Source organism: Luteimonas sp. TWI662 (assembly GCF_039673825.1).
GTDB lineage: Bacteria > Pseudomonadota > Gammaproteobacteria > Xanthomonadales > Xanthomonadaceae > Luteimonas.
On record NZ_JBDJMI010000002.1, the window covers coordinates 54,621 to 168,618 of the forward strand.

General features: G+C 69.5%; 98 protein-coding genes, 3 pseudogenes and 1 riboswitch (2 of these 102 only partly in view). Of the genes and pseudogenes, 58 read left to right on the top strand and 43 right to left on the bottom strand.

What is annotated here, in order from left to right; translation table 11 throughout:
* Positions 1-481 carry the 5' end (the start) of a M1 family metallopeptidase gene (locus ABE488_RS02720; RefSeq protein ID WP_346447042.1) on the bottom strand. The gene continues 1,514 nt to the left of window position 1, outside the view, so only the first 481 of its 1,995 coding nucleotides appear in the window; it begins with the start codon at positions 479-481; its stop codon lies off the left edge, out of view.
* A 113-nt stretch (positions 482-594) separates the two neighbouring features.
* Between ABE488_RS02720 and nfi the strand changes: the two genes are divergently transcribed.
* Positions 595-1,290: a deoxyribonuclease V gene (gene nfi, locus ABE488_RS02725; RefSeq protein WP_346442776.1), complete on the top strand. Its 696-nt coding sequence runs from the start codon at positions 595-597 to the stop codon at positions 1,288-1,290.
* A gap of 114 nt (positions 1,291-1,404) precedes the next feature.
* Here the strand turns inward: nfi and ubiE are convergent, their stop codons facing one another.
* Positions 1,405-2,166 carry a bifunctional demethylmenaquinone methyltransferase/2-methoxy-6-polyprenyl-1,4-benzoquinol methylase UbiE gene (gene ubiE, locus ABE488_RS02730; RefSeq protein ID WP_346442774.1) on the bottom strand — a complete coding sequence of 254 codons (762 nt, stop codon included), beginning with the start codon at positions 2,164-2,166 and terminating at the stop codon, positions 1,405-1,407.
* 7 nt (positions 2,167-2,173) lie between these two features.
* Positions 2,174-3,721 (bottom strand): TerC family protein, encoded by a 1,548-nt coding sequence (locus tag ABE488_RS02735; RefSeq protein ID WP_346447044.1) that lies wholly within the window; start codon positions 3,719-3,721, stop codon positions 2,174-2,176.
* Positions 3,722-3,860: 139 nt separating this feature from the next.
* Here ABE488_RS02735 and ABE488_RS02740 point away from each other — a divergent pair, with 139 nt between their 5' ends.
* The gene (locus ABE488_RS02740; RefSeq protein WP_346442770.1) at positions 3,861-4,316 is read left to right on the top strand and encodes a nucleoside deaminase; all 456 of its coding nucleotides are present in this window, start codon (positions 3,861-3,863) and stop codon (positions 4,314-4,316) included.
* Positions 4,317-4,340: 24 nt separating this feature from the next.
* On the opposite strand, the gene ABE488_RS02745 is transcribed toward ABE488_RS02740, so the two are convergent.
* Positions 4,341-5,519: a DUF1176 domain-containing protein gene (locus ABE488_RS02745; protein WP_346447046.1), complete on the bottom strand. Its 1,179-nt coding sequence runs from the start codon at positions 5,517-5,519 to the stop codon at positions 4,341-4,343.
* Positions 5,520-5,815: 296 nt separating this feature from the next.
* On the opposite strand from ABE488_RS02745, the gene ABE488_RS02750 reads away from it, so the two are divergent.
* Positions 5,816-8,392, top strand: coding sequence for an MFS transporter (locus ABE488_RS02750; protein ID WP_346447048.1), 2,577 nt, complete (start codon positions 5,816-5,818; stop codon positions 8,390-8,392).
* Positions 8,393-8,495: 103 nt separating this feature from the next.
* On the opposite strand, the gene ABE488_RS02755 is transcribed toward ABE488_RS02750, so the two are convergent.
* The 4 genes from ABE488_RS02755 to hslV form a co-directional block, all read right to left on the bottom strand.
* Positions 8,496-9,143, bottom strand: a complete 648-nt coding sequence (locus tag ABE488_RS02755; protein WP_346447050.1) for an AAA family ATPase — start codon at positions 9,141-9,143, stop codon at positions 8,496-8,498.
* A 134-nt stretch (positions 9,144-9,277) separates the two neighbouring features.
* Positions 9,278-9,634: a type II toxin-antitoxin system prevent-host-death family antitoxin gene (locus ABE488_RS02760; protein ID WP_346442761.1), complete on the bottom strand. Its 357-nt coding sequence runs from the start codon at positions 9,632-9,634 to the stop codon at positions 9,278-9,280.
* Between the two features lie 219 nt (positions 9,635-9,853).
* A complete protein-coding gene (hslU, locus tag ABE488_RS02765; protein ID WP_346442760.1) occupies positions 9,854-11,239 on the bottom strand; it encodes an ATP-dependent protease ATPase subunit HslU in 1,386 nt (461 codons plus the stop codon).
* A 102-nt stretch (positions 11,240-11,341) separates the two neighbouring features.
* A complete protein-coding gene (gene hslV / locus ABE488_RS02770; protein ID WP_047135539.1) occupies positions 11,342-11,893 on the bottom strand; it encodes an ATP-dependent protease subunit HslV in 552 nt (183 codons plus the stop codon).
* A 216-nt stretch (positions 11,894-12,109) separates the two neighbouring features.
* On the opposite strand from hslV, the gene ABE488_RS02775 reads away from it, so the two are divergent.
* A complete protein-coding gene (locus tag ABE488_RS02775; protein ID WP_346447051.1) occupies positions 12,110-12,310 on the top strand; it encodes a DUF3079 domain-containing protein in 201 nt (66 codons plus the stop codon).
* 76 nt (positions 12,311-12,386) lie between these two features.
* Here ABE488_RS02775 and xerC read toward each other — a convergent pair whose 3' ends face one another.
* Genes xerC through ABE488_RS02795 form a run of 4 tightly spaced genes read right to left on the bottom strand, consistent with a single transcriptional unit; the run spans position 12,387 to position 15,112 of the window.
* Positions 12,387-13,289 (bottom strand): tyrosine recombinase XerC, encoded by a 903-nt coding sequence (xerC, locus tag ABE488_RS02780; protein ID WP_346442757.1) that lies wholly within the window; start codon positions 13,287-13,289, stop codon positions 12,387-12,389.
* 8 nt (positions 13,290-13,297) lie between these two features.
* A complete protein-coding gene (locus tag ABE488_RS02785) occupies positions 13,298-13,969 on the bottom strand; it encodes a DUF484 family protein (RefSeq protein ID WP_346447053.1) in 672 nt (223 codons plus the stop codon).
* A complete protein-coding gene (gene dapF / locus ABE488_RS02790) occupies positions 13,966-14,811 on the bottom strand; it encodes a diaminopimelate epimerase (RefSeq protein WP_346447055.1) in 846 nt (281 codons plus the stop codon). Before dapF ends, ABE488_RS02785 begins: the two co-directional genes overlap by 4 nt.
* Positions 14,812-14,848: 37 nt before the next feature.
* The gene (locus ABE488_RS02795) at positions 14,849-15,112 is read right to left on the bottom strand and encodes a hypothetical protein (RefSeq protein WP_346442751.1); all 264 of its coding nucleotides are present in this window, start codon (positions 15,110-15,112) and stop codon (positions 14,849-14,851) included.
* A 160-nt stretch (positions 15,113-15,272) separates the two neighbouring features.
* On the opposite strand from ABE488_RS02795, the gene ABE488_RS02800 reads away from it, so the two are divergent.
* Both ABE488_RS02800 and ABE488_RS02805 read left to right on the top strand, forming a co-directional pair.
* Positions 15,273-16,382, top strand: a complete 1,110-nt coding sequence (locus ABE488_RS02800; RefSeq protein WP_346447056.1) for a DNA/RNA non-specific endonuclease — start codon at positions 15,273-15,275, stop codon at positions 16,380-16,382.
* Positions 16,383-16,406: 24 nt separating this feature from the next.
* Positions 16,407-16,841 carry a hypothetical protein gene (locus ABE488_RS02805; RefSeq protein ID WP_346447058.1) on the top strand — a complete coding sequence of 145 codons (435 nt, stop codon included), beginning with the start codon at positions 16,407-16,409 and terminating at the stop codon, positions 16,839-16,841.
* A gap of 28 nt (positions 16,842-16,869) precedes the next feature.
* Here the strand turns inward: ABE488_RS02805 and ABE488_RS02810 are convergent, their stop codons facing one another.
* The gene (locus ABE488_RS02810) at positions 16,870-17,265 is read right to left on the bottom strand and encodes a YbaN family protein (protein WP_346442746.1); all 396 of its coding nucleotides are present in this window, start codon (positions 17,263-17,265) and stop codon (positions 16,870-16,872) included.
* A 122-nt stretch (positions 17,266-17,387) separates the two neighbouring features.
* On the opposite strand from ABE488_RS02810, the gene queD reads away from it, so the two are divergent.
* Positions 17,388-17,744: a 6-carboxytetrahydropterin synthase QueD gene (queD, locus tag ABE488_RS02815; RefSeq protein WP_346442745.1), complete on the top strand. Its 357-nt coding sequence runs from the start codon at positions 17,388-17,390 to the stop codon at positions 17,742-17,744.
* Between the two features lie 220 nt (positions 17,745-17,964).
* A complete protein-coding gene (locus ABE488_RS02820; RefSeq protein ID WP_346442743.1) occupies positions 17,965-18,372 on the top strand; it encodes a phasin family protein in 408 nt (135 codons plus the stop codon).
* Positions 18,373-18,464: 92 nt separating this feature from the next.
* On the opposite strand, the gene ung is transcribed toward ABE488_RS02820, so the two are convergent.
* The 4 genes from ung to rhlB all read right to left on the bottom strand — a co-directional run bounded on the left by ung (position 18,465) and on the right by rhlB (position 22,900).
* Entirely contained in the window at positions 18,465-19,199 is a 735-nt protein-coding gene (gene ung / locus ABE488_RS02825; protein ID WP_346442742.1) for a uracil-DNA glycosylase, read from the bottom strand.
* Positions 19,192-20,142, bottom strand: a complete 951-nt coding sequence (gene ftsX / locus ABE488_RS02830; RefSeq protein WP_346447060.1) for a permease-like cell division protein FtsX — start codon at positions 20,140-20,142, stop codon at positions 19,192-19,194. The genes ung and ftsX overlap by 8 nt, the downstream gene beginning before the upstream one ends.
* The gene (ftsE, locus tag ABE488_RS02835; protein WP_346442739.1) at positions 20,135-20,824 is read right to left on the bottom strand and encodes a cell division ATP-binding protein FtsE; all 690 of its coding nucleotides are present in this window, start codon (positions 20,822-20,824) and stop codon (positions 20,135-20,137) included. The genes ftsX and ftsE overlap by 8 nt, the downstream gene beginning before the upstream one ends.
* Positions 20,825-21,157: 333 nt before the next feature.
* A complete protein-coding gene (gene rhlB, locus ABE488_RS02840; protein WP_346447062.1) occupies positions 21,158-22,900 on the bottom strand; it encodes an ATP-dependent RNA helicase RhlB in 1,743 nt (580 codons plus the stop codon).
* A gap of 201 nt (positions 22,901-23,101) precedes the next feature.
* Here rhlB and trxA point away from each other — a divergent pair, with 201 nt between their 5' ends.
* Positions 23,102-23,428 carry a thioredoxin gene (trxA, locus tag ABE488_RS02845; RefSeq protein ID WP_047135552.1) on the top strand — a complete coding sequence of 109 codons (327 nt, stop codon included), beginning with the start codon at positions 23,102-23,104 and terminating at the stop codon, positions 23,426-23,428.
* Positions 23,429-23,654: 226 nt separating this feature from the next.
* Positions 23,655-25,454: a transcription termination factor Rho gene (gene rho / locus ABE488_RS02850; RefSeq protein WP_346442736.1), complete on the top strand. Its 1,800-nt coding sequence runs from the start codon at positions 23,655-23,657 to the stop codon at positions 25,452-25,454.
* Positions 25,455-25,775: 321 nt separating this feature from the next.
* Here rho and ABE488_RS02855 read toward each other — a convergent pair whose 3' ends face one another.
* Positions 25,776-26,552 carry an AMP nucleosidase gene (locus ABE488_RS02855; protein ID WP_346442734.1) on the bottom strand — a complete coding sequence of 259 codons (777 nt, stop codon included), beginning with the start codon at positions 26,550-26,552 and terminating at the stop codon, positions 25,776-25,778.
* A 178-nt stretch (positions 26,553-26,730) separates the two neighbouring features.
* Between ABE488_RS02855 and ABE488_RS02860 the strand changes: the two genes are divergently transcribed.
* Complete coding sequence (locus ABE488_RS02860; protein WP_346442733.1) at positions 26,731-28,104, top strand: amidohydrolase; 1,374 nt, start codon at positions 26,731-26,733, stop codon at positions 28,102-28,104.
* Positions 28,101-29,417: an amidohydrolase family protein gene (locus ABE488_RS02865; RefSeq protein ID WP_346447064.1), complete on the top strand. Its 1,317-nt coding sequence runs from the start codon at positions 28,101-28,103 to the stop codon at positions 29,415-29,417. Before ABE488_RS02860 ends, ABE488_RS02865 begins: the two co-directional genes overlap by 4 nt.
* Positions 29,418-29,713: 296 nt before the next feature.
* Here the strand turns inward: ABE488_RS02865 and ABE488_RS02870 are convergent, their stop codons facing one another.
* Both ABE488_RS02870 and acs read right to left on the bottom strand, forming a co-directional pair.
* A complete protein-coding gene (locus ABE488_RS02870; protein WP_346442729.1) occupies positions 29,714-30,379 on the bottom strand; it encodes a response regulator transcription factor in 666 nt (221 codons plus the stop codon).
* 9 nt (positions 30,380-30,388) lie between these two features.
* Positions 30,389-32,347: an acetate--CoA ligase gene (gene acs / locus ABE488_RS02875; protein ID WP_346447066.1), complete on the bottom strand. Its 1,959-nt coding sequence runs from the start codon at positions 32,345-32,347 to the stop codon at positions 30,389-30,391.
* 251 nt (positions 32,348-32,598) lie between these two features.
* On the opposite strand from acs, the gene ABE488_RS02880 reads away from it, so the two are divergent.
* Positions 32,599-33,972, top strand: a complete 1,374-nt coding sequence (locus ABE488_RS02880) for a DcaP family trimeric outer membrane transporter (protein WP_346447068.1) — start codon at positions 32,599-32,601, stop codon at positions 33,970-33,972.
* A 129-nt stretch (positions 33,973-34,101) separates the two neighbouring features.
* Positions 34,102-35,763 (top strand): MFS transporter, encoded by a 1,662-nt coding sequence (locus ABE488_RS02885; protein ID WP_346447070.1) that lies wholly within the window; start codon positions 34,102-34,104, stop codon positions 35,761-35,763.
* Between the two features lie 329 nt (positions 35,764-36,092).
* Here the strand turns inward: ABE488_RS02885 and ABE488_RS02890 are convergent, their stop codons facing one another.
* Both ABE488_RS02890 and ABE488_RS02895 read right to left on the bottom strand, forming a co-directional pair.
* The gene (locus ABE488_RS02890) at positions 36,093-36,452 is read right to left on the bottom strand and encodes an EF-hand domain-containing protein (protein ID WP_346442723.1); all 360 of its coding nucleotides are present in this window, start codon (positions 36,450-36,452) and stop codon (positions 36,093-36,095) included.
* A gap of 13 nt (positions 36,453-36,465) precedes the next feature.
* Positions 36,466-37,674, bottom strand: coding sequence for a fatty acid desaturase (locus tag ABE488_RS02895; RefSeq protein WP_346447072.1), 1,209 nt, complete (start codon positions 37,672-37,674; stop codon positions 36,466-36,468).
* 118 nt (positions 37,675-37,792) lie between these two features.
* Between ABE488_RS02895 and ABE488_RS02900 the strand changes: the two genes are divergently transcribed.
* Together ABE488_RS02900 and ABE488_RS02905 are read left to right on the top strand one after the other, a co-directional pair.
* Entirely contained in the window at positions 37,793-38,620 is an 828-nt protein-coding gene (locus tag ABE488_RS02900) for an ATP-binding cassette domain-containing protein (protein ID WP_346447074.1), read from the top strand.
* A gap of 102 nt (positions 38,621-38,722) precedes the next feature.
* Positions 38,723-40,774 (top strand): sodium-translocating pyrophosphatase, encoded by a 2,052-nt coding sequence (locus tag ABE488_RS02905; RefSeq protein WP_346447076.1) that lies wholly within the window; start codon positions 38,723-38,725, stop codon positions 40,772-40,774.
* Between the two features lie 136 nt (positions 40,775-40,910).
* On the opposite strand, the gene ABE488_RS02910 is transcribed toward ABE488_RS02905, so the two are convergent.
* A complete protein-coding gene (locus ABE488_RS02910; RefSeq protein ID WP_346447078.1) occupies positions 40,911-41,453 on the bottom strand; it encodes a hypothetical protein in 543 nt (180 codons plus the stop codon).
* Positions 41,454-41,679: 226 nt separating this feature from the next.
* Positions 41,680-43,245, bottom strand: coding sequence for a M91 family zinc metallopeptidase (locus tag ABE488_RS02915; protein WP_346442714.1), 1,566 nt, complete (start codon positions 43,243-43,245; stop codon positions 41,680-41,682).
* Positions 43,246-43,433: 188 nt separating this feature from the next.
* Here ABE488_RS02915 and ppa point away from each other — a divergent pair, with 188 nt between their 5' ends.
* The gene (gene ppa / locus ABE488_RS02920) at positions 43,434-43,967 is read left to right on the top strand and encodes an inorganic diphosphatase (protein ID WP_241945145.1); all 534 of its coding nucleotides are present in this window, start codon (positions 43,434-43,436) and stop codon (positions 43,965-43,967) included.
* A 107-nt stretch (positions 43,968-44,074) separates the two neighbouring features.
* On the top strand, positions 44,075-45,190 hold the full coding sequence (locus ABE488_RS02925; RefSeq protein ID WP_346447080.1) for an HDOD domain-containing protein: 1,116 nt from the start codon (positions 44,075-44,077) through the stop codon (positions 45,188-45,190).
* Positions 45,191-45,355: 165 nt separating this feature from the next.
* Here ABE488_RS02925 and ABE488_RS02930 read toward each other — a convergent pair whose 3' ends face one another.
* From ABE488_RS02930 to ABE488_RS02940, 3 genes are all read right to left on the bottom strand, one after another.
* On the bottom strand, positions 45,356-48,214 hold the full coding sequence (locus tag ABE488_RS02930) for a TonB-dependent receptor (protein WP_346447082.1): 2,859 nt from the start codon (positions 48,212-48,214) through the stop codon (positions 45,356-45,358).
* Between the two features lie 168 nt (positions 48,215-48,382).
* Positions 48,383-49,198, bottom strand: coding sequence for a helix-turn-helix domain-containing protein (locus tag ABE488_RS02935; protein WP_346447201.1), 816 nt, complete (start codon positions 49,196-49,198; stop codon positions 48,383-48,385).
* 166 nt (positions 49,199-49,364) lie between these two features.
* A complete protein-coding gene (locus tag ABE488_RS02940) occupies positions 49,365-51,686 on the bottom strand; it encodes a winged helix-turn-helix domain-containing protein (RefSeq protein WP_346447084.1) in 2,322 nt (773 codons plus the stop codon).
* A 323-nt stretch (positions 51,687-52,009) separates the two neighbouring features.
* Between ABE488_RS02940 and ABE488_RS02945 the strand changes: the two genes are divergently transcribed.
* Entirely contained in the window at positions 52,010-53,020 is a 1,011-nt protein-coding gene (locus ABE488_RS02945) for an alpha/beta hydrolase (protein ID WP_346447086.1), read from the top strand.
* 77 nt (positions 53,021-53,097) lie between these two features.
* Here ABE488_RS02945 and ABE488_RS02950 read toward each other — a convergent pair whose 3' ends face one another.
* Together ABE488_RS02950 and thiC are read right to left on the bottom strand one after the other, a co-directional pair.
* Positions 53,098-53,694: a DUF4136 domain-containing protein gene (locus ABE488_RS02950; protein ID WP_346447088.1), complete on the bottom strand. Its 597-nt coding sequence runs from the start codon at positions 53,692-53,694 to the stop codon at positions 53,098-53,100.
* A gap of 125 nt (positions 53,695-53,819) precedes the next feature.
* A complete protein-coding gene (thiC, locus tag ABE488_RS02955) occupies positions 53,820-55,697 on the bottom strand; it encodes a phosphomethylpyrimidine synthase ThiC (protein ID WP_346442702.1) in 1,878 nt (625 codons plus the stop codon).
* A 129-nt stretch (positions 55,698-55,826) separates the two neighbouring features.
* Positions 55,827-55,922, bottom strand: a riboswitch (TPP riboswitch).
* A 167-nt stretch (positions 55,923-56,089) separates the two neighbouring features.
* Here thiC and ABE488_RS02960 point away from each other — a divergent pair.
* From ABE488_RS02960 to ABE488_RS02980, 5 genes and pseudogenes are all read left to right on the top strand, one after another.
* The gene (locus ABE488_RS02960) at positions 56,090-56,242 is read left to right on the top strand and encodes a hypothetical protein (protein WP_346447090.1); all 153 of its coding nucleotides are present in this window, start codon (positions 56,090-56,092) and stop codon (positions 56,240-56,242) included.
* A gap of 87 nt (positions 56,243-56,329) precedes the next feature.
* Positions 56,330-58,816: pseudogene (gene thrA / locus ABE488_RS02965) on the top strand (bifunctional aspartate kinase/homoserine dehydrogenase I); the annotation flags it as partial.
* Between the two features lie 185 nt (positions 58,817-59,001).
* Complete coding sequence (locus ABE488_RS02970) at positions 59,002-59,997, top strand: homoserine kinase (protein ID WP_346447092.1); 996 nt, start codon at positions 59,002-59,004, stop codon at positions 59,995-59,997.
* A gap of 10 nt (positions 59,998-60,007) precedes the next feature.
* Positions 60,008-61,318: a threonine synthase gene (gene thrC, locus ABE488_RS02975; RefSeq protein ID WP_346447094.1), complete on the top strand. Its 1,311-nt coding sequence runs from the start codon at positions 60,008-60,010 to the stop codon at positions 61,316-61,318.
* Between the two features lie 375 nt (positions 61,319-61,693).
* Entirely contained in the window at positions 61,694-62,032 is a 339-nt protein-coding gene (locus ABE488_RS02980) for a DUF6616 family protein (RefSeq protein WP_346442695.1), read from the top strand.
* Between the two features lie 112 nt (positions 62,033-62,144).
* On the opposite strand, the gene ABE488_RS02985 is transcribed toward ABE488_RS02980, so the two are convergent.
* The gene (locus ABE488_RS02985) at positions 62,145-62,513 is read right to left on the bottom strand and encodes a BON domain-containing protein (protein ID WP_346442693.1); all 369 of its coding nucleotides are present in this window, start codon (positions 62,511-62,513) and stop codon (positions 62,145-62,147) included.
* Between the two features lie 114 nt (positions 62,514-62,627).
* Here ABE488_RS02985 and ABE488_RS02990 point away from each other — a divergent pair, with 114 nt between their 5' ends.
* The 18 genes from ABE488_RS02990 to ABE488_RS03075 all read left to right on the top strand — a co-directional run bounded on the left by ABE488_RS02990 (position 62,628) and on the right by ABE488_RS03075 (position 83,671).
* Complete coding sequence (locus ABE488_RS02990) at positions 62,628-63,716, top strand: DNA topoisomerase IB (RefSeq protein WP_346447096.1); 1,089 nt, start codon at positions 62,628-62,630, stop codon at positions 63,714-63,716.
* A 71-nt stretch (positions 63,717-63,787) separates the two neighbouring features.
* Positions 63,788-63,934 carry a hypothetical protein gene (locus ABE488_RS02995; RefSeq protein WP_346442689.1) on the top strand — a complete coding sequence of 49 codons (147 nt, stop codon included), beginning with the start codon at positions 63,788-63,790 and terminating at the stop codon, positions 63,932-63,934.
* A gap of 319 nt (positions 63,935-64,253) precedes the next feature.
* The gene (gene ilvC / locus ABE488_RS03000; protein WP_346447098.1) at positions 64,254-65,246 is read left to right on the top strand and encodes a ketol-acid reductoisomerase; all 993 of its coding nucleotides are present in this window, start codon (positions 64,254-64,256) and stop codon (positions 65,244-65,246) included.
* Positions 65,246-67,021, top strand: coding sequence for an acetolactate synthase 2 catalytic subunit (ilvG, locus tag ABE488_RS03005; RefSeq protein WP_346447100.1), 1,776 nt, complete (start codon positions 65,246-65,248; stop codon positions 67,019-67,021). Before ilvC ends, ilvG begins: the two co-directional genes overlap by 1 nt.
* Positions 67,005-67,241, top strand: a complete 237-nt coding sequence (locus ABE488_RS03010; protein ID WP_346442683.1) for an ACT domain-containing protein — start codon at positions 67,005-67,007, stop codon at positions 67,239-67,241. The genes ilvG and ABE488_RS03010 overlap by 17 nt, the downstream gene beginning before the upstream one ends.
* Positions 67,232-68,158 carry an aminotransferase class IV gene (locus ABE488_RS03015; RefSeq protein WP_346447102.1) on the top strand — a complete coding sequence of 309 codons (927 nt, stop codon included), beginning with the start codon at positions 67,232-67,234 and terminating at the stop codon, positions 68,156-68,158. The genes ABE488_RS03010 and ABE488_RS03015 overlap by 10 nt, the downstream gene beginning before the upstream one ends.
* A 2-nt stretch (positions 68,159-68,160) precedes the next feature.
* The gene (locus ABE488_RS03020) at positions 68,161-69,318 is read left to right on the top strand and encodes a threonine dehydratase (protein ID WP_346447104.1); all 1,158 of its coding nucleotides are present in this window, start codon (positions 68,161-68,163) and stop codon (positions 69,316-69,318) included.
* The gene (locus ABE488_RS03025; RefSeq protein ID WP_346447106.1) at positions 69,315-70,874 is read left to right on the top strand and encodes a 2-isopropylmalate synthase; all 1,560 of its coding nucleotides are present in this window, start codon (positions 69,315-69,317) and stop codon (positions 70,872-70,874) included. The genes ABE488_RS03020 and ABE488_RS03025 overlap by 4 nt, the downstream gene beginning before the upstream one ends.
* A 22-nt stretch (positions 70,875-70,896) precedes the next feature.
* The gene (gene leuC / locus ABE488_RS03030; protein WP_346442675.1) at positions 70,897-72,324 is read left to right on the top strand and encodes a 3-isopropylmalate dehydratase large subunit; all 1,428 of its coding nucleotides are present in this window, start codon (positions 70,897-70,899) and stop codon (positions 72,322-72,324) included.
* A 47-nt stretch (positions 72,325-72,371) separates the two neighbouring features.
* Complete coding sequence (leuD, locus tag ABE488_RS03035; RefSeq protein WP_346447108.1) at positions 72,372-72,953, top strand: 3-isopropylmalate dehydratase small subunit; 582 nt, start codon at positions 72,372-72,374, stop codon at positions 72,951-72,953.
* The gene (gene leuB / locus ABE488_RS03040) at positions 72,943-74,022 is read left to right on the top strand and encodes a 3-isopropylmalate dehydrogenase (RefSeq protein ID WP_346447112.1); all 1,080 of its coding nucleotides are present in this window, start codon (positions 72,943-72,945) and stop codon (positions 74,020-74,022) included. Before leuD ends, leuB begins: the two co-directional genes overlap by 11 nt.
* Complete coding sequence (gdhA, locus tag ABE488_RS03045) at positions 74,019-75,377, top strand: NADP-specific glutamate dehydrogenase (RefSeq protein WP_346447114.1); 1,359 nt, start codon at positions 74,019-74,021, stop codon at positions 75,375-75,377. Before leuB ends, gdhA begins: the two co-directional genes overlap by 4 nt.
* 49 nt (positions 75,378-75,426) lie before the next feature.
* Positions 75,427-77,265, top strand: coding sequence for a dihydroxy-acid dehydratase (ilvD, locus tag ABE488_RS03050; protein ID WP_346447116.1), 1,839 nt, complete (start codon positions 75,427-75,429; stop codon positions 77,263-77,265).
* Positions 77,266-77,546: 281 nt separating this feature from the next.
* The gene (locus ABE488_RS03055; RefSeq protein WP_346447118.1) at positions 77,547-78,791 is read left to right on the top strand and encodes a hypothetical protein; all 1,245 of its coding nucleotides are present in this window, start codon (positions 77,547-77,549) and stop codon (positions 78,789-78,791) included.
* 160 nt (positions 78,792-78,951) lie between these two features.
* Entirely contained in the window at positions 78,952-79,608 is a 657-nt protein-coding gene (locus ABE488_RS03060) for an N-acetyltransferase (protein ID WP_346447120.1), read from the top strand.
* 17 nt (positions 79,609-79,625) lie between these two features.
* On the top strand, positions 79,626-79,940 hold the full coding sequence (locus tag ABE488_RS03065; RefSeq protein ID WP_346442662.1) for a carboxymuconolactone decarboxylase family protein: 315 nt from the start codon (positions 79,626-79,628) through the stop codon (positions 79,938-79,940).
* A 425-nt stretch (positions 79,941-80,365) separates the two neighbouring features.
* On the top strand, positions 80,366-82,432 hold the full coding sequence (locus tag ABE488_RS03070) for a TonB-dependent receptor (protein WP_346447122.1): 2,067 nt from the start codon (positions 80,366-80,368) through the stop codon (positions 82,430-82,432).
* Positions 82,433-82,528: 96 nt separating this feature from the next.
* Positions 82,529-83,671: an ATP-binding protein gene (locus ABE488_RS03075; protein ID WP_346447124.1), complete on the top strand. Its 1,143-nt coding sequence runs from the start codon at positions 82,529-82,531 to the stop codon at positions 83,669-83,671.
* A gap of 6 nt (positions 83,672-83,677) precedes the next feature.
* On the opposite strand, the gene ABE488_RS03080 is transcribed toward ABE488_RS03075, so the two are convergent.
* Entirely contained in the window at positions 83,678-85,990 is a 2,313-nt protein-coding gene (locus ABE488_RS03080; RefSeq protein WP_346447126.1) for a two-component regulator propeller domain-containing protein, read from the bottom strand.
* Between the two features lie 271 nt (positions 85,991-86,261).
* Between ABE488_RS03080 and ABE488_RS03085 the strand changes: the two are divergent.
* Positions 86,262-86,666, top strand: a pseudogene (locus ABE488_RS03085) (OmpA family protein); the annotation flags it as partial.
* A complete protein-coding gene (locus ABE488_RS03090; protein WP_346447128.1) occupies positions 86,663-87,052 on the top strand; it encodes a DUF6180 family protein in 390 nt (129 codons plus the stop codon). The pseudogene ABE488_RS03085 and the gene ABE488_RS03090, both read left to right, overlap by 4 nt.
* A gap of 96 nt (positions 87,053-87,148) precedes the next feature.
* Here the strand turns inward: ABE488_RS03090 and ABE488_RS03095 are convergent.
* The 3 genes and pseudogenes from ABE488_RS03095 to ABE488_RS03105 form a co-directional block, all read right to left on the bottom strand.
* Positions 87,149-87,334, bottom strand: a pseudogene (locus tag ABE488_RS03095) (tyrosine-type recombinase/integrase); the annotation flags it as partial.
* A 203-nt stretch (positions 87,335-87,537) separates the two neighbouring features.
* Complete coding sequence (locus ABE488_RS03100; RefSeq protein WP_346442653.1) at positions 87,538-90,705, bottom strand: efflux RND transporter permease subunit; 3,168 nt, start codon at positions 90,703-90,705, stop codon at positions 87,538-87,540.
* 181 nt (positions 90,706-90,886) lie between these two features.
* Entirely contained in the window at positions 90,887-92,026 is a 1,140-nt protein-coding gene (locus ABE488_RS03105) for an efflux RND transporter periplasmic adaptor subunit (protein ID WP_346447130.1), read from the bottom strand.
* Positions 92,027-92,105: 79 nt separating this feature from the next.
* On the opposite strand from ABE488_RS03105, the gene ABE488_RS03110 reads away from it, so the two are divergent.
* The 4 genes from ABE488_RS03110 (at position 92,106) to ABE488_RS03125 (ending at position 95,681) form a co-directional block, all read left to right on the top strand.
* Positions 92,106-92,789, top strand: a complete 684-nt coding sequence (locus tag ABE488_RS03110; RefSeq protein WP_346447132.1) for a TetR/AcrR family transcriptional regulator — start codon at positions 92,106-92,108, stop codon at positions 92,787-92,789.
* 133 nt (positions 92,790-92,922) lie between these two features.
* Positions 92,923-93,585, top strand: a complete 663-nt coding sequence (locus tag ABE488_RS03115) for a protein-L-isoaspartate O-methyltransferase (RefSeq protein ID WP_241945109.1) — start codon at positions 92,923-92,925, stop codon at positions 93,583-93,585.
* A gap of 20 nt (positions 93,586-93,605) precedes the next feature.
* Positions 93,606-94,964 (top strand): TolC family outer membrane protein, encoded by a 1,359-nt coding sequence (locus ABE488_RS03120; protein WP_346447134.1) that lies wholly within the window; start codon positions 93,606-93,608, stop codon positions 94,962-94,964.
* Positions 94,965-95,399: 435 nt separating this feature from the next.
* On the top strand, positions 95,400-95,681 hold the full coding sequence (locus tag ABE488_RS03125) for a hypothetical protein (protein WP_346447135.1): 282 nt from the start codon (positions 95,400-95,402) through the stop codon (positions 95,679-95,681).
* A gap of 59 nt (positions 95,682-95,740) precedes the next feature.
* Here the strand turns inward: ABE488_RS03125 and waaA are convergent, their stop codons facing one another.
* Complete coding sequence (gene waaA / locus ABE488_RS03130) at positions 95,741-97,036, bottom strand: lipid IV(A) 3-deoxy-D-manno-octulosonic acid transferase (protein WP_346447136.1); 1,296 nt, start codon at positions 97,034-97,036, stop codon at positions 95,741-95,743.
* Between the two features lie 90 nt (positions 97,037-97,126).
* Here waaA and lpxL point away from each other — a divergent pair, with 90 nt between their 5' ends.
* Positions 97,127-98,041, top strand: coding sequence for an LpxL/LpxP family Kdo(2)-lipid IV(A) lauroyl/palmitoleoyl acyltransferase (gene lpxL, locus ABE488_RS03135; RefSeq protein ID WP_346442641.1), 915 nt, complete (start codon positions 97,127-97,129; stop codon positions 98,039-98,041).
* Positions 98,042-98,088: 47 nt separating this feature from the next.
* Here the strand turns inward: lpxL and ABE488_RS03140 are convergent, their stop codons facing one another.
* The 6 genes from ABE488_RS03140 to ABE488_RS03165 all read right to left on the bottom strand — a co-directional run bounded on the left by ABE488_RS03140 (position 98,089) and on the right by ABE488_RS03165 (position 103,154).
* Complete coding sequence (locus ABE488_RS03140) at positions 98,089-99,414, bottom strand: O-antigen ligase family protein (protein ID WP_346447137.1); 1,326 nt, start codon at positions 99,412-99,414, stop codon at positions 98,089-98,091.
* A gap of 4 nt (positions 99,415-99,418) precedes the next feature.
* Complete coding sequence (locus tag ABE488_RS03145) at positions 99,419-100,540, bottom strand: glycosyltransferase (protein WP_346447138.1); 1,122 nt, start codon at positions 100,538-100,540, stop codon at positions 99,419-99,421.
* A gap of 31 nt (positions 100,541-100,571) precedes the next feature.
* Positions 100,572-100,772 carry a zinc-finger domain-containing protein gene (locus ABE488_RS03150; protein WP_346442636.1) on the bottom strand — a complete coding sequence of 67 codons (201 nt, stop codon included), beginning with the start codon at positions 100,770-100,772 and terminating at the stop codon, positions 100,572-100,574.
* An 85-nt stretch (positions 100,773-100,857) separates the two neighbouring features.
* Complete coding sequence (locus ABE488_RS03155; protein ID WP_346442634.1) at positions 100,858-101,568, bottom strand: pirin family protein; 711 nt, start codon at positions 101,566-101,568, stop codon at positions 100,858-100,860.
* A gap of 221 nt (positions 101,569-101,789) precedes the next feature.
* Positions 101,790-102,512, bottom strand: coding sequence for a YceI family protein (locus ABE488_RS03160; protein ID WP_346447139.1), 723 nt, complete (start codon positions 102,510-102,512; stop codon positions 101,790-101,792).
* 54 nt (positions 102,513-102,566) lie between these two features.
* Positions 102,567-103,154 carry a malonic semialdehyde reductase gene (locus ABE488_RS03165; RefSeq protein ID WP_346442631.1) on the bottom strand — a complete coding sequence of 196 codons (588 nt, stop codon included), beginning with the start codon at positions 103,152-103,154 and terminating at the stop codon, positions 102,567-102,569.
* 77 nt (positions 103,155-103,231) lie between these two features.
* On the opposite strand from ABE488_RS03165, the gene ABE488_RS03170 reads away from it, so the two are divergent.
* From ABE488_RS03170 to crtB, 7 genes are all read left to right on the top strand, one after another.
* A complete protein-coding gene (locus tag ABE488_RS03170) occupies positions 103,232-104,218 on the top strand; it encodes a mitochondrial fission ELM1 family protein (protein WP_346447140.1) in 987 nt (328 codons plus the stop codon).
* A 146-nt stretch (positions 104,219-104,364) separates the two neighbouring features.
* Positions 104,365-105,255 (top strand): polyprenyl synthetase family protein, encoded by an 891-nt coding sequence (locus ABE488_RS03175; protein WP_346447141.1) that lies wholly within the window; start codon positions 104,365-104,367, stop codon positions 105,253-105,255.
* Positions 105,252-106,328, top strand: a complete 1,077-nt coding sequence (fni, locus tag ABE488_RS03180; protein ID WP_346444297.1) for a type 2 isopentenyl-diphosphate Delta-isomerase — start codon at positions 105,252-105,254, stop codon at positions 106,326-106,328. Before ABE488_RS03175 ends, fni begins: the two co-directional genes overlap by 4 nt.
* Positions 106,325-107,605 (top strand): glycosyltransferase, encoded by a 1,281-nt coding sequence (locus ABE488_RS03185; RefSeq protein WP_346447142.1) that lies wholly within the window; start codon positions 106,325-106,327, stop codon positions 107,603-107,605. The genes fni and ABE488_RS03185 overlap by 4 nt, the downstream gene beginning before the upstream one ends.
* A complete protein-coding gene (gene crtY, locus ABE488_RS03190; RefSeq protein ID WP_346447143.1) occupies positions 107,605-108,774 on the top strand; it encodes a lycopene beta-cyclase CrtY in 1,170 nt (389 codons plus the stop codon). Before ABE488_RS03185 ends, crtY begins: the two co-directional genes overlap by 1 nt.
* Positions 108,771-110,261: a phytoene desaturase gene (locus tag ABE488_RS03195; RefSeq protein ID WP_346447144.1), complete on the top strand. Its 1,491-nt coding sequence runs from the start codon at positions 108,771-108,773 to the stop codon at positions 110,259-110,261. The genes crtY and ABE488_RS03195 overlap by 4 nt, the downstream gene beginning before the upstream one ends.
* Entirely contained in the window at positions 110,258-111,202 is a 945-nt protein-coding gene (crtB, locus tag ABE488_RS03200; RefSeq protein ID WP_346447145.1) for a 15-cis-phytoene synthase CrtB, read from the top strand. The genes ABE488_RS03195 and crtB overlap by 4 nt, the downstream gene beginning before the upstream one ends.
* Here the strand turns inward: crtB and ABE488_RS03205 are convergent.
* On the bottom strand, positions 111,185-111,697 hold the full coding sequence (locus tag ABE488_RS03205) for a sterol desaturase family protein (protein WP_346447146.1): 513 nt from the start codon (positions 111,695-111,697) through the stop codon (positions 111,185-111,187). The genes crtB and ABE488_RS03205 overlap by 18 nt on opposite strands.
* An 87-nt stretch (positions 111,698-111,784) precedes the next feature.
* Between ABE488_RS03205 and ABE488_RS03210 the strand changes: the two genes are divergently transcribed.
* A complete protein-coding gene (locus ABE488_RS03210) occupies positions 111,785-112,396 on the top strand; it encodes a DUF2585 family protein (RefSeq protein WP_346447147.1) in 612 nt (203 codons plus the stop codon).
* Positions 112,397-112,421: 25 nt separating this feature from the next.
* Here ABE488_RS03210 and ABE488_RS03215 read toward each other — a convergent pair whose 3' ends face one another.
* On the bottom strand, positions 112,422-113,648 hold the full coding sequence (locus tag ABE488_RS03215; protein WP_346444289.1) for an MFS transporter: 1,227 nt from the start codon (positions 113,646-113,648) through the stop codon (positions 112,422-112,424).
* Positions 113,649-113,884: 236 nt separating this feature from the next.
* Here ABE488_RS03215 and ABE488_RS03220 point away from each other — a divergent pair, with 236 nt between their 5' ends.
* Positions 113,885-113,998, top strand: the start of a protein-coding gene (locus ABE488_RS03220; protein WP_346447148.1) for an alpha/beta hydrolase. The gene runs 1,032 nt beyond the window's last position; only the first 114 of its 1,146 coding nucleotides appear in the window; the start codon lies at positions 113,885-113,887; the stop codon falls past the right edge of the window.

The following is a 113,998-nucleotide window of genomic DNA, read 5'->3' on the forward strand; positions in this document are numbered from 1 at the left end:
GCAGGCCCGAGGCGTCGGGCGAGGTGGTGTAGGTCACGCGGATCCGGGCATTGCGGTCCGGGGCCTGGATCGTCAGCTTGCTGCCCAGGGTGGCGTCGGCATCGGCCAGCGCGTAGTGCAGCGGCTGCCACTGCCCGCCGGCCTCGCCTTCGACCTTGTCGATCGTCAGCGCGCGCGTATCGAGCACCAGCTCGGTCGCCGCCGGATCCGTCCACTGCAGCGTGTAGGTCGCGGTCCCGGCAATGGTGCGGGCGTCGAAGTCGAGCGCCAGGTCCAGCGCCAAGTTCTCGGTGACGACCTTGTCGGGCTCGGCATAGGAATGCTCGTCACGGTCGGCGGCCTCGGCCGGCGGCTTTTCGCTGGCCGGCGGTGTCGGCGCGGTGCCGGCCTCGGGCTTGCAGCCGCCGATCACCAGGGCCGACAGGGACAACAGCAGCACCGAGGCCAGCTGCGGGAAACGGAACGGGGGAATTCGGATCACGGAACGTCTCGCGGCGGAAGAACCGACGCGCAGTCTACTCCGTCGCCCCGCGCCGCCTGCTGACACCCCGGCCGTGCACGTCCCGGCGACCGGGTACGTTGCAGCCTACGCGCATGAACGAGGCCACATTCGGCGATTGGGACGGCAGCCCCGCCCAGGCGCGCGCCCTGCAATCGCGCCTGGCTGCGCAGGTCGTGCTCCAGGACAGGCTGCCGGCGCGCGTTCGCTGGATCGGCGGCTTCGACGTGGGGTTCGAGGACGCCGGCGCCGTCACCCGCGCCGCGGCGGTGCTGCTGGATGCGCAATCGCTGCAGCCGGTCGAAACCCATGTCGCCCGCCTGCCGACCCGCATGCCCTACGTGCCCGGACTGCTGAGCTTCCGCGAGCTGCCGGCCTTGCTGGCTGCGCTCGCGCAGCTGTCGCAGACGCCCGACCTGGTGTTCGTGGACGGTCAGGGCATCGCACATCCGCGGCGCCTGGGCATCGCGGCGCACTTCGGTGTGGCCACCGGCCTGGCCAGTATCGGCGTGGCCAAGAAGCGCCTGGCCGGCCAGTTCGAACCACCGGGCGATGCGCCAGGCGACCGGTCGCCGCTGCGCGACCGCGGCGCGCACATCGGCTGGGCGCTGCGCAGCCGCGCACGCTGCAACCCACTGATCGTCTCGCCCGGGCACCGGATCTCGGTCGACGGCGCGCTGGGCTGGACGTTGCGCTGCCTGCGTGGTTACCGTCTGCCCGAACCGACCCGGCTGGCCGACCGGCTCGCCTCGCGCCGCGGCGCCATCGAGGTCGCGGCCACGCTGTTGTGAGGCGCGGCTTCAGGCGCACCGCGCAGGCACGTTGCTTCGTCGCACGCTGCGAGCAGGCGCGGCTCGCGCTCGTCCTGCGCTGTTTCGGGCCGGCGCCACGCCGGCCGTCGGGCGTCAGGCCTTGAAGCCGTCGTGGATCGCGACGATGCCGGCCGACAGGTTGCGGTAACGGCAGCGCACGAAGCCGGCCGCGTCCATCATCGACTTGAGCTCGTCCTGCGGCGGATGCTTGCGGATCGACTCGGCCAAGTAGCGGTAGCTGTCGGCGTCGCCGGCGAACAGCCGCCCCAGCCGCGGCAGCACCTGGAACGAGTGGAAGTCGTAAAGCGGGCGGAACCACTCGGGCTTGACCTGGGAGAACTCCAGCACGCGCGCCTGGCCGCCGACGCGCAGCACACGCTGCATCTCGCGCAGCGCCGCGTCCTTGTCGGTGACGTTGCGCAGGCCGAAGGCAATGGTCACCAGATCGAAGCTGTTGTCGGGAAACGGCAGCGTCTCGGCGTTGCACTGCACATACTCGAAGCCGCGCACCTGCCCGCGATCGGTCATGCGGTCGCGCCCGGTGCGCAGCATCGCCGCATTGATGTCGCCGAGCACCAGTTCGCCCGATTCGCCGACCCGGCTCTTGAGCAGGGCCGCGATATCGCCGGTGCCGCCGGCCAGGTCGAGCACGCGGTCGCCGCGGCGCACCTGCGCGGTCGCGACGAAATAGCGCTTCCACACCCGGTGGATGCCCAGGCTCATCAGGTCGTTCATCAGGTCGTAGTTGCCTGCGACCGAGGAGAACACCTGGCCGACCAGCTTCTGCTTTTCGCCGGTGGGGACGTCGCGGAAGCCGAAATGGGTGGTGCCGGGTCTGGAGGATTCGTCGCTCATGGGCCGATTATCCCTCATTCGGGGCCGGTGCGATCCGCAGGCGCCCGACCCGGCGCCGTTCCAGCGATTCGACCCGCAGCACGTGGCCGTCGATGGTCACCTCGTCGCCTTCTGCCGGCATCCGGTCCAGGGCGTGGACCACCAGCCCGGACAGGGTCACGTAGGTCGGGCTGGTCGGCAGGCTCAGGCCGGTCGCCAGCGCCACGTCCTGCATCGACATCGAGCCGTCGACCAGCCATGCACCGTCCTCGCCCCGCACCGCGCCATAGTCGGCGTCCTGGGTATCGGCCAGGTCGCCGGCGATCGTGGCCAGCAGGTCGTTCGCGGTGACCATGCCTTCGATGCTGCCGTACTCGTCGACGACGACCGCGATCGGGAGTGGATGGGCGCGGATCTGCTCGAGCACGCGCAAAGTCGACGTGCCCTCCGGCACGACCAGCGGCTCGCGGACGAACTCGGTCACGTTCAATGCCCGGCCCTGCAGCACGCTCGACAACAGGTCGCTGCTCTGCACGATGCCCAGCAGGCGGTCGAGCTCGCCGTCGCAGACCAGCAGGCGCGTGTGCGGCGACTGCACCAGCCGCTCGGTCGCATGCCCCAGCCCGCGCGTGGCGTCGATCCATTCGATGTCGCCGCGCACCGTCATCACGCTCGACACCGGTCGCTCGGCCAGGGTCAGCACACTGCGGATCATGTCGTGCTCGGCCGCCTCCAGGCGCTCGCCATCGGGCACCTGCTCGGCCGGCTCGATGGCGCCGCCCTCGCTCGCCGTGTCCGGACGCGCGCCGAGCAGACGCAGCACCGCGTCGGCCGTGCGCTGGCGGAACGGCAGCTGGCGCACGTGGCGCTCGCGGTTGTAGCGCGACCACTGATTGAACGCCTCGATCAGGATCGAGAACACGATCGCCGCGTACAGGTAGCCCTTCGGAATCTTGAAGCCCAGCCCCTCGGCAACGAGGCTGAAGCCGATCATCAGCAAGAAGCCCAGGCACAGCACGACGACCGTCGGGTGGCGGCTGACGAAGCGCGTCAACGGTTTGCTGGCCAGCATCATGACCGCCATTGCGATGATCACCGCGGCGTACATCACACCCAGGTGCTCGACCATGCCGACCGCGGTGATCACCGAGTCGAGCGAGAACACCGCATCGAGCACGACGATCTGCGCGACCACGACGCCGAACGCGGCATAGGCCTTCTTGCCGCCGCTGTCGTGCTCCCGGCCCTCGAGCCGCTCGTGCAGTTCCATCGTCGCCTTAAACAGCAGGAACAGGCCGCCCACGAGCAGGATCAGGTCGCGCCCGGAGAACGCGTGTTCCCAGACCGAGAACAGCGGCGCGGTCAGCTTCATGATCCACGCCAACAACGCCAGCAGCACCAGGCGCATCAGCAGCGCCAGGGTCAGTCCGATGATGCGTGCCTTGTCGCGCTGCTCGGGAGGCAGCTTGTCGGCAAGGATGGCGATGAACACCAGGTTGTCGATGCCCAGGATGATCTCCAGGATCACCAAGGTCGCCAGACCCATCCAGATCGTCGGGTCGGCCAGCCATTCCATAGGTGTTCTTGCATCGCGTGCGGAGAGGAGCGCGGATTCTGCCACGCGAATGTTAAGAATTTGCCGCGGCCGGCGCGCCCGCTCGACCGCATCGCACACGCACGTCAGACTGCAGGCCCCGCGCTGCCACGACCGCCCCATGATCGCCACGCCCGACTACCGCGCCCTGCTCGACACCGCCATCGCCGAAGCCCGCCAGGGCCTGGCCGAGGGCGGCATCCCGATCGGCGCAGCGCTCTATCACCGCGATGGCCGGCTGCTGGGCTGCGGCCACAACCGCCGCGTGCAGGAAGACGATCCGTCCGTGCACGGCGAGACCGATGCCTTCCGCAAGGCCGGTCGCCAGCGCAGTTACCGCGACACGATCATGGTGACGACGCTGGCGCCGTGCTGGTACTGCAGCGGCCTGGTCCGTCAGTTCGGCATCGGCACGGTCGTCGTCGGCGAGTCGCAGACTTTCCGCGGCGGCATCGACTGGCTGCGCGAGCACGGCGTCGAGGTGATCGACCTGCACAGCCAGGACTGCATCGACCTGCTCGGCGGCTTCATCGCCGCGCATCCCCAGGTCTGGAACGAGGACATCGGCGAGGACTGACGCGGTCCCGCGACAAAGGCGCGCTCAGCGCGCCGTCTCGGTACGCCACAGCGTCGGGAAATCGCCGGGCGCCGCGCCTCCGCAGCGGCGCAGTTCGGCGTACTGCGCCAATACGAACGCCTGTCCGTCGTAGCGCCACTGCGCCGCTGCGCCACAATCGGCGAGCCCGCGCCCTTTGGCGAAATGCGACAGCGTGGCGGTGTCGGGCGCGTAATCGGCATTGGTGAGCAGCGCGAAGTCCGAGCCGGCATCATCGAGTCCGGGCGGACCCGGCGGCACGATGCGGGTCGCGCCGCTGCCGTCGCGTGCCGTGCGGAACGCCAGGCTCGAGGTCTGGTAGGCCCCGCTCAGGCATGCGACGAACACCAGGGCGCGCTCGGCATCGAGCGGATACGCCGCGTCCTGGTCGCGGATGTCGAAGCCCTCGCGCGGCGGGTTGCAGTCGGCCTCGCGCAGCGCGTCGGCCGCCTGTGCGCGGACTGCGGCGGTCAGCCGTGTGGCGTCCTGTGGCGACAATGCCGGCGGCGGCACCGCTGCATGCAGCCTCGGCAGCGCAGGCCCGCCGGGCACGGCTGTCGAATCGCGCTCGCCACGCCGCGCCCAGGCGCTGGGCGTGTCCAGCCGCTGCTGGTGCTCGTCGATCAGCAGCAACGCCGCGCGCAAGCCCGACAGCGACACCACCGGCGCGTCCTCGCCGCTGCCAGCCGATAGCCGAGTGCCATCGCCGACCAGCGCGATGAACGTCGCGATGTCGGCGGCCGCATCGAGCGTCAGCGCATCGCGGTCGTCGTCGCGTCGCCACGGCAGCGCGGCCAGTTCGGGCACGGCCACGCCGTCGAGCCGCAGCGTGGCCGGCTTGGGCGCGCCGTCCGACGTGCCCAGTTGCAGCCGCTGCGCACCGTCGCCGCCCGGCGCGCGCGACAGCCGCAGCACCAGACCGAACGCACCGTCGTTCACGCCGATCGCCTCGCAGGCCAGGCCGTTGTCGCAGGCCACGGTGAAGTCGCGCAGTTGCCGATACAGCGGCGCGACCGCGCTGGACGTGGCGCCCGCCGTCGTGTCCGCATCGTGCGCGGCGGTTGCCGGCGCGGGGGAAGGGGCCGACGCCGTGGTGGCGGCATCCGGCATTGCTGGCGGCACCGGTTCCGTGCACGCGGCCAGCAGCGCGGCGCAGGCAAGCACGAAGGGGCGGACGATGGACATCGCGAACTGCTCTTGCGGACGGAGACGCCATTGTCTGTCGCCGCGACCGACGCGACGTCGACGCGGCCATCACATGGGATCCGGGCGAGGTCGGGCGCAACGCTCCGGTGCGCGCGGCGCCTTGCCGGCATGCCGGTTGCGCGTCCAGACTGCGCGCCATGTCGCGCGTTCCGCCGCCTGCTCCGCCCCCCGCGCCGCGATCGCCCCGCGCGGACCGCTACGCACCGCGTGCGTGGGCGCCGCATGAGCGGCCAATGATGCCGGGATCGCCATCGACCCCGCTGCATTCCACGCCAATGCGCGTGGCTTACGGCGTCGTGGGGTTCGTGATCGCGATCACCGGCGGCCTGGGCAACGCCCTGGTGACCGCCAACCTGCTCGACCTGCAGGGCGCGCTCGGCGCTTACGCGGCAGAGGTCGCCTGGCTGCCCGCCGCGTACGTGATGACCAACGTGTCGATGAACATCCTGCTGGTGAAGTTCAGGCAGCAGTTCGGCCTGCGGCTGTTCACCGAAGCCTTCCTGGTGCTGTACGCGTTGATCACGCTGGCGCATCTGTTCGTCAATGACCTGGGGTCGGCGATCGCGGTCCGCGCCGGACACGGCATCGCCGGCGCGGCGCTCAACACCCTCGGCCTGTACTACATGCTGCAGGCGTTCCCGCAGAAGCACCGCCTGCGGGGGCTGGTGCTGGGTTTGGGCATCGCGCAGTTGGCGCTGCCGCTGGCGCGGGTGTTCTCGACCGACCTGCTCGAGTTCGGCGAGTGGCGCGGCCTGTATCTGTTCGAACTGGGCCTGGCGTTGCTGGCGCTGGGTTGCGTGCTGCTGCTGAAGCTGCCGCCGGGGGATCGCCACAAGGCATTCGAGCCGCTGGATTTTCTGACCTTCGGCCTGTTCGCACCCGGGGTCGCCCTGCTGACCGCGGTCCTGGCGCAGGGCCGCATCGGCTGGTGGACCGAAACCGCCTGGCTCGGCTGGGCGCTCGCGGCGTCCGTCGCACTGGTGACCGCCGCGATCGCCATCGAGCATTTCCGCGCGCGTCCGCTGCTCAATACGCGCTGGCTGGCGACCGCCTCGATGTTGCGGCTGGCCCTGGCGATCGTGCTGATCCGCATCGTGCTGTCGGAACAGGCCACCGGCGCCGTCGGTTTCCTCCAGGCACTGGGCCTGGGCAATGCGCAGATGCACACGCTGTTCATGATCGTGCTGGCTGGCAGCGTCGCCGGCCTGGCGGCCAGCGCGGCGACGATCAATCCAGCCAAGACCTGGCAGCCGGTGCTGTTTTCGCTGCTGCTGATGATGGCCGGTGCGTTGATGGACGCGCAGGCCAGCAACGTCACCCGGCCCGAGCAGATGTACCTCAGCCAGTTCCTGCTGGCCTTCGGCAGCACGTTCTTCCTCGGGCCGATGATGATCGCCGGCATCGGCCCGGTGATCAGCCAGCCGCGCAACCTCATCAGCTTCGTCGTGCTGTTCGGCATGACCCAGAACCTGGGCGGCCTGCTCGGCTCGGCGTTGCTGGGCACATTCCAGACCATGCGCGAGAAGTTCCATTCCAGCGTGCTCAATGAGCACCTGACCCTGCTCGATCCCCAGGTCGCCGCGCGCGTGCATGCGACCGCCCAGGGCTACGCGTCCACCGTTGCCGATCCTGCGTTGCGCGAGGCACTCGCGCTGCGCGCACTCGGCGCGACGGCCAGCCGCGAGGCCACTGTGTTGGCATACAACGACGTGTTCCTGATGATCGCCTTCATCGCGTTCTGCACATTGGTGTGGATCATCGCCTCCCGGGCGTGGGCGCGCCGGCGACGGACGTTGCAGATCGCGGCGTTCGCCACCGTCGCGCTCGCCGGCATCCTGATCGTGCTCTACGCCTGGCGCCTGCCGCCGTTCGGCAGCAGCGTGCAGAGCACCGAGAACGCGATGGTGCGCGGCCGGGTGACGCTGATCGCGCCGCAGGTCACAGGCTATGTGACCCACGTCGCCGTCCAGGACTTCGAGGCGGTCACCCGTGGTCAATTGCTGGTCACGATCGACGACCGCATCTACCGCCAGCGCTACGAACAGGCGCAGGCCAATCTGCGGGTGCAGCAGGCCGCACTGGCCAACGCCACACAGTCCAGGCGCAGCGCCGAGGCCGGGATCGCGCGCAGCGCCGCCGACATCGCGGCCACGCGCGCGCAGGCCGAGGTCGCCACGATCGACCTGCGCCGGCTCGAACAACTGGCCGACCAGAAGCTGATCTCTGCGCACGATCGCGACCTTGCGCGCGCCAACAGCGCGCAGGCCCGCGCCTCCGCCGCGCAGGCGCGGGCGGCGCTGCAGATCTCCGAGCAGGACGCGCGCAGTGTCGAGGTCAACCGCGACAGCCTCGAAGCGGCCGTCGCCAGCGCCGAGGCGGCGGTGCGACTGGCGAAGATCGACCTCGACAACACCCGCATCGTCGCGCCCGAGGACGGGCTTCTCGGACAGGTCACCGTGCGTCAGGGTGCGCTGGTCAATGCCGGCACCCAACTGATGGCGCTGGTGCCGGCCGACATCTGGATCCTGGCGAATATGAAGGAGACGCAGATGACCGACATGCGCGTCGGACAACCGGCAACCTTCACCGTCGACGCCCTCGGCGGCGCCCGGCTCAGCGGGCGCGTCGAGCGCATTTCGCCGGCGACCGGCTCGGAATTCAGCGTGCTGCCGGCGGACAACGCGACCGGTAACTTCGTCAAGATCGCCCAGCGCATTCCCGTGCGCATCGCGATCGACCACGGTCAGCCGCTGGCCGAACGCCTGCGCCCGGGCATGTCGGTGGTGGTCTCGGTGGACACCGCGGGCGCGCGAGATACATCCGACGATGCGCCGCGCACACCGACGCACTGAGCGTGTTCTTCGTCGAACTGATTGTTTGCCCCCACCCAACCCTCCCCCGCGTGCGGGGGAGGGCTTCAGATCAAGCCTCGCTGCCGCGCTCGACGACGATCCGCTAGGCACGTCGATCTTGTGCGACCAGCGCGGCCTCGACCAGCGGCTGCGCCCAGCCTGGCGTCGCGCGCAAGACGCCGAAATCGTCGGGCGCCGGATGCACCAAGCGCCCGGCCACCATCTCCAGCACGCGCCGCGGATCGGGCACGGCACGGCCGCGGGCGACCTCGACGCTGTTGTCGTAGACCTGCAGGTGCGCCAGGTGTGGCATCAGCACGATCAGGTTCTCGCGCGAGCGGTGCCAGCGCGCACGGATGTCGGCTTCGGGAATATCGTGACCGCCGGCAGCGACGCGAGCACGTACGCGGGCGATGTGCTGGTCGACCGACGACAGGCCGCAGAACCACATCAGCACGTCGTGCGTACGCGCGGCCTGGGCGATCTTCGCCGGCACGGTGTTGCCGCCCAGCGTGGTTTCGAAGGCGTGGTCCCGGCCAGCGGCAACGGCCGCGTCGAGCCGCCGCATGCCTTCCTGCCACGCCTCGGCATTGGCTTCGCGCTGGCTGCAGCGGGTGGCGGCAGCGAGGGCGCGCGCGAACTCGTCGGGATTGAACCAGCTCAGGCCGGCGTCGATGAGCAGGTGGCCGCCGATCGAACTCTTGCCGGCGCCGTTGACGCCCGCGAGCACGAACAGCACCGGCCGCCGCATGACGGCGCCCTCGTCGACCGCTGCACTGCGCTTCGCGCCGCGCGTGTGTTCAGGCTCGCCGGGCCTGCCCGCGGCGGCGGCCCCACGCCTGGGCGTATCACCGCGCATCCGGCGCGTGCGCCGCCCGCGCAGGCTCAATGCGAGGCGCCGGCCTTGACCTTGCCGCGCAGCGTAGCCGGCCGCGCCATGATCGCGCGCAGCCGGTCACCGGCATCGGCGCTCTCCAGCGACGCCAGCCTGGCGTCGAACTTCGCCTGCAGGTCCTCGAGTGCCGAACGTTGCGGCGCCGCGGCCGCCTCCAGCGCGCGCAGGATCGCGTCGTAGGTCTCGGCCGACAGGATCACCGCTTCGGGCGTGTTGTGGTGGGTCACCACGACCTGGCCGTCGCGAGCGACCGACTTCATGACCCCGCGCCAGCCCAGCTTCTTGACATCGGACGCCGGCGTGCGCGGCAGCGCGTCGAGTGCATCGAACTTGGGGGCAACGGACATGGGAACGGCCTCACGATGGACGTGAGGCCAATATACCCATTTTTCCCTTTTGCGGCTGTGAACCCGGCGCGGCGGCAGAACCTGTTCAAGGTCCGTCGCGAGCGCCGCCAAATGGCGCGTGGCGGAGCGCAGGAAGCGCAGCGTACGTGCAGGTACGTGAGCATTCCGAGCACCGCACGCGCGCCATTTGGCAAGCGCAGCAGGACCTTGGACAGGTTCTCAGAGGATGTAACGGCTCAGGTCCTGATCCTGCACCAGCTCACCCAGGTGCGCATCGACGTAGGCGCGGTCGATCGTCACCGTGCCGCCCTTGTCGGGGGCCTCGAAGCTCAGCGTGTCGAGCAGGCGTTCGAGCACGGTGTGCAGGCGCCGCGCGCCGATGTTCTCCTGCCGCTCGTTCACGTGCGCGGCGATCTCGGCCAGCCGCTCGACCGCGTCGTCGGCAAACGCCAGGTCCACGCCTTCGGTCCGCAGCAGCGCCACGTACTGGCGCGTCAGCGCCGCCTTGGGCTCGGTGAGGATGCGCACAAAGTCGTCCTTGGTCAGCGCGGTGAGCTCCACCCGGATCGGGAAGCGGCCCTGCATCTCGGGAATCAGGTCGCTGGGCTTGGCGAGATGGAACGCGCCCGAGGCGATGAACAGGATGTGGTCGGTCTTCACCGAGCCGTACTTGGTGCTGACCGTGCTGCCCTCGACCAGCGGCAGCAGATCGCGCTGCACGCCTTCGCGGCTGACGTCGCCGCCGGTGGTGCCGGCCTCGCTGCGCTTGGCGACCTTGTCGATCTCGTCGATGAACACGATGCCGTGCTGCTCGCAGGCCTCGATCGCGGCCTCGCGCACGTCATCCTCGTTGACGAGCTTGCCGGCTTCCTCCTCGATCAGCTGCGGGCGCGCGGCGCGGATCGTCAGCTTGCGCTTCTGGGTCTTGCCGCCGCCCAGGTTGGCGAACATCTGCCGCAGTTGCTGGCCCATTTCTTCCATGCCCGGTGGGGTCATGATGTCCATGCCCTGACCGGCGCTGAGTTCGAGTTCGATCTCGCGCTCGTCGAGTTCGCCGGCACGCAACTGGCGACGCAGCTTCTGCCGGGTCTCGGATTCCTTCGACGACGGCTCGGCGCCGATGTCGACCGTGGTCTGCTGCGCGCCGAAGCCGAACGGCTGCGACGGCGTCTCGCGCCGCGGCAGCAGCGCGTCGAGGATCCGGTCCTCGGCGCGGTCCTCGGCCTGCGTGCGCACGCGCACCTTGGCCTGCTCGCGGTAGAGCTTGACTGCGGTGTCGGCGAGGTCGCGGATGATCTGCTCGACGTCCTTGCCGACGTAGCCGACCTCGGTGAAACGCGTGGCCTCGACCTTGACGAACGGCGCATTGGCCAGCGTCGCCAGCCGGCGCGCGATCTCGGTCTTGCCGACGCCGGTCGGACCGATCATCAGGATGTTCTTGGGCATGACCTCGTTGCGCAGTTCATCGGGCAACTGCGCCCGGCGCCAGCGGTTGCGCAGCGCGATCGCGACCGCGCGCTTGGCCGCATTCTGGCCGACGATGTGACGGTCGAGTTCCTGCACGATCTCGCGCGGGGTCATGGTGGACGAGCTGGAATTGGGCATGGGGAAATTCGGGCTTCGTAAGAGCGGAGGGGCGCGCGACTGGCGGATCGACGGGCGGGATCGGCTGGCCGAATCCCGAGCCCCGGATCCCCAATCCCGCCTTCAGAGTTCTTCGACGACGACGTTCCGATTCGTGTAGATGCAGATGTCGCCGGCGATGTGCAACGCCTCGGTGGCGATGGTGCGGGCGTCGAGGTCGGTATGGGCCAGCAGCGCACGCGCGGCCGACAGCGCATAGGAGCCGCCCGAGCCGATCGCGACGATGCCGTCCTCGGGCTCGATGATGTCGCCGTTGCCGCTGATGATCAGCGAGGTGTCCTTGTCGGCCACCGCCAGCAGCGCCTCGAGCTTTCCGTAACGCCGGTCGGTGCGCCAGTCCTTGACCAGCTCGACTGCGGCACGCACCAATTGCCCGCCATGCTGCTGCAGCTTGGCCTCGAACAGTTCGAACAACGTGAACGCATCGGCCGCCGCACCGGCGAAACCGGCGAGCACGCTGCCGTCGCCGAGCCGGCGCACCTTGCGGGCATTGCCCTTCATCACGGTGTGGCCGAGCGTGACCTGACCATCGCCGGCGACGACGACCTTGCCGCCCTTGCGGATCGAGACGATCGTCGTGGCGTGGAAGACATTGGGATTCTGGCTGGGGTCCATGCGGCCTCCGTGGATCGAACCCCATCAGTGGGGCGTCCACGCGCCCCATTCAACCCACGCACCCGCGGCTGGTCATCGCGAGACATCCCCGAGCACATTTCGGGGCCGCGCAGCCCCGTTGGCGCGCGACGCGCGATGCCGCGCCCTTTGTCCTGGATCAAGGCGCGCGGCCGATCGACACGCAATCCTGGCAACCGGTCCCGACAAGACACAGGCATGGCCAAACCGTTTCCGCTGCACCCCAAACACCCCGAACGCATCTGCTGGGGCTGCGACACGTACTGCGCGGCCGATGCCCTGGCCTGCGGCAACGGCGCCGGGCGCACCCAGCACCCGATCGAGAACGACGGCGAGGACTGGTACCTCGCCTGGGGTGTCGAGCCCGAACCCGATCGCCCGAAGCACGCGAAGTGCTGACGCGACGACCGTCTCGTCGATGAACCTCCGCGGCCTCGGGTCCCAGGGCCGGTCTTCCGCGCGCAACGCCTGCGCGTCAGCCGTCCTCGCCAGCGGCGCCGCGCTTGCGCCGCGCGCGCGGATGCGCGGCGTCGTAGACCTTGGCCAGGTGCTGGAAGTCGAGGTGGGTGTAGATCTGGGTGGTGGCGATGTCGGCGTGGCCGAGCAGTTCCTGCACGCCGCGCAGATCCCCCGAGGATTCGAGCACGTGGCTGGCGAACGAGTGCCGCAGCAGGTGGGGGTGCACGCGCTTGAACAGGCCCTGGCGCTGGGCGAGCAGCCGCAGCCGCATCTGCACCGCGCGCGCGGTGATCGGGCCGCCACCGCGGCCGGGAAAGACCGGCGCGTCGGCGCCGGCGCCGCTCTCGGCGCGCCACGCGCGCAGCGCCACGATCGCATGCGAGCCGACCGGCACGCTGCGCTGACGGCTGCCCTTGCCCAACACCGTGACCAGCCCGCCGTCGAGATCGAGGTCATGCCAGCGCAGCGCGACCAATTCGGCCAGGCGCAGGCCCGACGAATAGAACAGCTCGAGCAGCGCGCGGTCGCGCAGGCCCAGGGGCGCGTCGGTCGGCACCTCGACCAGTTGCGTCGCCTCGTCGACATCGAGCACCTGCGGCAGCTTGCGCGGCGCCTTGGGGCCGCGCACGCCGGCAGCGGGATTGGCGACGACGTGGCCGTGCCGCAGCAGCCAACGATAGAAACTGCGGCACGCCGATAGCCGTCGCTGCAGGCTCTTGGCCGACAGGCCGCCACGATGGCCGGCAGCGACGAAGGCGCGGATGTCGTCGGCCTGCAAGGCGCGCAGGTCAGCGTTTCCGCTGTCCTCGGCCCACGCGGCCAGCGCGGTGAGGTCGCGGCGGTAGGCGTCGAGCGTGTGCGCCGACATGCGCCGCTCGACCTGCAGATGCGCCAGGAACGCCTCGACGTCGGCCGACATCGCCACGCTCAGCCGGCGTAGCGCTTCATCGCCGCCGCGAACGCCTCGCCCATCATGTGCAGGAACAGCGTGCCCATGCCCGGATAGAACCGGTTGGGGTCGCGGCTGCCCACGGCGACCAGGCCGACGCCTTCGATCGGCAGCAGGGCGCTCGAATGCACTTCGTCCACCCGCGGCCCGTACAGCAGCGACTGCTTGTCGGGATGCAGGCGGCCGCACAGCGGCGCCTCGTCCTTGAGGCAGTCGACGAAGGGCTGCAGGCGGCGGTCGTCGCGCGCGACGATCTGCAGCCAGTCCTCGTCGAGCCTGGCGACCGGCGCGAACAGCACCAGGCGGACCAGGTCGCCGTTGAAATCCTCGGCCAGCGTGGCGGCCAGCGCGCGCACCGTCGAGGCCGCGTCGGGCTGGCGCATCAGCGCCAGCGTCAGCTGGTGTGTGCGCACCGCCAGGCGTTCGTTCTCCTGCGAGATCGCATACAGCTCGCGCAGGCGCTTGGACAGCTCGCGGTTCTTGTCGCGCAACACTTCGAGCTGGTAGCTGGCCAGCGACGCCGCCGGGCCGTCGTCGCGCGGCACGACCAGCGTCAGCGCCAGATCCGGAAACTGCTGCAGGAACTTGGGCTGCCGACGCAGCCAGGCGGCCACTTCGTGCGCGCCAAGTGTCTCGGTGGTCTCGCTCATGCGCTCCACTCCCCTTCAAATACAAATGCGGCCGGGCCGGCCATCGTCAGCGTGGCTGCATCCTCGGGCCAGGCAATGCGCAGCGTGCCGCCGGGCAACGATACGTCGGCGCAGCGCGCGATGCGACCGCGCCGCGCCAGGACGGCGACCGCCGCGCAGGCGCCGCTGCCGCAGGCGCGGGTTTCCCCAACGCCACGCTCGAACACGCGCAACGCGATCTTGTCCGCGGCCAACACCTGCGCAAACCCGACGTTGACCGATTCGGGAAACCAGGGCGAGGCCTGCAAGGCCGCACCGATGCGCGCCACCGGCGCGGCCTGAAGGTCGTCGACCTCGATCACCGCATGCGGATTGCCCATCGACACCGCCCCGAAGGCCACCGACGTGCCGTCGTCGAGCACGCCCGTGTACAACGGCGCGGCGTTGAAGCTGGCCAGCGGTACGTCGTCGGGCGCGAACGCCGGTACGCCCATCGCAATACGGAAGTGCGTGCCCTCGCGATCGACCGCATGCAGGCCAGCGGGGCTTTCGAGCACGAAACCGTTCGTGCCCGCCACACCGTCGCGCACCAGCCAGGCAGCGACGCAGCGCGCGCCGTTGCCGCACTGCTGCGACGACGAACCATCGGCATTCCAGATGCGATAGCGCGCCACCGCCCCGGCCGCATGCGGCGCCTCGATGGTCAGAATCTGGTCGCAACCGACGCCGAGGTGCCGGTCGGCGAGCGCGCGACACTGCTCGGCATCGGGCGGCGGCGTGCCGTCGCGCAGGTCGAGCACGACAAAATCGTTGCCGGCGCCGTGCATCTTCGAAAAGCGCAGCGGCGGGGAAGACGCGGCCATCAACACCGGGCCCTCGAAGCGACGGGCCTGCGCCCGGTCACGGCGTCCCGGTCGCGGGCGGCACGTCCAGGATCACCGGCACCGCGGGCGCGGGGCGGTCCTGCGCCGGGTTAGCGTCGTCCGCGTCCTCCTGCACTGCGTCGGTGTCGGCGTCGCGCTGCGCGCGCGTCGGCACCGAGGACTTGATCAGGAAGCGGCCGGCGTCCTCCGGCGGCACCTGGGAGGGCATCAGCAGGTCGGCCTTGTTGCCGCAGGCGGCCAGCAACAGGGCGGTCAGCACGATCGGAAGACGGTTGCTCATCGGCGAAGTGTACAGGCGCCGCGGCCGCCGGTCCGCCCGAATACGCGGCGGCGGGCGCCACGGATGCGCGTGTTCATGGACGCAGTAGGGTCGGCCCCAGATTGTCCGGCCCAGCACCCGCCGCCCACACTGCGAGGGTCACGCGCCACAGGACCGCACGATGGGCATTCTCGAAGGGCTGGGCAGCGCCGCCTCGCAGGTGGGCGGTGCGTTCAAGGGGGCCGGCGAGGTGCTCTGGGAGACCGGCGAGGGCGTGGCGACACTGGGCGCGAACGCGTTGAAGACCGGCTATGACCTCGGCCCGGCAGGCTGGCTGGCCGACGGCGCGTCGGCGCTCTACACGCAGGCGACCGGCGACACGCTCGATGTCCCCGACTGGCTGCCCTCGGCCGAACGCGGCGGCGAGCGCATGGAGGCCGCGGCCGACCTGGTCTCCACGATCGCGCGCAATCCGGGCCTGTTGGTCGATGCGGTCGTCGACCCGATCGTCGACGACTGGCAGGCCGGGCGCTACGGCGAGGCGATCGGCCGCGGCGCCGCCGAGCTGGTGCTCACGGTCGCCGGCACCAAGGGCGTCGACAAGGCCGCCAAGGGCGCCAAGGCGGCCGACGCCGCCGGCGATATCGCCGATGCCGCGCGCGCGGCCGAGCACGCGCAGGACCTGGGGGATGGCGGACGCGTCGCCGCGCGCGGCGACGACGCCGCCGATCTGGCCGAGATCCTCGCCCGCGCCGACACCGGCCGCACCGTCGGCGGGCGGCCGCTGCTGCAGTTCGACACGATGGACGACTTCAATGTCGCCGCGAACGCCGCACGTCCCGATACGGTCTACGCGTTCGGCGACTACCGCTGGAGCACCGACGAGGCCGGCCGTGTGGTCAAGGCCGAAGGCAGCGTGTCGCTCGAACCCGCCGGCCGCAACGATCCCGGCCTGCAGCGGCAGATCGGACACGAGGGCTATCCCACCGACGTCGGCTTCCACCTGATCGCCGACTCATTCGCCGGCCCGACCAACCGGCTCAACGTCGTGCCCGGCAACGGCAAGCCGTTGCCCGACGGCACCAAGAACCTCAACACCGGCGCCTACGGCCACCAGTTCGAGGGCCAGATCCGCGCACTCAAGCAGGAGAATCCGGAGCTCGACGTGCAGATCCGCGTCGAGCCCTACTACGACGCCGGCAACACGACATCGCGGCCCGACGGCTTCGTCGCCGCCTACCGGCAGGAAGGCGGGAAGTGGGTGGAGTTCGATTTCGATAACATCCACTGATCCCCGAGTCCCGCCCGGAATCCCATGCTCGACGCCATCACCATCCAGCAAGCCCAGGAACGGGTCGTGCGCGAAGTCGCCGCCTGCGTCACCGATATGATGGAAGGCGAATGGGGCGCACGCGAGTGGAAGCGCATCGGCCTGCATGCCGAAATCGACACCGAAGGCGGCCGCAGGATCAGCTCGCAGACCTCCGCGATCGCGGCCATCCCCGCGCAGCCACTCGAAGACGTGGACTTCCGCCTCTCGCGAGCAGCCAAGGAGGCGCTGGTGGCGTTGCGCGAGACCATGCGCGAGGAGCGCGGCGCGTGGTCGAGCGTGCTGCTGACGATCGAGCCGACCGGCCGGTTCTCGTTCGATTTTTCCTACGAGCCGCCGCGGCGACTGGCCGGCGACCTGCTCTACTCGCCGCTCGACGGGTTCCTGGACCGCTACAAGGCCGAGACCGGCGCGCGCTGAGTGCACTGTCGCAGCGCGCACCTGCGCATCATGCCGCCGGCGGTTCGGGCCGCAACCACAGCCAGGTGCCGACGACGGCCATGCAGCCGATCGGCAGCGCGCTCATCCACCAGCGGTGGGCCGGGATCGCCAGTACGAGCGCCACCAGAATCGCCGAGCAAGCCAGCATGGCCACCGTCGCCAACCACTTCGCGCGGCGGCTGACCGCGCCATGCGCCTGCCAGTCGCGGATCGACGGCCCGAAGCGCGGGTGCGCAAGCAGCCAGCGATGCAGGCGCTCGGACCCACGCGAGGCGGCCCAGGCGGCGATCAGGATGAACACCGTGGTCGGCAGGCCCGGCACGAAGATGCCCAGGATGCCGAGGCCCAGGCTGGCGTAGGCCAGCAGCCACCAGGCCCAGCGAAAGCGCGTGCGACGATGCATGCGCGCATTCTATGCACGGCCAGCGCCGCATCGCGTGTCCTCGGGCGCCGTGCGGCCGGCGTCCAGCGTCACTCTGCTACGCCGCGATTGCCGCGCTGCCGGCCACGCTCGACAATGCCGCCATGGATATCTTCAAGGTCTTCTCCGTCGAGGCGGCGCATCGCCTGCCCAACGTGCCGCCTGGGCACAAATGCGCGCGGCTGCACGGCCACTCGTTCCAGATCGAGATCCACGTCTCCGGCGAGCCGGGCGAGCACTCGGGGTGGATCATGGACTTCGGCGACCTCAAGGCCGCGTTCGCACCGCTCTACGCCCAGCTCGACCATCACTACCTCAACGAGATCCCGGGGCTCGAGAACCCGACCAGCGAGCGGCTGGCGATCTGGATCTGGGAACGGCTCAAGCCGACCCTGCCGGCGTTGAGCGCGATCGTGATCCGCGAGACCTGCACCTCGGGCTGTCGCTACACCGGTCCCTGAGGCGGGCACCCGCTGGCACCCGGCGATCACGGCGGACGCGCGCGAGCCGCCCCCGCAATCCGCCTGAGCAGCCTGCTTGAGGAGCGCGCGCAAACCGTTGATCCATCTACAAAACTGAACACACGGCGACCGTTCGTCGGCTCGATGTTGCAATGCAGCATAGGCGCGCTATGCTGCATTGCACAAACCCGGCAGCCGCCGGCCCACGCAGGTAACCGCCATGTCCTACCAGTTCAACGAGCAGTTCACCGCCGCGTCGCGCCAGTTCGCCGATGCCGCGGCCCAGATCAACCGCCTGACCCTCGAGAATGTCGAGAAGGCCTTCGGCGTCCACTTCACCACCCTTGGCGAGAACGCCAACGCTACGTTCGCGTTCGTCAACGAAGCGATCGAGGTCCGCGATCTCGACGGCATGAAGGCGCTGTGGCCCAAGGGCGCGCAGATCGCTCGTGAGAACGTCGAGCGCCTGGTCAGCGCAGGCCAGGACGTCATCGGCCGCACTGTGAAGACCCACGAAGCGATCGCGGAACTCGCCAAGGCGCAGCTCGAATCGGCCACCGCCGACGTCCGCGCGCAGGCCGAGACCGCCGCCAAGGCCGCCGCGGGCAAGCCCACCGCCAAGCGTTGACCGCATGCGGGCCCACGGCCCGCACGCCACCGAACACTCGGGCGATCCCTCCCTCGCCCGGGCCGACCCGGCAGCTCGCGCTGCCGGGTTTTTTATGCAAGCGAGGCCCGCGGTGGCAGCGACCAGTCGACCGGCCGCTCGCCGCGACGCTGCAGGTAGTCGTTGGTGGCCGAGAAATGACCGCAGCCGAGGAACCCTCGATGCGCCGACAGTGGCGAGGGATGGGTGCTGCGCAGCACCCGGTGGCGGCGCGTGTCGACCAGCTTGCCCTTGGCCTGCGCGTAGCTGCCCCACAGCAGGAACACCAGGCCCTCGCGCTCGCGGTTGAGGGTGTCGACGACGTGGTCGGTGAACCCCTCCCAGCCCTTGCCCTGGTGCGAGCCGGCCCGGCCTTCCTCGACCGTCAGCACCGCATTGAGCAGCAGCACGCCCTGGCGCGCCCAGGGCATCAACCAGCCGTGGTCGGGCCTGGGCAGGCCGAGGTCGCGGGTGATCTCCTTGAACATGTTGTCCAGCGACGGCGGGATGCGCACGTCCGGACGTACCGAAAACGACAGGCCATGGGCCTGGCCGGGTCCGTGATAGGGATCCTGCCCGAGGATGACCACCTTGACCGCGTCGAACGGGGTCGCGTCGAACGCGGCGAAGATGTCCGGGCCCGGTGGATGGATCCGCGCGCCCTCGGCGCGGCGGGCGCGCAGGAAGGCCGACAGCGCCTGCATATCGTCGCGGAGCAGCCAGTCGCCGACCCGTGCCTTCCACGAGGGCTCGAGCTTGATCCGGGAGGCGGTCTCGGCCGCAGGCGTCGTCGTTTGCGAATCAAGCATGGTCCGGACGCGTCTGGCGCAGGAAGTGGCCGGTGACGATGCCCCCGCCGAGCCAGCCCAGTGCGGTCGAGCCGCCCAGCACCGCCAGCACGCCGAGCGGCCCGAAGCCGCGCAGCGCGAACGTGGCGCCGTAGCTGGCCGCGACCTCGGCCAGCGGCGCGCGCAACGCGGCCGCCGCCGCGCCCAGCAGCGCCAGTGCAACCGCGCCCGAGGCCAGCCCATACCAGGCGCCCAGATAGAGGAATGGCCGCCGGATGAAGCCGTCGGTCGCGCCCAGCAGCTGCAGCACGCCCAGTTCCTCGCGCCGCGACTGGATGTCCAACCGCACGGTGTTGCCCACGACCAGCAACGCGCCCAGCCCGAGCAGCGCGGCCAGGACCCAGACCACGCGCCCGCCGAAGCGCAGCCAGCCGTCCAGACGCTGGCGCCACTGCGCGTCGTGCTGCACCAGTTCGGCCTCGGGCAGTTTCCGCAGCGCATCGGCCAGCAGCATCTCGTCGCCCGACGGCGTCAGGATCAGCACGTGCGGCAACGGGTTCTCATCGAGGACATCGATCGCCGGTCCGAATTCGCCGCGCTCGCGCAATTCGGCCAGGCCCTCATCGGGCGTACGGTGCACCACGCTGCGGACGTCGCCGCGGGCGCGCAGCTCGCCGGCGAGCGCGGCGGCGCGCTCGGCATCGACATCGCGCTGCAGGAACACACTGATCTCGCGCGAGGCGTCGATGCTGCCGCCGAGCCGGCCGACGTTGTCGAGCACCAGCCACAGGCCGAGCGGCAGGGCCAGCGCGATCGCCATCACGCCGATGGTCAGCGCGGTCGACCAGGGCTTGCGGAAGATGCGGCCCAGGCTGGCGACGACGCTGTAGACATGGTGGTCGACCCAGGTGCCGACCGGGGATGCGCCGGTGCGGGCCGGTTGGTTGCGGGGCGCCTCAGGCATCGGCGAGATCCTCGGGCGAGATGTCGTCGACCAGGGTGCCGTGATCGAGCACAAGCGTGCGCTTCTTCATGCGCTTGACCAGGCCCAGGTCGTGGCTGGCGATCAGTACGCTGGTGCCGCGCTCGGGCAGTTCGGCGAACAGCGCCATGATCTCGGCCGACAACGTCGGGTCGAGGTTGCCGGTGGGCTCGTCGGCGACCAGAAGCCGCGGCTCGCCGACGATCGCACGCGCGATGCCGACCCGCTGCTGCTCACCGGCCGACAGCTGCGTGGGCAGCGCGCGCTCGCGATTGCCCAGACCCAGCCGCTCGAGCGCGCTGCGCACCCGCTTGCCGATCTCGGCGCGGCGCTGGCCGCGCAGGATCAGCGGCAATGCGATGTTGTCGAACACACTGCGGTCCGACAGCAGCCGATGGTCCTGGAACACCACGCCCACATCGCGGCGATGCAGTGCCACGCCGCGCCCGCGCACCTTCAGCAGGTTGCGCTCGGCGAACACCACCGCGCCGCGGCTGGGCCGCTCGGCCAGATGGATCAGCTTGAGCAGCGTGCTCTTGCCCGCGCCCGAGTGGCCGGTGACGAACAGCAGTTCGCCCGCAGACACGGCGAAATTGACGTCCGACAGCGCCACATGGCCGCCGGCGTACTGCTTGCTCACGTTATCGAATCGCAGAACGCTCATGTGCGGGATTATTGCAGGGAACGCGTGCAGGGCGCTGTCACTGGATTGGCGCGATGCATGGCACCTTCCCCCGTCTCCGGGGGGAAGGATGGGATGGGGCGATTACACGGCGAGCCGCTCGGGCCGCGCTGTCGCCATCGGAATGTTCGCCCCCACCAACCCTCCCCCGCGCGCGAGGGAGGGCTTGTCGCGCTGTTCGGACCGGACGGTCCCCTTGCCCCCTCCCGCGCGGGGGAGGGCTCAAGCACAAGACACTGCGCCTCGTCCTGAATCCACAGAACGAAAAAGCCCCGCTGGAGCGGGGCTTCTTGATATCTGCGACCTCGCACTGGATCAGCGCGAATCGCCACCGGAGACCAGACGACGCAGCCCATGCCCGATGCGGCTGAGCAGCGACGGCGCCTTCTCGGCCGCGGTCGGTGCCGGGCGCAGGGTCGGACGCACTTCGCGCGGTCCCTTGCCGCCGTTGCCGCGCGGCTTGGACTCGGTCGACTTCGTCTCGCCGGTCTGCGGCGCCGTGGCTTCGGCCCCCTCGATTTTCTTGCCGCCACGACGGCGACGGCGCTTGCGCGGCGGACGCGACTCGTCCGGCATCGCCTGCGCGACGGCGCCGGCGGCATCGACGACCGGCTTGGACGGCGCGGCGGCCGCATCGACCGTCGTCGCGTCCGGCCGCGGGGCGCGCGGCTTGCGCGGACCGCGCTCGCCACGGCCTTCGCCACCGCCCGCACGCGGACCCCGCGGACCCGGCGCACCGCGCCCGCCCCCCGGACCACCACGTCCGCCGCCGCGCTTGGCGTCCTCGGCGGCGCGCGCCTCGCGCACCTCGCGGAAGATCTCGCCGACGCTCTCGCCCTCGGCGGCATCGACTTCGATGCCTTCGCGCGGCTTGCGCGGCAGCGGGGTCAGCAGTTCCTGGGTGACCGGCTCGGACGGGATCTTCTGCTCGATGTACGCCTCGATGTCCGGCAGCGAAGTCGCATAGCGCTCGCAGGCGAAGCTGATCGCATCGCCCTCGGCGCCCAGGCGCGCGGTGCGCCCGATGCGATGCACGTAGTCCTCGGCGTCGAACGGCAGGTCGTAGTTGAAGACGTGGCTGACGCCGTCGATGTGCAAGCCGCGGGCGGCGACGTCAGTCGCCACCAGCAGCTCGAGCTGGCCGGCCTGGAACTTCTTGAGCAGCGACTCGCGCTTCTTCTGCGGCACGTCGCCCGACAGCACGCCGACGCGGTAGCCGGCCTTCTCCAGCGCGCGCGCGACACGCTCGACGAACGCCTTGGTGTTGACGAACACCATCGTGCGCGCGCCTTCGCTGCGCGACAGCAGGCCGATCAGCAGCGGCAGCTTTTCGTCGTCGGCCGGGTAGTACATGCGCTGGCGCACGCGCGCGGCGGTGATCGACTCGGTTTCCACGACGAGCTTCTCGGGCTCGTTCATATGCTCGTAGGCGAGCTCGAGCACGCGGTGGCTCAGCGTCGCCGAGAACAGCAGGGTCTGGCGCTCGGTGCGCACCGGCATGCGGCGCAGCAGGAAGCGGATGTCCTTGATGAAGCCCAGGTCGAACATCCGGTCGGCCTCGTCGAGCACGCACATCTCGCAGGCGTGCAGGCTGACGACCTTGTGCTGCTTGACGTAGTCGATCAGCCGGCCGGGGGTCGCGATGATGACGTCGGCGCCCTCCTGCAGGATCTGGCGCTGCTTGTCGTAGTCGACGCCGCCGTAGACCAGCGCGAACTTCAGGCCCAGCTCGCTGCCGAACTTGACCGCGTCCTTGTGGATCTGGATCGCCAGTTCGCGGGTCGGCGCCAGGATCAGCGCGCGCGGGTCCTCGGGCTTGCGGTCGGCCAGCGCCGGGCGGGTCAGCAGGCGATTGATCACCGCGACCAGGAACGCCAGGGTCTTGCCGGTGCCGGTCTGGGCCTGGCCGGCAACGTCGCGGCCATTGAGCGCCAGCGGCAGCGTCAGCGCCTGGATCGGGGTGCAGCGGGTGAAGCCCGCGCCTTCCAGACCGGCCTGCAGGGCCGGATGCAGCTCGAAGGAGGCGAAGGTGAGGTCGGTAAGGGGTTTGTCGCTCATGCGTAGGTCTGTATCCGGGCGTCGCCGGCAGAGGGCGCCGCGTGCTTGCGTGGGCGGCATCCGCAACGCAGACTGCCTGGATGCAGGACGCGTGGGTCGTCCCGCGGATGCGCCGCCTTGATTCGGGCCGACGATCCCCCACTTTACCATCCATCCCGGCGCCGCTGCCGCAGCCGGCGCCTCCTTGATCCGGAGAAGCCCGTGAGCGAACGCGTCATCCATGCCACCGATTCCGACTTCGACGCCACCGTCCTGCAGGCCGACGTGCCGGTGCTGGTGGACTTCTGGGCGCCGTGGTGCGGCCCCTGCCGGATGATCGCCCCGGCGCTGGACGAGCTGGCCGGCGACTACGCCGGGCGCGCCAAGGTGGTCAAGGTCGACGTCGACCAGAACCAGGCCACCGCGCTGAAGTACCACGTGCGCTCGATCCCGATGCTGCTGGTGTTCAAGGACGGCCAGGTCCACGGCACCCAGATCGGCGCGGTCGGCAAGGCGCAGCTGGCCCAGTTGATCGACAAGGCGCTCTGAGCGCGCCGCCCGCGGCGGCCTCAGCGCCGCCGCAGGCGGCCTCGGCCTGAATCGCCGTCGCCGCGACCGCTTGCCGACGCCCCCGTGGCGATGCTAGGTTTGCGCGACTCCGGCAGGTATTCGCCTGCCGCACCCATCTGAACTGCACCTGCCGGGCGCATCTCCCGGCCCTGCCCGTTTCCACCTTCCGCCCTCCGGGCGCTCGCACCGAGCGAGGATTCTGCTCTTGTCCGACAACACCCCTGACGACGCCGGCACGCCGGCCGCCGACACTGCCGTCAAGCGCGTCCGCAAGCCCCGCGCGGCCAAAAAGCCCGCCGACGCTGCGTCCGACGCCCCCCAGCCGCAACTCCAGCTTCCTCCCCAGGATGCCCCTGCCGCCCCCGCGCCGTCGCGTCCGGCGGCCGAGGCCCCGGCTGCCCCCGCTCCAGAGGCACCGCGCCCGCAGCCGCCGAAGGCCCCACCCGCCGCAAGCGGCGATGGCACGCCGCAGGACGGCGGACAGCGCAACGAGCCGCGCCAAGGGGGCGAACCCCGCAACGGCGGTGAACGCCAGGGCGGCGACCCGCGCCCGCAGCAGCCTTACCAGAACAACCGCCAGGACCAGAACAACCGGCAGGATCGCCAGGACCAAGGCAACCGCCGTGACCGCTTCAAGAACCGTCGTGACCGCCAGCGCGGCGGCCGCGACGACGGCCTGCCGCAGGACGGCGGCAACGACCACGCACAGCGCCTGCCGCCGCCGAACGTGCCCGAGGGCTTTCCGCAGTACTCGCTGAGCGACCTGAAGCGGATGCCGGCGCACAAGCTGCTCGACATCGCCGACCAGCTCGCGATCGAAGGCGTGGCCCGCGCCCGCAAGCAGGATGTGATCTTCGCCCTGCTCAAGGTGCTGACCCGCCACGGCGAGGGCGTCGTCGCCGATGGCGTGCTCGAGATCCTGCCCGACGGCTACGGCTTCCTGCGCGCGGCCGAGGCCAGCTACCTGGCCGGTCCGGACGATGTCTACATCTCGCCCAGCCAGATCCGCCGCTTCAACCTGCGCACCGGCGACCACCTGCTCGGCCGGATCCGCTGGCCGAAGGACGGCGAGCGCTACTTCGCGCTGTCGGTCGTGGACACCATCAACGGCGAGCCGCCGGAAGCCAGCAAGGGCAAGGTGCTGTTCGAGAACCTGACCCCGCTGTTCCCGCGCAAGCGCTTCAAGCTCGAGCGCGGCGACGGCTCCAGCGAGGACATCGCCGGCCGCGTCCTCGACCTGATGGCCCCGCAGGGCAAGGGCCAGCGCGCCCTGATCGTCTCGCCGCCCAAGGCCGGCAAGACGATGATGATGCAGCAGGTCGCCAGCGCCATCACCTACAACCACCCCGACGTGCACCTGATCGTGCTGCTGATCGACGAGCGGCCCGAGGAAGTGACCGAGATGCAGCGCACCGTGCGCGGCGAGGTCATCAGCTCGACGTTCGACGAGCCGGCCGCGCGCCACGTGCAGGTCGCCGAGATGGTGATCGAGCGCGCCAAGCGTCTGGTCGAGCACAAGAAGGACGTGGTCATCCTGCTCGACTCGATCACCCGCCTGGCCCGTGCCTACAACAACGTCGTGCCGAGCTCGGGCAAGGTGCTCACCGGCGGTGTCGACGCCAACGCGATGCACCGGCCCAAGCGCTTCTTCGGTGCGGCCCGCAACGTCGAGGAAGGCGGCTCGCTGACGATCATCGCCACCGCGCTGGTCGACACCGGCAGCGCGATGGACAAGGTGATCTACGAAGAGTTCAAGGGCACCGGTAACTCGGAAGTCCACCTGGACCGCCGCATCACCGAAAAGCGCGTCTACCCGGCGATCAACGTCAACCAGTCGGGCACCCGCCGCGAGGACCTGCTGATCGAGCCGGAGCTGCTGCAGAAGATCTGGATCCTGCGCAAGCTGCTGCATCCGATGGACGAAATCGCCGCGATGGAGTTCCTGCTCGACAAGATGAAGAGCACGAAGTCCAACGACGAGTTCTTCTCGTCGATGAAGCGCTGAGGCCTCCGGCCACGAAAGAACGCCCCGCATCGCGGGGCGTTCTTTTCGTTCTTCGCCGGAGCCAACATGTGACCCTGCGCCTACCCGAAGTCGAGGTGCAGAAAGCCTACGGCAGCGGACTGACGCCCGGTGGCCGCGTCGAGCGCGCCATGGATGGCGCGCGCCCGAGTCAAGGCAGGATGCCTTGCCGAGGGGAGAGCGGCTTCCGGGTGGCAGGCTGCTGCCGATCCGAAGTGGAACGGCCATCCCGACACTTGGCAGAAGAAGCCTTTTATTCGACGTCCGCGTGCGGGATCCTCTAATGCGGCAACTGCGATGCCCTCACTCGTCGAAGCGCAGGTGCCGGACGGACTTGCCGTGGCGGCGGATCAGCTTCAACGCCTCGATGCCGATCTGGATATGACGCTCGACGAAGTCGGCACTGACCCGGGCATCGGAGGCTTCGGTCTTGACGCCTTCGGGAATCATCGGCTGGTCGCTGACCAGCAGCAGCGCCCCCGACGGGATGCGATTGGCGAAGCCGGCGGCGAAGACGGTCGCGGTTTCCATGTCGATCGCCATGCAGCGCATCGCCCGCAGCCGTTCCTTGAACGCGTCGTCGTGCTCCCAGACCCGGCGGTTGGTCGTATAGACAGTGCCGGTCCAGTAGTCGTGGCCGAGGTCGCGGATCATCGTCGAGACCGCGCGCTGCAATGCGAACGCCGGCAGCGCCGGCACTTCGGGCAGCAGGTAGTCGCTGCTGGTGCCCTCACCGCGGATCGCCGCGATCGGCAGCACCAGGTCGCCCAGCTGGTTCTTGCGCTTGAGGCCACCGCACTTGCCCAGAAACAGCACCGACTTGGGCATGACCGCAGAGAGCAGGTCCATCATCGTCGCCGCATTCGGGCTGCCCATGCCGAAGTTGATCATCGTGATGCCATCGGCGGTGGCGCTGGGCATGGGCCGGTCCAGGCCCACCACTTCGGCACCGGTCAGACGCGCGAAGTGATGCAGGTACCCGCCGAAATTGGTCAGCAGCACGTGTTCGCCAAACTGGTCCAGCGGCACGCCGGTGTAGCGCGGCAGCCAGTTGCCGACGATCTGGTCTTTCTCTTTCATCGTCTTCTCCTTTTTCTTTCGCGCGCATTCTCGCATCGCGCCGGCATCGGTCGCAGCACGCGTCGCAACTGAGCGCGCGGTCCCAGTGCACGCGGCGGCGACACGGGTACACTCGACGACGCTTTTCGGGGTCGCGCGCGCGCGACGGCTGTTCCATCATCGCTTCGGGGAGTTGTCGATGTCTCGTCTGTTGTCCGCCGCCTTGGCGGCCGTCCTGCTGGGCGGCTGTGCCACCACTGCCTCATCCGGCGCGCCGTCCCGCGCCGCCGCTGCGTCAACGCCCTACCCCAGCACCTACGCACCGATCGCCGCCGCGCCGGTGCTGATCAGCGGCGCCACGGTGCTGATCGGCGACGGCCAGCGCCTGGACGGCGCCGACGTGCTGCTGCGCGACGGCAGGATCGCCGCGATCGGCCGCGGGCTCGAAGTCCCGGTCGATGCGCAGCGCGTCGACGGCACTGGCAAGTGGGTTACGCCGGGCCTGATCGACGTGCACTCGCATCTGGGTGTGTACCCCAGCCCCGGCGCGCGTGCGCACAGCGACGGCAACGAGATGACCGCGCCGGTCACCGCGCAGGTCTGGGCCGAACACTCGGTGTGGCCCCAGGACCCGGGCTTCGGCGCCGCGCTGGCCGGCGGCATCACCACGCTGCAGATCCTGCCCGGCTCGGCGAACCTCGTCGGCGGGCGCGGCGTCACGCTCAAGAACGTCGCTGCGACCACGGTGCAGGGCATGAAATTTCCTGGCGCGCCTTATGGACTGAAGATGGCTTGCGGCGAGAACCCAAAGCGCGTCTACGGCGAGAAGGGCGGCCCGGCCACGCGCATGGGCAATGTCGCCGGCTACCGCGCCGCGCTGATCGATGCGGCCGAGTACCGCGACAAGCAGGCCAGCAATTCGCCAGGCAAGCGCGACCTCAAGCTCGAGACACTGGCCGGTGCGATGGATGGCGACATCCTGGTGCACATCCACTGCTACCGCGCTGACGAGATGGCGCAGATGCTGGATCTGGCGCATGAGTTCGACTTCCATATCACCGCCTTCCATCACGGCGTGGAGGCCTACAAGATCGCCGACCGGCTGGCCGCCGAGGGCGTGTGCGGTGCGCTGTGGGCCGATTGGTGGGGCTTCAAGATGGAGGCCTTCGACGGCATCCAGGAGAACATCGCGATCGTCGACCGCGCGCCGGGAGGCTGCGCGATCGTGCATTCGGATTCCGACGAAGGCATCCAGCGCCTCAACCAGGAGGCGGCGAAGGTGCTGGCCAGCGCCCAGCGCGCCGGGCTCGACATTGCGCCCGAACATGCGATCCGTTGGCTGACCGAGAACGCGGCGCGCTCGCTGGGCGTGCTCGAGCGTACCGGCACGCTGGCGCCGGGCAAGATGGGCGACGTGGTGCTGTGGAACGGCAACCCCTTCAGCGTCTATGCACTCGCCGAGCAGGTATGGATCGACGGCGCGCACGTGTACGACCGGTTCGACCCGACGCGCCAGCCGGTGACGGACTTCATGCTCGGCCAGGGCGCAGCCGCCACTGGAGGTGCCCGATGAGCCGCGCGGTCTCGACCCGGCGCGCCTCGCGCGCAATCGCGCGCCTGCTGTGCGTGGGCGCGCTGGTCGCCGCCACGCTGCCGGTCGCCGCGCAGGACGTGCTGATCCGCGGCGCGACGGTCCACACCGCCGGTGCCCAAGGCACGCTGCGCGAAGCCGACGTACTGGTGCGCGGCGGCCGCATCGCCGCGGTCGGCCCCGGGCTGTCTGCGGCCGGCGTGCCGGTCGTCGAGGCCGGCGGTCGTCCGCTGACGCCGACCCTGTTCGGCGGCGTGACCGGGATCGGCATCGAGGAGGTCTCGGGCGAGCGTGGCACGCGCGACGACCGCCTGTCGCTCGGCAGCGCCGAGGACATGGTCGTGCGGCCGGAGTTCGACGTCACGCTGGCGTTCAATCCCGACTCGATCGTGATCCCAGTCGCGCGCGTGGAAGGCATCGGCTTCACGCTGCTGTCGGCCGGCAATGCCAACGCGATCGTCGGCGGACAGGGCGCAGCGATGCGCCTGGACGGCAGCATCGATCCCGCCGGTCCGAAGGTGCTGTACCTGGCGCTGGGCAGCACCGGCGCCGAGCAGAGCGGGCAATCGCGCGCGGCGCAGTGGATGCTGCTCGACCAGTTGATCGACGAGGCCCGTGGCCGGTTGCCGGCCGATTCGCACGTCGCGTCGCTGACCCCGGCCGGCAAACGCGCACTGACGCGTTACCTCGATGGCCAGGGCACGATCGTCGTCGGCGTCAACCGCGCCTCCGACATCCGCCAACTGCTGCGCTGGAGCAAGCGCCACGGCCTGCGCATCGCGATCCGCGGCGGTGCCGAGGCCTGGAAGCTGGCGCCCGAGCTCGCCGCCGCCGGCGTGCCGGTGTTCGTCGATCCGCTGGTCAACCTGCCATCGGACTTCGACCAGATCGGGGCCACGCTCGAGAACGCCGCGCGGCTCCATGCAGCCGGCGTACGTGTCGGCTTCGCGCAGGCCAGCGATGCCTCGCACAACGCCCGCAAGCTGCGCCAGCTCGCCGGCAACGCGGTCGCCCACGGGTTGCCGTGGGAGGCAGGCCTGGCCGGGCTGACGCGCGTGCCGGCCGAGACCTTCGGCGTCGACGCGGCGATCGGTACGATCGCGGTCGGGCGCACCGCCGACCTGGTGCTGTGGTCGGGCGATCCGCTGGATATCGCCTACACCGCCGACCAGGTGTGGCTGGGCGGCCGCGCGCTCGAGATGCGCTCGCGTCAGACCGAACTGCGCGACCGCTACCTGCCGCAGGTGACGCCGGCCAGCGAAGGCGGCCTGCCGCGGGCGTACCGGCACCGCTGAGGCACTTGCGCCTCCCGCACATGCGGGAGGGGACGTGGGGGGTAGACCTTCCGCCTTGGCGGATTGCGGCCCAAGGACCACGGTCTGTTGGGAAACCGATCAACGCGCGATCGGATCGTTTGCCCCCATCCCGGCCTTCCCCCGCAAGCGGGGGAAGGAGGTTGCAAGCGCCGCGGCTTGTTGCGCAGATGCCGGCCTTCCCCCGCAAGCGGGGGAAGGAGATTGCAAGCCCCTCGGCTTGTTGCACGGATGCGGGCCTTCCCCGCAAGCGGAGAACGGGGTAGCAGGCGCGCGGCTTATCGGGCGTCGGGCGGGATGCCGTCGATGTCGGGGTCGACGGCGAGCTTGCCGGCGATCAGCACCGCCTGGGTGCGATTGGAGGCGCCGAGCTTGCGCAGCACCGCCGTCATATGCGCCTTGACCGTGGCCTCCGAGACGCCCAGCTCGTAGGCGATCTGCTTGTTGAGCATGCCGTCGCCGAGCATCTGCAGCACGCGGAACTGCTGCGGCGTGAGGTCGCGCAGCCGCGCGGCGACGTCGTGTTCGCCGGACGAGACCGCCGGCGCCGAGACTGCAGCCTCGGGGACGAAACGGTCGCCATCGAGCACCTGTGCGACCGCGCGCGCCAGCGTTTCGGCATCGGCCGACTTCGGAACGAAGCCGGCCGCGCCGTGGTCGAGTGCCCGGCGCATCACCGCCGGCTCCTCGCGCGCCGACACCATCAGCACCGGCAGTTGCGGGAACTGCGCGCGCAGGTGCACCAGCGCGCTGAACCCCTGGGCGCCGGGCATGTTGAGGTCGAGCATCAACAGGTCGGCGTCGGGCTCGGCCTCGACCATCGCATACAGCGCCTCGACGTTGTGCGCCTCGCGCAGGCGGGCATCGGGCACGGCGCGCGCGATCGCCCCACGCAGCGCCTCGCGGAACAGCGGGTGGTCGTCGGCGATCAGCAGGGTCGTCATCGGGCGGCGTCAGGCGTTGGGGACGTGCCGCTCCTTGACCAGCGCATCGACGACCGACGGGTCGGCCAGTGTGCTGGTGTCGCCGAGCTGGTCGGGGGCGTTCTCGGCGATCTTGCGCAGGATGCGCCGCATGATCTTGCCCGAGCGGGTCTTGGGCAATCCCGGCGCCCACTGGATGTGGTCCGGGGTCGCGGTCGGCCCGATCTCTCGGCGCACGTGGGCAACCAGTTCCTTGCGCAGCGCCTCGGTGTACTCTTCGCCGGCCTTGAGGGTGACGTAGGCGTAGATGCCCTGCCCCTTGATGTCGTGCGGGAAACCGACGACCGCGGCCTCGGCGACCTTGGGGTGGAGCACCAGCGCGCTTTCCAGCTCCGCGGTGCCGATGCGATGCCCGGAAACGTTGATGACGTCGTCGACGCGGCCGGTGATCCAGTAGTAGCCGTCCTCGTCGCGCCGGCAGCCGTCGCCGGTGAAGTACATGCCCGGGTAGGCCTTGAAATAGGTGTCGATGAAGCGCTGGTGGTCGCCGTAGACGCTGCGCATCTGCCCCGGCCACGAGTCGGTGATCACGAGGTTGCCCTCGGCTGCGCCTTCGAGGATCGTGCCGTTGGCATCGACCAGCGCCGGCTGCACGCCGAAGAACGGCTTGGTCGCAGAGCCGGGCTTGGCCTCGATCGCGCCGGGCAGCGGCGAGATCAGGATGCCGCCGGTCTCGGTCTGCCACCAGGTGTCGACGATCGGGCAACGGCCGTCGCCGACCACATCGGAGTACCAGCGCCAGGCCTCGGGATTGATCGGCTCGCCGACACTGCCGAGCAGGCGCAGGCTTGCGCGCGAGGTCTTCTTGACCGGCGCCTCGCCTTCGCGCATCAGCGCGCGGATCGCGGTCGGCGCGGTGTAGAAGATCGTGACCTGGTGCTTGTCGATCACTTCCCAGAAGCGCGACACGCTCGGGTAGTTCGGCACGCCCTCGAACACCAGCGAGGTCGCCGCGTTCGCCAGCGGGCCATAGACGATGTAGCTGTGGCCGGTCACCCAGCCCACGTCGGCGGTGCACCAGTAGATGTCGTCGTCGCGCAGGTCGAACACCGAGGCGTGCGTGTAGCTGGCGAACAGCAGGTAGCCGGCGGTGGTGTGCAGCACGCCCTTGGGCTTGCCGGTCGAGCCGGAGGTGTAGAGGATGAACAACGGATCCTCCGCGTTCATGCGCTCGGGCTCGCAGGTGTCGGGCTGCCCATCGACGACGGCGTCGTACCAGCGGTCGCGCGGCATCTGCATGTCGACCGCGCCGCCGGTGTGGCGCACCACGAGCACCGTTTCCACGCTCTGCGCGCCGGGCAGCTTGAGCGCGGCGTCGACATTCGCCTTCAGCGGCACGCGCTTGCCACCGCGCATGCCCTCGTCGGCGGTGATGATCAGTTTGCTGCCGCAGTCGCCGACGCGGTCGGCGATCGAATTGGGCGAGAAGCCGCCAAAGACCACCGAGTGCACCGCGCCGATGCGTGCGCAGGCGAGCATCGCCACTGCCGCCTCGACGATCATCGGCAGATAGATCGTGACCCGCTCGCCCTTGGCGACGCCCAGGTTGCGCAGCGCGTTGGCCAGCCGGCACACGCGGGCGTGCAGTTCGCGATAGCTGATGTGGCGCGCCTCGGTGTCGGGACCATCGGGCTCCCAGATCAAGGCGGTCTTGTCGCCGTTGCGCGCCAGATGACGGTCCAGGCAATTGACGCTGACGTTGAGCTCGCCGTCGTCGAACCAGCGGATGCGGAAGTCGGCCAGGTCATAGCTGACGTCGCGGATCCGGGTCGGCGGCCGGTACCAGTCCAGTCGCTGGGCGATCTCGCCCCAGAAGGCCTCGGGCTCCTGGACCGAGCGCGCGTAGTCGCGCGCGTAGTCGTCCTGGGTGATGGTATCGGGACCGGCGAAACCGGCCGGGACCGGATGACGTTCTGCGGAACTGGACATGCGGGACCTCTTCCCCTTGTTGCGCGTCTTCCCAGTGTGCCGCATCTGCCGGCCCGCGACGCTAGGACCTTGGTCTAGCCCCGCCGGCCCAGTGCGTCCGCTCACCTGCCCGGGGTGCGTGCCGGGCATCGGCGGGCGGCTCCACTTCGACCAATGGCCAATGGGCGCGGGGCGCGTCGCCGTGCAGTCTGCGCGAAGGACCGGGCGCCGGTTCGACCAGGTTCAGGCTCACGCATCCCTCGGGAGGGGACATGACACAGACCATCGCCGCGCAGGCCAGGCCGCGCCTGCTCACGGCCGCCGTGCTCGTCGCGCTCGCACTGCCGGGCGCCGCCTTCGCGCAGACCGCCAAGGAGCGCGAGCTCGAGGCGCGGATCGCGCAGCTTGAATCGCAGGTGCAGGCACTGCTCGGGCAACAGCAACAGACCGCCGCGCAGGTGCAGGAGGTGCGCACCGCGCAGGCGGCCGCGCCGGCCATCGCCGCGGCCCCGGCCGGCAGCCAGCCGATCCAGGCCACCACGATCACCCCGCAGGCCAATCCGGGCACCAAGTTCACCGTCGGCGGCATGATCCGCATCGATGGCATGGCCACCAAGACCACCGACGGCGATATCGCCAAGGGCACCGCCGGGCGCGACTTCTACGTGCCCGGCGCGATCCCGGTCGGCGGCGAAGGTCCGGACACCTACATGGACGCGCACGCGAAGTTCTCGCGGCTGTGGTTCGACGCCAGCACCGTGCTCGACTCGGGCGACAAGCTCGGCGCACGCGTGGAAATGGACTTCTTCGGCGGCACGCTCGGTAACTCGGCGGCGACCAACACCTACGGCGCCACGCTGCGCCACGCTTACCTGACCTACAACAACTGGCTGGTCGGCCAGACCTGGTCGAACTTCATGGACACCAACGCGTTGATCGACGCGGTGGACTTCGTCGGCCCGACCGATGCGGTGGTGTTCGTGCGCCAGCCGCAGGTCCGCTACACCAGCGGCCCGTGGACGGTGTCGGTCGAGAGCCCGGAGACGACGGTGCAGCCTTATGGCGGCGCGGCGCGGATCATCGCAGGCGACAACAGCGCGATCCCCGATGTGATCGCCCGCTACACCCACAAGGCCGATTGGGGCCATGTGAGCTTTGCCGGCATGGCGCGTCAGCTCAAGTACGAGCCCGCGCCGGGCCTGGACAGCACCGACACCGGGTTCGGTGCGACCGTCAGCGGCCTGGTCAAGCTGGGCGAGAACACCGACATCCGCTATCAGGTCAGCGGCGGTGAAGGCATCGGCCGCTACATCGGCCTGGCGACGATCCAGCAGGACGCGATGGTCGATGCGGCCGGCAACCTCGATGCGCTCGGCGGCTGGGCCGGTTACTTCGGCGTGCGCCAGGTGTTCAGCCCGGCGGTGCGCGGCAACCTGTTCTACGCACGCTCGCAATGGGACAACAACACCGCCTGGACCGGCCTGGGCGTGACCCGCAAGGTGCATTCGGTGCATGCCAACGTGATCTGGTCGCCGGTGCCCAAGCTCGACTTCGGCGTCGAGGCGATCTGGGGCGAACGCACCCTCGAATCGGGCGCGGATGGCGAACTGATGCGCCTGCACACGATGGCCCGCTACTCGTTCTGATCCACCCCGGCGCGGTCGCCCCATCGACCACGCCGAAACGCGCTCGCGCGCCTGCCGCACGCACGACCGGACCATCGGCATCCCGCCGGGCCGTCCATCCCACGCACGCTTCGAAAGGGGAAGCTTCCCATGTCCAGCACGACCGCCAACGCAGCGCCTACGGGCCCGCTGACGAAGGGCCACAAGAAGGTCATCTTCGCATCCAGCCTCGGCACCGTCTTCGAGTGGTACGACTTCTATCTGTATGGTTCGCTCGCGATCATCATCTCGCGGCAGTTCTTCAGCGGCGTCAACGAAACCACCGGCATGATCTTCACGCTGCTGGCGTTTGCCGCGGGCTTCTTCGTCCGGCCGTTCGGCGCGGCGTTCTTCGGCAGCCTCGGCGATCGCATCGGGCGCAAGTACACGTTCCTGGTCACGATTCTGATCATGGGCATCTCCACGTTCCTGGTCGGCGTGCTGCCCAGTTACGCCTCGATCGGCGTCGCCGCGCCGGTGATCCTGATCGTGCTGCGCCTGGCTCAGGGTCTGGCGATGGGCGGTGAGTACGGCGGCGCGGCGACCTACGTCGCCGAGCACGCGCCCGCCGGCAAGCGGGGGCTGTACACCAGCTTCATCCAGACTACCGCGACGCTGGGCCTGTTCCTGTCACTGGCGGTGATCCTGGGTTGTCGCTGGATTCTCGGCGTCGAAGCATTCGAGGACTGGGGCTGGCGCATCCCGTTCCTGGGCTCGATCGTACTGCTGGGCATCTCGGTGTGGATCCGGCTGCAGCTGTCGGAATCGCCGCTGTTCCAGGAGATGAAGGCGCAGGGCAAGGGCTCGAAGATGCCGTTCCGCGATTCGCTCAAGGGCGGCAACCTGAAGCTGATGCTGCTGGTGCTCTTCGGTGCGACCGCCGGCCAGGCCGTGGTCTGGTATGCCGGCCAGTTCTATGCGCTGTTCTACCTGCAGAGCATGCTCAAGGTGGACCTCACGGTGTCCTACCTGCTGATCGCGGCGGCATTGCTGCTGGGCACGCCGTTCTTCCTGTTCTTCGGCTGGCTGTCGGACCGGATCGGCCGCAAGAAGATCATCATGGCCGGCTGCCTGATCGCCGCGGTCACCTACATCCCGATCTTCAAGGGCATCACCCACTACGCCAACCCGGCGATCGAGGAAGCCAGCACCAACTCGCCGGCCGTCGTGGTCGCCAACCCCAAGACCTGCAGCTTCCAGTTCGATCCGGTGGGCATCCGCAAGTTCACCAGTTCGTGCGATGTCGCGACCGCGGCGCTCACCCGCGCCGGCGTGCCCTACAGCGTCGATCCGGCCCCAGTGGGCACGCTGGCGCAGGTGCATGTCGGCCAGACCGTCGTCCCCTCCTACGAGGCCGAGGGCCTGGCGGGCGACGCGCTCAAGGCGCAGCAGGGCGAATTCGGCGGCGCGTTGAAGGCCGCGCTCACCCAGGCCGGCTATCCGGAGAAGGCGGCCACCGACCGCATCAACGTACCGATGACGATCCTGCTGCTGTGGATCCTGGTGCTGTACGTGACGATGGTCTACGGCCCGATCGCCGCCTACCTGGTCGAGCTGTTCCCCACCCGGATCCGTTACACCTCGATGTCGCTGCCCTACCACATCGGCAACGGCTGGTTCGGCGGCTTCCTGCCCGCGATCTCGTTCGCGCTGGTGGCCGGCACGGGCAACATCTACTACGGCCTGTGGTACCCGATCGGTATCGCGATCATGACCCTGGTGATCGGGACGTTCTTCCTGCGCGAGACGCGCAACGTCGACATCACCAAGTAGCGCCCTCGGCGGGCATCAAGACCCGCACGCAAGACCCGGACGCCGGCCCTAGGGCCGGCGTTCGTCGTTCAGGATGTCAGCCGCCCGAGGTCCGGAGGGCGAATGCGTCGCCTGCCACGCATTCCTCCCGGTCGGCAAGCCCACCGCCCGTGCTCGACATCCGTCGCTGTACGGAGCGCGTTTGGGGCGCGCGCGCAGACCGACACCACAGGCGAGAATCCGCTGTCTGCTTCTCGAAGTCGCAGCGGCGGCGCGCGGTGAACCCCCGGCGCGGCCCTGCGACTGCGCCGCCGGGTTCCGCCAGGCGCGTGCCCGGATGACGCTCGCCGTCAGCGCTGCGGCGGCGCCGCCAGCTCCCGGGCGTCGAGATAACCGTCGCGATTGCGATCCTGGCGGTTGAACGTCGCGGCCAGGCGCGCCAGGTGCTCGGCCCGGGTGATCGGACGGCCTTGCCCGCCTGGCAACTCGTCGACCGACAGCACGCCATCGCCGTTGCGATCCAGGCGATCGAAGGCGTAGCCCATCCACGCCTGATACTCAGCGAGCGACACGCGGCCATCGCCGTCGGTGTCCATCCGCTCCAGGTAGTCGGTGGTGCGCGCCACCTGGGCGCCTGCGCCCGTCGCGAAGACGGCGCAGACCAGCGCGATCGCCCGCTGCGCGGTACGCGATCCAGCTGGACGCATCATGCGAGCGGCCGGCTCAGGCGCGCGCGCTCTGCAGCGAGTAGCCCTTGAGCCGGGCTGCGTAGTCCTGCAGCGCGCGGATGCCGCTGGCCTCCGCTTCGCGACACCAGGCCTGCAGGTGCTGCAGCGCCTCGCCGGCGTTGTGCGTACGCGCCTCCAGCAATGCCGCCAGGCGCGCACGGTGCTCGACCAGGGTCCGGATGCGCGGCCGTTGCGCGACCCAGGCCTGCAACTGCGCGCGCGCATCGGGCGCGAGCCAGCGGCCATCGTCGACCAGGCCCCGGCGCAGCTTGCGCGGCAGCAACGCGCGCAACTTGGCGCCGGCCGCCTGCGCCTCTTCGCGCAGCGCCGGACCCAGCACGTTGCGCTGGTAGTCGGTCATCGCCTGGAAGCGGTGAGCGAGCAGCGCCTTGAGCGTGTCGGTGTCAGGCGCGTGGATGTTCGGGCGCACGTCGAGCGATGGCGCGACGCGCAGCACACGCGCCAACCGCAGCGTCTCCAGTGTCTTGATCACCGCCCAGCCGATGTCGAACTCCCAGCGGCGCAGCGCGAACTTCGCCGAGCTCGGGAATGCATGGTGGTTGTTGTGCAGTTCTTCGCCGCCGATCCATACGCCCCAGGGCGTCAGGTTGGTCGCGGTGTCGGTGGTTTCGAAGTTGCGGTAGCCCCACCAGTGGCCCAGGCCGTTGACGACACCGGCGGCCCAGAACGGAATCCACGCCATCTGGATCGCCCAGACCGCGACGCCCTTGAAGCCGAACAGCACGAAGCTCGCCAGCAACAGGACCGTCGGGCCGAGATTCGCGTGCGGGGTGTAGAGGCGGCGCTCGATCCAGTCGTCGGGCGTGCCCTTGCCGTACTGCTCGATGTCGGCGCGTTGCGCGCGGGCCTCGCGATACAGTTCCACGCCGCGCCAGAACACGTTGCCGATGCCTTTGTGCATCGGGCTGTGGGGATCGTCCTCGGTCTCGCACTTGGCGTGGTGCTTGCGATGGATCGCGACCCATTCGCGCGTGATCATCGACGTCGTCAACCAGGTCCAGAACCGGAACACGTGCGCGATCGCAGGATGGAAATCCACGCCGCGATGCGCCTGGCTGCGGTGCAGGTACAGCGTCACGGCGAAGATCGTGAGCTGGGTGGCGGCCAGCAGGTACAGCAGCATCGCGCCCCACCCCCACTGCAGCAGGCCACCGGACAACAAGTCGAACAACGAGACGGACATGGCGACGGGCAACGGGTTCGGGTGTACGTCCCATGATGGGACGGGCCTGCGACGATTGCCATCCCTGCCCGGCCGTATGGTGAGCCTTGGCGTTCAGGCCTGTCACACTGCGCGCGACATGAACACGCCAGACGACCCGACACCGCCGCTGCTCGAGCTGCACGACGCGACCGTGGTCCGCGACGGCCGCACGGTGCTGCACGGACTGCGGCTGCAGATCCCGGCCGGGCGGCACACCGCGATCCTCGGTGCCAACGGCTGCGGCAAGTCCACGTTGGTGCAATTGCTCACGCGTGAACTGCACCCGCTGGCCCATGCCGACGGCACGCCGCCGGTGCGCGTGTTCGGCGCCCGGCTGGGCGATGTGACGCAACTGCGCGCGCGCCTGGGCATCGTGACCGGTCGCATCCACCAGGACCTGCTGTCCCTCCCGTCGCTGCGGGTGGAGGACGCCGTCGTCGCGGCGGCGCACGGCAGCATCGCGTCTGTTGCGCCCGCGCGCGTCGATGCCGCCTTGCGGAGCGCAGCGCGCGACGCGCTGACCGCGATGGCCGCCACGCACCTGGCCGGACGCCGCTACGCCACCCTGTCGGCCGGCGAGGCGCGCCGGGTCCTCATCGCCCGTGCGCTGGTCCATCGGCCCGAGGCGTTGCTGCTCGACGAGCCCTCGACCGGACTCGATGTCGTCGCCCGCGTGCAGTTGCTCGACCGCCTGCGCACGCTGGCGCGCAGCGGCACCACGCTGGTCCTGGTGACCCACCACGCCGAGGAACTGCTGCCCGAGATCGGGCATGTGGTGCTGCTGCGCGACGGGCGGATCCTGGCCGAGGGACCGCGTGAGGCGATGCTGACCGAGGCCTGGCTGTCGCAGACATTCGGCGCATCGCTTCGGCTGGGCTGCGATGCCACCGGCGCGCCGACGTTGCAGGTCGCCCCGAACCGTTGAGCCCCTCGCGGCGCCGCCGCATGCCGTGGCGCTCGCGCTGTGCGATAGTCGGCCCGCATCACCGCTGTTCTGTTTGGCATCACCACTTTCGGGAGGGGGTCCATGCTCGAGCAATACGGTCTGTGGCTGGCGCTGGTCTGCGCGGCCATTGCGATTCTTTACGGCGTGGTCTCGGCCGGCTGGATCAACCGGCAACCGGCCGGCAACGAACGCATGCAACAGATCGCCGGCGCGATCCAGGAAGGCGCGCGCGCCTACCTCAACCGTCAGTACCTGACCATCTCGATCGCCGGCGCGGTGCTGTTCGTGCTGATCGGCCTGTTCCTGGGCTGGTCGACCGGCCTGGGCTTCCTGCTGGGCGCCGTGCTTTCGGGGGCGGCGGGCTATATCGGCATGAATGTCTCGGTCCGTGCCAACGTGCGCACCGCCGAGGCCGCCCGGCGCGGCATCGGCCCGGCCATGGACGTCGCGTTCCGCGGTGGCGCGATCACCGGCATGCTGGTGGTCGGCCTGGGCCTGTTGGGCGTGGCCGGCTACTGGATGCTGCTGCCGCACTTCGGCATTGCCGGCGAGCCCGCACTGCACGCACTGGTCGGCCTGGCCTTCGGCAGTTCGTTGATCTCGATCTTCGCGCGCCTGGGCGGCGGCATCTTCACCAAGGGCGCCGACGTCGGTGCCGACCTGGTCGGCAAGGTCGAGGCCGGCATCCCGGAGGACGACCCGCGCAACCCGGCGGTGATCGCCGACAACGTCGGCGACAACGTCGGCGACTGCGCCGGCATGGCCGCCGACCTGTTCGAAACCTACGCGGTCACGGTGATCGCGACAATGCTGCTGGGTCATCTGATGGCCGGCCAGGTCGGCGCCAACGGCGTGCTCTATCCGCTGGTGCTGGGCGGCGCCTCGATCCTGGCCTCGATCGTCGGCACGTTCTTCGTGCGCGTGCGGCCGGGCGGCTCGATCATGGGCGCGCTGTACAAGGGCGTGATCGTCTCGGGTGTGATCGCCGCGGTGCTGTTCTGGCCGATCACCACGCAGTTGATGGCCGGCAACGCCCACGGCGCAGGCAATCTCTACTGGTGCGCGTTGATCGGGCTGCTGCTCACCGGCGCGATCGTCTGGATCACCGAGTACTACACCGGCACCCAGTATGGACCGGTCCAGCACATCGCGCAGGCGTCGACGACCGGGCACGGCACCAACATCATCGCCGGGCTCGGGGTGTCGATGAAGTCGACCGCGCTGCCGGTGGTCGCGGTGTGCTTCGCGATCTGGGCCTGCTTCTCGTTCGCCGGGCTCTACGGCATCGCGATCGCGGCGACCGCGATGCTGTCGATGGCCGGCATGATCGTCGCGCTCGACGCCTACGGGCCGATCACCGACAACGCCGGCGGCATCGCCGAGATGGCCGAACTGCCGCCGGAGGTACGCGAAATCACCGATCCTCTCGATGCGGTCGGCAACACCACCAAGGCCGTGACCAAGGGCTACGCGATCGGTTCGGCGGCGCTGGCGGCGCTGGTGCTGTTCGCCGATTTCACCCACAACCTGGAAGCAAGGTATCCGGGGGTCGAATTCCGCTTCGACCTCGCCGATCCGGCGGTGATCATCGGCCTGTTCATCGGTGGTCTGATCCCCTATCTGTTCGGCGCGATGGCGATGGAGGCGGTCGGCCGCGCGGCGGGCGCGGTCGTCGAGGAAGTGCGCCGCCAGTTCCGCGAGATCCCCGGCATCATGGCCGGCACCGGCAAGCCGCAGTACGACCGCGCGGTCGACATGCTCACCCGTTCGGCGATCAAGGAGATGATCATCCCGTCCCTGCTGCCGGTGCTGGTGCCCGTCGTCGTGGCACTGGGAATGAATGTGCTGATGGGCCCCGGTGCGGGGATCCGCGCGCTCGGTGGCCTGCTGATCGGCACGATCGTCACGGGGTTGTTCGTCGCGATCTCGATGACCACCGGCGGCGGCGCTTGGGACAACGCCAAGAAGTACATCGAAGATGGCCACTTCGGCGGCAAGGGCAGCGAGGCGCACAAGGCCGCGGTCACCGGCGACACCGTCGGCGATCCGTACAAGGACACGGCCGGCCCGGCGATCAATCCGCTCATCAAGATCATCAACATCGTCGCGCTGCTGCTCGTTCCGCTGCTTTAGGCCGGCGGCGGCATCGACGCGTCGTCACGGGCGCCGGATCTCGGGCACGGCGCCGATGGGACGGCGCTGTCGCTGCAGGGAATCGGGCGCAGCGCCTATCGCGGCGTTTCGCGCGTGCAACCGACCTCGGCCGCAGTCAGTCGCGCAGGAACACGCCCTGGGCGAGATCGAACCATGGGGTGCACAGTAGGCGCTGGACATCGGCGAACGCGAAATCGGCCCGCCAGACCTCACCGTCCTCGCCCGGCTCGGGCGCGAGCAACCGCGCGGCGTCGGCCGGGGCGACGCCGAGACACCAGCGCACCGCGGCCGGCGCATCGCCCAGCCACTGCGAGAACGCGAACTCGCCGACCCGTTCACCGCCCGGCTCGACACGACGTGCCAGCGGCGTGGGCGGCACCGTCGGTGCCGGCGTGGGCAGCGCCTGCGCGACGTGCGAGAGCGTAACCCGACCCTCGCCTTCGTCGCGCAGATAAGGCATGCCGGTTGCGCCCTGCGTCTGGCGCCCGGTCAGCACCGCATGGCGGTCGCCCCGGTCGAACACGGCGAGCGCGACGCTGCCGACATTGCGCAGCCGATAGCGGACCTCGAGCGCACCGCGCGTCGTCACGGCGAACACCGCTTCGAGCGCGACGCCGTCGGCGTCGACATGGGCGCGGGCAGTATCGGTCGGCGTCATGGAGAACCTCGTTTCTCGGGAAGCAACGGCGGGACACAGCGCGAACAACTGCACCAGCAGAATCGCGGTGACGGCGCTGCGGACGACGCGCCGGCGACGGCCAGAATGCGGCGAGCGCCGTGAGCGCCGCGCGCACGCCCCGCATCCGCGGCGCAGTCGACATCACGCGAAAGGCGGCGCAAGCGCCGCCTTCCGTGTCGCACTCACCGCGCCGCAGCGCAGTCGATCAAAGCGCGTAGCTCGGCCGATCCGGCAGGCCCAGTTCGCGGCGGATACCGTTCTCGGTCAAGTGGATCGGGTTGTGGGTGATCGGGCCGGTGCCATCGAAGTCGTAAGGCTGGGCGCTGGTCTCCAGGCCCACGGCCTGCCGTTCGGCATTGGGCACCTGACCGCTGTCGGGGCCTTCGCCGCGGTAGGTGCCCGGCAGGAAGGTGCCGTTGACGCCGTTATAGGCATGCGACATTTCGTGGTAGAGGACCACCGACGGCGCCGGGAAGGCATCCATGTGGAAGGACGGGTTGTAGCTGATCGTCACATCGCCGCCCGCGCCCGGGCGCCCATTGACGATGTCGGCATCGTTGCTGAAGGTCTGGGCGTAGCCGTTGTCCTCATTGGACAGTTCCTGGATGGTCACGCTGTTGCCCTTGGTCTCGGCCGCCTTGTCGAACTCGGCGAGCATCTGCTGACCGTTGGGCGAGGCGCGCAGGAAATCCAGTTCCGACTGCATGCGCTGCACGAAGGCATCCGAGCCCTTCACTGCGATGCCGCGGTCGCCGGCGCTGTTGTCGATCTCGACATTGACCACGGTCGGCTTGGCGCCGGTCGCCGCGTTGACCAGGTCCGAGACCTCCGCGTACACCGTCGTCTGCGCGTGGGCGCCCTCGATGGTGTCCTGGCCGTCGCCGGCATACACCGTGGTGCGGCCCTCACCGACGTGGATGGTGTCGTCGCCGCGTCCGGCCGAGATGATGTCGAACTCGCCGCCGCCATGGATGACATCGTCGCCGCGGCCACCTTCGATGTAGTTGGTGCCCGTACCGGCGTGGATGGTGTCGCTGCCGTCGCCGCCGTAGATCACGTTCACGCCGCTACCGCCGTGGATCTCGTTGCTGCCGCCGGTGGTGTGGATGTCGTTGCGGCCGCTGCCAGTCACGCGGATCAGGTCGTCGCCGTCGCCGCTGCTGATGCGATTGTCGCCGTTGCCCTCGACGAGCACGTCGTTGTCGCCCTGACCGGCATCGACAACGATGTTGACGTCGACATTCGGGGCGACCTTGATCGTGTCGTTGCCCTCGCCGGTGCGCAGCGTCAGCTCTTGGCCCTCGCCCAACCGTACCTCGTAGCTTTCGTCATTGACGGTGACATCGAGCGTGCCGTCGTCGCGCTGGCTGACGCCGACATCGTCGTCGCCGCTGCCGGTGGTGAACACGACTTGGTCGCGGCTCACATAGCCCTGGGCCACGGTGCGTTCGCGCGCGATCTCCACCTGCCCGTCCTTGTGCAGCGGATCGATCTGGATCGGCTTGCCGTCCGGGGTACTGCCGGTGGTGCGCTGGCTCGGATTGCTGGCCGTGCCGTCGATCTCGACCGTGCCCTCGGCCGCACGCTGCAGCCCCTGGCGCACGGTCACCTGCGGGCCGTCGTCCTCCAGGCCCTTGATCGGCTGGTTGAGATCGATGCCGTCGGCCGGGCCATCGTGGCGATGCGGGTTGGGATCGAGCGGGTTGTCCCAGTACCCCTGGGTGCTTGCGGACGAAACAGACGTGGGCGACAGCGAATCGAGCGTGGTCATGGCAGGCCTGCGCGAGAAAGGTGGCGTCCATATGTACGCCAGCGTATGGGGCGCCCGTACTGGGGCGTACCCCAGGCCAAACCCGCTTGAAACGGTTTCAGGCGAAACGGACCAATAGCCCTCGCTGCGCCGCAACATGCCTTGCGCGTAGAATGACGGCCCACTTTCCGCACTGGAACCGCAGCAGCATGGGCCTGGATTCCGTCTCCACCGGCAAGAACCCGCCGCACGAAATCAACGTCATCATCGAGATCCCCAAAGACGCCGAGCCGGTCAAGTACGAGGTCGACAAGGAGAGCGGCGCGATCTTCGTCGACCGCATCCTGTCCACGCCGATGCGCTATCCGTGCAACTACGGCTACGTGCCCTCGACGGTCTGCGGCGATGGCGACCCGGCCGATGTGCTCGTCGTGCTCCCGCTGCCACTGGTGCCCGGTTCGGTGATCCGTTGCCGTCCGGTCGGCGTGCTGAAGATGAGCGACGAAGCCGGCAGCGACGAGAAGATCCTCGCCGTGCCGGTCGAGAAGATCTTCGCCGGCTATGCCCACGTTGACGATCTCGACAAGGTGTCCACGCACTGGCTCGAGCGTATCGGCCACTTCTTCGAGCACTACAAGGATCTCGAGAAGGGCAAGTGGGTCAAGGTCGAAGGCTGGGGCGACGCCGCCGAGGCCAAGCAGATCCTGGTCGACGCGATCGAGGCCTACAAGCAGGCTGGTTGATCCGCATCCGGCGTGGTGAGCGCGCCGGAGCCCGCCCGGCGCGCTCGCAAGGCGCTGGGCGCATCGACGCTGCGCCCGCGTGGCGTCCCGCAGGGGGAGAGGCACAGGTGCGCATTCTGTTCGTGGGAGGCAGCGACGGCCTGCCCGCCGGTTTGCTCGAACTGGTCAGCGGCATGGACGCGCGCTGGGACATCACGCATGTCGAAGACGGCGGCGCTGCAATGGCCTTGGCCGCCGAGTCGCCGCAGGATGTCGTCGTCGTGGCGCCCACGCTGGCGGACATGTCCGCGGCCATGCTGCTCGGCCAGATCCGGACGCTGCGACCCGAGACCTCGCGCATCGCGCTGATCGGCGCCCAGCCGCCGGCACGTGTGCTCTCGCTCGCCCACCGCTTCCTGCCGCTTCCGGTCGACGACGCGCAGTTGCTCGAGGCCATCGGCAGCCTCCAGGAACTGCGCGACCTGCTCGACGACCCGGCCCTGCGCACGTGCATCGGCCGCATCGAACGGCTGCCGCCGCCGCCGCAGACCTATCTGGCACTGACCCATGCGCTGGAGGCGGAAGACGCCACCGGCGCGGCCGACATCGCCCGGCTGATCGGCCGCGATCCGGCGATCGCCGCCAAGGTGTTGCAGTTGTGCAACTCGGCCTACTACGCGGCCGGCCGGACGATCGCCGACCTGCGGACCGCGGTGACCCGCCTGGGGCTGTCGACAATGCGCGACCTGGTGCTCGCCAGCGAGGTCTTCGCCCAGCCCGGCCGGATCGACGTCGACCGCCACGCGCTGCAGCAGCGCGCCCTGCACGCCTCACAGCTCGCGCGCCGGCTACTGCCCGATTCCAGCGCCGAACTCGGCGCGACCGCCGCCCTGCTGGCCGACATCGGCCTGCTGCTGCCCGGCGTCCGCGATCCCCACTCGGAGGTGGTGGCGACAGGCGACGACCCCCGATCCGATGCCCCCGGCCACATCGAGGCCGGCGCCTACCTGCTGGGCCTGTGGGGCCTGCCGATGCCGATCATCGAGGCCGTCGCGTTCCAGCGCGATCCCGCCCGCGCCGGCACACGCGGTTTCTGGATCGCCGGGGCTGTGCACGTCGCCACATCACTCGCGGGCGACCTACCGCTGCGGGAGGACTATCTGGCACGCGTCGGCGTGCTGGAGCGGCTCGAGGATTGGCGCGCATGGGCGCTCAGCGCCGCCCAGGCATCCGCCGCGCACTGATGCATCGCCTTGGGGCGACCCGCGGTGCGTCAGGGCGCCTCGCTTTCATGCCACCCCTGCCCCGCCTACCGCGTGGATGGCGAGCCACACGACCAACGCCTCCGCTGCAAAGAACTACGGCCCCTTTCGGGGCCGTAGTCTTGTCACGTGCGTTGCTTCGATCGATCAGAAGCGCTGCTGGTACTTCATGTAGGTGAAACGACCGATGTCGAAAGCGGCCTGGTAGGAGAAGCCAGTGGTCGGCTGCGTGTAGACCAGCGGACCGACCTTGTCGAACACGTTGTTCACGCCAATCGAGACGGTGGCGTTCCACGGCGCATTCCAGCGAACCTGGACGTCGTTGAACGTCACCGAGCCGGTCTTGTTCTGCGGAATCGCGTTGTCGTCCTGATCGATGTAGTCGGGCAGGTTACACGTGTCCTCGAAGTAGCACTGCTCCTTAATGCTCGAGAAGTAGCGCGCCGTCCAACTGGCACCGAAATCACCCATATCCCAGTTCAGCGAAGCAACAGATCGGATGCGGAAGTTGCCTCCGAACCCGACCCGCGGCTGGGGCGTGGTGTTATCGGTGCTGTCTGCCTTGATCTCGAAGTTGCTGTAGTACGTCGTCGACCAGTTGACGCCGAAGGTACCGACGCTGGTCTCCGGCATCCGATAATTGACGTCGAAGTCGTAACCCTCGATTTCCCAGTAGCCGGCGTTGCGGCCGATACGGGTCAGATTGTCGACAACGCCGTTCTCGCCACGCGTGAAGTACTGACACTGCGACTGGATATCGTAGACATAGCAGTCCGACAGGATGCCTGACGCAGTGAACGAGGTCACGACGTTGTCGATGCGGGTCTTCCACCAGTCCAGCGACATGCCAAGGCCACTGACGTACTGCGGGCTGTACACCAAGCCAAGCGAGCGGCTCACTGACTCTTCCGGTGTCAGATTCGGGTTGGAGCCACTCAGGAACGGCGTTCCGGTCTGGCCGCCATAAGCGATGGAACCGCCTTGGCCGAGCTGACGGTAGCCCGCGTAGTTGGCGATGTCGGCCGCGCAACGCGCATAGACATCCGGGTTGTTGGCCGCGACGCCACGAACGGTGTCGCAAGGATCGACATAGTAGTCGAAGGTCTGGCCGACGCCGCCGTAGAGATCCGAGACCGACGGAGCACGGAAACCCTGTGCCCACGTACCGCGAACCAGCAGATCCTCGATGGGACGCCAACGGAAGCTGGCCTTGCTGTTGGTCGTGTTACCGAACACGTCGTAATCGGAGTAACGGCTGGCCAAGTTCAGCGCGAGCTCCTGCGCACCCGGCATGTCTGCCAGCAGCGGGATGTCGAGCTCAAGGTACGCCTCGTTGACGCTGTAGCCGCCGGAGGTTTCCTGAGCAGCAAGGTTGGTTGAGTTGCCCGTCTGCGCGAAGGCATCCGGCGAGTAGCGTCCCTTGACGCGACGGTTCTCCAGCCCAGCGGCGAAGCCAAGTTCACCCGCCGGCAGCGTCACGATGGAACCGCTGACATTGGCGAAGTAGTTATGAGTCGTCGTCTCCGACGTCGCATTTTCCATCAGGAAAAAGCGACGCTGGATGTCCGGGTTGGCCAGCGAGTTCGGCCCCTCACTGAGCACCGGGCTCCAGGGGGTGCAGTCGGCAAGCGCGATCGGTGCGTCGGGCGTGCCGCACTGGACGACGCCATTACCGTTCAGGAACGACGGGCCGACAGCCTGGCGAACGGCGAGCTTGTTGAAGTCGCCCCGCCCCCGGATGGTCGCGTCGCCGCGGGTGAACAGATAGCCGGCATCCCAGTCGAAGAACTTCTCGCCCACCTCGAACGAACCCTCGAGCGCGGCGCTGAAACGGTAGGTATCGAGACGGCGATCGGTGGTGCGCGGCACTTCCCAGCCACGGCGGCGGAAGTTCAACGTTTCGCCGGTGGGATTGAAGTAGCTATCCGGGCTCATCGGCGTCTGCACGTCAACGGCGCCGCTCTGCAGCGGGTAACCGGCGACCTGGACGCTGGTCTCGCGTCGATTGAAGCTCGCATCCGTCTTCAGACGCAGATTGTCCGTGAAATCGAAATCGGCACTGGTGAAGATCGACGTGCGCTCCATGCCGGTCTTGACCATCATCTGCTCGGCGGCATTGCTCGAGTCACCGATGACGCCCGGGCTCGGATTGACCTGCGGGCGATAATCGGCAAGGTTGGTCGGATCGCCGCCGTCGCGCAGGACAAGCCACGCATCAGCCGCCCTAGCGTTTGGCTGGTTCGGGTTGCGGATGTTGCCGATCGCACCGACCGGCGTGTAGTTGTTGTCTTCGCTCTGCCCCGGATACGAGAAGCGCGAGAACTCACGGTCCTTCGCAAAGACCGGCTCTTCCTTGTCGTACTGCGCGCCGAACACGATCGAGCTGCGCTCGCCCTGCGAGCCGATGGTGAAGTCGAACGACTGGATCGCACCGTCACCCTGACCGTACTGGCCGTAGTAGGCGTTGGCTTCGGCACCGTCGAAATTGCGACGGGTGATGACGTTGATCACGCCTGCGACTGCGTCGGAGCCGTACAGAGACGATGCGCCGTCCTTGAGCACCTCGATCCGCTCGACCATCGAAGACGGAATCGTGGCCAGATCCTGCAGCCCGTCGTTGTTCACACCGAGGCGGCGGCCATTGACCAGGACCAGGGTCCGCTGAGGTCCCAGGTTGCGCAGGTCGACAAACGTACCACCGGGGCTCTCGCCCGAGCTCAGCGGATCGGACCGACTCAGCGACGGGCTACCGGTGGATGCAATGTTCTGCAGGATGTCGCCAACCGACTGGAAGCCCTGATTCTCGATGTCCGTGCGCGAGATCGTCTGGATCGGCTGCGCATTCTCGACATCGACCTTGCGAATACGCGAACCGGTGACCTGGATGCGGTCGAGTTCGGTGGTGCCCTGCGTCTGGGTCTGCGCGCTGGCAGCGACGGGCGCGAGCGCGAACACGATCGCGGCGGGCAGCAGGCCCTTGCGTATCGCGGAGGTGCGAAGGTTCATCAAAATTCTCTCTCCAGAGTGGTTGTGTTACTGACGCGTTAAGACGCCCATCGCACGTTACGTCTGCACACTGGACTCACGCCTTGCATCCTCCACCGTCTGACTTTGCCGAATCTGTCCCTTTCGATGAATGCGAGACGAGGATGCGACTCTCGTCACAGCGGCATGTCATGCGCTCGCGTACATCTCGCGGGTCACCCGTTCGCCAGTTGTAGCCTGGCCCGCCGCGCGATACTGACTCGCTGACATACCGTGGTGCGCCTTGAACGCACGGGCGAAGCTGCAGCAGTTGTCGAAGCCGGTGGCGGCAGCGACTTCTCCCACCATCATCGACGTGGTGCGCAGCAGATGGCCCGCGCGCTCGAGCCGCAGTCGCACCGACAATGCCTGCGGGCTCTCGTCGTACAGCGCGTGGAACGCCTTGGAGAAGTACCAACTGGAGAAGCTCGTCAAATCGGCCAACTCGCTGATACGGACCACCCGGTCGCTATTGCCTTCCAAATAGAGCCTGGCCCGTTGCATGCGGCCGAACACCTGACGCTTTCGGTTTCGCGAGCGGCCCGGACATCGGCGCGCCCGAGCCGCCAGGTCGCGCTGCATGATCGCGAGCTGCAGTAGTAGCGGCCGAACGCTGAGTCGGTCGCAATGCCCCCGCTGAGCCTCCCGCCACAGCCGCAGTAACACGCGGACATCTTGCAGCGAAACGCGGCCGCGCCCGGCATACAAACCGCCGTCGTCCAGCGCCTGCAACTCCGAGAGCGCGCGCGCATCGAGTGCGAGTCCGATACAGATGCCGTGCGGCCCCGCCTGGATCAGCGGCGCGGACTCCTTCTCGAACGCCATCCAGTCCCCGCGACGCATGCGGAATCGACCCTCGCGAGACTCGATCCAACCATCGCCGCGCACCTGCACCCAGACACTGAATGCCGGTGCGGTGACCTGCACCACACCCAGGCGGGACGCGCCGACGCACTGCGCCGGCATCACGACTTGGTCGAATTGAAGCAGATGACCGCGCTGGGACCACGGGGCGATAGACATGCGAGCACACCGGTGACGGAGGAGCGTCCTTTTTGCCATCTGCGCTGCGCACTTGCCCGATGGCGCGACTACGCTTTGCCGAATTCGCTCCGATGTTTTTCCGAAATCCTCACGACGCCTTTCTTCTCAATGCCATCAACAACTTAGCGAACAGACTCTGGGACCCACTGCGAGTGATAGGCAGGGGCATCACGCCGATATCGGTTCCGTCTTCCGTCGCGATCGACACCAGCCAGTCCTGTTGGTAACCGCTGAATCCGTTGACCGCACTGCGGTTGGAAGCGTCGAGGCACTGCTGGTCCTCACGACGCAGTCTGTCCTGGCCGATCGCGAATCGAGTCATCCGGGTGAGGCACTGGTCGTCGCTGTCCAGATATGACAACCGCCCGTCGGACATCAGCGCCCAACTGCGGTAGCGCCATCGTGACGGCACGTCCGCGCTGAGACGGCGCGGATGGGTCAGGTCGGCAGCCGCGCTCCAGATCCCATTGCCGTCCAGCCGAGTGTAGAGCACCTGATTTCGCCGCGGATCGAACCGGACATGTGAAACGCCATCCAGACGTCCGATCACACGCCAACGGCGATCGTAAGCAATCAGCACTGTCCGCCCCTCGTGTTCCTCCTCGACCACAAGCAACCCACCGTCCGCGCCATACGCAACCTGCAACGGCTGCGCGGCCGGCACCGGAAGTGGTGTCGCGGTGCCTGCTTCCGGCTCGACTTCGACGATGCCGGGCCGGCCTGTCGCGTCCAATGTGGAGACCAGCAAACGCCGACTGTCGGCAGACCACGCCGGCGGCTGCCGCGTATCAGGGCGTACCCCCGGGATCGGACGTAGCGAATCGGGGCGCTCAAGATCGGCCCACCACAACTCGGAACTACCAGAGCGGTCGGACGTGAACATCAACTGCCGGCCATCCGGCGCCACGACTGGCTGGGTGTCGCGCCCCGACGATGCGAACAAGCGTTCGCGATGCCCGGAGGTCGCATCGATCCGGCTGATACCGAACTGCGGCTGCCGATGCACGAAGGCCACCAGATCCGCATCCCGCGCAGTCGCCGGCATCTGCGCATCCTCGACCCCGAGATCGGCGGTCGTCCTGGTCGCCAGGTCCAGGCGGTGTAGGCGTGTTTCGCTATCGATCCTCCTGCCATAGACCAGCGCCTGACTGTCGCGGGTCCAGCTCAGTCCGCGCAACTCCGCACCGATCTGGGTCAATTGCTCGGCGCTCCCCCCCTCGACCGGGATCCGCCACACATCACCGAGCTGCGGATTGCGAACGAAGGCGATCCAGCGACCGTCGGGGGATGCCTTGGGCAGGTAGTCGATGGCACCGGGGACGGTGGGATAGCGCACAGCGCGCCACTGGCCCGTCGCCAGGTCGAAGATCCGCACGCCGCCGCCGTCCGGGCTGCCGGTCATGGTGCCGAACAGCAGCCCGCTGCCGTCGGGCAACCAATCGAAGCTGAGGAGTTCGCTTCCATCGCAACGCACGATCTCTCGCTCCTGCCCCACAGCGTCGGCGGCGGCGAGCATGATCCGACAGCGGCCCGCATCGTCCCAACGGACGAACGCAATGCGCGCCCCGTCAGGCGACCATACAGGCAGATCGTCCCGTTCTCCGGCGGTCGGCACCGACAGCGCCCAAGGTGCGCTACCACTCGTCGCTTGCACCAGGATGGATGCGCTCGGCAATGGCGTCCCGTCATGCAGCGTACGGGCCGAATACGCGACTTGGCTGCCATCTGGCGACAGGCTGGGCGACAGTTCAAATCCTGCAGCGGAGGTCACGAGCCGATACGAGCGCCCCGGTGCAACCGCCGCGGCGGCGTCGGACAGCGGCGGCGGCGGGACCGACGTCGGCGGCGCCAGCAGGACCAGGCTCACGACACAAATCGCCAGCAGCGCGAACACTGCGCCTGCCCACCAACCCGCCTGTCCCTGCATCCGCACCGAATGGGGTCGGGACGGCCCTTCGCTCGCCGACGGAGCCGTCGTCATCGGCCCCCCGGATACCGGCGACGTCGCGTCCACAGGCGCCGGCGATGCCGTCGATTCGCTGTCGACTGTCGACACCGGAACCGTCAACCGATAGCCGCTCTTGGCAATAGTCTCGATGTAACGCCGTCCCTCGGCCGTGCCGAGGTCGCCCTGCCCGAATGCTCTGCGCAGTTGGGTGATCGCCTGGGTCAGCACGTCGTCGGTCGGCAGCGTATCCGGCCAGGCTTCTGCCAGCAGTTCATGCCGCGAGAGCACCGTGCCCGGACTGCGTGACAGGGCGCGCAGCACGGCGGCGGCCTTCGGCGTCACGCGCATGGGCCGGCGCGCACCGGGCATCTCGACCTCGCGCGTCGCGAAATCCACCATACCAACGCCGACACGAAGACGTGGCAGTGGAACGGCGTCCTCTCCATGGCGTGAAACGGTCATGCTGCAATCCCAACTGCTGGGTCGCCAAGCCTAGTCAACAACAGCTGAACGCAGCACGATGTTACGCCAGATCCGGCAAAGCGGACGGGCGAACACGACAGCGCCGTCGGGGTGCCTGGCGTGACTGCGCTGTCGCCTCCCCTCCTTTACGATCGAACTGACCTGGGTGGTGGATGTCGTCCGGGGCCGGATCGACGCGGGTGTTGCGTAGCCCCGATGTAGTCTGCGCCGGGACCGGCGCTCGACGAAGCGCTATTGCGGGGGATCCTTCTTCGTAGACCAGCCCCATTGCCTCTATTGCAACCATCGCGCTGGAATCGCTCATGACACAGGCCAAGTCCACCACCCCATGCAACGGCGTGTCGCTGCCTGAACGCATTGTCCCCTTTCCGACTTCGATCAGCGCGCAGGCCAGGGCCGCACTGCAGCGCTTGGTCACGGCGCAGGGTGTGCCGGTGAATGCGCTCATGCCCCTGCCCGCGGCGGAAGATACAGCGGCCTGGCAAGCCCTCAAGGACCAGGTGGACAGCCAGTACGCGGCTGCCATGAAAGGCCTGGCCGAGCACCTTCGCGCGAGGGTCGACACCTTGATCCTCGGCGAGGCTGAGATCCACGTCGCCACGCCTGGCGCGTCGGCGCACCCCCAGCGCGCCTGTATCGACCTGCACGGCGGCGCCCTGCTGTTCGGTGGTGGCGAGGCCTGCCGTGTCAGCGCGCAGCAACAGGCGGACCGCTACGGTGCCCGCTGCTATGGCGTGGATTATCGCTTGCCGCCCGAGCATCCCTACCCTGCTGCGCTGGACGATTGTCTGGCGGCCTATCGGCATGTCCTGACCCAGCACGCGCCCACCGATATCGTCCTCATCGGGCGTTCGGCGGGCGGCAACCTCGCCCTGGCGATGCTCTTGCGCGGACGCGATGAAGGCCTGCCGATGCCCGCCGGCCTGGTGCTGCTGTCGCCCGAAGTCGACCTGACCGAGTCCGGCGACAGCTTTCACACCAATCGCTACATGGACGTGATGCTCCCCCTCCCGCTGATGCAGATCAATCGGCTCTATGCCGGAGGCGCAGACCTCGGCCATCCCTATCTGTCCCCCTTGTTCGGCCAACTCGACGGCCTGCCGCCGACTTTCCTGCAAACGGGGACCCGCGACCTTTTCCTCTCCAACGCGGCGCGCCTGCATCGCGGGTTGGTCCGAGCCAAGGTTCCGGTCGAGCTCTATCTCGGGGAAGGCATGCCCCATGGCGGCTTCATGGGCGCAACGCCAGAGGATGACGACCTGGCGCAGGAGATCGGCGTCTTCATCGAGGCTCGCTGGCAAACGCAGCGCTGACCCCGGACCGTCCGCGGCCGGAACACAAACGAAAAAGCGGGCCATCGGCCCGCTTCTTCGTTTCCCGCGTTGAGCGATTACAGCGCTTGGCTGCGCACGCCGGCCTGGTGCGGATAGCTGGCGAAGATCTCGGCGATCGTCGACCGGATCCGCTGCTCGCGCTGTTCGGGCTTGAGATTGGCGACGCGTCCGACCGCGATGCCCTCCCACACCAACCGCTTCTGCCGCGCATCCACCAGATCCACGTTCATCGTGCCCTCGGTGTAGCGGTAGACGCTGGTGCGCTCGTTCCAGTACGGCACCGCGAAGTAGCCGCGGTGGCGATAGCTGTAGTAGTAGGCGTAGTCGACCGTCGGATAGCTGGTGACATCGGTCCGACGTTCTATGTAGGCGTTGATGTTCACCCACAGGTCCGGGTCGGCCTCGCTGTAGCGGTAGCCGCGGCGCTCCATCTCGGCGCGCACGGCGGCCTTGGTGACCTCGCTGGTCTGGGTTTCGTAGCCGTCCTTCTCGATCGCCAGCGGCGTGTAGAACGACCAGGTGCGATAGGCCGAAAAGTCCGCCCTGGGATCGGCTTCGGTGGTGATGCGGGGCCCGGTCGCGCAACCGGCGAGCAGCGCGAGGCCGCACAGGGCCACCAGCCAGGCGGCCACGCGGGACGTGGAAGTCTTCATCTTGGGGTCTCCCTGTTGACGGATGGATCTTGGCGCGCCGCCACGATACCGGCCCTGAACATACGCGGCGCGCCGTCGAGCGGACGCGACGGCCGGACGAATGGTCCATCCGGCCGCCACCGCGGTCACTCGGGCAGGTAGACCTCGGCGCCCTGTGCCCGGAACTGGGCAGACTTCTCCGCCATGCCCGCAGCCAGTGCCTGCTCGGCCTCCACGCCATGCTCGGCCGCGTACTCGCGCACGTCCTGGGTGATCTTCATCGAGCAGAAGTGCGGCCCGCACATCGAGCAGAAGTGCGCGGCCTTGTGGGCGTCCTTGGGCAGGGTCTCGTCGTGGAAGGCCTCCGCCTTCTCCGGGTCGAGCCCCAGGTGGAACTGGTCCTGCCAGCGGAACTCGAACCGGGCCTTGCTCAGCGCGTTGTCGCGCACCTGCGCGCCCGGATGCCCCTTGGCGAGATCGGCGGCATGCGCGGCGATCTTGTAGGCCATGATCCCGTCGCGCACGTCCTCGCGATTGGGCAGACCCAGGTGCTCCTTTGGCGTGACGTAGCACAGCATCGCGGTGCCGTACCAACCGATCATCGCCGCACCGATCGCGCTGGTGATGTGGTCATAGCCCGGTGCGATATCGGTGGTCAACGGGCCGAGTGTGTAGAACGGCGCCTCGCCGCACTCGCGCAGTTGCTTGTCCATGTTCTCCTTGATCAGCTGCATCGGCACATGGCCCGGCCCTTCGATCATGGTCTGCACGTCGTGCTTCCAGGCGATCTTGGTCAGCTCGCCCAGCGTCTCCAGCTCACCGAACTGCGCTGCGTCGTTGGCGTCGGCGATGCAGCCCGGGCGCAGGCCGTCGCCGAGCGAGAACGCCACGTCGTAGGCCTTCATGATCTCGCAGATGTCTTCGAAATGTTCGTACAGAAAGCTCTCGCGATGGTGCGCCAGGCACCACTTGGCCATGATCGAACCGCCGCGCGAGACGATGCCGGTCACGCGCTTGGCGGTCAGCGGCACGTAGCGCAGCAGTACGCCGGCGTGGATGGTGAAGTAGTCCACGCCCTGCTCGGCCTGCTCGATCAGCGTGTCGCGGAAGATCTCCCAGGTCAGCGCCTCGGCGCGGCCGTCCACCTTCTCCAACGCCTGGTAGATCGGCACCGTGCCGATCGGCACCGGCGAATTGCGCACGATCCATTCGCGGGTCTCGTGGATGTGCTTGCCGGTCGACAGGTCCATGACCGTGTCGCCGCCCCAACGGATCGCCCAGACCAGCTTCTCCACTTCCTCGGCGATGCCCGACGACACCGCGCTGTTGCCGATGTTGGCGTTGATCTTGGTCAGGAAATTGCGGCCGATGATCATCGGCTCGCTTTCGGGATGGTTGATGTTGCAAGGCAGGATCGCGCGACCACGCGCGATCTCGTCGCGCACGAACTCCGGAGTGATCGAAGGCGGAATGCTCGCACCGAAGGCCTGACCGGGATGCTGGCTGCGCAGCAGCGCATCGCGCACCAGCTCCAGACGCTGGTTCTCGCGGATCGCGACGTACTCCATCTCGGGGGTGACGATGCCGCGGCGCGCGTAGTGCATCTGGGTCACGTTGGCGCCGGCTTTGGCCGCACGCGGTTGCACGCGCGACGGGAAGCGCACGCCGGCCAGCCGCGGATCGTGTTCGCGCGCCCGCCCGAAGCTCGACGACAGGCCAGGCAGGACCTCGGTGTCGTCGCGCTCGGCGATCCAGGCCGCGCGCAGCGGTGCCAGGCCCGCAGCCAGGTCGATCTTCACGTCCGGGTCGGTGTAGGGGCCCGATGGGTCGTAGACAGTGACCGGCGGATTGTCCTGCCCGCCGAACAGCGTCGGCGTGCGGGTCAGCGCGATCTCGCGCATCGCCACGCGCAGGTCCGGGCGCGAGCCCTGGACATGGATCTTGCGCGACCCGGGGATGGGCCGGGTGACCGAATCGGAGAGTTGCTGGGCCTGCTGCAACAAGCTGACGGGCTGGGCGTTCATGGCATTCGTCCTGTTGGATGCCGCATCGTGGGATGCGGGCGTCGCCAGCGAGGGATTCGCAAGGCGGGACGAAGCGGCGGCGCGCCCGGACCGCGTGCCGCTGGCACGCATGCGCGCGCCATCGGTCCGGGGGCCGGCTGCGAAGCTTCCCTACGCCGGTATCAACCGGATCAGGTTCGAAGGGACTGTCTCAACCGACTGACGTCGGTACCCCCGCTTCGGGGCCGATTAGACCATGCGGGGCGCGAACACCCAAGCCGAGACCGACGCCACCGGCGTCCCGACGCCGTTGTGCGCGGATCAGTCGACGCAGGATCTCCCGGCACCCGGCGGCGCAGGCCTGTACGAAAAACCGGTTGACAACGCGCGCGGCGGCGTGGTGTGCTGCGGACATGATGCATCGCACCAACGCCTCCCGCCTGTCGACGACCGCCATCCGTGCGGTGGTGCGTGGGCGCGCGGCGGCGGCGATCATCACGACGATCGTCGGCATTACCGGCACCGGTATCACCGGGACCGGGATGTGGACGCGCGCCGCCAGTTGACCTGACCGCCCGCTCCGCATCCCTCCCGGGATGCGGACGCCACGTCCCGCCCGATCGTGATGCGGAGCCCCTTTCCAGGAGCTCCCCATGTCGTCCGCCGTCGCGCTTCGCGCCCAGTCCGTCCCCACCGCCGACGATGCGTCGCCGGCGCTCGCCTGCCATGTCCACAAGTTCGGCGGCACCAGCCTGGCCGATGCCCCGTGCATCGCGGCGCTGGCCCGCCTGGTGCCGGCCGACGCACGGGTGCGGCCGGTGATCGTGTCGGCGATGTCGGGCACCACCAATGCCCTGATCGCGCTCGCCGACGCCGCCCTCGCACTCGATGACTGGAAGCCGGCGTGGGACGCGCTGCGCCAGCGCCACGTCGCGGCCGCCGACGCGTTCGAACACGAGGCCGACGGCCCGCTGCACGCCGCGCTCGAGGACGAGTTCGCCGCTCTCGCCCACGACCTGCAGAGTCTGCACACCGACGCCGCCGATCGCGACGCGCGGCTGGCGCGTATCCACGGTTGCGGCGAGCAGTTGTCGTCACGACTGGCCCAGGCCGCGCTCGGCCCGGGCTGGCAGCGCCTGGACGCACGCGACGTGCTGGTGGTCCGGCACGGCGAGATGGGCGCGGTCGTCGACTGGGACGCAAGTCGCGCCCGTCTGGCGAGCTGGCGCCTGGCCCACGCCGCGCGCGATGTGGTGATCACCGGCTTCGTCGCCCGCGACGGCGACGGTCGCGACACCACGCTCGGGCGCAACGGCAGCGACTACTCGGCAGCGATCTTCGCCAACCTGTTCGACGCCCAGGCCCTGACCATCTGGACCGATGTCGACGGCGTGCTCTCGGCCGATCCGCGCCTGGTGCCCGATGCGGTCTGTTTGCCGGCGATGTCCTATGCCGAGGCCTGCGAACTCGCCTACTTCGGTGCAAGCGTGCTGCATCCCCAGACCCTGGCGCCGGTACAGGCCCGGGGCATTCCAGTGCGCATCCGCAACAGCCGCAATCCGTCTGCGCCGGGCACGACGATCGCACCGGCGGCCGCGGCAGCGGCCTCGCCCGTCAAGGGCCTGAGCCTGGTGCGTGATGTGGCCGTGCTCGAACTGGTCGGCAATGGTCTGGTCGGCGTGCCCGGCACCGCCGAGCGCATGTTCGCGGCCCTGCATGCGGCCGGCGTCTCGGTGACGATGATCTCGCAAGGCTCGTCGGAGCATTCGATCTGCTGCGTCGTGCAGGCCGGCCAGGTCGAGCGCGGCCGCGCCGCGATCGTCGCCGCGTTCGCCGACGCAATCGCCCAGGGCCAGGCCCAGGGGGTGACCGTGACCAGCGATCTGTGCGTACTGGCGGCGGTCGGCGACGGCATGGTCGGGACCCAGGGCGTCGCCGCGCGGCTGTTCGCCGGCCTCGCCCAGGCGCACGTCAACATCCGCGCCATTGCGCAGGGCGCGGGCGAGCGCAACATCTCGGTCGCGATCGCCCAGACCGACGCCACCCGCGCATTGCGCGCCGCGCATGCGGCCTTCTGGCTGTCGCCGCAGACGGTCTCGGTTGGCGTGATCGGGCCAGGCAACGTCGGCCGTGCACTGCTGGCGCAACTGGCCGACGTGGCACCGGCGCTGCGCGAGCGCGCAGGCGTGGACCTGCGGCTGCGCGCGATCGCCAGCAGCCGGCGGATGCATCTCGACGACGCGCCGCTCGATCCCGCCCATGCCGCCGCGACGCTCGATACCACCGCGCCGGCCTGCGACCTGGACGCGTTCGCCGCGCACGTGCGCGCCAGTCATCTGCCGCATGCCTTGATCGTCGACTGCAGCGCCAGCGATGCCGTCGCGGCGAAGTATCCCGAGTGGCTGGCCGCCGGCATCCACGTCGTCACCCCGAACAAGCACGCCGGCAGCGGCGCGTGGGCACGCTATGCGGCGATCCGCGGGGCCCAGCGCGCCGGGGGCGGCCGCTTCCTGTACGAGGCCACCGTGGGCGCCGGCCTGCCGGTGATCCAGACCCTGCGCGGCCTGCTCGATACCGGCGACACGCTGCACGGCATCGACGGCATGCTCTCGGGCACGCTGGCCTGGCTGTTCAATCGCTACGACGGCAGTCGCCCGTTCTCCGAATTGGTACGCGAGGCCCGGGCGCTGGGCTACACCGAGCCCGACCCGCGCGACGACCTGTCGGGCCTGGACGTCGCGCGCAAACTGGTGATTCTGGCGCGCGAAGCCGGCCGGACGCTGTCCCTCGAGGACGTCGCGGTCGAAAGCCTGGTGCCCGAGACCCTGCGCGACGTGCCATTGGCGGCGTTTCTCGACCGCCTGCACGAGCTCGACGCGCCGATGCAAAGCAGGCTCGATGCCGCCCGCGCCAACGGCCATGCGCTGCGTCACCTGGCACGCCTGCAAGGCGACGGCCGGGCCAGTGTCGGCGTGGTCGCGCTACCGGCCGAGCACTCGTGCTGCCACACCCGGCTGACCGACAACCTCGTGCAGTTCCGCACCGCCCGCTACGCGGACAACCCGCTGGTCGTCCAGGGGCCAGGGGCCGGCCCGGAAGTGACCGCCGCGGGCGTATTCGCCGATGTGCTGACGATCGCCCATGCGCTCGGCAAGCAGGCCGGCCTGCCGTTCCTGCGGCATGATGGATGCAACGCGCAGGCCATCGAATCGGCGGCCTGCGGATGACGGCGCAGGCACGAAAGCCGACCCGGCTGCCCCTGGTCGATACGATGTCGATGTCACGATCCAACGCCGCCGACCGGGCGGCAGCAGGAGGCTCCACCATGCCCGAACATCCCTGGGTCGCGGCGTTTGCGCCGGCGAGCGTCGGCAACATCGGCGTCGGCTTCGACCTGCTCGGCCACGCGATCGACGGGCCGCGGGACATCGCCCGGGTACGTCGCATCGCCGCGCCGACCGTCGTCATCGAGGCGATCGACGGCGACGTTGCGGGCATCGACGCGATCCCGCTCGATCCGACGCGCAATACCGCCGGCCTTGCGTTGCAGTCGTTGCGCGAGGCGCTGTCGCTGCCGTACGGCTTCGCACTGCGTTTGGAGAAAGGCATCCCGCTGGGATCGGGGCTCGGCGGCTCGGCCGCCTCGTGCGTCGCGGCACTGGTGGCCGCGAATGCGCTGCTCGACGCCCCCCTGCCGCGCGATGCGCTGTATCCGTTCGCGCTGGACGGCGAAGCGATCTCCAGCGGCAGCCGGCACGGCGACAACGTCGCGCCGATGCTGCTGGGCGGGGTGACCCTGGCCACCGCCGACCGTGCGATCGCACTCGAGGTCCCAGCGACGCTGCACGCGGTCGTCGTGCATCCCGACCAGGTGCTGGAAACGCGCCGGTCGCGTGCGGTGCTCGCCGCCCCCTATCCATTGCACGACATCGTTGCCCATAGCGTGCACCTGGCGCTGTTTCTGACCGGCCTGCAACGCGGTGACCTCGATCTGGTGCGTGCCGGACTGCGCGACGTGCTGGTCGAGCCGCGCCGCGCCGGATTGATTCCCGGGTTCGCGCAGGTCAAGTCGGCCGCACTCGACCACGCCGCGCTCGGCGCCAGCATCTCGGGCGGTGGACCGAGCGTCTTCGCCTGGTTCGCCTCGCGCACCGAGGCCGAGGCCGCTGCACCAGTCATGCGCCAGGCGTTCGCCGACGCCGGTTTCGACGCCCGCACCTATGTCGGTCCAGTGGCTGGCCCACGGGCCGCGCTGCTCGACCCGAGCCCGGTATCGCGGCCGCTTGGCACGCGCGCCGCGCATCTACCCTTCTCCCAGTGACGAGCGCACCATGCATTTCCTGAGCACCCGCGGTGGCGTGCCGCCGACACCGATCGACGATGCCCTCGTGGCGGGCCTCGCGCCCGACGGTGGCCTGTATGTGCCCGCGTCGATTCCTGTCCTCGACCTGGAGGTACCGCGCGCCGCGCTCGCCGAGACCGCGGCCGCGACCCTGGCCCCCTGGTTCTCGGGATCCCGGCTCGAGGCACAGCTACCGGCACTGTGCGACGAGGCGTTCGCCTTCGAGGCGCCGCTGCGCCCGCTGCGCGGCGCCGGTGACCATGTGCTCGAGCTGTTCCATGGCCCGACCGCCGCGTTCAAGGATTACGCCGCCCGTTTCCTGGCCGGTGCGCTGGGCGCGTTGCGCTCGCCCACCGCGTCCGACACCACGATCGTGGTCGCCACCTCGGGCGATACCGGGGCCGCGGTGGCCGCGGCCTTCCACAGGCGGCCGGGGTTCCGTGTCGCCATCCTCTATCCCGAAGGCCGGGTATCTCCGCGTCAGGCGCACGGCCTGGCATGCTGGGGGGACAACGTACGCGCGTTCCGCGTCGACGGCAGCTTCGACGACTGCCAGCGCCTCGCCAAGCACGCGCTGTCGGATGCCGCGCTGCGGGCGCGCGTGCCGCTGGGTTCGGCCAACAGCATCAGTCTGGGCCGTCTGCTACCGCAGTCGGCGTACTACGTGCATGCCGCGGCCGCACATCACGCCCGGCATGGAGAGCCGCTGAACCTCATCGTGCCCACCGGCAACCTCGGCAATGCCTGCGCTGCGGTGCTCGCGCGCGCGTTGGGCGCGCCCCTGGGCGAGATCCGCCTGGTCTGCAATGCCAACGACACGCTGCCACGCTTCTTCGCCGGTGCCGACTACGCCGCGCAGCCCACGCGGGCCACGCTCGCCAATGCGATGGACGTCGGTGCGCCGAGCAACTTCGAGCGGCTGCGCCACTGGCATGTCGACGACGCCACGCTGCGCGCCGGTTTCGCCGCAGACAGCGTGGACGATGCCACGATCCGCCGGATCATCGCAGCGGCACCGGCGCGACACGGCATCGTGTCCTGTCCGCATACCGCGACGGCGCTGGCCGTGCTCGAACGACTGCGCGAAGCCGGCGATACACGCGGCTGGGCGGTCGTTGCGACCGCACACCCGGCGAAGTTCGAAACCATCGTCGAGCCGTTGATCGGACACGACGTGCCGCTACCGCCCGCGCTCGCCGACTGCCTGGCACGCCCCGCGGGCGACACTCCGCTGCCGGCCGATGCGGACGCACTCGCCGAAACGCTCGAACGCTGGCACCGGACTGCCGACATGGGCTGACCGACGCTCGTTCGGGCGGCGTGCGCCCGAGCAAGCGTCCCAGGCCCGACACACCGGGCGCTGGCCCCCATGCCCAGGTGGGTCGTGCGAAGACGCGGGCGGCAGCGACGCCGCTGACGCATCGCCTTGTCCAGCCAGACCGGCTGGACGTTGTGCACAATGTCGATATAATTAGCCGCCATACCATACGGCGACTAACCCGATACCGATCCGACCCTTCGCCTCAAGCGTACGGATGAGCATGCGGCGAAGACGACGACGGAGCGACCGGATCGCCCCATGGCGCGTGCGCAGTTGCTGCGACCACACGCGATCCATACACGCCGGCATCTCCGCCACTCCTGCCATACAACCTGAAACGAAGACCCCAAGCCCATGGCTCACTACCTCGTCGAACTCTATAGCGCGAACGCCGCATGGCGCGCGTTGCCCACCGCCAACCGCGAACGCTTCCTGGCCGGCGTCCACGCTGGAATGGGCGGACTGTCCAGTCTCGGCATTGAGGTCCTGGCGCTGGGCGAAGCGGACGCCGACATCGATCATGCGAGCGGCCACCGTTACTTGGGGGTGTGGCGATTTCCCAACACGACGGCCCGGGATGTCCTACTGGCCGGTATTCGCGATAGCGGTTGGTACGACTACTTTGACCATGTGAACGCGGCCTGCGACGCGGGCGGACTTGCAGACCATCTGGCCGTGCTTGCGACCGCGTAAGCGCGAGGCGCCTGTGCCGATGACCGAGCACCGGTGCCGTGTGGTGTCCCGGCGCCCAATGAAAAAGGCCCCCGCCGGATGGCAGGGGCCTTCGATAATGCAATGCTGTCGATCAGGGCCGCGAGGTGCGGGTGCCCGTGGCAACCTTCAGCTGCTTGGCGTCCACACTCTTCACGCCTTCGATGCCACGTGCGATCGCAGTCGCGCGATCGATCTGCGCCTGCGACTCGACGTCGCCCGACAGACTGACAATGCCGTTGCTGGTCTCGACGCTGATATCCAGACCGGACACATCGCTCGACGCCAGCAGATCGGCCTTGACCTTGGTGGTGATCCAGGTATCGGACATCGGCTGATGCGAATCGGTCTGCGCGGCAGTGGTGTGATCCTTGCGGTCGTGATCCTGCGCGAGCGCCGAACCGGTGAATGCAACCGCACCTGCAAGCGCGCCAGCCATCAGGGTCTTGTGCAGAGTCTTCATTGGGCGTCCTCCGAATCTTATGGTGTGCCGCGAGTCTGCGCAGCCTCCCCGTGCCGGGGGGGTGAAGGCGACACGTTCACGGCGCGCAGAGCGCCCCGTTGTTATCAGCCGCTCATGAATCGTCATCTCCCCCCTGCCGCGCCTGTCACGCAGGCGAGTCTCGAAGCGGCCCGGGCCGCCGGCCTGCGCTGGGTCTGCGATCGCGATCCCGGCCTTTGCCGCCGCCGCGCCGGCAAAGGATTCAGCTATCGCGATCCCGGCGGCGCAGCGGTGCGGGACCGCGAGGTGCTCGCCCGGATCCGGCAACTGGCCATCCCGCCTGCCTACACCGACGTGTGGATCTGCCAATATGCCAACGGCCATCTGCAAGCCACCGGGCGCGATGCGCGCGGGCGCAAGCAGTATCGCTACCATCCCGACTGGTCGACCACGCGCGGCCTGGGCAAGTTCGACCGGATCGTCGCGTTCGGCAACGCACTCCCACGCCTGCGCCGTGCGCTACAACGCGACCTGGCGCGCCCGGGCATGCCACGCGAGAAGGTATTGGCGATCGTCGTGTCGCTGTTGTCGCAGACCTTGATCCGGGTCGGCAACGACACCTACGCCCGCAGCAATGGATCGTTCGGCCTGACCACGCTGCGCAACCGGCACTTCGAGCGGGCCAAGGCCGGCGGCGCGCGATTGCGCTTCCGCGGCAAGAGTGGTCAGGCGCACGACATCGCGATCGACGACGCCCGGCTGTGCCGGCTGGTACGCCGCTGCCAGCAATTGCCGGGGCAGGCGCTGTTCCAGTACATGGACGACGAGGGCGAATGCCGCGGTGTGGATTCGGGCATGGTCAACGACTACCTGCGCGAGGCCATGGGCGAGTCGTTCACCGCCAAGGATTTCCGCACCTGGGGCGGCACCGCACTGGCGTTCCGTCAGTTCGCCGCGCGGCCCCTGCCCACCGGACGCAATGGCGGCCCGCCGAGCGAGCGGGCGCTGGCGCTGCAGGAGAAGCAGGTCATCGCCGATGTCGCCGCGACGCTGGGCAACACGGTGTCGGTGTGCCGCAAGGCCTACATCGATCCGGTGCTCTATACCGCGTGGCGCGACGGCCGCCTGCAGCGCGCAGCCGCCAACGCGCGCGGTCCGCGGCAGTGGGAACAGGCAACGCTCGGCCTGCTGCGCCGCGCCCATCGCGCGGCGCGCAAGCGCTGATCTGCCGGGTCAATGAATTGGTTGTCGACGCAACTGTTGACAGCCCGTCCCGGGCATGGTTTTCTCGACCCATGACGCAGCGCAGCACCCGCATGCAGCTCCCCGCCCGCACCGCCACCGGTGACGGCCGGACCGTCATGTTCGCCGCGACCACCGCGCTTCTTATTGCCGTACTTCTTATTACCGTCCAGTCAGGCGCGGGAACGGGGTTCGTGTAAGAAAAAGCGAAACCCAAGGTCGAAAGAACCGAACCCCGCGCCGACAAGCGCGGGGTTTTTTGTTGCCCATTGCCTAGCACCAGAGCGAACCGATGCCCGACACCATGCCCGTCTTCACCCCCGCCCGCAGCGCCGCCCAAGGCGCTCGCGGCGCGGCGCGGGCGTGTCGGACACCTGCACGCACGGGCGCTGCGATGGCGACGACGCATGCGACGGCCGGATGGAACAGGGCGATGCCCTCGACCTCCGGCCGTCGTCGTATCCGGGCGTCGATCCCGACGCCCCCCTCCTCCTTTTCCTCCAGCGGACACGATCGCCCATGAGCAATGCACACCCCTCCATCGCCATCGTCGGCTACGGCAGCCAAGGTCGCGCGCACGCGCTGAACCTGCGCGACTCGGGCTTCGACGTCGTTGTCGGCCTGCGTCCCGGCGGGCCGACCGAACAGAAGGCCAAGGCCGACGGCTTCACCGTCAAGGCGCCCGCCGACGCCGTGCGCGAGGCCGACCTGGTCGCCGTGCTGACGCCGGACATGGTGCAAAAGCAGCTTTATGTCGAGGTGCTGGCGCCGCATATGAAGCAGGGCGCGACGCTGCTGTTCGCGCACGGCCTGAACGTGCATTACGGCATGATCGCCCCGCGCGAGGACCTGGACGTGGTCCTGGTCGCGCCCAAGGGGCCCGGCGCCCTGGTGCGCCGCGAATACGAGATCGGCCGCGGCGTGCCGTGCATCTACGCCGTGCACCAGGATCGCAGTGGTCATGCCCGCGATACCGCGCTGGCCTATGCCGCGGGCCTGGGCGGGGCGCGCGCCAACGTGATCGAGACCACGTTCAAGGAAGAGACCGAGACCGACCTGTTCGGCGAGCAGGCGGTGCTGTGCGGCGGTGCGTCGTCGCTGGTACAGGCCGGCTTCGAGACGCTGGTCGAAGCCGGCTACCAGCCCGAGATCGCCTATTACGAGGTGCTGCACGAGCTCAAGCTGATTGTCGATCTGTTCTACGAGGGCGGCATCACCCGCATGCTCGAGTTCATCTCCGAGACCGCGCAGTACGGCGACTACGTCAGCGGTCCGCGCGTGATCGACGCCGGCGTCAAGGCGCGCATGAAGGACGTGCTGGCCGACATCCAGGACGGCACATTCGCCAAGAACTGGGTTGCCGAGTACGAGGCCGGGCTGCCGAACTACAAGCGCTACAAGCAGGCCGATTTCGACCACCCGATCGAGCAGGTCGGCCGCCAGTTGCGCGCGAAGATGACCTGGCTGGGCGAGCAGGCCGACGCTCCTTCACAGCGTACGGAAGTCGCGTGATGAATGGCGCCCGCTGGCTGGTGCAGGCGCTGGAGGCCGAAGGAGTCGAGACGATCTTCGGCTATCCGGGCGGCGCGATCATGCCGTTCTACGACGCGCTGCATGGCGCGTCGCTGAAGCACGTCCTGGTCCGCCACGAACAGGGCGCGGCATTCGCCGCGAACGGCTTCGCGCGGGCCAGCGGGCGCGTCGGCGTCTGTGTAGCGACCTCCGGCCCGGGCGCCTCGAACCTGGTCACCGGCATCGCCGATGCGATGCTCGATTCAGTGCCGATGGTGATCATCACCGGCCAGGTCGCCACGCCGCTGATGGGCACCGACGCGTTCCAGGAGCTGGACGTGTTCGGCATGACGTTGCCGATCGTCAAGCACAGCTTCCTGGTGCGCAGCGTCGACGAGCTGCCGCATGCCGTCACCGAGGCGTTCCGGATCGCCCGCTCCGGGCGTCCCGGGCCGGTGCTGATCGACATGCCCAAGGATGTGCAGATCGGCGACGCCGCCCATCTGGGAGCGCACGTGCCCTCGCGCGCCGACACCATGCCGCCCTGCGCCGACCACGCGCTGCACGAGGCGGCGGCGCTGCTGGCGCAAGCGCAGCGTCCGGTCGTCTACGGCGGCGGCGGCATCGTGCTGGGTGATGCACTGGAGGCATTCCGCGAGTTCGCCGACCTGACCGCGATCCCGACCGTGCTGACGCTGCGTGGTCTCGGCGCACTGCCGCCATCGCACCCTGCGAACCTGGGCATGCTCGGCATGCACGGCACGCGCGCCGCGAACCTGGCGGTGCAGGAGGCCGACCTGCTGCTGGTCGTGGGCGCCCGCTTCGACGACCGGGCCACCGGCAAGCTGGCCGAGTTCGCCCCGCACGCGCGGATCGTGCACCTGGACGGCGACGGGTGTGAGATCGGCAAGCTGCGGCAGACCGATGTCGCGGTCTGCGGCGATGTCGCCGCCAGCCTGTCGCGGCTGGCCGCGCCATGCGCGGCGCACACACACGGGCGTTTTGCCGCGGCGCGTGCGCAATGGCGCACGCTGTGCGCGGAGCGACGCGAGCGCTTCGCTGCCCGCTACGACGCCCCGGGCGACAAGGTCTATGCCCCTGCGCTGCTCAAGCGCCTGAGCGAACTGGCGCCTGACGCCGTGGTGGCCTGCGACGTCGGCCAGCACCAGATGTGGGTCGCCCAGCACTGGCGCTTCGACCATCCGCGCAAGCACCTGACCAGTGGCGCGCTGGGCGCGATGGGCTTCGGCCTGCCGGCCGCGATCGGCGCCCAGCTCCAGGACCCGAGGCGCCGCGTGGTCTGCGTCAGCGGCGACGGTTCGTTTCTGATGAACGTGCAGGAGCTGGCGACGCTCAAGCGCTACCAGGTGCCGGTGAAGATCGTGCTGCTCGACAACCAGGCGCTGGGCATGGTGCGGCAATGGCAAGAGCTGTTCTTCGATCGTCGCTATTCGGAGATCGACCTGTCCGACAACCCCGACTTCGCCCAGGTCGCCCGCGCGTTCGGCATCCAGGCGCTGTCGGTCGACCGCAGCGACGACGTCGAAACGGCATTGCAGGCCCTGCTCGATGCGCCGGGCCCGGCACTGCTGCATGTCGCCATCGACACCGCCGCCAACGTCTGGCCGCTGGTGCCGCCCAACCACAACAACGCGCAGATGCTCGACCACGCCGATGCCGACATCGAGGCCGATGCCGCGACAGCCGACGCCTCCGCCTTGACCGACCCCACTGCCCCCGCGCCCGAGGAATGCCGCCATGCGTTACCAGTTTGAGATGACCCTGCGCCGCGCCGAAGGTGCGCTGGTGCGTGTGTTGGGTACCACCGAGCGCCGCGGCTTCCGACCGCTGACCTTCGAGGGCGCCGCCGGCGAGGACGACGACCGCTGGTGCCTGCGCATGACCGTCGAGGGCGACCGCGCCGCGAGCGCACTGCAAGGCCAGCTGGCCAAGCTCTACGACTGCCTGTCGGTGGAGGTGCAGCCGTGTCGTTGAATGTCGCCGCCGATGCCGCGGTCGCGGTCGCACCGATCGCCGAGGCCGCACGCGCGCCCAGCGACCGGGTCTGGTTCGACGGTGCGTTGCACGCTGTCGATGCGCTGCAGGCGGGCCTGACCACGCACGCGATGCATTACGGCAGCGGCGTGTTCGAGGGCATCCGCGCCTATGCCACCGACGACGGCGCCGCTGTGTTCCGGCTGCCCGAGCACTTGGCGCGCATGCGAGAGGGGGCGGCGCTGCTGGGCATGGCGTTCGATCCCGCGCTCGCGACCGAGGCGGTGCTGGCGACGCTGCGCGCCAACCGCCATCGCGACGCCTACGTCCGGCCGCTGGCCTGGTTCGGCGAGGGCGGCTTCGGGCTCGATGTCGAGGGCCATGCCGAGCATTTGATGGTCGCCACCACCGCCACGCGCGTGCACCTGGCCGGCACCCGCGCACGGCTGGGCATCAGCAGCTGGCGGCGCAATCCCGCCGATTCGCTGCCGCCGCTCAAGCTGTGCGGCGCCTACGTCAACTCGATCCTGGCCAAACGGCAGAGCAAGTCGCGCGGCTTCGACGAAGCGCTGTTCACCGATGCCGACGGCTTCGTGGTCGAGTGCACCGGCGCCAACGTGTTCCTGGTCAAGGACGGCCGCCTGACCGCGGTTGCCCACCGCGACGCATTGCCCGGGATCACCCGCGACACGCTGATCGCGCTGACCGGCGCGTCCTCGCGCGCGGTCACCGTCGCCGAACTGCTGGATGCCGACGAGGTGTTCGCCTGCGGTACCGCCGCCGAGGTGGCGCCGGTGCAGGCGATCGAGGACCGGAGCTATGGCGACAATCCGGTCACCCGCGAACTGGCCGATCTCTACGCCCGCGTGGTGCGCGGCCAGGCCGAGGCCGGCCGCGGCTGGCTGACGGCGGTTTGAGCATGCCCGACCCCGATGTACGCCGCGTGCCGCGCGCCACCGCCAGCGATGTGCTGGCGGCGCAGGCGCGGCTGCGCCGCCATCTCGACGTCACGCCGATCCACTATGCCGAGCGCTTCGGCTGCTGGCTGAAGCTGGAGAATCTGCAGCGCACCGGTTCGTACAAAGTGCGCGGCGCCCTCAACGCGCTGCTGGCCGCACGCGAGCGCGGCGACGACCGCACGGTCATCGCCGCCTCGGCCGGCAACCACGCCCAGGGCATGGCCTGGGCCGCTTACCGGCTCGGCGTTCCGGCGATCACGGTGATGCCGCGCAACGCGCCGCAGACCAAGATCGCCGGCGTCGCGCACTGGGGCGCCACAGTGCGCCTGCACGGCGACACCTACGACGAGGCCAAGGCGTTCGCAGGCGAACTGGCGGCGCAGAACGGCTTCCGGCTGCTGTCGGCCTTCGACGATATCGACGTGATCGCCGGCCAGGGCACTGTGGGCCTGGAGATCGCCGCGGCCCTGGTGCCGGACGTGGTCATCGTGCCGATCGGCGGCGGCGGGCTCGCGGCCGGCGTGGCCCTCGCGCTCAAGAGTCAGGGGGTGCGCATCGTCGGTGCCCAGGTCGAAGGCGTGGACGCGATGGCACGCGTGCTGCGCGGCGATGACGCCCCGTTCTCACCGGTCGCCACGCTGGCCGACGGCGTGCGCGTGGCCGACCCCGGCCAGCTGACCCGGGCGTTGCTGGCCGACCTGCTCGACGATGTGGTCATCGTCCGCGAGGCGGAACTGCGCGAGACGCTGGTGCGTCTGGCGCTGGAGGAACACGTGATCGCCGAGGGCGCGGGCGCACTGGCATTGGCGGCCGGCCGTCGCGTCGCCGGGCGCCGCAAGGTCGCGGTGGTCTCGGGCGGCAACCTCGACGCCGGGGTGCTGGCGCGCCTGCTGTCGGAGGTCCGCCCACGGCCACCGCGCAAGCCGAGGCGTCGCCAGCGCATCGTCGACGCGACCGCGACCACCGCGGCGCCGCCGGCACCGGCCGCCACGCCACGGCGGCGCAACGACCTGGGCACCACGGCGCCGGCCGGAGGCGGCGAACCGCGACTTCGACGCGCGATCAAAGCGCCGCCCGACCGCATGCCCCACCGTATTGCCGAGGAACTTCCCGCATGACCGCTTCCGACACCATCCGAATTTTCGACACCACCCTGCGCGACGGCGAGCAATCGCCGGGCTGCAGCATGTCGCCGCAACAGAAAGTCGTGATGGCCCGCGCACTCGCCGAGCTGGGCGTGGACATCATCGAGACCGGCTTTCCCGCCAGTTCGGAATCCGACCGCGAGGCCGCACGCCTGATCGCACGCGAAGTCCGCACGCCGACGCTGGCGGTGCTCTCGCGCTGCCTGCCCGCCGACATCGAAGCCTCGGCGCGTGCGCTCGAGGGCACCGCCCGTCCGCGTATCCACGTCTTCATCTCCACCAGCCCGCTGCACCGCGAGCACAAGCTGCGCATGAGCCGGCAACAGGTGCTGGACATGGCCGCCACCAGCGTCGCGCATGCCCGACGGCTGGTCGACGACGTCGAGTTCTCGACCGAGGACGGCACCCGTACCGAGGACGATTTCCTGGCCGAGGTCATCGCCGCGGCGATCGCCAGCGGCGCCGGCACGATCAACGTTCCCGACACCCTGGGCTATGCGACACCCGAGGAAAGCCGCGCGCTGTTCCAGCGGTTGATCGCCAACGTCCCCGGCGCACGTGACGTGATCTTCAGCGCGCACTGCCACAACGACCTGGGCCTGGCGGTCGCCAACTCGCTGGCCGCGATCGAGGGCGGCGCGCGCCAGGTCGAGTGCACGATCAACGGCATCGGCGAGCGCGCTGGCAATGCCGCGCTGGAAGAACTGGTCATGGCGCTGAAAGTCCGCAACGCGTTCTACGACATCGACACCGGCATCGACACCCGCCGTCTGGTCCCGACCTCGCAACTGCTGCGCCGCCTGACCGGGATGAGCGTCCAGCGCAACAAGGCGATCGTCGGCGAGAACGCGTTCGCGCACGAATCGGGCATCCACCAGCACGGCATGCTGCGCCACCGCGGCACCTACGAGATCATGAACCCCTCGGACGTCGGCTGGCCCGATTCCAAGCTGGTGCTGGGCCGGCACAGCGGCCGCGCCGCGGTCGGCCACCGGCTGCGCGCGCTTGGCTACACGGTCGAGGATGCGCAGCTCGATCAGGTGTTCGCTGCGTTCAAGGCGCTGTGCGAGCGCCAGCGCGTGGTCGAGGACGACGACCTGGAGGCGTTGATGCACGGCGACGTGCATGGCCAGGGCTGGCGCCTGGCGTCGATGACGATCAGCGATCGCGGCCAGCGCGCGAGCGCGGTGATCGAACTGTCCGACCCGGACGGCAACAAGGTCGGTGAAAGCGCACTGGGCGATGGGCCGGTGGACGCCCTGTTCGCCGCGCTGGCGACGGCGACCGGCGTGGACCTGTCGCTGGAAAGCTATCAGGTGCACAGTGTCGGCACCGGCCGCGACGCCCGGGGCGAGGCCAGCGTCAGCGTGCGCCACGGCGACGCCATCTTCGATGGCAGCGGCACCAGCCGCGACATCATCGAGGCCAGCGCGCTGGCCTGGCTGGACGTGGCCAACCGCATTCTTCGCGGCCGCGTCGCGACCGCCACAGCCGGGGCCGCTGCAAAGCCCCACGCCGCCCATGCCTGACCGCCACTGTCCAGAGCCAGCAATGACCGCCAGTTCGCCCAAAACCCTGTTCGACAAGCTGTGGGACGCGCACGTCGTGATCCCCGAGACCGACGCCGCGCCCGCGGTGCTGTACATCGACCTGCATCTGATCCACGAGGTTACCTCGCCGCAGGCCTTCACCGAGCTGCGCGCGCGCGGCCTGTCGCCGCGCCGGCCCGACCGCACCAAGGCGACCATGGACCACTCCACGCCGACGCTGCCGGCAGGACCCGACGGCCGCCTGCCCTACGCCAACGCGGCCGCCGAGAAACAGGTCGAGACGCTCGCCGCCAACTGCGCGCAGTTCGGCATCGAGCTGTTCGACATGGCTTCCGACCAGCGCGGCATCGTGCACGTGATCGCGCCCGAACAAGGCTTCACCCAGCCCGGCATGACCATCGTCTGCGGCGACAGTCACACCTCGACCCACGGCGCGTTCGGCGCGCTCGCCTTCGGTATCGGCACCAGTGAGGTCGGCAACGTGCTGGCGACGCAGTGCCTGCTGCAGCGGCGGCCAAAGACGATGGCGATCACCGTCGAGGGCCAACTCGCCCCCGGCGTCGGCGCCAAGGACGTGACCCTGCACGCGATCGGCGTAATCGGGGTCAACGGCGGCACCGGTCACGTCATCGAGTACCGCGGCTCGACCATCGCGGCCATGGACATGGAACAGCGGATGACGCTGTGCAATATGTCGATCGAGGCCGGCGCGCGCGCCGGCATGGTCGCGCCCGACGACACCACGTTCGACTGGATCGCCCGCACGCCGCGCGGCCCCAAGGGCGCGGACTTCGATGCCGCGGTCGCGCACTGGCGCACGTTGCGCAGCGATCCGGGCGCCGAGTTCGATGTCGAAGTGCGCATCGACGCGGCCGACATCCGCCCGACGCTGACCTGGGGGACCCACCCCGGCACCGCGATCGGCGTCGACGTGCCCGTGCCCGAGGCGAGCGATGCCGCCGAGCGCAAGGGGCAGGACTATATGCGCGTCGCCGCCGGCCGCTCACTGGCCGGCATGCCGGTCGACGTGGTGTTCGTGGGCTCGTGCACCAACGGGCGGCTGCGCGACATGCGCGAGGTCGCTCAGGTGCTGCAGGGTCGCCGCGTCGCGGCCGGCGTGCGCATGCTTGTGGTGCCCGGTTCGGAGATCGTCAAGCGCGAGGCCGAAGCCGAAGGCATCGATGCGGTCGTGCGCGCGGCCGGCGCCGAGTGGCGCGAGCCCGGCTGCTCGATGTGCATCGCGATGAACGGCGACCTGGTCGCGCCCGGACAACTGGCGGTGAGCACCAGCAACCGCAATTTCGAAGGCCGCCAGGGGCCCGGCGCGCGTACGTTGCTGGCCTCGCCGACCACCGCCGCCTGGGCCGCCGTGCGGGGTGTTGTCGCCGATCCGCGCGAGCTGTTCGACGACCGTCGGGCGGTGGCCTGATGCACGCGCCCCGGTCCCCTTCCGCCCCCTTGCCTGAAGAAACACCGATGCCCGCCAGTTCCCGGATCGTCTCGGCCAGCGTCGTGCTGGCCCAGACCAACATCGACACCGACCAGATCATTCCCGCGCGCTTCCTGTCGACGACAGAGCGCCAGGGGCTGGGACGGCACGCCTTCAACGACTGGCGCTGGCGCGAGGACGGCACGCCCAATCCCGATTTCGCGTTCAACCAGCCGCACAACGCCGGCCGCGAGATCCTGCTGGCCGGGCGCAACTTCGGCTGCGGCTCCTCGCGCGAACATGCGCCGTGGGCGCTGCGCGACCTGGGCTTGCGCGTGGTCGTGAGCAGCGAGATCGCCGACATCTTCCGCAACAACGCGCTCAAGAACGGCCTGCTGGCGGTCGTGCTGCCCGAGACGGTCGTCCAGGACCTGATGTCGCGACCCGACGACGTGCTGACCGTCGACATCGACGCCTGCGAGCTGCGGACACCGGCTGGCGCCGTCCATCGTTTCCCGCTCGACGCGTTCGCGCGCACCTGTCTGCTCGAGGGTGTCGACGAGATGGGCTACCTGCTGGCGCGCAGCGCCGAGATCCGATCCTACGAGGAGCGCCACCATGCACGCTGACATCGTCGTACTGCCGGGCGACGGCATCGGCCCGGAAGTGACCGCCGCCGCGGTCGAGGTGCTGGAGGCGGTCGCGCAGCGTTTCGGCCACCGCTTCACGCTGCACGAGCATCTGATCGGCGGCGCCGCGATCGACGCCACCGGCCAGCCGTTGCCCGAGGCCACGCTGGCCGCCGCGCGCGATGCCGATGCGGTGCTGCTGGGCGCGGTCGGCGGGCCCAAGTGGTCGGCGCCCAATGCGCCGGTGCGCCCGGAACAGGGCCTGCTGGCAATCCGAAAAGCGCTGGGCCTGTACGCGAACCTGCGCCCGGTGCGCCCGCATGCCGCGGCCGCCGGCGCCTCGCCGATCAAGTCGCATCTGCTGGCCGGCGTGGACCTGCTGGTGGTGCGCGAGCTCACCGGCGGCATCTACTTCGGCGACAAGACCCGCAGCGCGCAGGACGCCACCGACCTGTGCCGGTACTCGGTGGAAGAGGTCGAGCGCGTCGTGCGTCGCGCCTGCCTGCTCGCCCGCGGGCGCCGCGGACACGTAACCTCGGTCGACAAAGCCAACGTGCTCGAGACCTCGCGGCTGTGGCGCGAAGTCGCCACGCGCGTGGTGCGCGACGAGTTCCCCGACATCACCCTCGAGCACCAGTTGGTCGATTCGATGGCGATGCATCTACTGGCCAAGCCGCGCGCGTACGATGTGATCGTGACCGAGAACATGTTCGGCGACATCCTGACCGACGAGGCCTCGATGCTCGCCGGCTCGCTCGGCCTGCTGCCGTCGGCGTCGCTGGGCGAGGGGTGCGTGGGCATGTACGAGCCGATCCACGGCTCGGCGCCGGACATCGCCGGCCGCGGCATCGCCAACCCGGTCGGCACGATCCTCAGTGCCGCACTGCTGTTGCGCTACTCGCTGGGCCTGTCGCAGGAAGCGGCCTGCATCGAGCAAGCGGTGGACGCGGTGCTCGATGCCGGCGTGTTCACCGCCGACCTCGCCCCACACGACGCGGCCCGCTCGACCCGCGAGGCGACCGACGCGATCGTGCAGCAGCTGGCCTTGGCCAGCGAACAGGCTGCATGAGCGGCGGTGAGGCCGCACCCGCCGGGCTCGACGCGTTCCTGCGGACGGTCGCCGCGCGCGATCCGCACCAGCCCGAGTTTCTGCAGGCGGTGCGCGAGGTCATGGTCAGCCTGTGGCCGTTCCTGGACCGCCACCCGCACTACCGCGACCAGGCGCTGCTCGAGCGTCTGGTCGAACCCGAGCGTGTGGTGCAGTTCCGGGTGCCGTGGGTCGACGACCGCGGCCGCGTGCAGGTCAACCGCGCCTGGCGCGTGCAGCACAGCGCGGCGATCGGCCCGTTCAAGGGCGGCATGCGCTTCCATCCGTCGGTGAACCTGTCGATCCTGAAGTTCCTGGCGTTCGAGCAGACCTTCAAGAACGCGCTCACGACATTGCCGATGGGCGGTGGCAAGGGCGGCTCGGACTTCGATCCCAAGGGGCGCAGCGACGGTGAGGTGATGCGCTTCTGCCAGGCGCTGATCGCCGAGCTCCATCGCCACCTGGGCCCGGATACCGATGTGCCGGCCGGCGACATCGGCGTGGGCGCGCGCGAGATCGGCTTCATGGCCGGCTATCTCAAGAAACTCGCCAACCACGCCGGTTGCGTGTTCACCGGCAAGGGCCTGGCCTACGGCGGCAGCCTGATGCGCCCGGAGGCCACCGGCTACGGCACGGTGTACTTCGTCGAACAGATGCTGCACCACGCACGGCGCGACACCGACGGCGCGCGCGTGCTGGTCTCGGGCGCCGGCAATGTCGCCCAATACGCCGCGCTCAAGGCCATCGAACTGGGCGGCCGCGTGCTGACCTTCTCCGACTCGGGCGGCACGCTGTACGCGAAAGCCGGCTTCGATAGCGAGGCGGTCGAAGCGCTCATGGCACTGAAGAACCAGCGTCGCGGCCGATTGGCCGAACTGGCCGACGACCCGCGTTTCGACTACCTCGAAGGCCGGCGTCCCTGGCACATCCCGGCGCAGATCGCCTTGCCTTGCGCCACCCAGAACGAACTCGACGAGGCCGATGCGCGCAGGCTGATCGACAACGGCGTGATCTGCGTCGCCGAAGGCGCGAACATGCCGTGCACGCTCGAAGCGGTGGATGCCTTCCAGGCCACCGGCACGCTGTACGCACCGGGCAAGGCCAGCAACGCCGGCGGCGTCGCGACCTCGGGCCTGGAGATGAGCCAGAACGCACTGCGTCTGGCCTGGCACCACGCCGAGGTCGACGAGCGCCTGCACGCGATCATGAAGGACATCCACGCCCACTGCGTCCGCCACGGCAAGCGCGCCGACGGCCGCGTCGACTACGTCGCCGGGGCCAACATCGCCGGTTTCATCAAGGTCGCCGATGCGATGCTCGCCCAGGGCGTCACCTGACCGCCCTCTCCGCCGCCACCGCCGGTATCCCCCGACAGCAGCCACGCCCATGCCCGACTATCGCTCCCGCACCTCCACCTCCGGCCGCAACATGGCCGGCGCCCGCGCGCTGTGGCGCGCGACCGGCATGACCGACGGCGACTTCCACAAGCCGATCATCGCGATCGCCAACTCCTTCACCCAGTTCGTGCCCGGCCACGTGCATCTCAAGGACATGGGCCAGTTGGTCGCGCGCGAGATCGAACGCGTGGGCGGCGTCGCCAAAGAGTTCAACACCATCGCGGTCGACGACGGCATCGCGATGGGCCACGACGGCATGCTCTATTCGCTGCCGAGCCGCGAGCTGATCGCCGACGCGGTCGAGTACATGGTCAACGCGCACTGCGCCGATGCGCTGGTGTGCATCTCCAACTGCGACAAGATCACTCCGGGCATGTTGATGGCCGCATTGCGGCTGGACATCCCGGTGGTGTTCGTTTCGGGCGGGCCGATGGAAGCAGGCAAGACCAGGCTCGCCGACCACAAGCTCGACCTGGTCGATGCGATGGTGATGGCCGCCGACCCGGCCGCAAGCGACGAGCAGGTCGCCGCGGTCGAACGCAGCGCCTGCCCGACCTGCGGCTCGTGCTCGGGCATGTTCACCGCCAACTCCATGAACTGTCTGACTGAGGCACTGGGCCTGTCGCTGCCGGGCAACGGCACCCTGCTGGCCACCCACGCCGACCGCAAGCAACTGTTCCTGCAGGCCGCACGCACCGCGGTCGAGTTGTGCCACCGCTGGTACGGCGGCGAGGACCCGACCGCGCTGCCGCGCGGCATCGCCACGTTCGAGGCGTTCGAGAACGCGATGACGCTCGACATCGCGATGGGCGGCTCGACCAACACCATCCTGCACCTGTTGGCCGCCGCCCAGGAGGCCGAAGTCGACTTCACGATGGCTGACATCGATCGGCTCTCGCGTCGCGTGCCACAGCTGTGCAAGGTCGCGCCCAACGCGCCCGACTACCACGTCGAGGATGTCCATCGCGCCGGCGGCGTGCCGGCGATCCTGGCCGAACTCGCACGTGGCGGCCTGCTGCACACCGAGGTCGCCACCGTGCACGCCAGGACGCTCGGCGATGCGCTCGCGGCCTGGGATGTCGCCACCGTGCAGGACGAGAAGGTGCACACGTTCTTCCGCGCCGGCCCTGCCGGCATTCCCACGCAGACCGCTTTCAGCCAAGCGACGCGCTGGCCCACGCTCGACCTCGACCGGGCCCAGGGCTGCATCCGCGACCTCGCGCACGCGTACTCGCAGGAAGGCGGCCTGGCCGTGCTCGCCGGCAACCTCGCCGCCGACGGCTGCGTGGTCAAGACCGCCGGTGTCGACGCGGCGATCCACGTCTTCGAAGGCCCGGCGCGCGTGTACGAAAGCCAGGACGCCGCAGTCGCCGGCATCCTCGGCGACGAAGTGCAGCCCGGCGAGGTCGTGGTGATCCGCTACGAGGGCCCCAAGGGCGGCCCCGGCATGCAGGAGATGCTGTATCCGACCAGCTACCTGAAATCCAAGGGCCTGGGCAAGCGTTGCGCGCTGCTGACCGACGGCCGATTCTCAGGCGGCACCTCCGGCCTGTCGATCGGCCACGTCTCGCCCGAAGCCGCCGCCGGTGGCACGATCGCCCTGGTGCGCGACGGCGACCGCATCCGCATCGACATTCCATCGCGCTCGATCGCGTTGCTGGTCGACGACAGCGAGCTTGCGGCGCGCCGCGATGCGCAGGCCGCACGTGGCTGGCGGCCGGCGACGCCGCGTGCGCGCCGCGTGAGCACGGCGCTCAAGGCGTACGCGCTGCTGGCAACCAGCGCCGACAAGGGGGCGGTGCGCGATCGGGCCTTGCTGGGCGACTGAGCACACTGGCCGAGGCCGGATCCGCCCGGCGTTGCGCCCCGTCGGCATGGACAGAAGGCGGGTCGCCCGCAGGATGTGCGCCGCGCGCTGCAGGCCCGGACCGCCCCCGCGATCCCGGCACGCGAGGCCTACAAAGCGCCAAAAAAGTGCTCCATGAAAACATGCCGATTGTCCCGTGGACAAGTCAGGGCGTGCCCCGATAGGCAGCGCGCAGGACGCGACCTAGAGTCGGCCCCAAGACGCCGTCATGCGTCGACCCTCCCCGACTTTGAGGACCCGACATGTACGCACAGGCCTATCCTTCCGCAAACGCCCTTCCGGCCGGCCTGGCCAATCCGTATGCCCAGGCGGTGCAGTTCCCGCTTGGCACGCAGACTGCCGGCATGCCGCCCGAGTTGGCGCTCTACGCCCAGCCGCAGGCCTATGGCGGCATGCAGCCGGGACAGATCGACTACACCCAGTTGCGCAACCCGGTTACCTCCGACCGCACCATGACGATGTACACCATGGTGCCGCCGAACGAATCGACCGCGCGTCCGCCGGGCGACACGCGCAGCGCGGCGGAGATCCGCGAAGACAACCCCGTGCTGGCGAACCTGGGCAACCAGAGCAAGGTGCGCGACAACCTCAACGAGCTGGTCGGCGGCGACATGCACAACGATCCCGACCAGGCTTTCCGGGCCGCGGCGATCCTGACCCATATCAAGAGTCTCGGCCAGGCCGACGGCACCGCCCGCTCCGAGGAGGTGATGGGCAACGGCAAGATCGAAGGGTTCACCAAGGACGGCCATGCGCGCCACGGCACCGAGGCCGGCATGCTGCAGGACGTCAACAAGTACGGCCTCGGCCACCTGGAGCGCGCCAACGGCACGCTCGACAGCACCAACGACAAGCACGTGAAGGCCGACGGCACCAACCGCGACAACTGGGACGTGATCCGCGACGACTATCTGCGTCCCATGCTCAATCTCGGCGGCGCGGCCGCCAGCCTGATCCCGCACCCGGCTGCCCAGGCCTTCGCAGGCGGGGTCAACATCACCAACACCATGCTCGACCCGAACCTGTTCTCCAGTCCCGCCAATGCCATGAACGGCATCGCCAATGGCGTCTTGCCCAATCTGACGCCGTTGGCGGCGCCGTTCCGCACACCGGCTGCGGGCAACACGCCTGCGCCATCGCAGGGCGCGCCGAACGCCCAACCGGTGCCGACGCCCACCTCCACCACGCCGCCGGGCAGCCCGAGCACGACGCCACTCGCCTCGCCGCTGCCCTCGCCCTTCGTGTCGCCGGCGCCGACCCCGGTGCCCTCGCCGTTCGCAGCGCCGGCACCGACCCCGATGCCGACGCCGCCGAGCACACCGCTGGTCACGCCGTACACGACCGCACCGTCGACGCCGGTGCCGGGCACGCCGGCCCCATTGCTCTCCTCGCATGGCCCGTCGCTGCCGACATCCACATCGCCAGACATCGTGGCACCGGTGCCGGTGCACCCGCAGTCGGCGCCGGACTTCCTGCGCTACTACTAAGGCATCGTCGCATCGCGGCCGTCGCTGGGCGCGCGGGCAGCCGAATCCGGCATGCCTGCCCACGCTTGGCGGCGGCCGCGACGTCGTTCGGCAGTGCCGCCGCCAGCTGTGACGCGACCACGCGGCTGGGGATCGAGATAGACTGCCCGTGCCTCGCAGCATGCCGCGCGCAAGCATCAGCGCGCCCGACGCCGACGACGCATTGACCCGCCGTGAGGGCGCGCCGAGAATGCCAGCGGGGTCGCACATCCGGCCGACGCGCTTCGCGGCGACGCAGACCACGCTCTTGCGCTGCGACCGAAGCCCTTTGCACGACGCACGACGCACAACGCACGCGATGATCAGGACATTCGCACCCGCCGACATGGAGGCCGCTCTCGACATCTGGCTGCGAGCGTCCATCCGCGCCCACGACTTCGTGCCAGCGGACTTCTGGCAGGACCAACTCGAGGCCATGCGCACGCAGTATCTGCCCGCCGCCGAGGTCCACGTGTTCGAGCACGCGTCGACCGTCGTCGGCTTCTGCGCTTTGGTCGAGGATCGGCTGGCGGCGCTGTTCGTCGCACCGGAGCGACAGGGCAATGGCATCGGCACAGCGTTGTTGCGACATGCCCAGCAACGCAGATCGGGCCTCGAGTTGTCTGTGTATGCGTCGAATGCACCCAGCATCGCGTTTTACAAATCGCAAGGCTTCTCGATCATTGGACACACTGTCGATGCGGCAACAGGCCAGGACGAGTACGCGATGCGATGGACGCAGCCCGAAGCACCGCGCCAGGCCACGCCCGCAGCAGTAGCGCTCGATCCCACCCACTGAACCCCGAAGGACCGACGATGCACGTATCGCCCGCATTCGCCATGTTCATGCAGCAAGCCCCGGAGCACGCCAGGGCCTGGCGCCAGGCGGCCGATGGATTGGGCGCCGCCAGCGCGCTGGATGCCAAGACCGCGGACCTGGCCTATCTCGCAGTACTGGCTGCCACCGGCAACACCTCGGGCTTGGCGTTCCACGTCCAGTCGGCCAAGTCGCACGGCGCCTCGCGGCAGGAGGTGCTGAGCGCGGTGCTGATCGGCCTGCCGGCTGCGGGCGCGGTCGTCATCGGCGCCGTTCCCGCCGCGCTGGAGGCCTTTGATGGGCAAGACCAATAAGGCTTGGCATGCGCAGCACCGCATGCCCGAGCATGCGACGGCCGAGCAGCGTATCGCCTGGCATCGGGCCCATGCGGCGGCATGCGGCTGTCGCCCACCGCCGCCCAACATCCTGCGGCAGATCGAGGTACGGCCGGACGATCACGTCGACGCCGTAACGCAGACACCACAAGGCCATTCGTCCTAGCGCCGCTGCAACGGCCGAAGCCCATTCCGTGTACGGACGCGCAGTTGCCGACAGATCCGTCTAGGCACGCGGTGGCAGATGCAAGTCGATGTCGCACGCCCCTCATTGCTGCTTACGTTGACAGGTATCCACCTGCACGCAAGAATTCCGCGCTTCGGGCCAGCCAGACCGCCACGCCCTCGTCCCGATCGAGGAAGTCATGGTGCGCAGGCGTTGCCGGTTGTTCGTCGCTGTTTCGTTGTCCGTCTGCGCCGCTGCGCATGCCCAGGATCCCACCGCGCGCAACCTCGACAAGGTCGTCGTGACCGCGTCGCGCACCGGCCAGCTCGCCGAGACCGCGCCGCAGACGGTGGTGATCATTGATCGCGAACAGATCGACCAGCAGTTGCGGCTGAGCAGCAACTCATCGGACGTGCTGTCCAATCTGCTGCCCGCCTACACCCCCAGCCGCGGCAAGCTGACCGGCAGCGGCGAGACACTGCGCGGCCGCACGCCGCTGATCCTCGTCGATGGCATCCCGCAGTCCAATCCGCTGCGACCGACCGGACGCGAGGCGCACACCATCGACTACGCGATGGTCGAGCGCATCGAAGTGATCCAGGGCGCCAGCGCGATGAATGGCCTGGGCGCGACCGGCGGCACGATCAATCTGATCACCCGGCGACCCGAGCCGGGCAAGGCGCAACAGCACCTGGCGGTGCAGACCACCGCGGCGACGCATAGAGCCGACGACGAGACGATCGGCGTCCGTGCCGACTACCGGATCAGCGGGATGCAGGGCCAGTGGAGTTACCTGCTGGGCGCCGGTTACGAGGACCAGGGGCTGTGGTTGGACGGCAACGGGACCGCCATCGGCACCGATGTCACCCAGGGTGACTTGATGGCATCGAAGGCCTACGACGTCCATGCCAAGCTCGGTTACTGGATCGATGCGAACCAGGAACTGCAGTTCAGCCTCAACCGCTATCGCATCCGCGCCGACGGCGACTACCTCACGGTGCCAGGCGACCGCGCCAGCCGGCGACCCACGACCTCGGTTCGCGGCACGCCGCCCGGCACACCGGCCTGGAATGATGTCTGGACGACCGGGCTGAGCTACACCCATCACGATCTCGCCGGCATGACGCTGCAGGCGATGGTGTTCAACCAGGAGTTCGAGGGATTGTTCGGCGCCGACCGCTCGTCGAGCTTCCAGGATCCGGACATCGCGCCGATCGGCACGCTCTACGACCAATCCCGCTCTCTGGCCTCCAAGTGGGGCGCCAAGACCAGCCTGGGGCGCGACGACCTGCTCGATGGCCGCCTGAAGCTGACCAGCGGCATCGATGCACTGTGGGACACCGGCGAGCAGGACCTCTACGCGACCGGCCGCACCTATGTGCCGGAGTCAAAGTTCCGCAGCCTCGCTGCGTTCGTGCAGGCCGATTACCGGCTGCTGCCCAAGCTCACGCTGCAGGGCGGCTGGCGACACGAGGACGCCAAGCTGCGGATCGACAGCTACCGCACGCTGTACCGCTTCAACCGGGTCGAGGTGGAGGGCGGCGAGTTGTCGTTCCAGCAGTCGCTGCGCAATGCGGGGCTGGTGTATGCGCCATCGGACACCTTCAACGTCTACACCAGCTACTCCGAAGGCTTCGGCATGCCCGATGTCGGCCGCGTACTGCGCGCGATCGACACGCCCGACACCTCGGTCGCCGACCTGCGCTCGCTCGAACCCATCCTCACCCGCAATGCCGAAGTCGGCGCGCGGTTGCGGACCCGGGCCTGGGATGTGGACGTGAGCGCGTTCCAGTCGCGCTCGGATTTCGGCGCGCGCGTGATCGCGGTCGATGGCGCCTTCCAGCTGTCGCGCGAGAAGACCGCGATCGAAGGCCTGGACGCGAGCGTGCGTTACCGCATCAACGAGGCCCATCGCGTCGGTCTGTCCTACGCCTGGACTCGCGCCCGCTACGACAGCGACGCAGACGGACGGCTCAATGCGCGACTCGACGGCCTGAACGTCGCCCCCAACCGCTTGATCGGCACCTGGTCGGCGCAGTGGACGCCGACGCTGTCGTCGTTCGTGCAGGGCCAGGTCGCCTTCGACCGCAGCTTCGACGACCCCGCCAAGACCTTCGACGGCTACGCACTGCTCGACGCCGGGCTGGATATCGGACTGGCACGTGGCAACGTGAGCCTGGGCATCGCCAACCTGCTCGACCGGCAATACATCAGCTACTACTCGCAAAGTGCGCTGGTCGAGCCGTCGCGCTACTTCGCCGGTCGCGGCCGCACGGTGACGGTCGGCTACCGGCTGGATTTCTGAGGCGGGCGCCGCCCGCGCATCCACCTCCTCCGGACGGGGCGCGCCCGGCGTGCGGCGCACAAGCGTCGTCGCCGCGATGGCCCGCATAATGCCGGCATGCCGCTCCGCCGCCATCCTGTCCAACGTGCGGTCGCCGCCGTTCTCATCGCCGGCGGCCTGGTCCTACTCGGGCTGAGCCACGTGCGCTACGGGCTGGCGGCGCAGTCGGGCAGCGTGATGCTCAGCATCCTGCCGCTGCTGTTCGCCGGCCTGCTGCTCGGCCGGCGCGGGCTGTGGGCGACGGCGGCGGCGTACCTGGCGATCCTGCTGCTCGGCGCCTGGGCCGACCTGCAGCGTCAGGCGGCGAACGCCGACGAATGGCGCGAGATCGTCTCGCACCTGCTGCAGCCGGTGCTGGCCAATGCGATCGTCGCGCTGATTCTCGACCGGCTGATCCTCAAGTCCGACATCGCGGCCCGACGCAACCGAGAGCTGACGCTGATCTGTCGTCACCTTGAGCTTGAGATCCGCGACAAGGAAGATTCGCAGGCGCAGCTGTTGCAGTCCCAGCGCATCGACGCGCTCGGCAAGCTGGCGAGCAACGTCGCGCACGACTTCAACAACCTGCTGGGCGTGGTGCTGGGCTTCGCGCAGCGCGGGCTGGGCCATCGCGGGATCGACGACGAGACGCGGCATTGCCTGCAGCGCATCGAGGCGGCAACGCGACGCGGCCGTGGACTGACGTCGAAGCTGTTGACGCTCGCCCGCAACGATGCGGCGCTACGCGAAACCTTCGACGCCAACGAGGTGCTCGACGACCTGCAGCCGATGCTGCATTCGATCGCCGGCCCCGGCGCGGAAACGCGAGCGACGCTGTGCGGCGACGCGGCCTGGATCCGCATGGACCGGGCGGAGTTCGAGGCGGCGGTGCTCAACCTGGCCAAGAACGCGGTCGATGCGATGCCGGGCGGCGGACGGCTGACGCTGGCGACCGAGATCGAGGGCGAGGCGGTGCGCTTGCGGCTGGAAGACACCGGCCACGGCATGTCGGCGCAGACGCGAGCGCGGATCTTCGAGCCGTTCTTCACGACCAAGCCGCGCGAGCGCGGCTCGGGCATCGGCCTGGCGATGGTGCACAGGGTCGTCACTGAAGCCGGCGGCACGATCGACTGCGACAGCGCTCCGGGAGCCGGCGCCCGATTCGTGCTGCAGTTGCCGAGGCAACCCGCGTCGTCCGGCACCACCGTCGCCGCGGCGTAGCAGACGTCAGTCGATCGAGCGGCCCTCCCGGAGCCGTTCGCGGGCGCGCGTCACCAGCGCATCGTAATCGCCATCGTCCCTGCGTCGCTCGCGCGTGGCCCACAGCAGGCACAACAGGCCCGCCAGGCTCGCGGCCAGCCAGATCCAGTCGCGGCGGTACCACGGGATCGGACGCAGGAAGCGCAGCACCACCGACTCCGACCAGCCGCCATCGAGGTAGCGCGCCTGCGCCTCGAACCGCAGCTCGCCCCAGGGCACATCGGGCAACAGCAGGCTGCGCCCCGAGCCTGCCTCCACCCACTCTGCCCCATCGCCGACGCGGTAGCGCACACGAGTGCGCTCGGGATCGGCCAGGCCGATGACACCGACCACGATTTCCAGATTCGCGGCGTCCACACCCAGCGCCGGCAGGTCGAACGGATCAAGCGCGCGGCCGGCGAGCGTCACGCGGTCGATATAAGGCGTCGGCGGGTGGCGAGCGGCCGACTCGAAGCGCGACGGTTCGACCAGCGCGAATCCGCGGATCATCGCGAACAGATGCCTGCCGTCGGCACCGGTCCGGCAGGCCGAGACCGTACCGCCGTTGAACTCCACCGGATCGAGTCCGTCGGCGGTGCCGATGGTGGTCAGGCGGGGACCGGAAGCGTCGACAGGGTGCGCCCGCAGCACCGACAGGCCGCGGTTTCCTGCCAGCCACAACCGACCGTCGGGGTCGGACAGGATGCACGAGACGGTTTCGTCGAACAGGCCGTCGGCCGTGGTGTAGCGTCGTAGCTCGCCATCGCGGACATGGACCAGACCGCCGCCGTAGGTGCCAATCCACAGCCCGTCGTCGTCCTCGTGGAGCGCGCGCGCGAACGCCGGCACACCGTCCTCCACGGTCCACTGCTCCACCACGGTGTCGCCCACCAGGCGGAACGCACCGCGATCGCCGACGAACCAGACGCCACCGGCGCGAGCGTCGACCATCCTGACGATGCTCATGCCGGAGAACGCGGCGACCGGCTGAGCGCCGCGCACTACACCGTCGGCATCCACCTGCAGCCGGTAGACGTCGCGCAGCGTCGCCGCCCACCAGTCGCCGTCGTGCGAACGCCAGATGCCCAGCATCGCCTCGCCCGGCCAATGCCAAACGCGTTCCAGGCGTCCGTCGCGGAACCGCCCGAGACCCGCGTTCGAGGTGCCAATCCACAGGGCGTCGGTCGTGGGGTCGCGGAACAGGCTGGAGATGCAGGCATCGTCGAGCACGCCCTCGACCACCACCCGGCGCGCTCCACCATCCGCGCGTCGATGCCACAGCCCCGCGCAGCCGAAACCCAGCCACAGGCCGCCATGGCCGTCGTCCTCCACCACCCGGCCCGGGGCGCGCCCGCCGAGGCCGGGGGCGTGCAGCATCGCCACGCGCGCAGGCCGCATCCGCCACAGGCCCTGGCCGGTGGTGCCGATCCAGGTATTGCCCGCATCGTCGAGATGCAGGATCCGCGCATGCAGCAATTCGGCGCCTTGCACCGGCACCTCGCGCCCATCGGCCGCGAGCAGACGTAGCCCCGACGCCTCGTCGGAGACGTGCACGCGGCCGTCGTTCGACGGCACCAGTTGGGCCTCAGGCGGCAGGTCGCGCCGGATCAGGGTCCACGCGCCGGTCGAGGGTCGAAAGCGGTACAGCGCGCGGTCGCTGAGCAGGAGCCACAGCAGATCCGGCGTCGATGCCATTCGGTTAACGGCCGCGCGTCCGTCGGGCAACGGCACACGGACACTGTCGGTCGTCGTCAGCCGCCACAATCCATTCCTGCCACCGGCATAGAGCACGCCGTCACCCATCGGCGCGGCCCAGTCGAACGCGTTGTAGACATCCACCTGGACGCTGGCCTGCAGCGTCACGGCATCAATCCGGAATACGCCCTGGGTGCTCAGCGCCCACACCGCGCCGTCGCCATCGGGATACAGGGCATTGACCTGGCAGCGTGCCCCGCACACCGGCAACTGGCGGAAGCGGCCATGCTCGAGCAGGCTGATCCCCGCATCTTGCGTCCCGATCCAGAGCCGGCCGTAGGCATCCTCGTGCAGCGCGAGGACACGGTTGCTCGGCAGCCCGTCATCGCCTGGCGCATCACGATCGTGCGCATCGGCGCCGTAGAGACGGAACTCGCGGCCGTCGAAACGCACCAGCCCGCCGAAGGTGCCCAACCACAGGAACCCGTCGCGGGTCTGCAGCATCGCGTTCACGCTGGCCTGCGGCAGCCCCTCCTCGTCCCCGTAGTGGCGCAGGGTGTTGCGGTACTGGGGATCGAGCCGGCCATCGCCGGGTGCGGCGGCCATGGTGGGTCCGGCCAGTGCGCAGGCCGTGAGCAGCCATGCGCATCGGCGCAGCGCGCCGCGGAGACGGCACGCGAGACCGCGCCCGCCGGATCGGCGCGCGGCGGACAGCGGCGAACGCGTCGCGTGAACGGGCGCGGCAGGCAAGCGTGAGTTCCCCCGAAAGAAACCGCAGGCGCATCCTACCGCCCGTTCGGCGCGCAGAGGGTACCGCATGGCGCACCTGCGCATTCGAAACGCATGGCTCACAATCGATTGCCTAGCATCCGGACGGCCGCCTGGCGCGGTGGGAGAGACGCTCGACGAAGGCGTGCTGTTCGACTTCGAAAAGTCCGACATCCGGCCCGACGCGGCGCACACGCTCGATGTCTTTGCCCAGGCGCTGCGCGGCGTCGCCAGCGCCGAACTGGACATCCGCGGCCACACCGACAGCAAGAGCACGCCGACCTACAACCAGCCACTATCCGAACGCCGCGCCCGTGCCGTGCTCGAAGCGTTGCAGGCCCGTGGCGTTGCCCACCGGGCCAGCGCGCACGGCCTCGGCGAATCGCAGCCCGTTGCGCCCAACAGCATCGATGGTCGCGACAATCCCGCCAGCCGTCAGCGCAATCGCCGGGTCGAGTGTTCGTCCGCGCCTGACCTGCCCGCTTCTTCCGTCCACACAAGGAGTCGCGCATGAAGCAGATGTCCCTGGCCACGCTGCTCGCCCTCGCGGTATCGGCGCCGGTGGCATCGGCGGCAGCAGACGACTTCAGCCTCGGCTACGACGTCGACCGCTATCCGGCAACACAGTTGAGTATCAAGGCCTGCCTGGCGGCACTCGCCCGCGGCGGCGCCGCAGTCGGCTACACCACCCGCACACAGAGCGACCAAAGCACGCTCGCCACGCACGTGTCGGGCCCGGCAGACGGCGGCCGCGCACTGGTCTCGTACTGCATCAGCGCCGGCGACCACACCGCCTTTGTGGTGCAAGCGCTGGATTACAGCGGGCCGGACAGCCGCGGCCCCGACGCCATCAAAGCCCGCGTCGCCGCCGAAGTGCGCAAGGCCGCCGGCGCGCGCTGACTGCGCACTGCATCGGCACGTGGGCGCCCTGCCACCGCCGCACGACACCGGGGCGACGGCCACCTGAGTCCCTTACCAGGCACTGCGCGGCCGACATCAATCCAAGGCGCCGGACCATCGGTCGAGAGAACTCGTGCGACCGATGCTTCCGTCCGCGCACATGCGTGTGATCTGCGTCGTCGCGACACCCATGTGTCCGAGCAGTTTCTGCGCCGTGCGAGTGTCGTGGCCGGCCTCCAGCAGATGCGTGGCGAACGAACGGCGCAGCGTGTGGCAGGTGGCTGCTATCTCGGACAGACTTTGGGATGGATACGCTAAGGCCTCAGAATTTGTTCAAGTCGATGCCGCGCTTCGCGGAGCGGCTCGATGCATATGACGGGCGTCACGCGCAACGTTGCAACACGTCATGCCGTTTTTTCGAGTGCAGCGCTCGCAACCTTTGGGACGAAACAGGCCCGCCCGATACCGTCATATACGTCCTGCGCTCATCCCGCGCGTGGCCGCTCATCCTCGCGCACGCGGAACCACGCCGCATACAGCGCCGGCAGGAAGGTCAGCGTCAGCAGCGTGGCCACGGTGAGCCCGCCCATGATCGCGACCGCCATCGGGCCGAAGAACACGCTGCGCGAGAGCGGGATCATCGCGAGGATCGCGGCAAGCGCAGTCAGTACGATGGGCCGGAAGCGGCGCACGGTCGCGTCGATCACCGCGTCCCAGCGCGCGTGGCCGGCGGCGATGTCCTGTTCGATCTGATCGACCAGGATGATCGAGTTGCGCATGATCATGCCCGCCAGCGCGATGGTGCCAAGCATCGCCACGAAGCCGAACGGCACTCGAAAGACCAGCAGGAACAGGGTGACGCCGATCAGGCCCAGCGGCGCGGTCAGCAGCACCAGCGCACTGCGCGAGAAGCTGCGCAGCTGTAGCATCAGCAGCGTCACGACCACGAACAGGAACAGCGGCAGGCCGGCCTTGATCGAATCCTGGCCCTTGCCCGAGTCTTCGACCGTGCCGCCGGTCTCCAGGCGGTAACCCGGCGGCAAGTTGCTGCGGATCTCCTCGAGCGTGGGCAGGATCTGGGCAACGACGGTGGGCGGCGTGACGTCGCCGCGCACATCGGCGCGCACGGTGATCGTCGGCAATCGATCGCGGTGCCAGATGATGCCGTCCTCGAACGTGGACTCCAGCCGCGCGACCTGCGACAGCGGCACCGGGCCGTTGGCGCTGGGCATGGCCAGGCTGGCCAGCTGCTCGAGTGCGACGCGCTCGTCGGCGGGCCCGCGCATCACGATGCCGATCAGCTCGTTGTCTTCGCGGTAGGTGCTGATCTGCTGACCCGACAGCGAACTCGACAGGAATTGGGCGATCTGCTGCGAACTCACCCCCAGCACGCGTGCACGCTCCTGATCGACAACCAGGCGCACGATCCGGCTGGGCTCGTCCCAGTCGAGATTGACGTTCATCGTGTGCGGGTGCTCGCGCACCTTGGTCGCGATGGCGTCCGCGATCGCACGCACGCGCTCGACGTGTTCGCCGGACACGCGCAACTGCACTGGATAGCCGACCGGCGGCCCGGTCTCGAGCCGGGTGACGCGCAGCTGCAGCTCGGGGAGGGTCGGTGCGACTTCGTCGATCAGCCAGCTGCGCAGGCGCTCGCGCGCTTCGACATCGGTCGCGGTGACGACGAACTGCGCGAAGTTGACCTGCGGCAGCTGCTGATCCAACGGCAGATAGAACCGCGGCGAGCCGGTCCCGACATAGGCCACACGGCTATCGACACCCTCGCGCCCGTCGAGCAGCGCGTCGATTCGGGCGGCCGCGGCCTCGGTGGCGCGCAGCGAGCTGCCTTCGGCGAGCTCGACATCGACCATCAGTTCCAGCCGGGTCGAGTCGGGGAAGAACTGCTGCGGCACGAAGCGGAACAGCAGCAACGACGCCACGAACAGCGCCACCGTCGCACCGATGACCAGCCAGCGATGCGTCAGCGACCAGTGCAGCCAGCTGCGGAACCGCCGGTAGAACGGGCGCTGGTAGGGATCATGGTCATGCGCCTGCGGCTCGGCCGGCGCCAGTGCGAACGCGAATGCAGGCCAACGGTCAGCGGCGCGGCTGCGTGCGTCGCGCCACCGCGCCGGCAATGACCCGGGCCGCGGCGGCTGCGGGTTGGCGAGGTCGGGCAGCATCTTCTCGCCGAGCAGCGGGATGAACAGTACCGCCGCGATCCACGACACCACCAGCGCGATCGTCACCACCTCGAACAGCGAGCGGGTGTACTCGCCGGTACTGGAGGCCGCAGTCGCGATCGGCAGAAAGCCGGCCGCGGTCACCAGCGTGCCGGTCAACATCGGGAACGCGGTGTGCGTCCACGCGTAGCTGGCGGCCTTGAGCCGGCTGTCGCCCTGTTCCATGCGGATGGCCATCATCTCCACGGCGATGATCGCGTCGTCCACCATCAAGCCCAGCGCCAGCACCAGCGCGCCGAGCGAGATCTTGTGCAGGCCGATGCCGAACAGGTCCATCGCGGTGAACGTCATCGCCAGCACCAGCGGGATCGACACCGCGACCACCAGCCCGGTGCGCAGGCCCAGCGACAGGAAGCTCACCAGCAGCACGATGATCACCGCCTCGGCCAGCACCTTGACGAACTCGCCGACCGAATCGCGTACCGCGCGCGGTTGGTCGGACACCTTGCGCAGCACCATGCCGGCCGGCAGCGTCTCCTGCAGCCGGGCGAACTCGGCCTCCAGCGCCTTGCCGAGCCGGAGGATGTCGCCGCCGTCGTGCATCGCCACCGCGATGCCGATCGCGTCCTCGCCCATGAAGCGCATCCGCGGCGCGGCCGGATCGGCGAAGCCGCGCTCGACGGTCGCGATGTCGCCCAGGCGCACCGTGCGGTCGCCGGCGCGGATCGGGAAGGCGCGGATCGCATCGACCGACTCGAATGCGCCGTCCACGCGGAGTTGCACGCGCGCATCGGCGGTCTCGAAGAAGCCCGCCGGCACCATCGCGTTCTGCTCAGACAGCGCCTGTTGCACCGCCGCCATCGGAATGCCGAGCGTCGCCAGCCGGGTGTTGTCGACCTCGATCCAGATCTTCTCGTCCTGGAGCCCGACCAGCTCGACCTTGCCGACATCGCCGACCTGCTGCAGCGCACGCTGGATGCGGTCGGCGTAGTCCTTCTTGATGGCGTAGTCGAAGCCGTCGCCGGTCAACGCATAGATGTTGCCGAACGTGTCGCCAAACTCATCATTGAAGAACGGGCCCACGATGTCCTGCGGCAACTGTGGCCTGAGGTCGCCGACCTTCTTGCGCACCTGGTACCACAACGCCGGGATCTCGCTCGAGCGCATCGAGTCGCGCGCAAAGAAGATCACCTGCGACTCGCCGGGCCGCGAGTACGAGCGCAGGAACTCGTAGTCGCCGGTCTCCATGAGCTTGCGCTCGATGCGCTCGGTCACCTGCCGCGACACCTGCTCGGCGGTCGCGCCCGGCCACTGGGTCTGGATCACCATCGCCTTGAACGTGAACGGCGGGTCCTCCGATTGCCCCAGCCGACCGTAGGACCAGATGCCCGCGATCGCGACGACGAGCATCGCGTAGAGCACGAGGGTGCGATTGCCCAGCGCCCATTCCGACAGGTTGAAGCGGCTCATGGCTGCGTGCCCTGTTTGCCTATGCCCGACATTGACGCGCCTGCGCGCGATGGAGTGCGCCCGAAGTAACCCATGCGCACGTGCGTCATGACAGGACGGCCACCGCCCCCACCTCTCCTCCCCCGCACGCGGGGGAGGTGAGCGTGTGCCGCGCGGATCCGGCTTACGATGGCATTCCCACTCATCGGGCCGCCGCCGGCTTCGGCGCGTCGGGGAGCTGGGGCCGGTTGTCGCTGCCGACCGGCGTGACCGCCTGGCCTTCGCGCAGCAGGTGACCGCCGGCGGCGACCACCAGCGCATCGGGCGCCAGCCCCGAGAGAATCGGCACGGTCTGCGCACCGAAGGCCCCGGCTTCCACCTGCACCGAGCGCAGCGTGCGGGTCTGCGGATCGACCACCCAGACCGCCTTGCCGCCGTCGGCACCGGGCTGGATCGCGGTCAGCGGCACGCGCAGCGTGTCGCCGTCGTCGAGCTTGAAATGCACACGCGCGCTCTGGCCCAGCTCCAGGCCATCGCGGGCACTGTCATCGACCGCGACCCGGGCCGCGTAGGTCCGCGCCTGCGCATCGGCGGCCGGCGCGATCTCGCGCAGCGTGCCGGGCAGGCGCACGCCGGGCCGGTTCCACAGTTCGATCCAGGCGCGCTGCCCCACCGAGAACGCGGCGATGCGCGACTCGGGCAACGCGATCGCCACTTCCCGGCCCTCGTCGCCGGCGAAGGTGAAGATGGTCTGGCCAGCGGCCACGACCTGCCCGACCTCGGCCTGCCGGCTGGCGACGACGCCGTCGCGCGGTGCCAGCAGTTGGGTGTAGCCGGCCTGGTTGCCGGCGACCTCGGCCTGGGCGCGCGCCGAACGCAGCTGCGCCTGCGCCGCCCGGTAGGCCGCGTCCTGCGCATCCATCGTCGAGCGGCTGACCAGTTGCTGGTCCACGAGCTGGGCATAGCGCGCACGGTCGGTCCGCGCCCGGGCGTACTCGGCCTCGGCGGCGGCCAATTGCGCCTGCGCCGACTGCGCCTGCAGTTGCAGGTCGCCCGGGTCGATTTCGGCCAACACCTGCCCGCGTGTCACCTGCGCACCGGCATCCACCAGACGCCGCACCAGCCGGCCCCCGACCTGGAACGACAGCGGGCTCTCCTCCCGCGCGCGGATCTCGCCGGCAAAAGCGAGCGCATCGCCCTCCGTGGCGTCGGACGGGGTGACGACCAGCACCGGACGCGCAGCCTCGGGCGGCGCGGGCTCGCGTCCGCAGGCGCCCAGCAGCAAGGCGGCGAGGAGCACGGTCGCGCGACGAAGCACGGCGGTGGACTTGACGCAGGACATGGAGGCTCCGGCTGAACGCGGGCGAGAGAGCCGTATCGTATATTTTCAGAACTGATTGGTATAGTATTAGCGCATGAGCATGCGCGCCTCTTCCGTCCCCGCCTCCCAGCCCGACGCCCGGGGCCCGGCCGGCCCTGGCCGACCGAAGGACCTGGCCAAACGCGCCGCCATTCTCGAAGCGGCCGAGCGCATGTTCCTGCAGCAAGGCTATGAAGGCGTGAGCATGGATCAGATCGCCGCCGAGGCAGGCGTCTCCAAGCTCACCGTCTACAGCCATTTCGGCGACAAGGACACCCTGTTCACCGAGGCCGCGGCCGCGTACTGCGAGCAGCAGATGCCCGCCTCGGTCTTCGAGCCCGCGCCCGGCACGCCGCTGCGCCAGCGGCTGCTGGAGGTCGCCGAGGCCTTCTTCGCGATGATCAGCGCGCCCGAGGCGGTGGCCGGCCATCGGCTGCTGTGCACGCCGCAGATGGTCGAAAAGCGCCTGGCCCAACGGTTCTGGCAAAGCGGTCCCGACCGCGTGCAGTCGGCATTCGCCTCACTGCTGCGCCGGCGCATCGAAACCGGCGATCTGGAGATCGAGGAGGCCCTGGTGCCGACCGCGGCCGCGCAGTTCTTCGTGCTGGTCAAGGGCGACCTGCACCAGCGCATGGTGTTCGACTGCGAGGACGCCGACGATTGCGCGCGCCAGCGTCGGGCCCACCTCGAGGCCTCGGTCGACATGTTCCTGCGCGCCTATGGCCGCTCCCGCCGCGATCGCTGAACGAGTCCCCTGGGGTCGGCATGCCGTCAGGGCCGGTGACTTCCGGCACTGCGCCCCCGCCGAGCGCCCCCGCGATGATCACCCTGCCCGCGACCGCTAGAATTGCGCGCTGGCGAACAAGGAAACCGCAACGATGACGATCGACTACGCCAAGGCCCGCGCGGCGATGGTGGAACAACAGGTCCGGCCCTGGGACGTGCTCGATGCACGCGTGCTCGAGACGATCTCGCGCGTGCCGCGCGAGGCGTTCGTTGCCGATGCCCGCCGGGCCCTGGCCTATGCCGATCTGGAACTGCCGATCGGCCACGGCGAGACCATGCTCAAGCCCGTCGTCGAAGGCCGCGCGCTGCAGGCGCTCAAGCTCGAGCAGGGCGACGAGGTGCTGCAGATCGGCACCGGCAGCGGTTACCTGGCCGCGTGCCTAGGCCACCTGGCGCGCGATGTCGTCAGCCTCGAACGCCACGCCGATCTCGCCGACGCCGCGCGCGCCCGGCTGCAGGCGCAGGGCATCGCCAATGTCGAGGTCGTCCACGCCGACGTCTTCGCCTGGAACACCGAGCGCCGCTTCGATGCGATCTGCGTAGGCGGCGCCGTCGACACCGTGCCCGCCCGCTTCGTGCAGTGGCTGCGTCCCGGCGGCCGCATGTTCATCGTCCGCGGCCAGGCGCCCGCGATGGAAGCGGTGCTGGTCCGACGCGAGGGCGAGGACGTCAACGCGCCGCGCATCGAATCGTTGTTCGAGACCGGGCTCGCCTATCTCGCCGGGGCTGCTCCGGTACCGCACTTTTCCCTCTGATCGACCGAAGGACTCCCCTGATGTTCCGCCGCCCCTTGTTCCTGTCGCTCGCGCTCGCGCTGACATCCGGCCCGCTGTTCGCTGCCGATCTCGTCCAGACCTACGAACTGGCCCGCACCAACGACCCGACACTGTCGATCGCCGAATCACAGCGGCTGTCGACCCGCGAGGGTGCGGTACAGGCGCACGCGACTTTGCTGCCACAGATCCGCGGTAGCGCATCATTGAGTGACGCGCGCGCCGCCGGCGAGCCCGGCAAGGCGCGCACGCGCAGCTACGGCGTCAGCGCCAGCCAGGTGCTGTTCGACTGGAACCGAATCGCCTCGCTGCGCTCGCAGCGCGCGCTGAGCACCGCCGCGGACTTCCAGCTCGACGCCGACAACGATTCATTGATCACCCGCACCGCTTCGGCCTACTTCGACGTGCTGATCGCGACCGAGACGTTGGCCGCTGCCGAGGCCGCCGAGCAGGCGTTCAAGCGTCAGTTCGACTTTGCCGACAAGCGTCTGGAAGTCGGCCTAGCGCCGATCACCGACGTGCACGAGGCGCGCGCGCAGTACGACGGCGCCCGTGCGAACACCATCCTGCGCCGAAACGCGTTGCAGGACGCCTACCAGGCGCTGGCCGAGATCACCGGCCAGCCGGTCACTGACCTGCGCGGTCTGCCCGACGACTTCACCCCGCAGTTGCCCGAAGGCCGTGACGCCGAGGCCTGGGTCGCCACCGCGCTGGAGCAGAATCCGCAACTCAAGGCGCTGCAGTACCAGGTCACCGCCAACGAGCACAACGTCACCGCGGCGAAGGCCGGGCACCTGCCGACGCTCGATCTCAGCGCCAGCTATGGCAAGAGTGACACCTGGGGCCAAGATAACGCCGGCGCACTCGCGCAGCGCGGCGAAACCAACAGCATTGGCGTGACGCTTACCGTGCCGATCTTCAGCGGCGGCGCGACCCAGTCGCAGGTGCGCCAGTCGATCGCCCAGCGCGACATCGCGGCCGACCAGTACGAGGCCCAGCGCCGTGCGATCGAGCGCAACACCCGCAGCGCCTACCAGAACCTCGTCGCCGGCATCACCGAGGTTGAGGCGCGCCGGCTGGCGCTGGTCTCGGCCAACGCCGCCTACGAGGCCTCGCAGGTCGGCCTGGAAGTCGGCACACGCACCGTCATCGACGTGTTGATCAACCAGCAGAACCTGTTCTCGGCGCGCCAGGACTACGCGTTCGCCAAGTACAACTTCCTGCAGAGCCGGCTGCTGCTTGAGCAGGCCGCAGGCACGCTGGACATCGGTAACCTACAGGAGGTCAACCGCCAGCTGACGGTCGACGTCAACGGCGTGCAGGCCTCGACCGGCACTGGCGACGGCCAGCGCACGAACTGATCGGCGTATCGTCTCCGACCCGTGCCCGCATCATAGATGCGGGCCCACGTGACGGCTATTGGTTCGGCTCCTTCACTGATAGGCGCCATAACACGGATCCAATAGTCACCCACCCGACATGCAGAACCCTCATGCTCAATGGCTTACTCGAAAATTAATTCTAAGCCAAGCGACCCAAATTGATTCTCGACAAATACAAAACAGCAAGAACCCCTAAACACGTATCAAATTTACATAGTTAAAATCGCGTCTCAGAATTCCAGCCAGGTCAGCCATTTATTGTCAACGGCGCATCGCTGAAGCACCTGCAAATCTTCGTAAATTCTGAGACCTTCATCCCCGTTTAACACAAGCATCACCCCGGATAGACAAAGTTTTATCGTTGCTTTTTGGAAATTCTAATTGCCAAATTCGGCGAGCTAAAGGACTATTCGCATGAAGAAGAAAGGTTTTAAAATTTCTCTTGGCGCCTCGCTTCTTACAATTTTCCTGTTATTTTCCAACTCCGCCTTCGCTGAAGAAATTATCGTTGTCACTGGAGCAGGCTTTAGTACTATTTCGGTTGACCAGGCTAGATCTTTTGCAGACTTTCAAGCATTTTCTACATGCACAGGATATGGCGGAACAATCCTCAACACCCCGGCGCCGGTTTATCACGTGTTCACTTCTCCGGGAAGCTGGCGTGTGCAGGGAACCTACTCTTGCTTGGTTCCCTGAACAAGTTCAGTGAGAACTTTTCTTAGCGGCGCGGATCGAACGATCCGCGCCGTTGTCGTTTATGGCGCCGGCAGGTCGTCGGCAATCAACGCCAGCGTCCGCCCGAGCGCGCCGCGACCTTCGGCGAACAACGCGCGGCCGGCCTCGCCCATCGTGGTGCGCATCGGGGCATCGGCCAGCAGCGTGGCCAGATGGTCGTAGACCGCGTCGGCGTCCTCGCCGATGCGCAGCGCGCCAGCGCGGCCGAGCTGGCGGGCGATGTCGACGAAGTTCTGCAGGTGCGGGCCGGTGACCACGGGCACGCCGACCGCGGCCGGCTCGAGCAGGTTGTGGCCGCCGATGTCCTGCAGGCTGCCGCCGACGAACGCGACATCGGCGCACGCGAAGAACGCGCCGAGCTCGCCCAGCGTGTCGAGCACGAATACGTCGTCGCTCGCATCCGGCCAACGCGTGAACGCACGCGTGGCCACGCGCCATCCGGCTTCGACCGCCAGCTGCGCGACGCCGCGGAAACGCTCGGGATGGCGCGGTGCCCAGATCAGCAGCAGGTCCGGCCAGCGCGCGCGCAGGCGCTGGTGGATCGCAACCACCGCCGCCTCCTCGTCGGGATGCGTGCTCGCGGCGATCCACGCCTTCCGCCCGCCGATGCTCGCGCGGAATGTCGCTGCTAGCGCCGCGACCGCGCCCTCGTCGATCGTGATGTCGTACTTGAGGTTGCCCACGTCGACGACCTGCTCGCGCGCCGCGCCGAGCTTGACGAAGCGGCGGGCATCGTCGGCCGACTGCGTCGCGACCCGGCGCACCGTCCGCAGTGCGCGCCCCACCAGCGGCCGCAACACGCGATAGCCGCGCAACGAGCGCGCCGACAGCCGCGCGTTGACGATGACCGTCGGCACGCCGGCATCGCGGCAGCAGAACAGCAGGTTGGGCCAGATCTCGGTTTCCACGATCAGGCCGATACCGGGCTGGAACCGGGCGAGGAACCGCCGCACCGCGCCCGACAGGTCGTAGGGCAGGTACACGTGCTCGACCCGCTCACCCCACAGCGCGCGTACCCGCTCCGAGCCGGTCGGGGTGATCGTCGTCACCAGCAACCGGCACCCGGGATCGCGCTCGAGCAGGGCATTGATCAGCGGCGCTGCGGCATTGACCTCGCCAACCGAGACCGCGTGCACCCAGACCGGCGTCGGCGACGGTGCGCCACTGTAGACCCCATAGCGCTCATTCCAGCGCTGCAGGTAGGCCGGCTGGCGGAAGCCCCGCCAGATCAGGTGGTAGACCGTCACCGGCACGAGCACGACCAGCAGCGCCGAATAGAGGCCGCGCAACAGTCGTTCGGTAAGGTCGGCGCGCATCGCGACAGGATAGCGGATGGGCGTGGTGCGGGATTCGGTTGGCTGGATTCGAGAGACGGCGCAGCGACGCACAGCTTCTACAATGGCCGTATGTCTTCCGCGCCCCCCGTCTTCCCCCGTCCGCCGCTCGCCCCCCGCCACTGGCCGGCGTGGTGCGGCATCGGGCTGATGGCGCTGGCCGCACGCCTGCCCTGGCCACTGCAGCGCGCGCTGGGCCGTGCAATCGGTACGACATTGCGGCTTGCGCTTGCGAGCCGCCGCAGGATCGCCGACCGCAATCTCGCGCTGTGCTTCCCTGAGCGCGACGCCGCCGCGCGCAAGGCGCTGCTGCGCGCGCATTTCCACGCCCTGGGCATTGGCCTGTTCGAGTTCGCGCGCGCGTGGTGGGGCTCGATCGAACCGCTGCGCCGCGGGCTGGTCGTGGCGGGTGTCGAGCACATCGAGGCCGCGCGCGCGCAGGGGCGCGGGGTGATCGTGGTGTCGGGCCACTTCACCACGCTCGAGGTCTGCGGTCGGCTGATGTGCGACTACGTCCCGCTGGCCGGCATGTACCGTCCGCACACGTCGCCTGCGATGGAGTGGGCGGTGCGCCGTGGCCGCGCGCGTTATGCGGCGGCGATGTTCCCCAAACGCGACGTGCGCGGCACCGTGCGCCACCTCAAGCGCGGCGGCCTGCTCTGGTACGCGCCCGACCAGGACCCCAGCGGCGGCGACGCGGTCTACGTGCCGTTCTTCGGCCGGCCCGCGCACAGCCTGACCTCGACCCACCAACTGGCGCGCATGTCTGGTGCGGCGGTGGTGTTCTACCAGCACGTGCGCCGTCCCGATGGCGGTTACACGCTGACCCTGACGCCAGCACCGGCGCCCTATCCGACCGCCGACGCGACCGCGGACACCGCCACGGTGATGGCCGGCATCGAGGCCATGGCCCGCGCCGCACCCGACCAGTACCTGTGGATCCATCGCCGCTTCAAGCGACAACCGGATGGCGCGCAGCTGTACTGACGCCATTCGCGGGCACCGGGCGCCGAGCCGAGTGAAGGGGCTCGGCTTCAGCGCACCGCGTTGTCGCCCGGCGGCGCCGGCTCCTCGCGCGCCAGCAAGCTGCCGGCATAGAGCGCCGACAGCAGCAGCGTGAAGCCGCCCCAGAAGGTCGAATAGAACGCCAGGTGGGTGTTGAGCGGGAACACCGTCACCGCCAACGCCAGCATCGCCGGCCGCGCGCGGGGGCGCGCGGCCGGCGTCGCGTACCGCCACGCGCGCCAGGCCAGCGCCAGGCCGGCCAGCCACAGCAGCACGCCGATCAGGCCGGTCTCGCTGGCGACTTCGAGCACGATCTGATGGGCGTGGTAGGCCGGGCCATCGCCCCACTCGGCCACTTGCCCGGGCCGCGGGTCGCAATCGGGAAACGCCTCGCGAAAGCCGCGCGCGCCCACGCCGTTGACCGGGTGTTCGCGCACCATGCACCAGGCTGCGCCCCAGATGCGGGTCCGGCCCGACAGCGCAGTGTCGACGCCCGACTGGTCGGCCGACAGCCCCATCGCGGTACGTTCGACGCGCTCGCGCACCTGCGGCGAGACCAGTGCCACGACCACCGATACTGCGGCGCCCGCCACGAACACCGCCAGCAGCCGCTTCCAGCCCAGCAACCGCCAACCCGAGAACAGCAGCACCAGCGCGTAGGTCAGCCACGACGCGCGCGATCCGGCGAACAGCAGCACCACGCCGATCGCGGCACTGGCCACGACCCAGCCCGCTGCGCCGAAGCGCCGCCCGGCGGCATACAGTGCGAACGGCGCCAGGCTCGCCAGCACGATGCCGAGCTTGAGGTTGCAGGGCCCGAGCACGCCGCCCAGGCGGTCGGCCATCGCCACCTGCTCGGGCGTGCACATCGGCCGGTGACTGATCAGGTGCTTGAGCTGGTCGATGCCGAAGAACAGCGGGCTGGTGCCGAAGAACACCTCGACCAGGCCGTCGATCGTCCACACCGCGAGAATGATCGCCAGCCCGCCCAGGGTGATGCGGCGCCCCCGCCGGTCGGCGACCGCCGAGGCGACCAACCACAGGAACGGCAGGTAGCGCAGGTCGACCAGGGCTTCGCGCAACGCGCGCCCGACATCGACCGAGTCGATCGCCGAGATCAGCTGCGGCAGCCAGTACGCGCAGAACAGCACGCTGGTCAGCGCCCAGGCCGGGGCGCTGAGCAGCGCGCTGCCGCCACGGAAGCGCGCGCGCAGCAACAGTACGATCGCCACCAGGGCACCGAGCACCATCACGCCTTCGGCGTAGCCGGGCGCAGGCCACAGGATCACGAACGCCAGCACCCAGTGCGGCGCCCAGCGCCAGCCCACCGCCTGCGGTGCAGGCGTGGTGCCCACAGGCTCAATCGTCGTCGTCGAGTTCGTCATAGACCGTCAGTGTCGCTGCCTGCATGGCCTGCAGGGTGTAGGGCATCGTAGCCGGTGGCGCCGGCGGCCGGACCAGCAGGCCCATCGCCGCGTCGGCGAGCGCGGCGGCGTCGAACGGCGGCACCGCGCCTTCGGGCTGCAGTTCGGCCAGCAGCTCGCCCACGCCGCCATGGGCCCAGCCCAGCACCGGCCGCGCGCACGACAGCGCTTCGATCACGGTGCGGCCGAAGGCCTCGGGCTTGCGGGAGAGCTGCAGCACCAGGTCGCTGGCCGCATAGGCCTGCACGATCGCCGAGGTCGGCGGCGTCATCGCCAGCGCAGCGCCGCAGCCGGCTGCCTCGGCCTCGCGCATCAAGGCATCGAGGTAGGCCTCGCGGCCTGCCTCGCGCGCGCCTGGCATCCACAGCCGCGCATCGAGGCCCTGCGCGCGCACGGCCGCCAGCAGCGCGATCGCATCGCCGTGTCCCTTCAGGCGGGTGCCGCGGCCCGGCAGCAACAACAGCGGGCCGTCGCCGCCGAGCGCCGGATGGGCGGCGGCGACGGCCGCGCGCACTTGCGGATCGGGACGCGGCGCGGCTGGGAAGCGCACCGGATCGATGCCACGGGGAATCACCCGCAGGCGAGTCGGGTCGGTCTGCGGATAGTGGCGCAGCAGATGCGCGCGCACGGTCTCGGACACGCAGATCACACGCTCGCCGCGCGCCATGATCGCGCTGTAGCGCGACGGCGAGTTCAGCCCGTGCATCGTGGTGACGAAGCGCGGGCGCCGCGCGTCCGGCATGCCGCGCACCGCCAGCCAGCCCAGCCAAGCCGGCAGCCGCGAGCGCGCGTGCACGATGTCGGCACCGGTCTCGGCGAACAGCCGCCGCAGCGTGCGTACATGGCGCAGCGCCCAGGGCCGCTTGACGCCGATGTCGAGCGCGATGTGGCGCGCGCCGGTGGCCTCGAGCTCGGGCACCAGCCGCCCGCCGGCCGACACGACGATGGCCGTGTGCCCCGCCGCGACCAGCGCCGATGCGATCTCGATCGTCGAACGCTCGACGCCGCCCGACGACAACGCCGGCAACAGCTGGACGACGGTCAGCGGACGACGCATGCGGCGCGGTGGACGGCGACGCCGCCGACGGTCAATCGACCAGGACGAAGTGCGCGCCGCAGTACGGGCAATCGGCCGCGCCGTCTTCGGCCTCGATCGGCAGGTAGACGCGCGGATGCGAATTCCACAGCGCCATCGACGGCAGCGGGCAGCTCAGCGGCAGGTCGGCGCGGCGCACCTCGTACTGCTTGGCGGCATTGGCTTGCGTCGGCTGGACGTTGGCTGCGGTCATGGCGGCGGCTTCGATCGAACGTGGAAGGCCGCCATTCTAGCCTGCGCGCCGGCTGCCCGTCGGGCCCCCGCCGCGGTGGCCGCGCTCAGCGTGGCAGGTCGAACAGCAAGACGTCGGCAAGGGCCTCGCCCGCGCCTTCGACGACCAGCGTTGCGGCCTCATCGACCCAGCCCAGCGCATCGCCGGCCGCCAGCCGCTCGCCGTCGACGCGCACCGCGCCGCGCGCGACCTGCAGCCAGTAGCGCCGGTCCGGCGACAGTGTCGTCTCGACACGCTCGCCCTCGTCCAGCAGCACGCCCTGCAGCGTCGCCTGCTGGCGGATCGCCAGACTGCCGTCGCGGCCGTCGGGCGAGGCGAGGACCGCCCAGGTGCCGCGCCGCGCGGCTGGGTCGAACGCGCGCTGCGCGTGGCCGGGCGGCAGGTTGACGCGGTCGGGCTGGATCCAGATTTGCAGGAAGTGCACCGGCGCCTGCGCCGAGCCGTTGAACTCGCTGTGCTCGATGCCGTGCCCGGCGCCCATCCACTGCAGTTCGCCGGCCGACAGCGCGCCGCGGCCGCCCTGGTTGTCCGCGTGCGCCAGTGTGCCCTCGAGCACGTAGCTGAGGATCTCCATGTTGGCGTGGCCGTGAGTCGGAAAACCGCCGCCTGGGGCGACGCGGTCCTCGTTGATCACGCGCAGCGGGCCGAAGCCCATCCACGCCGGATCGTGGTAGTGGCCGAACGAGAAGGTATGGCGGCTGTCGAGCCAGTCGGTCCGGACCTGGCCGCGAGCGTCGGCGGGGCGATGCAGTTTCATGACGGCACTCCTGGCGGTGCGACGATGGAGCAGAGGGGAGACGCGCATCGAACGCGTGTCACCTCCCCCGCGCGGGGCGGGTCGACGCGCACAGCGCGTCGGGTGGGGGCATGGGCCGTGGGCACACGGCGCCCACGACGAAAATACGCAGGGCCCGGGATTGACCACGGGCCCCGCTGGGACTCGCGACCCTGCCGCCGGCGCACCGGCGGCAGCGGACTTTACTGCGCGGCGGCAGCGGCCGGTGCGGCGGCGTCCTCGGCGACGACAGCCTCGGTCGTGATCCGCAGCTCGACCTCGTCGCTGACGTTCGGGGCATAGGCGCCCACGCCGAAATCGCTGCGCTTGATCTGCGCGACGGCGTCGAAGCCGGCGGCGGCGCGCTTGACCATCGGCTGCTCGCCGAACTTGTTGATCGTCACGTCGAGCACCACCGGCTTGGTGATGTCCTTGATCGTCAGATCGCCGGTGACCTTGAGCTTGTTGGTGCCCGCGCTCTCGACCGACGTGCTCTTGAACGTGGCGTTGGGGTACTTGGCCGCGTCGAAGAAATCGGCGCTGCGCAGGTGGTCGTCGAACTCGGAGACATGCGAGCTCAGGCCGGCCAGCGGCAGCGTGACCTCGACCGAGGAGGCGGACACGTTGTCGGCGTCGTACACGATGCGGCCTTCGACCTGGCCGAAATGCGCCACCGGATGCGAGAAGCCGAAGTGGCTCCACTGCGCGACCACGTCGGTGTGGTGGGGATCGAGCACGTAGGTGCCCGACACGCCGGCGATCGCCTGGGCGGTGTCCTGGGTTTCGGCCATCGCCTCGCCCGAGGGCTGGGCGGGCGCGGACGCGGCGGGGACATCGGCGGTGGTGGCGGGCGCGCCGTCCTGCTGGCCGCAGGCGGCAAGAGCGATGGCGGCGGCAAGCGGGAGCAGCAGACGGGTAGTGCGCATGGCAGTGTCCTCAGGTACGTGGATGGGAGTTGCGGGGCGGGGGTGCGGGTGCCTTCAGACGATGCGCGCGGCTTCGTCGAACGGCAGGCGCGGCGAGCGCGGGAATATCGTCGAGGGATCGCCCTTGCCCAGATTGACCAGGAAGTTCGACTTGACCGAGGTGCCGGCGAAGAACTCGGCGTCGACCTTGGCATTGTCGAAGCCCGACATCGGGCCGGTATCGAGGCCGAGCGCACGCGCGGCCAGGATCAGGTACGCGCCTTGCAGGCTGCCGTTGCGGAACGCGGCCTCGCGCCGGTTCTCGCGCGGGCCGTCGAACCATGACTTGGCATCGGTATGCGGGAACAGGAACGGCAACTTCTCGTGGAAGTCCTCGTCGTGGCCAATGATGACCGTGACCGGCGCCGACAGCGTCTTGTCGCGATTGCCCTCGCTCAGCGCCGGCGCCAGCCGCGCCTTGCCTTCGGCGGACCTGACGAACACGAAGCGGGCCGGCGACATGTTGGCCGAGGTCGGCGCGAACTTCAGCAGGTCGTAGAGCCGGTGCAGCGTGGCATCGTCGATCTGTCCGCCGAACCCGTTGTAGGTCCGCGCGGTGCGGAACAACTGGTCGAGCGCGGCATCGGGCAGGGCATCGGTCATCGAACGTCTCGCAAAGACTGGATTGGGCCGCAGTGTAGAGTCACGCGGCGGTGGCGCGCGTGCACCGCCCGGAACGGATGGTCACACTCGTGGAACGAAACCCGCACGACGGCGCCGATTGCCGACATATCTGGGCAGTCAGCGACGGCCGCGCCGGCAACGCCCGACAGGCCGAAGCCCTGGCGGCGGCGGTGGCATCGGCTGCCGGCGTGACGCAGTTGCATCTCACGCCCCGGGCGCCCTGGCGCTGGGCCGCCCCCCGACGCCTGCCCGGCGCCGACACCGCGTTCGGCGACCGATATCGAGCGCAGCTGCATACGCCCCCTGCGCTCGCGATCGGCTGCGGCCGACAGGCGGCACTCGCCACCCGCCTCGCCGGCGCCCATGGCGCCCGCACGGTGCAGATCCTGGACCCGCGCATCGATCCGCACCACTGGGATCTCGTCGTCGTACCCGCGCACGACGCCCTGCGCGGCGACAACGTGCTGGTCGCGCGCGGCAGCCTGCATCCGGTCGATGATGACTGGCTGGCCGCCGCCCGCGCCGCGCATCCGGCACTGGGAATGCTGCCAGGGCCGCGGATCGCAGTGCTGCTGGGCGGCGATTCCAAGCACGGGCGCTTCGATGTCACCGCATTCGAGACCCTCGCCGCGCAGCTCGACGCGCTGATCGCCCGCGACGGCGGCAGCCTGCTGCTCGCAGGCTCGCGGCGGACCCCCGCGCCTGTTCGCGCCGCGCTGCGCGCCCGCTACGCCCAACACGCCGCCCTGGTCTGGGCAGATGACGCTGACGGCGCGAACCCCTACCCCGGCCTGCTCGGCTGGGCGGACCGCATCGTCTGCTCGGCCGACTCAGTCAACATGCTCTCCGAGGCCGCCGCGACCCGCGCCCCGGTGTTCGTGTTCGCACCCGAGCGCATCGATGGCGGCCCGCGCCGCTTCGTCGACAGCCTGATCGCCGACGGCCGCCTCCATGTGCTGGGCGACGCCCTGCCCGACACCCCCGTCGTTCCCCTGCGCGAAACCGCCCGGATCGCCACCGAAATCCGCTCCCGCCTCCTCTGACCCCGGTTTCTTGGGATGTGAACGCGGGCTCGACAGGGATTCGGCGAGGATTGGGGCGCACGTCCCTGCATCGCACGCCGTCGTCTGCGACCGGTCTTCGGTCGGGCGGGCTAACACGTCGTTTCCCTGCATCCCGAGGAATCTCCATGCGAGCTCTGGCCGTTCCGCTGCAGGATGCGCCGTCGGCCGAACGACTGCGAGACAGCGTCGACGCGCGCCTGTCCGACCTGTTGCCCCGTCCCGCGGATCACCGCGATCTGGTCTGCATGGCCATGCGCGAGGCCGCACTCACGTCGGGCAAGCGGACGCGACCGCTGATGGTCGTCATCGCAGGTCGGGAACTGGGCGGCGACCCGTCGGCATTGCTCGACCTGGGCTGCGCAGTGGAGATGGTGCACGCCGCATCGCTGGTGCTCGACGACATGCCGTGCATGGACAACGCCACGCTGCGACGCGGTCGGCCAACGATCCATCGTCGCTTCGGTGAGGACGTCGCCGCGCTGGCCTCGGTCGGCCTGCTCAGCCAGGCGTTTGCGACGGTCGCAGCCTTGCCGGGCGCGACCCCGGCCGCCCGCGCGCGCATGGTCGGCGTGCTCGCCACCGCGATCGGGCCGCAGGGTCTGGTCCGCGGCCAGTGCCTGGATCTGCGCGACAGCGGCGTCCGCGCCGCCGACGACATCGCCGACACCAACCACCTCAAGACCGGTGCGCTGTTCGCGGCGGCGCTGGAGATGACCGCGCTGCTCAGCGATGTCGACGAGGCCACGCGGCGTGCGCTCGTCCGGGTCGCGCTCGACCTGGGCCAGGCCTTCCAGCTGCAAGACGATCTGCGCGACCGGCACGACAGTGCGTCCACCGGCAAGGACAGCCACCAGGACGCCGGCAAATCGACGCTGTTGACGTTGCTCGGCGCCGACGAAGTCGAGCGCCGGCTGCGCGCACATCTGCGGCGCGCCCGCGACACGCTGGCCGAGATCTACGGCGAGGACGGCGCCCTGGCAGCGTACTGCAGCCGCCTGTTCGGGGCGCCGCGATGAAGCTGGCATCTGGCGCCGATGATGCCGCGCAGTTGGTGGCGCGCAAGAACGACCATCTGGACATCGTGCTCGACGACGCTCGCGCCTGCACGCGCGTCGCAACCGGTCTGGCCGACTATGCGTTCGAACACTGCGCGCTGCCCGAGCTCGACCTCGATGCCATCGACCTGGGGACGACGCTGTTCGGGCGCCCGTTGCGCGCACCGCTGTTGATCAGTTCGATGACCGGCGGCGCGCTGCGCGCGACCGCGATCAACCGCCACCTCGCCGAGGCCGCGCAGTCGCTGGGCATCGCGTTGGCCGTCGGCTCGCAGCGGGTGGCGCTGGAAACCCCGGCCGACCACGGCCTGACCCGGGACCTGCGGCGCCGCGCGCCCGATGTGCCGATCCTCGCCAATCTTGGCGCCGCGCAGTTACGCGACGGCGGCCCGGACCTCGCGCGGCGTGCGATCGAGATGATCGACGCCGATGCGTTGATCGTGCATCTCAATCCGTTGCAGGAAGCGGTGCAGCTGGGCGGGGACCGCGACTGGCGCGGCATCCTCGCCGCGATCGAGCATCTGGCCGCGCGCACGTCGGTCCCGCTGGTGGCCAAGGAGGTTGGGGCGGGCCTGTCGCCCGACGTCGCCCGTCGCCTGTGGGCGGCCGGCGTGTCAGTGATCGACGTCGCCGGCGCCGGCGGCACGAGTTGGGCCGCGGTCGAGGCCGAACGCGCACGTGATCCTGCGGACCGGGCCGTGGCGATGGCCTTCGCCGGCTGGGGCATCCCGACCGCGCAGGCGATCGCTGCCGTCCGCCGGGCGCTGCCCGAGGCCACGCTGATCGCCTCGGGTGGGATCCGCGACGGCGTCGACGCCGCCAAGGCGATCGCCCTGGGCGCCGATCTCGTCGGCCAGGCCGCGTCGTTGCTGGCCAGCGCGGTGGCCTCGACCGAGGCGGTCATCGCCCATTTCGAGATCGTGGTGCGCCAGTTACGGATCGCCTGCTTCTGCACCGGCAGCCGCGATCTCGACGCCCTGGGCCGGGCTCCCCTGCGCGACCGGCACGGCGATCGCGTCCCGCCGCCCGCATGACCCACTTCGCATTCGTCGCCCCGCCCTTCCCCAGTCACATGCGCGCGCTGCAGACGGTCGCGCAGGCGCTGATCGACCGCGGCCACCAGGCCACCTTCTTCCACCTGCCCGAGGCCGCGGCCTGGCTCAGCGACTCGCGCATCGGGTTTCGCGGGGTCGGGGCGGCCGACCAGCCTGCCGGCACGCTGGCCGCGATGCTGCGGCGTGCCGCGCGGCCCGGGGGCCCCTTGGGCCTGCGCCGCGTCATCCAGGACATCGCCGAGGCCACCGACCTGCTGTGCCGCACGCTGCCCGATGCCTTCGCGCGCGCGGGGGTCGACGCGGTGGTCTGCGACCAGATGGAGGCGGCCGGCGGCCTGGTGGCCGAGGCACTCGGCCTGCCCTATGTCTCGGTCGCCTGCGCGCTGCCGGTCAACCGCGAGCCCGGCGTGCCGTTGCCGGTGATGCCGTGGGCTTACGCCGATGACGCCCGGACACGGCAGCTGTGCGAGGCGAGCAGCCGCATCTATGACCGCCTGATGGCGCCGCACGGGCGGGTGATCGCGCGCCACGCGGCGGCATTCGGCCTGTCGCCCCGCCAAGCGCTGCACGACTGCCTGTCGCCGTACGCGCAGCTCAGCCAGACCGTCGTCGGGCTGGAATTCCCGCGCCATGCGCTGCCCGCGCACTTCCATCATGTCGGCCCGTTGCGCGACGCCACGCCCGATCCGCCGCTGCCGTTGGATCTGGCCGTGGACCGGCCGGTGGTGTTCGCGTCGCTGGGCACCCTGCAGGGCCAGCGGCTGGGGATCTTCCGTCGCATCGTGCGTGCCTGCCGCCGGCTGGATGCGCATCTGGTGCTGGCCCACTGCGGCGGTCTGTCGCCGCCCCAGGCGCGCAGCCTGCAGGTCCCCGGTGCGGTTGAGGTCGTCGACTTCGTGCCGCAGCGCGCGATGCTCGCGCGCGCCAATGCGGTGATCTCGCACGCCGGGCTCAATACCGTCCTCGATGCCTGCATCGCCGGCACACCGATCCTCGCGTTGCCGATCGCCTTCGACCAGCCGGGCGTCGCGGCGCGCGTGGTCCACGCCGGCGCCGGCCTGAAAGCCTCCGCGCACCTGGGCGGCGCCAGCACGCTGCGGCGCCTGCTCACCCGGCTGCTCACCGAACCGGACTTCCGGCAGCGTGCGCAAGCCCTGGGCGCATCGGCACAGGCCGCGGGCGGCAGCGCACGCGCCGCCCGGATCGCGGAAGCGGTGGCGGCCACCGCCCGCCCCGTGTTGGCCGAGGCGGCCTGATGGACGCGCACTACGACCTGATCCTGGTCGGCGGCGGGCTGGCCAACGCACTGATTGCGCTGCGCCTGCGCGATACCCGCCCGAACCTGCGCGTGCTGATGCTCGAGCGCGGTCCCCAGCCCGGCGGCAACCACACCTGGTCGTTCCACGACAGCGACCTGAGCGACGCGCAGCGGCGCTGGCTCGCGCCGCTGGTGCATCGCCACTGGCCGGCGTACACGGTGCGGTTTCCCGAGCGCCAGCGGCGCCTGGACGGGGGCTATGCCAGCGTGCTGTCGGACACCCTCGCAGCGCGCCTGCGCGACGCGCTCGGCGATGCGCTGCGCTGCGGCACATCGGTCGTCGATCTGACGCCGACCCAGGTCGTGCTCGGCGATGGTCGCACGCACACCGCCGGAGCCGTCATCGACGGCCGCGGCGCGCGCTCCAGCCGATTCATGGCGCTCGGCCACCAAGCGTTTCTCGGCCGCGTGCTGCGCACCGCGCAACCGCATGGGCTTGAACTGCCGGTGATCATGGACGCCGACGTGGCCCAGGGGCAGGGCTACCGGTTCGTCTACCTGCTGCCGTTCTCCGCCGACACCGTATTGGTGGAGGACACCCACTACGTCGACGACGCCCGGCCCGACGTCGATGCGCTCGGCGCGAACATCGACCGCTACGCGCGCGACCGCGGCTGGCAGGTCGCGACCTGCCTGCGCGAGGAACGCGGCGTACTGCCGATCGTGCTCGACGGCGACTTCGATGCGTTCTGGGACGAGGGCGGCCGCCAGCCGCGCGCCGGCCTTGCTGCCGGGTTGTTTCACCCGACCACCGGCTACTCGCTGCCGCACGCCGTCCGGCTCGCCGACCGCATCGCCGCAAGCCCCCTGCTCGATGCTGCCTCCCTGTACGCGCTCACCCGCAATGAGGCGCACACGCACTGGCAACGCCAGGCATTTTTTCGCGCGCTCAACCGCATGCTGTTCCGTGCCGGACGCCCGCAAGACCGCTGGCGCGTGATGCAGCGCTTCTATGGTCTGCCGGCCGGCCTGATCGCGCGGTTCTATGCCGACCGACTGCAATTCCTGGACAAGCTGCGCATCGTCGCCGGCAAGCCACCGGTCCCGGTCGCAGCCGCCTGGCGCGCGGTGCGCGACACCCCCATCGCCTCGAGGAAGACACCATGACGGCACCCAGACGCGCCGTGGTCATCGGCGCGGGTTTCGGCGGGCTCGCGCTCGCCATCCGGCTGCAGGCCGGCGGCTGGCAGACCACGTTGCTCGAAAAGCGCGACAAACCCGGCGGCCGCGCCTACGTCTACGAAGACCAGGGCTTCGTCTTCGATGCCGGTCCGACCGTCATCACCGACCCCTCGGCGCTGGAGGAACTGTTCGCACTGACCGGCCGGCGCATGGCCGACTACGTCGAGCTGCTGCCGGTCGAGCCGTTCTACCGATTGTGCTGGGAGGACGGCTCGCATTTCGATTACGCCAACGACCAGGAGGCGCTCGACCGTCAGATCCACGCGCGCAATCCGGCCGATGTCGCCGGCTACCGGCGCTTCCTCGCGTATTCCAGGCAGGTGTTCGAAGCCGGTTACATCGAACTGGGCGCAGTGCCGTTCCTGTCGTTCCGCGACATGCTCGCCGCCGGCCCGCGTCTGGCCCGGCTGCAGGCGTGGAAGAGCGTGTATGGCATGGTGGCGCGCTTCATCCAGGACGAGCACCTGCGCCAAGCGTTCTCGTTCCATTCGCTGCTGGTCGGCGGCAATCCGTTCAAGACCTCGTCCATCTACACCCTGATCCACGCGCTGGAACGGCAGTGGGGTGTGTGGTTCCCGCGTGGCGGCACCGGCGCGCTGGTGCGTGGGCTGGTGCGCCTGTTCGAGGACATGGGCGGGCGCATCGAACTCAATGCCGACGTCGCCCGGATCGAGGTCGAACAATCGCGCGCGACCGGCGTGCAGCTCGCCGACGGCCGGCATTTCGCGCTCGACGCGCTGGCCTCCAATGCCGATGTCGTGCACACCTACGACCGCCTGCTGGGCCACCACCCGCGCGGCGCACGGCAGGCGGCGGCACTCAAGCGCAAACGCTTCAGCATGTCGCTGTTCGTGCTGTACTTCGGCCTGGATCGCCGCCACGAGCAGGTGCGGCATCACACCGTCTGCTTCGGCCAGCGCTACCGTGGGCTGATCGACGAGATCTTCGACGGCAAGACCCTGGCCGACGACTTCTCGCTCTATCTGCACGCGCCCTGCGCGACCGATCCGTCGCTCGCGCCGCCCGGCTGCGGCAGCCACTACGTGCTCGCACCGGTGCCGCACCTGGGCAACGCCGATATCGACTGGGACACCGAAGGCCCCCGCTACCGGGACCGCATCTTCGACTACCTCGAGCGCTTTTACATGCCCGGCCTGCGCCAGCAACTGGTCACCAGCCGCTTCATCACCCCGTTCGATTTCCGCGACACGCTCAATGCGCATCACGGCTCGGCGTTCTCGCTCGAGCCGGTGCTGACCCAAAGCGCATGGTTCCGTCCGCATAACCGCGACGCCGACATTCCCAATCTCTATCTCGTCGGCGCCGGGACCCATCCCGGCGCCGGCGTCCCCGGCGTGGTCGGCTCGGCCAAGGCCACAGCGCGGTTGATGCTCGACAGCGCCGCATCATGAGCACCGCGCTGCTCGCGCATGCGCATCGCGCGATCGCGGTCGGCTCCAAGAGCTTCGCCACCGCGTCGCGGCTGTTCGATGCCCGGACCCGCCGCAGTGCCGTGCTGCTGTACGCCTGGTGCCGCCACTGCGACGACGTCGTCGATGGCCAGCAGCTGGGCACGGGCGGTGCGGCGGATCGGGAGAGCGGTGGCGCCGAGCGCCTGCAAGTGCTTTATGACCAGACCCACCGCGCCTACGCGGGCGAGACGATGACAGCGCCCGCCTTCGCCGCGCTGCAGGCCGTCGCACGGGCACACCGCATCCCGATCGCACTGCCGCTGGCGCATCTGGGCGGCTTCGCGATGGACGTCGAGGGGCACCGCTACGACACATTCGACGACACGCTGCGCTACTGCTACCACGTCGCCGGCGTGGTCGGCCTGATGATGGCGCGCATCATGGGCGCGCACGACGAGGCCACCCTCGACCGCGCCTGCGACCTCGGCCTGGCGTTCCAGCTGACCAACATCGCCCGCGACATCGTCGACGACGCGCGGGTCGGCCGCTGCTACCTGCCCCAGGCCTGGCTGGCCGCGCACCAAGTGCCGAGGACCGAACTGGCCGATCCTCGCCACCGGCACGCATTGGCCGAGATGGCCGCAGCGCTCGTGCGCGCCGCCGAGCCCTACTACGCCTCGGCCCGGCACGGTCTGTCGGCGCTGCCGCTGCGCTCGGCGTGGGCGGTCGCCGCGGCCCACGGGGTCTATCGCGAGATCGGCCTGCGGGTCGAACGCGAAGGCGCGCGGGCCTGGGATCGGCGGGTCAGCACCTCGCGTGCGACCAAGCTGCGGCTGCTCCTGCGCGCCGCCGGCACCGCGCTGCATTCGCGGCGGCAGGTCTCGCCCGCGCGCCCGGCAACGCTGTGGCAGCGGCCGTCGGCCTCAGACGCGGGGCGGTGACCTGCGCGCCTCGTGCCGCCGCAGCGGGCCGCCGTGGAGGCGCCGCAGATCGGTCTTGAGCCGGTCCACCGAGGGCGCCCACAGGAAGCCGAACGACACGCAGCCGTCCTTGCCGTCCACCGCGTGGTGCATGCGATGGGCCTGGTACAGGCGCTTGAGATAACCGCGCCGCGGCACGTAGCGGAACGGCCAGCGCTGGTGCACCAGGCCGTCGTGGGCGATGAAGTAGAGCGCGCCGTAGGCGGTCATGCCCGCGCCGATCCATTGCAGCGGCGACCGGCCGTTCGTCCCCAGGTAGATCAGCGCGATCGCGATGCCGGCAAACACCACCGCGAACAGGTCGTTCTTCTCGAAGCGCCCGCGACGCGGCACATGGTGCGAACGATGCCAGCCCCACCCCCAGCCGTGCATGATGTACTTGTGCGCGGCCCAGGCCACCCACTCCATCGCAGCCAGGGTGCAGAGGAAGACCGCAGTGTTGGTGAGCAGGGACATGGCCGGCGTCGCAGGCGGATGCGACAGCGTACCCAGATCTCGTGGAAGGCCGCGTCAGTGCCGCGTGGCCCGAAGGCCCGGGCGCCCGTGACCCGGCCCCGATCCTGGCGCTCGGGCTGGCGTCTGGAGGACAGGCTGGCTTTCCCGCGCTTGCGCTGGTTGCGTCACGACCGCCTGCTCGTCGTAGCCACCCTGGCCCTGCACGTGCTGTGGCTCGCGCTGCTGGACCGCAGCCTGGTGTGTCCCTGCGGCGTGGTCTCGCTGTGGCAGTTCAGCGACGATCCTGCGCAGAACTCCCAGCAGGTCGCCGACGCCTACTCGCTGCTCCACGTCGTCTTCGGAATGGGGCTCTACCTCGTCTTCACCTGGCTGCGCCCGCGCTGGCCGCGCATCGACCGCGCCATGCTGGCACTGATCAGCAGCACCGCCTGGGAGATCGTCGAGAACACGCCGGGCGTCATCGCCCTACTGAACAATGCGACCAACGCCGCGCCGGATTACCATGGCGACAGCATCCTCAACTCGCTGGCCGACACCGGCTTTGCGATGCTCGGCTTCGCGATCGCCGCCCGTCTGCCTTTGCGGTGGATCCTCGCACTGGCACTGGCGCTCGAACTGGTCGTGAGCCTGCGCATCCACGATGGGTTCCTGCTTGCCGGTGGGCGTCTGGTGTTCGGGCTCTTCGGGCAAGGCGGGTAAGCGTCGCCGCGCGCGGTGGGCTCGCTCAGATCCGGCCGCCGGGCGTGCGCGGCAGCAGCGCCGTCGCCAGCCCCAGCAGCGGCAGGAACGCGGTGACGTGGTACACCCAGACGATGCCGCGCGCGTCGGCCAGTTGGCCGAGCGCGGCCGCGCCGATCCCGCCGATCCCGAACATCAGGCCGAACATCACGCCCGACACCATGCCCACGCGGCCCGGGACCGCCTCCTGCGCGTAGACCACCAGCGCGGCGAACGCCGACGACATCACCAGGCCGATCACCACCGCCAACACGGCCGTCGCCACCAACCCGACATACGGCAGCGCCAGCGCGAACGGCGCCACGCCCAGGAACGAGATCCAGATCACCGCCTTGCGCCCGATGCGGTCGCCGACCGGACCGCCGGCAAACGTGCCCAGTGCGATCGCGCCGAGGAACAGGAACAGGCAGACCTGGCTCTGCTGCACACCCAGGCCGAACCGCTCGATGAGGTAGAACGTGAAGTAGTTGGTGAACGAGGCGATGTAGACGAACTTCGCAAACATCAGCACCGCCACCACCGCGATCGCCTGGACGACCTTGCCGCGCGGCAATCCGCTGCCGCGGCGGCCCGCCAGACTCGCCAGCCGCGCCTGGCCATGCTGCACCGACCAGCGCGTGAGCCGCAGCAGCACAAACACCGCCAGCGCGGCGACCAGCATCAGCCAGGCGACCGCCGACTGCCCGTGCGGGATCACGACCGCGGCCGCCAGCAGCGGCCCGATGGCCTGACCGGTGTTGCCGCCGACCTGGAATGTCGACTGCGCGGTGCCGAAGCGCCCACCCGATCCCATCCGCGCCACGCGCGAGGCCTCGGGATGGAACGTCGCCGAGCCAACGCCGACGATCGCCGCCGCCAGCAACAGCATCGGATAGCTGTGCGCCGCCGCGAGGGTCGCGATGCCGACGAACGTCACCGCCATGCCGGCCGGCAGCAGATACGGCATGGGGTGACGGTCGGTGTACAGACCGATCCACGGCTGCAGCAGTGAGGCGGTGATCTGGTAGACCAGCGCGATGCCGCCGATCTGCGCGAAGCTCAGATCGAAGTCGGCCTTGAGCATCGGAAAGATCGCCGGCAACGTGGCCTGGATCAGGTCGTTGAGCAGGTGCGCGAACGCGGCAGCGCCGACGACGCCGAGCGCGAACCCCTGCGGTGGGGACGCGGGACCGGGCACGGCGGCGGGATCGGACAGCGGCGGGGTCTGCGACATTCGTGTGATCGATCGAGCCGGCGCCGCATCGCTGGGACTGACGGTGGACGCGAACGCGCCGGCTGCGACAGGCCACGCCGGCGGCGCCGGATTCGTCTGCATGGGGGGAGGCGCGAAGCCTAGGCCATCGCGGCAGGCGTGTCATGCGACGGGCGTGGTGCCGGCCGCCCGGCCACAGCGAACATCCGGACGCGCGTGGTTGTTGCGCCCGGTCGCCCGAAGACGCGGGATTCGACGTGATCGCGCCCTCGGCCGCCGAGCCGGGACCCCCGGGTCGCCCCCAGCTTGCGAGCGGGTCCGGGCTGGCTATGCTCGAACGCGACACCCGCGGTCTGCAGGAGGCTGCCGTG

Bases quoted from the DNA above. Each gene is read 5' to 3' on its own strand.
- nfi (WP_346442776.1), top strand. From the start codon at position 595: ATGAACGAGGCCACATTCGGCGATTGGGACGGCAGCCCCGCCCAGGCG.
- ubiE (WP_346442774.1), bottom strand. From the start codon at position 2,166: ATGAGCGACGAATCCTCCAGACCCGGCACCACCCATTTCGGCTTCCGC.
- ABE488_RS02735 (WP_346447044.1), bottom strand. From the start codon at position 3,721: ATGGAATGGCTGGCCGACCCGACGATCTGGATGGGTCTGGCGACCTTG.
- ABE488_RS02740 (WP_346442770.1), top strand. From the start codon at position 3,861: ATGATCGCCACGCCCGACTACCGCGCCCTGCTCGACACCGCCATCGCC.
- ABE488_RS02745 (WP_346447046.1), bottom strand. From the start codon at position 5,519: ATGTCCATCGTCCGCCCCTTCGTGCTTGCCTGCGCCGCGCTGCTGGCC.
- ABE488_RS02750 (WP_346447048.1), top strand. From the start codon at position 5,816: ATGCGCGTGGCTTACGGCGTCGTGGGGTTCGTGATCGCGATCACCGGC.
- ABE488_RS02755 (WP_346447050.1), bottom strand. From the start codon at position 9,143: ATGCGGCGGCCGGTGCTGTTCGTGCTCGCGGGCGTCAACGGCGCCGGC.
- ABE488_RS02760 (WP_346442761.1), bottom strand. From the start codon at position 9,634: ATGTCCGTTGCCCCCAAGTTCGATGCACTCGACGCGCTGCCGCGCACG.
- hslU (WP_346442760.1), bottom strand. From the start codon at position 11,239: ATGCCCAATTCCAGCTCGTCCACCATGACCCCGCGCGAGATCGTGCAG.
- hslV (WP_047135539.1), bottom strand. From the start codon at position 11,893: ATGGACCCCAGCCAGAATCCCAATGTCTTCCACGCCACGACGATCGTC.
- ABE488_RS02775 (WP_346447051.1), top strand. From the start codon at position 12,110: ATGGCCAAACCGTTTCCGCTGCACCCCAAACACCCCGAACGCATCTGC.
- xerC (WP_346442757.1), bottom strand. From the start codon at position 13,289: ATGTCGGCCGACGTCGAGGCGTTCCTGGCGCATCTGCAGGTCGAGCGG.
- ABE488_RS02785 (WP_346447053.1), bottom strand. From the start codon at position 13,969: ATGAGCGAGACCACCGAGACACTTGGCGCGCACGAAGTGGCCGCCTGG.
- dapF (WP_346447055.1), bottom strand. From the start codon at position 14,811: ATGGCCGCGTCTTCCCCGCCGCTGCGCTTTTCGAAGATGCACGGCGCC.
- ABE488_RS02795 (WP_346442751.1), bottom strand. From the start codon at position 15,112: ATGAGCAACCGTCTTCCGATCGTGCTGACCGCCCTGTTGCTGGCCGCC.
- ABE488_RS02800 (WP_346447056.1), top strand. From the start codon at position 15,273: ATGGGCATTCTCGAAGGGCTGGGCAGCGCCGCCTCGCAGGTGGGCGGT.
- ABE488_RS02805 (WP_346447058.1), top strand. From the start codon at position 16,407: ATGCTCGACGCCATCACCATCCAGCAAGCCCAGGAACGGGTCGTGCGC.
- ABE488_RS02810 (WP_346442746.1), bottom strand. From the start codon at position 17,265: ATGCATCGTCGCACGCGCTTTCGCTGGGCCTGGTGGCTGCTGGCCTAC.
- queD (WP_346442745.1), top strand. From the start codon at position 17,388: ATGGATATCTTCAAGGTCTTCTCCGTCGAGGCGGCGCATCGCCTGCCC.
- ABE488_RS02820 (WP_346442743.1), top strand. From the start codon at position 17,965: ATGTCCTACCAGTTCAACGAGCAGTTCACCGCCGCGTCGCGCCAGTTC.
- ung (WP_346442742.1), bottom strand. From the start codon at position 19,199: ATGCTTGATTCGCAAACGACGACGCCTGCGGCCGAGACCGCCTCCCGG.
- ftsX (WP_346447060.1), bottom strand. From the start codon at position 20,142: ATGCCTGAGGCGCCCCGCAACCAACCGGCCCGCACCGGCGCATCCCCG.
- ftsE (WP_346442739.1), bottom strand. From the start codon at position 20,824: ATGAGCGTTCTGCGATTCGATAACGTGAGCAAGCAGTACGCCGGCGGC.
- rhlB (WP_346447062.1), bottom strand. From the start codon at position 22,900: ATGAGCGACAAACCCCTTACCGACCTCACCTTCGCCTCCTTCGAGCTG.
- ABE488_RS02855 (WP_346442734.1), bottom strand. From the start codon at position 26,552: ATGAAAGAGAAAGACCAGATCGTCGGCAACTGGCTGCCGCGCTACACC.
- ABE488_RS02860 (WP_346442733.1), top strand. From the start codon at position 26,731: ATGTCTCGTCTGTTGTCCGCCGCCTTGGCGGCCGTCCTGCTGGGCGGC.
- ABE488_RS02865 (WP_346447064.1), top strand. From the start codon at position 28,101: ATGAGCCGCGCGGTCTCGACCCGGCGCGCCTCGCGCGCAATCGCGCGC.
- ABE488_RS02870 (WP_346442729.1), bottom strand. From the start codon at position 30,379: ATGACGACCCTGCTGATCGCCGACGACCACCCGCTGTTCCGCGAGGCG.
- acs (WP_346447066.1), bottom strand. From the start codon at position 32,347: ATGTCCAGTTCCGCAGAACGTCATCCGGTCCCGGCCGGTTTCGCCGGT.
- ABE488_RS02880 (WP_346447068.1), top strand. From the start codon at position 32,599: ATGACACAGACCATCGCCGCGCAGGCCAGGCCGCGCCTGCTCACGGCC.
- ABE488_RS02885 (WP_346447070.1), top strand. From the start codon at position 34,102: ATGTCCAGCACGACCGCCAACGCAGCGCCTACGGGCCCGCTGACGAAG.
- ABE488_RS02890 (WP_346442723.1), bottom strand. From the start codon at position 36,452: ATGATGCGTCCAGCTGGATCGCGTACCGCGCAGCGGGCGATCGCGCTG.
- ABE488_RS02895 (WP_346447072.1), bottom strand. From the start codon at position 37,674: ATGTCCGTCTCGTTGTTCGACTTGTTGTCCGGTGGCCTGCTGCAGTGG.
- ABE488_RS02900 (WP_346447074.1), top strand. From the start codon at position 37,793: ATGAACACGCCAGACGACCCGACACCGCCGCTGCTCGAGCTGCACGAC.
- ABE488_RS02905 (WP_346447076.1), top strand. From the start codon at position 38,723: ATGCTCGAGCAATACGGTCTGTGGCTGGCGCTGGTCTGCGCGGCCATT.
- ABE488_RS02910 (WP_346447078.1), bottom strand. From the start codon at position 41,453: ATGACGCCGACCGATACTGCCCGCGCCCATGTCGACGCCGACGGCGTC.
- ABE488_RS02915 (WP_346442714.1), bottom strand. From the start codon at position 43,245: ATGACCACGCTCGATTCGCTGTCGCCCACGTCTGTTTCGTCCGCAAGC.
- ppa (WP_241945145.1), top strand. From the start codon at position 43,434: ATGGGCCTGGATTCCGTCTCCACCGGCAAGAACCCGCCGCACGAAATC.
- ABE488_RS02930 (WP_346447082.1), bottom strand. From the start codon at position 48,214: ATGAACCTTCGCACCTCCGCGATACGCAAGGGCCTGCTGCCCGCCGCG.
- ABE488_RS02935 (WP_346447201.1), bottom strand. From the start codon at position 49,198: ATGCCGGCGCAGTGCGTCGGCGCGTCCCGCCTGGGTGTGGTGCAGGTC.
- ABE488_RS02940 (WP_346447084.1), bottom strand. From the start codon at position 51,686: ATGACCGTTTCACGCCATGGAGAGGACGCCGTTCCACTGCCACGTCTT.
- ABE488_RS02945 (WP_346447086.1), top strand. From the start codon at position 52,010: ATGACACAGGCCAAGTCCACCACCCCATGCAACGGCGTGTCGCTGCCT.
- ABE488_RS02950 (WP_346447088.1), bottom strand. From the start codon at position 53,694: ATGAAGACTTCCACGTCCCGCGTGGCCGCCTGGCTGGTGGCCCTGTGC.
- thiC (WP_346442702.1), bottom strand. From the start codon at position 55,697: ATGAACGCCCAGCCCGTCAGCTTGTTGCAGCAGGCCCAGCAACTCTCC.
- ABE488_RS02960 (WP_346447090.1), top strand. From the start codon at position 56,090: ATGATGCATCGCACCAACGCCTCCCGCCTGTCGACGACCGCCATCCGT.
- ABE488_RS02970 (WP_346447092.1), top strand. From the start codon at position 59,002: ATGCCCGAACATCCCTGGGTCGCGGCGTTTGCGCCGGCGAGCGTCGGC.
- thrC (WP_346447094.1), top strand. From the start codon at position 60,008: ATGCATTTCCTGAGCACCCGCGGTGGCGTGCCGCCGACACCGATCGAC.
- ABE488_RS02980 (WP_346442695.1), top strand. From the start codon at position 61,694: ATGGCTCACTACCTCGTCGAACTCTATAGCGCGAACGCCGCATGGCGC.
- ABE488_RS02985 (WP_346442693.1), bottom strand. From the start codon at position 62,513: ATGAAGACTCTGCACAAGACCCTGATGGCTGGCGCGCTTGCAGGTGCG.
- ABE488_RS02990 (WP_346447096.1), top strand. From the start codon at position 62,628: ATGAATCGTCATCTCCCCCCTGCCGCGCCTGTCACGCAGGCGAGTCTC.
- ABE488_RS02995 (WP_346442689.1), top strand. From the start codon at position 63,788: ATGACGCAGCGCAGCACCCGCATGCAGCTCCCCGCCCGCACCGCCACC.
- ilvC (WP_346447098.1), top strand. From the start codon at position 64,254: ATGAGCAATGCACACCCCTCCATCGCCATCGTCGGCTACGGCAGCCAA.
- ilvG (WP_346447100.1), top strand. From the start codon at position 65,246: ATGAATGGCGCCCGCTGGCTGGTGCAGGCGCTGGAGGCCGAAGGAGTC.
- ABE488_RS03010 (WP_346442683.1), top strand. From the start codon at position 67,005: ATGCGTTACCAGTTTGAGATGACCCTGCGCCGCGCCGAAGGTGCGCTG.
- ABE488_RS03020 (WP_346447104.1), top strand. From the start codon at position 68,161: ATGCCCGACCCCGATGTACGCCGCGTGCCGCGCGCCACCGCCAGCGAT.
- ABE488_RS03025 (WP_346447106.1), top strand. From the start codon at position 69,315: ATGACCGCTTCCGACACCATCCGAATTTTCGACACCACCCTGCGCGAC.
- leuC (WP_346442675.1), top strand. From the start codon at position 70,897: ATGACCGCCAGTTCGCCCAAAACCCTGTTCGACAAGCTGTGGGACGCG.
- leuD (WP_346447108.1), top strand. From the start codon at position 72,372: ATGCCCGCCAGTTCCCGGATCGTCTCGGCCAGCGTCGTGCTGGCCCAG.
- leuB (WP_346447112.1), top strand. From the start codon at position 72,943: ATGCACGCTGACATCGTCGTACTGCCGGGCGACGGCATCGGCCCGGAA.
- gdhA (WP_346447114.1), top strand. From the start codon at position 74,019: ATGAGCGGCGGTGAGGCCGCACCCGCCGGGCTCGACGCGTTCCTGCGG.
- ilvD (WP_346447116.1), top strand. From the start codon at position 75,427: ATGCCCGACTATCGCTCCCGCACCTCCACCTCCGGCCGCAACATGGCC.
- ABE488_RS03055 (WP_346447118.1), top strand. From the start codon at position 77,547: ATGTACGCACAGGCCTATCCTTCCGCAAACGCCCTTCCGGCCGGCCTG.
- ABE488_RS03060 (WP_346447120.1), top strand. From the start codon at position 78,952: ATGCCGCGCGCAAGCATCAGCGCGCCCGACGCCGACGACGCATTGACC.
- ABE488_RS03065 (WP_346442662.1), top strand. From the start codon at position 79,626: ATGCACGTATCGCCCGCATTCGCCATGTTCATGCAGCAAGCCCCGGAG.
- ABE488_RS03075 (WP_346447124.1), top strand. From the start codon at position 82,529: ATGCCGCTCCGCCGCCATCCTGTCCAACGTGCGGTCGCCGCCGTTCTC.
- ABE488_RS03080 (WP_346447126.1), bottom strand. From the start codon at position 85,990: ATGGCCGCCGCACCCGGCGATGGCCGGCTCGATCCCCAGTACCGCAAC.
- ABE488_RS03090 (WP_346447128.1), top strand. From the start codon at position 86,663: ATGAAGCAGATGTCCCTGGCCACGCTGCTCGCCCTCGCGGTATCGGCG.
- ABE488_RS03100 (WP_346442653.1), bottom strand. From the start codon at position 90,705: ATGAGCCGCTTCAACCTGTCGGAATGGGCGCTGGGCAATCGCACCCTC.
- ABE488_RS03105 (WP_346447130.1), bottom strand. From the start codon at position 92,026: ATGTCCTGCGTCAAGTCCACCGCCGTGCTTCGTCGCGCGACCGTGCTC.
- ABE488_RS03110 (WP_346447132.1), top strand. From the start codon at position 92,106: ATGCGCGCCTCTTCCGTCCCCGCCTCCCAGCCCGACGCCCGGGGCCCG.
- ABE488_RS03115 (WP_241945109.1), top strand. From the start codon at position 92,923: ATGACGATCGACTACGCCAAGGCCCGCGCGGCGATGGTGGAACAACAG.
- ABE488_RS03120 (WP_346447134.1), top strand. From the start codon at position 93,606: ATGTTCCGCCGCCCCTTGTTCCTGTCGCTCGCGCTCGCGCTGACATCC.
- ABE488_RS03125 (WP_346447135.1), top strand. From the start codon at position 95,400: ATGAAGAAGAAAGGTTTTAAAATTTCTCTTGGCGCCTCGCTTCTTACA.
- waaA (WP_346447136.1), bottom strand. From the start codon at position 97,036: ATGCGCGCCGACCTTACCGAACGACTGTTGCGCGGCCTCTATTCGGCG.
- lpxL (WP_346442641.1), top strand. From the start codon at position 97,127: ATGTCTTCCGCGCCCCCCGTCTTCCCCCGTCCGCCGCTCGCCCCCCGC.
- ABE488_RS03145 (WP_346447138.1), bottom strand. From the start codon at position 100,540: ATGCGTCGTCCGCTGACCGTCGTCCAGCTGTTGCCGGCGTTGTCGTCG.
- ABE488_RS03150 (WP_346442636.1), bottom strand. From the start codon at position 100,772: ATGACCGCAGCCAACGTCCAGCCGACGCAAGCCAATGCCGCCAAGCAG.
- ABE488_RS03155 (WP_346442634.1), bottom strand. From the start codon at position 101,568: ATGAAACTGCATCGCCCCGCCGACGCTCGCGGCCAGGTCCGGACCGAC.
- ABE488_RS03160 (WP_346447139.1), bottom strand. From the start codon at position 102,512: ATGCGCACTACCCGTCTGCTGCTCCCGCTTGCCGCCGCCATCGCTCTT.
- ABE488_RS03165 (WP_346442631.1), bottom strand. From the start codon at position 103,154: ATGACCGATGCCCTGCCCGATGCCGCGCTCGACCAGTTGTTCCGCACC.
- ABE488_RS03170 (WP_346447140.1), top strand. From the start codon at position 103,232: ATGGTCACACTCGTGGAACGAAACCCGCACGACGGCGCCGATTGCCGA.
- ABE488_RS03175 (WP_346447141.1), top strand. From the start codon at position 104,365: ATGCGAGCTCTGGCCGTTCCGCTGCAGGATGCGCCGTCGGCCGAACGA.
- fni (WP_346444297.1), top strand. From the start codon at position 105,252: ATGAAGCTGGCATCTGGCGCCGATGATGCCGCGCAGTTGGTGGCGCGC.
- ABE488_RS03185 (WP_346447142.1), top strand. From the start codon at position 106,325: ATGACCCACTTCGCATTCGTCGCCCCGCCCTTCCCCAGTCACATGCGC.
- crtY (WP_346447143.1), top strand. From the start codon at position 107,605: ATGGACGCGCACTACGACCTGATCCTGGTCGGCGGCGGGCTGGCCAAC.
- ABE488_RS03195 (WP_346447144.1), top strand. From the start codon at position 108,771: ATGACGGCACCCAGACGCGCCGTGGTCATCGGCGCGGGTTTCGGCGGG.
- crtB (WP_346447145.1), top strand. From the start codon at position 110,258: ATGAGCACCGCGCTGCTCGCGCATGCGCATCGCGCGATCGCGGTCGGC.
- ABE488_RS03205 (WP_346447146.1), bottom strand. From the start codon at position 111,697: ATGTCCCTGCTCACCAACACTGCGGTCTTCCTCTGCACCCTGGCTGCG.
- ABE488_RS03215 (WP_346444289.1), bottom strand. From the start codon at position 113,648: ATGTCGCAGACCCCGCCGCTGTCCGATCCCGCCGCCGTGCCCGGTCCC.